Origin of the sequence: Streptomyces sp. NPDC050759, from assembly GCF_044456945.1 — a bacterium.
Classification (GTDB): domain Bacteria; phylum Actinomycetota; class Actinomycetes; order Streptomycetales; family Streptomycetaceae; genus Streptomyces.
The window spans coordinates 563,460-660,287 of the sequence record NZ_JBITGI010000004.1 but is presented as its reverse complement, the minus strand read 5'-3'; the positions used below and the strand labels follow the sequence as shown (position 1 = coordinate 660,287).

The 96,828-nt window shown below is 71.1% G+C and carries 80 protein-coding genes, 1 tRNA gene and 4 pseudogenes (1 of these 85 cut by a window edge); 46 read left to right on the top strand and 39 right to left on the bottom strand.

The features are described from left to right. From ACIBJB_RS16560 to ACIBJB_RS16550, 3 genes and pseudogenes are all read left to right on the top strand, one after another. A pseudogene (locus tag ACIBJB_RS16560) lies at nucleotides 1-139 on the top strand (formyl-CoA transferase); the annotation flags it as partial. 29 nt (nucleotides 140-168) lie between these two features. Then, on the top strand, nucleotides 169-690 hold the full coding sequence (locus ACIBJB_RS16555) for a beta-class carbonic anhydrase (RefSeq protein ID WP_398930977.1): 522 nt from the start codon (nucleotides 169-171) through the stop codon (nucleotides 688-690). A 150-nt stretch (nucleotides 691-840) separates the two neighbouring features. Beyond that, nucleotides 841-1,779 (top strand): acyl-CoA dehydrogenase family protein, encoded by a 939-nt coding sequence (locus ACIBJB_RS16550; protein WP_398930975.1) that lies wholly within the window; start codon nucleotides 841-843, stop codon nucleotides 1,777-1,779. Between the two features lie 18 nt (nucleotides 1,780-1,797). Here ACIBJB_RS16550 and ACIBJB_RS16545 read toward each other — a convergent pair whose 3' ends face one another. Beyond that, the gene (locus ACIBJB_RS16545; protein WP_398930973.1) at nucleotides 1,798-2,487 is read right to left on the bottom strand and encodes a GntR family transcriptional regulator; all 690 of its coding nucleotides are present in this window, start codon (nucleotides 2,485-2,487) and stop codon (nucleotides 1,798-1,800) included. Between the two features lie 256 nt (nucleotides 2,488-2,743). Here ACIBJB_RS16545 and ACIBJB_RS16540 point away from each other — a divergent pair, with 256 nt between their 5' ends. From ACIBJB_RS16540 to ACIBJB_RS16520, 5 genes are all read left to right on the top strand, one after another. Next, complete coding sequence (locus ACIBJB_RS16540) at nucleotides 2,744-3,223, top strand: formate dehydrogenase subunit gamma (RefSeq protein WP_398930971.1); 480 nt, start codon at nucleotides 2,744-2,746, stop codon at nucleotides 3,221-3,223. Next, nucleotides 3,220-4,833: a formate dehydrogenase beta subunit gene (locus ACIBJB_RS16535; RefSeq protein ID WP_398930969.1), complete on the top strand. Its 1,614-nt coding sequence runs from the start codon at nucleotides 3,220-3,222 to the stop codon at nucleotides 4,831-4,833. Before ACIBJB_RS16540 ends, ACIBJB_RS16535 begins: the two co-directional genes overlap by 4 nt. After that, nucleotides 4,830-7,646: a formate dehydrogenase subunit alpha gene (fdhF, locus tag ACIBJB_RS16530; protein ID WP_398930967.1), complete on the top strand. Its 2,817-nt coding sequence runs from the start codon at nucleotides 4,830-4,832 to the stop codon at nucleotides 7,644-7,646. The genes ACIBJB_RS16535 and fdhF overlap by 4 nt, the downstream gene beginning before the upstream one ends. Nucleotides 7,647-7,677: 31 nt before the next feature. Next, entirely contained in the window at nucleotides 7,678-7,860 is a 183-nt protein-coding gene (locus tag ACIBJB_RS16525; RefSeq protein ID WP_398930965.1) for a formate dehydrogenase subunit delta, read from the top strand. An 83-nt stretch (nucleotides 7,861-7,943) separates the two neighbouring features. Then, entirely contained in the window at nucleotides 7,944-8,876 is a 933-nt protein-coding gene (locus ACIBJB_RS16520) for a LysR family transcriptional regulator (RefSeq protein WP_398930963.1), read from the top strand. A gap of 517 nt (nucleotides 8,877-9,393) precedes the next feature. Here the strand turns inward: ACIBJB_RS16520 and ACIBJB_RS16515 are convergent. Then, on the bottom strand, nucleotides 9,394-10,977 hold the full coding sequence (locus ACIBJB_RS16515; RefSeq protein WP_398930961.1) for a FadD7 family fatty acid--CoA ligase: 1,584 nt from the start codon (nucleotides 10,975-10,977) through the stop codon (nucleotides 9,394-9,396). A gap of 254 nt (nucleotides 10,978-11,231) precedes the next feature. Between ACIBJB_RS16515 and oxc the strand changes: the two genes are divergently transcribed. Both oxc and frc read left to right on the top strand, forming a co-directional pair. After that, complete coding sequence (oxc, locus tag ACIBJB_RS16510) at nucleotides 11,232-12,980, top strand: oxalyl-CoA decarboxylase (protein WP_398930959.1); 1,749 nt, start codon at nucleotides 11,232-11,234, stop codon at nucleotides 12,978-12,980. 47 nt (nucleotides 12,981-13,027) lie between these two features. Beyond that, nucleotides 13,028-14,284 (top strand): formyl-CoA transferase, encoded by a 1,257-nt coding sequence (gene frc, locus ACIBJB_RS16505; protein ID WP_266392090.1) that lies wholly within the window; start codon nucleotides 13,028-13,030, stop codon nucleotides 14,282-14,284. 66 nt (nucleotides 14,285-14,350) lie between these two features. On the opposite strand, the gene ACIBJB_RS16500 is transcribed toward frc, so the two are convergent. Then, the gene (locus ACIBJB_RS16500) at nucleotides 14,351-14,779 is read right to left on the bottom strand and encodes a PAS domain S-box protein (protein ID WP_398930957.1); all 429 of its coding nucleotides are present in this window, start codon (nucleotides 14,777-14,779) and stop codon (nucleotides 14,351-14,353) included. A gap of 181 nt (nucleotides 14,780-14,960) precedes the next feature. On the opposite strand from ACIBJB_RS16500, the gene ACIBJB_RS16495 reads away from it, so the two are divergent. After that, nucleotides 14,961-15,048: transfer RNA gene (locus ACIBJB_RS16495), tRNA-Leu, on the top strand. Between the two features lie 41 nt (nucleotides 15,049-15,089). Here ACIBJB_RS16495 and ACIBJB_RS16490 read toward each other — a convergent pair. The 3 genes from ACIBJB_RS16490 to ACIBJB_RS16480 all read right to left on the bottom strand — a co-directional run bounded on the left by ACIBJB_RS16490 (nucleotide 15,090) and on the right by ACIBJB_RS16480 (nucleotide 18,881). Continuing rightward, nucleotides 15,090-15,506 (bottom strand): hypothetical protein, encoded by a 417-nt coding sequence (locus tag ACIBJB_RS16490; protein WP_398930955.1) that lies wholly within the window; start codon nucleotides 15,504-15,506, stop codon nucleotides 15,090-15,092. An 82-nt stretch (nucleotides 15,507-15,588) separates the two neighbouring features. Continuing rightward, nucleotides 15,589-15,720 carry a hypothetical protein gene (locus ACIBJB_RS16485; RefSeq protein WP_398930953.1) on the bottom strand — a complete coding sequence of 44 codons (132 nt, stop codon included), beginning with the start codon at nucleotides 15,718-15,720 and terminating at the stop codon, nucleotides 15,589-15,591. A gap of 83 nt (nucleotides 15,721-15,803) precedes the next feature. Beyond that, on the bottom strand, nucleotides 15,804-18,881 hold the full coding sequence (locus ACIBJB_RS16480) for a BTAD domain-containing putative transcriptional regulator (RefSeq protein WP_398930951.1): 3,078 nt from the start codon (nucleotides 18,879-18,881) through the stop codon (nucleotides 15,804-15,806). 206 nt (nucleotides 18,882-19,087) lie between these two features. Here ACIBJB_RS16480 and ACIBJB_RS16475 point away from each other — a divergent pair, with 206 nt between their 5' ends. Next, a complete protein-coding gene (locus ACIBJB_RS16475; protein ID WP_398930949.1) occupies nucleotides 19,088-21,544 on the top strand; it encodes an ATP-binding protein in 2,457 nt (818 codons plus the stop codon). On the opposite strand, the gene ACIBJB_RS16470 is transcribed toward ACIBJB_RS16475, so the two are convergent. Next, nucleotides 21,492-21,821 carry a hypothetical protein gene (locus ACIBJB_RS16470; protein WP_398930947.1) on the bottom strand — a complete coding sequence of 110 codons (330 nt, stop codon included), beginning with the start codon at nucleotides 21,819-21,821 and terminating at the stop codon, nucleotides 21,492-21,494. The genes ACIBJB_RS16475 and ACIBJB_RS16470 overlap by 53 nt on opposite strands. Then, entirely contained in the window at nucleotides 21,818-23,089 is a 1,272-nt protein-coding gene (locus ACIBJB_RS16465) for a hypothetical protein (protein WP_398930945.1), read from the bottom strand. The genes ACIBJB_RS16470 and ACIBJB_RS16465 overlap by 4 nt, the downstream gene beginning before the upstream one ends. Before the next feature lie 186 nt (nucleotides 23,090-23,275). Between ACIBJB_RS16465 and ACIBJB_RS16460 the strand changes: the two genes are divergently transcribed. Beyond that, the gene (locus ACIBJB_RS16460; protein ID WP_398930943.1) at nucleotides 23,276-24,388 is read left to right on the top strand and encodes a serine hydrolase domain-containing protein; all 1,113 of its coding nucleotides are present in this window, start codon (nucleotides 23,276-23,278) and stop codon (nucleotides 24,386-24,388) included. A 300-nt stretch (nucleotides 24,389-24,688) separates the two neighbouring features. After that, on the top strand, nucleotides 24,689-26,728 hold the full coding sequence (fusA, locus tag ACIBJB_RS16455; RefSeq protein WP_398930940.1) for an elongation factor G: 2,040 nt from the start codon (nucleotides 24,689-24,691) through the stop codon (nucleotides 26,726-26,728). An 89-nt stretch (nucleotides 26,729-26,817) separates the two neighbouring features. Here the strand turns inward: fusA and ACIBJB_RS16450 are convergent, their stop codons facing one another. The 3 genes from ACIBJB_RS16450 to ACIBJB_RS16440 form a co-directional block, all read right to left on the bottom strand. Then, entirely contained in the window at nucleotides 26,818-27,459 is a 642-nt protein-coding gene (locus ACIBJB_RS16450) for a DUF6461 domain-containing protein (RefSeq protein WP_398930938.1), read from the bottom strand. 89 nt (nucleotides 27,460-27,548) lie between these two features. Continuing rightward, a complete protein-coding gene (locus tag ACIBJB_RS16445; protein WP_398930936.1) occupies nucleotides 27,549-27,941 on the bottom strand; it encodes an SCO5389 family protein in 393 nt (130 codons plus the stop codon). 37 nt (nucleotides 27,942-27,978) lie between these two features. Beyond that, nucleotides 27,979-28,935 (bottom strand): ATP-binding protein, encoded by a 957-nt coding sequence (locus tag ACIBJB_RS16440; protein WP_398930934.1) that lies wholly within the window; start codon nucleotides 28,933-28,935, stop codon nucleotides 27,979-27,981. Between the two features lie 117 nt (nucleotides 28,936-29,052). Here ACIBJB_RS16440 and ACIBJB_RS16435 point away from each other — a divergent pair, with 117 nt between their 5' ends. The 5 genes from ACIBJB_RS16435 (at nucleotide 29,053) to ACIBJB_RS16415 (ending at nucleotide 35,016) form a co-directional block, all read left to right on the top strand. Beyond that, complete coding sequence (locus ACIBJB_RS16435; RefSeq protein ID WP_398930932.1) at nucleotides 29,053-29,589, top strand: GNAT family N-acetyltransferase; 537 nt, start codon at nucleotides 29,053-29,055, stop codon at nucleotides 29,587-29,589. A 7-nt stretch (nucleotides 29,590-29,596) separates the two neighbouring features. Beyond that, nucleotides 29,597-31,075: an ABC transporter substrate-binding protein gene (locus tag ACIBJB_RS16430; protein ID WP_398930929.1), complete on the top strand. Its 1,479-nt coding sequence runs from the start codon at nucleotides 29,597-29,599 to the stop codon at nucleotides 31,073-31,075. Between the two features lie 3 nt (nucleotides 31,076-31,078). After that, nucleotides 31,079-32,815: an ABC transporter permease subunit gene (locus ACIBJB_RS16425; RefSeq protein ID WP_398930927.1), complete on the top strand. Its 1,737-nt coding sequence runs from the start codon at nucleotides 31,079-31,081 to the stop codon at nucleotides 32,813-32,815. A gap of 7 nt (nucleotides 32,816-32,822) precedes the next feature. Further along, entirely contained in the window at nucleotides 32,823-34,079 is a 1,257-nt protein-coding gene (locus ACIBJB_RS16420; RefSeq protein WP_398930924.1) for an MDR family MFS transporter, read from the top strand. A 487-nt stretch (nucleotides 34,080-34,566) separates the two neighbouring features. Continuing rightward, nucleotides 34,567-35,016 (top strand): GNAT family N-acetyltransferase, encoded by a 450-nt coding sequence (locus ACIBJB_RS16415; RefSeq protein WP_398930922.1) that lies wholly within the window; start codon nucleotides 34,567-34,569, stop codon nucleotides 35,014-35,016. Nucleotides 35,017-35,035: 19 nt separating this feature from the next. Here ACIBJB_RS16415 and ACIBJB_RS16410 read toward each other — a convergent pair whose 3' ends face one another. Continuing rightward, nucleotides 35,036-35,827 carry a CDP-alcohol phosphatidyltransferase family protein gene (locus ACIBJB_RS16410; RefSeq protein ID WP_398931032.1) on the bottom strand — a complete coding sequence of 264 codons (792 nt, stop codon included), beginning with the start codon at nucleotides 35,825-35,827 and terminating at the stop codon, nucleotides 35,036-35,038. Nucleotides 35,828-35,947: 120 nt separating this feature from the next. On the opposite strand from ACIBJB_RS16410, the gene ACIBJB_RS16405 reads away from it, so the two are divergent. From ACIBJB_RS16405 to ACIBJB_RS16385, 5 genes and pseudogenes are all read left to right on the top strand, one after another. Beyond that, entirely contained in the window at nucleotides 35,948-36,943 is a 996-nt protein-coding gene (locus tag ACIBJB_RS16405) for a zinc-binding alcohol dehydrogenase (RefSeq protein WP_398930920.1), read from the top strand. 99 nt (nucleotides 36,944-37,042) lie between these two features. Further along, nucleotides 37,043-37,441, top strand: a complete 399-nt coding sequence (locus tag ACIBJB_RS16400; RefSeq protein WP_020123858.1) for a 6-carboxytetrahydropterin synthase — start codon at nucleotides 37,043-37,045, stop codon at nucleotides 37,439-37,441. A 5-nt stretch (nucleotides 37,442-37,446) separates the two neighbouring features. Further along, nucleotides 37,447-38,622, top strand: a complete 1,176-nt coding sequence (locus ACIBJB_RS16395) for a glycosyltransferase family 4 protein (protein ID WP_398931029.1) — start codon at nucleotides 37,447-37,449, stop codon at nucleotides 38,620-38,622. Further along, nucleotides 38,619-39,626 (top strand): class I SAM-dependent methyltransferase, encoded by a 1,008-nt coding sequence (locus tag ACIBJB_RS16390; RefSeq protein ID WP_398930918.1) that lies wholly within the window; start codon nucleotides 38,619-38,621, stop codon nucleotides 39,624-39,626. The genes ACIBJB_RS16395 and ACIBJB_RS16390 overlap by 4 nt, the downstream gene beginning before the upstream one ends. Next, nucleotides 39,623-40,849, top strand: a pseudogene (locus ACIBJB_RS16385) (lysylphosphatidylglycerol synthase transmembrane domain-containing protein); the annotation flags it as partial. The gene ACIBJB_RS16390 and the pseudogene ACIBJB_RS16385, both read left to right, overlap by 4 nt. Before the next feature lie 68 nt (nucleotides 40,850-40,917). On the opposite strand, the gene ACIBJB_RS16380 reads toward ACIBJB_RS16385, so the two are convergent. Next, a complete protein-coding gene (locus ACIBJB_RS16380; RefSeq protein ID WP_398930916.1) occupies nucleotides 40,918-41,670 on the bottom strand; it encodes a creatininase family protein in 753 nt (250 codons plus the stop codon). A gap of 38 nt (nucleotides 41,671-41,708) precedes the next feature. Here ACIBJB_RS16380 and ribA point away from each other — a divergent pair, with 38 nt between their 5' ends. From ribA to ACIBJB_RS16355, 5 genes are read left to right on the top strand one after another with little or no spacing between them, the layout of a single operon-like run. Next, the gene (gene ribA, locus ACIBJB_RS16375; RefSeq protein ID WP_398930914.1) at nucleotides 41,709-42,368 is read left to right on the top strand and encodes a GTP cyclohydrolase II; all 660 of its coding nucleotides are present in this window, start codon (nucleotides 41,709-41,711) and stop codon (nucleotides 42,366-42,368) included. Nucleotides 42,369-42,413: 45 nt separating this feature from the next. Further along, nucleotides 42,414-43,376 carry an ornithine cyclodeaminase family protein gene (locus tag ACIBJB_RS16370; RefSeq protein ID WP_398930912.1) on the top strand — a complete coding sequence of 321 codons (963 nt, stop codon included), beginning with the start codon at nucleotides 42,414-42,416 and terminating at the stop codon, nucleotides 43,374-43,376. Further along, nucleotides 43,373-44,521 (top strand): NAD(P)/FAD-dependent oxidoreductase, encoded by a 1,149-nt coding sequence (locus ACIBJB_RS16365; RefSeq protein ID WP_398930910.1) that lies wholly within the window; start codon nucleotides 43,373-43,375, stop codon nucleotides 44,519-44,521. Before ACIBJB_RS16370 ends, ACIBJB_RS16365 begins: the two co-directional genes overlap by 4 nt. Continuing rightward, nucleotides 44,518-45,582 (top strand): saccharopine dehydrogenase, encoded by a 1,065-nt coding sequence (locus tag ACIBJB_RS16360; protein WP_398930908.1) that lies wholly within the window; start codon nucleotides 44,518-44,520, stop codon nucleotides 45,580-45,582. The genes ACIBJB_RS16365 and ACIBJB_RS16360 overlap by 4 nt, the downstream gene beginning before the upstream one ends. Further along, a complete protein-coding gene (locus tag ACIBJB_RS16355; protein WP_398930906.1) occupies nucleotides 45,575-46,729 on the top strand; it encodes a saccharopine dehydrogenase family protein in 1,155 nt (384 codons plus the stop codon). Before ACIBJB_RS16360 ends, ACIBJB_RS16355 begins: the two co-directional genes overlap by 8 nt. A gap of 15 nt (nucleotides 46,730-46,744) precedes the next feature. On the opposite strand, the gene ACIBJB_RS16350 is transcribed toward ACIBJB_RS16355, so the two are convergent. Then, a complete protein-coding gene (locus ACIBJB_RS16350; protein ID WP_398930904.1) occupies nucleotides 46,745-47,971 on the bottom strand; it encodes a serine hydrolase domain-containing protein in 1,227 nt (408 codons plus the stop codon). Nucleotides 47,972-48,130: 159 nt separating this feature from the next. On the opposite strand from ACIBJB_RS16350, the gene ACIBJB_RS16345 reads away from it, so the two are divergent. Next, nucleotides 48,131-48,586, top strand: a complete 456-nt coding sequence (locus ACIBJB_RS16345; RefSeq protein ID WP_398930902.1) for a PPOX class F420-dependent oxidoreductase — start codon at nucleotides 48,131-48,133, stop codon at nucleotides 48,584-48,586. A gap of 134 nt (nucleotides 48,587-48,720) precedes the next feature. After that, complete coding sequence (locus tag ACIBJB_RS16340; RefSeq protein WP_398930900.1) at nucleotides 48,721-49,131, top strand: VOC family protein; 411 nt, start codon at nucleotides 48,721-48,723, stop codon at nucleotides 49,129-49,131. 84 nt (nucleotides 49,132-49,215) lie between these two features. Here ACIBJB_RS16340 and ACIBJB_RS16335 read toward each other — a convergent pair whose 3' ends face one another. Continuing rightward, nucleotides 49,216-50,556 (bottom strand): MFS transporter, encoded by a 1,341-nt coding sequence (locus ACIBJB_RS16335; RefSeq protein WP_398930898.1) that lies wholly within the window; start codon nucleotides 50,554-50,556, stop codon nucleotides 49,216-49,218. Between the two features lie 125 nt (nucleotides 50,557-50,681). Further along, nucleotides 50,682-51,347, bottom strand: a complete 666-nt coding sequence (locus ACIBJB_RS16330) for a TetR/AcrR family transcriptional regulator (RefSeq protein WP_069760480.1) — start codon at nucleotides 51,345-51,347, stop codon at nucleotides 50,682-50,684. A 131-nt stretch (nucleotides 51,348-51,478) separates the two neighbouring features. Between ACIBJB_RS16330 and ACIBJB_RS16325 the strand changes: the two genes are divergently transcribed. After that, nucleotides 51,479-52,354 carry a shikimate dehydrogenase gene (locus tag ACIBJB_RS16325; RefSeq protein WP_398930896.1) on the top strand — a complete coding sequence of 292 codons (876 nt, stop codon included), beginning with the start codon at nucleotides 51,479-51,481 and terminating at the stop codon, nucleotides 52,352-52,354. Nucleotides 52,355-52,361: 7 nt separating this feature from the next. Here ACIBJB_RS16325 and ACIBJB_RS16320 read toward each other — a convergent pair whose 3' ends face one another. From ACIBJB_RS16320 to tkt, 8 genes are all read right to left on the bottom strand, one after another. Beyond that, nucleotides 52,362-53,825, bottom strand: coding sequence for a membrane-associated oxidoreductase (locus tag ACIBJB_RS16320; protein WP_398930894.1), 1,464 nt, complete (start codon nucleotides 53,823-53,825; stop codon nucleotides 52,362-52,364). Nucleotides 53,826-53,924: 99 nt separating this feature from the next. Continuing rightward, on the bottom strand, nucleotides 53,925-54,512 hold the full coding sequence (locus ACIBJB_RS16315) for a histidine phosphatase family protein (RefSeq protein WP_398930892.1): 588 nt from the start codon (nucleotides 54,510-54,512) through the stop codon (nucleotides 53,925-53,927). Nucleotides 54,513-54,519: 7 nt separating this feature from the next. After that, entirely contained in the window at nucleotides 54,520-55,398 is an 879-nt protein-coding gene (gene gnd / locus ACIBJB_RS16310; RefSeq protein ID WP_398931027.1) for a phosphogluconate dehydrogenase (NAD(+)-dependent, decarboxylating), read from the bottom strand. 10 nt (nucleotides 55,399-55,408) lie between these two features. Continuing rightward, a complete protein-coding gene (pgi, locus tag ACIBJB_RS16305) occupies nucleotides 55,409-57,061 on the bottom strand; it encodes a glucose-6-phosphate isomerase (RefSeq protein WP_398930890.1) in 1,653 nt (550 codons plus the stop codon). Continuing rightward, on the bottom strand, nucleotides 57,054-57,989 hold the full coding sequence (gene opcA, locus ACIBJB_RS16300; protein WP_398930888.1) for a glucose-6-phosphate dehydrogenase assembly protein OpcA: 936 nt from the start codon (nucleotides 57,987-57,989) through the stop codon (nucleotides 57,054-57,056). The genes pgi and opcA overlap by 8 nt, the downstream gene beginning before the upstream one ends. Next, nucleotides 57,986-59,521: a glucose-6-phosphate dehydrogenase gene (zwf, locus tag ACIBJB_RS16295; RefSeq protein WP_266392182.1), complete on the bottom strand. Its 1,536-nt coding sequence runs from the start codon at nucleotides 59,519-59,521 to the stop codon at nucleotides 57,986-57,988. Before zwf ends, opcA begins: the two co-directional genes overlap by 4 nt. Next, a complete protein-coding gene (gene tal, locus ACIBJB_RS16290) occupies nucleotides 59,518-60,663 on the bottom strand; it encodes a transaldolase (protein WP_398930885.1) in 1,146 nt (381 codons plus the stop codon). Before tal ends, zwf begins: the two co-directional genes overlap by 4 nt. A 19-nt stretch (nucleotides 60,664-60,682) precedes the next feature. Then, nucleotides 60,683-62,758: a transketolase gene (gene tkt / locus ACIBJB_RS16285; RefSeq protein ID WP_398930883.1), complete on the bottom strand. Its 2,076-nt coding sequence runs from the start codon at nucleotides 62,756-62,758 to the stop codon at nucleotides 60,683-60,685. Between the two features lie 146 nt (nucleotides 62,759-62,904). Between tkt and ACIBJB_RS16280 the strand changes: the two genes are divergently transcribed. From ACIBJB_RS16280 to ACIBJB_RS16260, 5 genes are all read left to right on the top strand, one after another. Next, nucleotides 62,905-63,819, top strand: a complete 915-nt coding sequence (locus tag ACIBJB_RS16280) for an AraC family transcriptional regulator (protein WP_398930881.1) — start codon at nucleotides 62,905-62,907, stop codon at nucleotides 63,817-63,819. Between the two features lie 11 nt (nucleotides 63,820-63,830). Next, nucleotides 63,831-64,214: a VOC family protein gene (locus ACIBJB_RS16275; protein WP_398930880.1), complete on the top strand. Its 384-nt coding sequence runs from the start codon at nucleotides 63,831-63,833 to the stop codon at nucleotides 64,212-64,214. A gap of 152 nt (nucleotides 64,215-64,366) precedes the next feature. Beyond that, entirely contained in the window at nucleotides 64,367-65,257 is an 891-nt protein-coding gene (locus ACIBJB_RS16270) for an alkaline phosphatase family protein (RefSeq protein ID WP_398930878.1), read from the top strand. 5 nt (nucleotides 65,258-65,262) lie between these two features. Next, nucleotides 65,263-66,564, top strand: a complete 1,302-nt coding sequence (locus ACIBJB_RS16265) for an MFS transporter (RefSeq protein WP_398930876.1) — start codon at nucleotides 65,263-65,265, stop codon at nucleotides 66,562-66,564. Continuing rightward, nucleotides 66,561-67,583 (top strand): TolB family protein, encoded by a 1,023-nt coding sequence (locus tag ACIBJB_RS16260; protein ID WP_398930874.1) that lies wholly within the window; start codon nucleotides 66,561-66,563, stop codon nucleotides 67,581-67,583. Before ACIBJB_RS16265 ends, ACIBJB_RS16260 begins: the two co-directional genes overlap by 4 nt. Before the next feature lie 56 nt (nucleotides 67,584-67,639). Here ACIBJB_RS16260 and ACIBJB_RS16255 read toward each other — a convergent pair whose 3' ends face one another. Both ACIBJB_RS16255 and ACIBJB_RS16250 read right to left on the bottom strand, forming a co-directional pair. Further along, nucleotides 67,640-69,025: a glycoside hydrolase family 16 protein gene (locus tag ACIBJB_RS16255; protein WP_398930872.1), complete on the bottom strand. Its 1,386-nt coding sequence runs from the start codon at nucleotides 69,023-69,025 to the stop codon at nucleotides 67,640-67,642. Nucleotides 69,026-69,252: 227 nt separating this feature from the next. Beyond that, entirely contained in the window at nucleotides 69,253-70,062 is an 810-nt protein-coding gene (locus ACIBJB_RS16250) for an SDR family NAD(P)-dependent oxidoreductase (protein WP_398930870.1), read from the bottom strand. Nucleotides 70,063-70,126: 64 nt separating this feature from the next. Here ACIBJB_RS16250 and ACIBJB_RS16245 point away from each other — a divergent pair, with 64 nt between their 5' ends. Then, a complete protein-coding gene (locus tag ACIBJB_RS16245) occupies nucleotides 70,127-70,912 on the top strand; it encodes a helix-turn-helix transcriptional regulator (RefSeq protein WP_398930868.1) in 786 nt (261 codons plus the stop codon). A gap of 3 nt (nucleotides 70,913-70,915) precedes the next feature. On the opposite strand, the pseudogene ACIBJB_RS16240 reads toward ACIBJB_RS16245, so the two are convergent. Together ACIBJB_RS16240 and ACIBJB_RS16235 are read right to left on the bottom strand one after the other, a co-directional pair. Then, nucleotides 70,916-72,165 (bottom strand): annotated as a pseudogene (locus tag ACIBJB_RS16240) (Ig-like domain-containing protein). A gap of 268 nt (nucleotides 72,166-72,433) precedes the next feature. Continuing rightward, nucleotides 72,434-74,545 carry an MMPL family transporter gene (locus tag ACIBJB_RS16235; protein WP_398930866.1) on the bottom strand — a complete coding sequence of 704 codons (2,112 nt, stop codon included), beginning with the start codon at nucleotides 74,543-74,545 and terminating at the stop codon, nucleotides 72,434-72,436. Between the two features lie 195 nt (nucleotides 74,546-74,740). Between ACIBJB_RS16235 and ACIBJB_RS16230 the strand changes: the two genes are divergently transcribed. Beyond that, on the top strand, nucleotides 74,741-75,148 hold the full coding sequence (locus tag ACIBJB_RS16230; RefSeq protein ID WP_398930864.1) for a VOC family protein: 408 nt from the start codon (nucleotides 74,741-74,743) through the stop codon (nucleotides 75,146-75,148). Here ACIBJB_RS16230 and ACIBJB_RS16225 read toward each other — a convergent pair. Genes ACIBJB_RS16225 through ACIBJB_RS16210 form a run of 4 tightly spaced genes read right to left on the bottom strand, consistent with a single transcriptional unit; the run spans nucleotide 75,145 to nucleotide 78,380 of the window. After that, the gene (locus tag ACIBJB_RS16225) at nucleotides 75,145-75,813 is read right to left on the bottom strand and encodes a response regulator (RefSeq protein ID WP_398930862.1); all 669 of its coding nucleotides are present in this window, start codon (nucleotides 75,811-75,813) and stop codon (nucleotides 75,145-75,147) included. The genes ACIBJB_RS16230 and ACIBJB_RS16225 overlap by 4 nt on opposite strands. Next, nucleotides 75,810-77,006, bottom strand: a complete 1,197-nt coding sequence (locus ACIBJB_RS16220) for a sensor histidine kinase (protein WP_398930860.1) — start codon at nucleotides 77,004-77,006, stop codon at nucleotides 75,810-75,812. Before ACIBJB_RS16220 ends, ACIBJB_RS16225 begins: the two co-directional genes overlap by 4 nt. A 58-nt stretch (nucleotides 77,007-77,064) precedes the next feature. After that, a complete protein-coding gene (locus ACIBJB_RS16215) occupies nucleotides 77,065-77,886 on the bottom strand; it encodes an IclR family transcriptional regulator (RefSeq protein WP_398930858.1) in 822 nt (273 codons plus the stop codon). Beyond that, nucleotides 77,883-78,380, bottom strand: coding sequence for a MarR family winged helix-turn-helix transcriptional regulator (locus ACIBJB_RS16210; protein WP_398930856.1), 498 nt, complete (start codon nucleotides 78,378-78,380; stop codon nucleotides 77,883-77,885). The genes ACIBJB_RS16215 and ACIBJB_RS16210 overlap by 4 nt, the downstream gene beginning before the upstream one ends. Nucleotides 78,381-78,488: 108 nt before the next feature. On the opposite strand from ACIBJB_RS16210, the gene ACIBJB_RS16205 reads away from it, so the two are divergent. Genes ACIBJB_RS16205 through ACIBJB_RS16190 form a run of 4 tightly spaced genes read left to right on the top strand, consistent with a single transcriptional unit; the run spans nucleotide 78,489 to nucleotide 82,280 of the window. After that, a complete protein-coding gene (locus ACIBJB_RS16205) occupies nucleotides 78,489-79,406 on the top strand; it encodes an SDR family NAD(P)-dependent oxidoreductase (protein WP_398930854.1) in 918 nt (305 codons plus the stop codon). Between the two features lie 11 nt (nucleotides 79,407-79,417). After that, nucleotides 79,418-80,293 carry an amidohydrolase family protein gene (locus ACIBJB_RS16200; RefSeq protein WP_328642026.1) on the top strand — a complete coding sequence of 292 codons (876 nt, stop codon included), beginning with the start codon at nucleotides 79,418-79,420 and terminating at the stop codon, nucleotides 80,291-80,293. 11 nt (nucleotides 80,294-80,304) lie between these two features. Further along, complete coding sequence (gene menE / locus ACIBJB_RS16195) at nucleotides 80,305-81,810, top strand: o-succinylbenzoate--CoA ligase (RefSeq protein WP_398930852.1); 1,506 nt, start codon at nucleotides 80,305-80,307, stop codon at nucleotides 81,808-81,810. Nucleotides 81,811-81,824: 14 nt separating this feature from the next. After that, nucleotides 81,825-82,280, top strand: coding sequence for a MaoC family dehydratase (locus tag ACIBJB_RS16190; RefSeq protein ID WP_062047903.1), 456 nt, complete (start codon nucleotides 81,825-81,827; stop codon nucleotides 82,278-82,280). A 75-nt stretch (nucleotides 82,281-82,355) separates the two neighbouring features. On the opposite strand, the gene ACIBJB_RS16185 is transcribed toward ACIBJB_RS16190, so the two are convergent. The 7 genes and pseudogenes from ACIBJB_RS16185 to ACIBJB_RS16155 all read right to left on the bottom strand — a co-directional run. After that, nucleotides 82,356-84,029, bottom strand: a complete 1,674-nt coding sequence (locus ACIBJB_RS16185; RefSeq protein ID WP_398930848.1) for a PHP domain-containing protein — start codon at nucleotides 84,027-84,029, stop codon at nucleotides 82,356-82,358. An 11-nt stretch (nucleotides 84,030-84,040) separates the two neighbouring features. Further along, entirely contained in the window at nucleotides 84,041-85,864 is a 1,824-nt protein-coding gene (locus tag ACIBJB_RS16180) for a LamG-like jellyroll fold domain-containing protein (protein ID WP_398930846.1), read from the bottom strand. Nucleotides 85,865-85,903: 39 nt separating this feature from the next. Beyond that, a complete protein-coding gene (locus ACIBJB_RS16175; protein WP_398930844.1) occupies nucleotides 85,904-88,828 on the bottom strand; it encodes a glycoside hydrolase family 2 TIM barrel-domain containing protein in 2,925 nt (974 codons plus the stop codon). Continuing rightward, nucleotides 88,825-89,664: a carbohydrate ABC transporter permease gene (locus ACIBJB_RS16170; RefSeq protein ID WP_398930842.1), complete on the bottom strand. Its 840-nt coding sequence runs from the start codon at nucleotides 89,662-89,664 to the stop codon at nucleotides 88,825-88,827. The genes ACIBJB_RS16175 and ACIBJB_RS16170 overlap by 4 nt, the downstream gene beginning before the upstream one ends. A gap of 14 nt (nucleotides 89,665-89,678) precedes the next feature. Next, nucleotides 89,679-90,629 (bottom strand): carbohydrate ABC transporter permease, encoded by a 951-nt coding sequence (locus ACIBJB_RS16165; RefSeq protein WP_398930840.1) that lies wholly within the window; start codon nucleotides 90,627-90,629, stop codon nucleotides 89,679-89,681. Continuing rightward, nucleotides 90,629-91,915 carry an ABC transporter substrate-binding protein gene (locus ACIBJB_RS16160; RefSeq protein ID WP_398930838.1) on the bottom strand — a complete coding sequence of 429 codons (1,287 nt, stop codon included), beginning with the start codon at nucleotides 91,913-91,915 and terminating at the stop codon, nucleotides 90,629-90,631. The genes ACIBJB_RS16165 and ACIBJB_RS16160 overlap by 1 nt, the downstream gene beginning before the upstream one ends. Nucleotides 91,916-92,636: 721 nt before the next feature. Next, nucleotides 92,637-93,644 (bottom strand): annotated as a pseudogene (locus ACIBJB_RS16155) (carbohydrate kinase family protein); the annotation flags it as partial. A gap of 127 nt (nucleotides 93,645-93,771) precedes the next feature. Between ACIBJB_RS16155 and ACIBJB_RS16150 the strand changes: the two are divergent. The 3 genes from ACIBJB_RS16150 to ACIBJB_RS16140 form a co-directional block, all read left to right on the top strand. After that, nucleotides 93,772-94,536, top strand: a complete 765-nt coding sequence (locus tag ACIBJB_RS16150) for a DeoR/GlpR family DNA-binding transcription regulator (protein WP_398930836.1) — start codon at nucleotides 93,772-93,774, stop codon at nucleotides 94,534-94,536. A 214-nt stretch (nucleotides 94,537-94,750) separates the two neighbouring features. Then, nucleotides 94,751-96,088, top strand: coding sequence for a 6-phospho-beta-glucosidase (locus tag ACIBJB_RS16145; RefSeq protein ID WP_398930834.1), 1,338 nt, complete (start codon nucleotides 94,751-94,753; stop codon nucleotides 96,086-96,088). Between the two features lie 76 nt (nucleotides 96,089-96,164). After that, nucleotides 96,165-96,828 carry the 5' end (the start) of an alpha-mannosidase gene (locus tag ACIBJB_RS16140; RefSeq protein WP_398930832.1) on the top strand. The gene runs 2,384 nt beyond the window's last position, so 664 of the gene's 3,048 nt are visible here — the first part of the coding sequence; its start codon is at nucleotides 96,165-96,167; the stop codon falls past the right edge of the window.

Below are 96,828 nucleotides of genomic sequence, written 5' to 3'. Positions count from 1 at the left end.
CCCCCTCAAACTCTCCGACTCCCCCACCACCATCACCACCCCACCCCTCCTCGGCCAGCACAACGAAGAGATCTACATCGGCGAACTCGGACTCGACCGGGCCGAGTTGCCGCAGCTCAAGGAGCAGGGCGTCATCTGACCGACCCGACCGGAGTGAGGTAGCCCCACATGTCGACTTCAGCACCCCGAACAGCGACGGTCACCGACCGGCTCGTGGAAGCCAACCGCACCTACGCCGCCCGCTTCACCGACCCCGGCATGGGCGCCCGCCCCGTTCTGCGCGTGGCCGTCGTGGCGTGCATGGACGCCCGCCTCGACCTGCACGCCGCGCTCGGCCTCGAGCTCGGCGACTGCCACACCATCCGCAACGCCGGAGGAGTCGTCACCGACGACACGATCCGCTCCCTGACGATCAGTCAGCGTGCCCTCGGTACCAGCAGTGTGGCGCTCATCCACCACACCGGCTGCGGTCTCCAGACCCTGACCGAGGACTTCCGGCACGAACTGGAACTGGAGGTCGGCCAGCGTCCCGCGTGGGCGGTGGAGGCATTCCGGGACGTCGACCAGGACGTACGGCAGTCCATGCAACGCGTGCGCACCTCGCCGTTCCTCCCGCACACCGATGATGTGCGGGGGTTCGTCTTCGACGTGGCGACGGGGTTGCTGCGGGAGATCGCCCCGAACTCCTGAGCCGACCTTGCCCGTTGGCGGTGGCGTTCGGCTGATAGGTCCCGGAAATTGCCCGGCTGGACCCCTGGCGCGCTGACCTTCCCATGCAGAATACTGTATGCAATCATCATTCGACAGTGGACCAACAGCCACGCCCGAGGGGGTCGCCCCGTGTCGTACCGCACCGCTCTCTCCGAAGTCCTGACCGGCGTCGTCGGACCCGCCGCCGAAGCGACGGTCCTCCAGGGCCGGTTTCCTCGCGGCGCCGTGACAGCCCTCGGTCGCGCGGGACTCCTGGGACTCACCGTTTCCACCGAGTGCGGCGGCGGGGGGCAGGGGTTGCCGGCAGCCGTCGACGTGGTCGCGCGGACCGCGCGCGTCTGCCCGGCGACCGCGGCCGTCCTCCAGTCCCACTACACGGCCGTCGCCGTCATCGAGGTGTACGGCGGCTCCTGGCTGCGCGCCGAGATCGCCGCCGGACGCCACCTCGCCAGCCTTGCGCTCGCGGAGTCGGAGGCGGCGTCGGCGTCGATGTCGATGTCGATGTCGATGTCGGAGGCCGAGGGTGACGGGCCGGCGGCGGAGACACAACTCCTTGTGCCGCGCTCCGTGGCCACCCGTTCGGGTGAGGTCGTAGCCCTGCGGGCCCGCAAGCAGCGGGTGGTCGCGGCGGGGGAGGCTGACCTGTACGTCTGGTCCTCCCGGCCCCTCGCCGCCCCCGACGGGCTGACGCTCTGGGCGGTCCCGGCGCACGCCCCGGACCTGTTCGTCCCGGCGCGGCCCGGCGCCGCGGGCCCCCGCGGCAGCGCGACGTCCACGGTGTTCGCCGACCCGGTGCGGGTGCCCGCGGAGGCGATGCTCGGAGCGGACGGCGGCGGACTCGACATCGTGCTGCGCACGGTCCTGCCGTGGTTGCTCGAACTACGGGCCGTATCGAGCGCCGGAGACCGCCGCCCACCGGCGCTCGATACGGCCATCGACCCGGCCCTTGATACGGCCATCGACCCGGCCCTCGATACGGCCCTGGACCCAGCACTCGACCCAGCACTCGACCCGGCTCTCGGCCTCGGGAGCGCCCGCCGCCCCGCCGGCTCCGTCACCGCGTCCTGAACCGTGCCCGCGAAGACGTCAGTCCTGGTTCGCCCGGGCCGCGATCTGCCGGCGGTAGAAGTCGGTCGTACGCTCGGTGTGCTTGCGCATGACCTCGCCCGCCTGGTCCGCGTCGCCCTTGGCGATGGCCCTGATGAGCTGCGTGTGCTCGTTCCAGGCCTCCTTGCCGCGGGGTTTGGCGATGGGCGTGTAGTACCAGCGCACCTTCTGGCCGACCTGGGCGATCAGTTCGGCCAGCACCGCGTTGTCGGCGACGGCGGTGATGAAGTCGTGCAGCGCGGTGTTGGCCGCGACCAGGCGCTCGACGTCTCCGTCGGCGAGAGCGGCGATCCCGTCCAGCTGGAGTTCGTCGAGACGCGCGATGTCCTCGCGCTTCGCGTTCTTCGCGGCGAGCTGGGCCGAGTAGGTCTCCAGGACCGAGCGGACGCCGAGGAGCTGGGCGGCCTCCTCCTCCGTGGGGGAGTGGACGAAGGCGCCCTGGGCGGGTCGCAGATCGACCCACCCGGCGGTCTGGAGTCGCTGGAGGGCCTCGCGGACCGGCTGGCGGCTGACGCCGAGGTGTTCGGCGAGCTCGGCCTCGACCAGATGCTGGCCCGGCTTGAGGGAGCCGTTGACGATCAGCTCGGTCAGGGCGTCGTACACGGCCTGACGCAGCGGTGCCGGGCGGGTGACGCGCCGGGACGCTGCGGCCGTGAGTGCCTCGCGCATGGTTGTCCCGTTCTGCCGCCGCTGTCGCCGGGCGGCGGCTTTGCCGAGTGGGGGCCGTGCGGAGGGTCGCCGACGGCCGCGTCAGCATACAGGTTTTGGTATGCAACCTGGCGGCTGGCAGCGCCGGGACCGGGTGGGTTGACGATCACGGTCCTCCCCGCCGACGGGGTTGTGTATACAGAAGTCTGTATGGAGTATTGTCCTCAGTCTCCTGCATCCCTCGCCGGGGACCCGTGTGACGGAAGGCGAAGCGATCATGACGACCAGCGGGAGTGACGTGACGGTCGAGAGCGTGGTCCGGAGGGTGGTGGCCCGTCACCGGGGCGAGCGCGGGGCGCTGCTGCCCGTACTGCACGCCGTCCAGGCCGAGTTGGGCCATGTGCCGCAGGAGGCCGTGCCGGTGCTCGCCGAGGAGCTCAACCTCTCCAGGGCGGACGTCCACGGAGTGGTGACCTTCTACCACGAATTCCGTCGCGAGCCCGCGGGCCGCACCACCGTGCGCATCTGCCGCGCCGAGGCCTGCCAGGCCCTGGGCGCCGACCAACTGGTCGGCTACGCACGCCAGTCCGGACTGCCCCTCGGGGAGACGGCGGCCGACGGCTCGGTCACCGTCGAGCAGGTCTTCTGCCTCGGCAACTGCGCGCTCGGGCCGTCGGTGGAAGCCGACGGGCGGCTGTACGGACGAGTTGGCCCGGCCAAGCTGGCCTCGATCCTCAACGGGACGGTCTCCTCATGAACAACCCCTCGCACTCCACGGCCACCGTGTACGTCCCCCGTGACTCCGCCGCCAGGTCCGTCGGCGCGGACGAGGTCGCGCAGGCCCTTCAACACGCTGCCGCCCGCGGGGACTTCGCCCTCGACGTCGTACGCAATGGATCGCGCGGCATGCTGTGGCTGGAGCCCCTCGTCGAGGTGGTGACTCCCCGAGGGCGGGTCGGCTACGGCCCGGTGACCTCGGAAGACGTCGAGAGCCTCCTGACCGCGGGCATGCTCGACGGCGCCGATCACCCCCTGCGGCTCGGCCTCGTCGACGAACTGCCCTGGCTGGCACGCCAGAACCGCGTCACCTTCGCCAGAGTCGGAGTGACCGACCCGCTGTCGGCCGAGGACTACGAAGCCCACGGCGGCCTCGCGGGACTGCGCGCCGCCCTGGAACTCGCCCCTGCGGACGTGGTCGCCGAGGTCACCGCGTCCGGACTACGCGGCCGCGGAGGCGCCGGATTCCCGGCCGGCATCAAGTGGAAGACCGTGCTCGACTGCGCCGACGAGCTGAAGTTCGTCTGCTGCAACGCCGACGAGGGCGACAGCGGGACCTTCGCCGACCGGATGGTCATGGAGGGCGACCCGTTCATGCTCATCGAGGGCATGACGATCGCCGCCCACGCGGTCGGGGCGAGCGAGGGCTACCTGTACATCCGCTCGGAATACCCGGACGCGGTGGCCACGATGCGCCGGGCGATCGGGATCGCCCGCGAGCACGGCTGGCTCGGCAGGAACATCCTCGGCTCCGCCCTCGACTTCGACCTGCACGTCCGCGTCGGCGCCGGCGCGTACATCTGCGGCGAGGAGACCTCCATGCTGGAGAGCCTGGAGGGCAAGCGCGGCATGGTCCGCGCGAAACCGCCGATCCCGGCGATCGAGGGCCTGTTCGGCAAACCGACCGTGGTGAACAACGTCCTCACCCTCGCCACCGTGCCCGTGGTCATGGCCGAGGGTGCGCAGGCGTACGAGCGACTCGGCGTCGAACGCTCCCGCGGCACCCAGGTGTTCCAGCTCGGCGGCAACATCGCCCACGGCGGCATCGTGGAGACCGCCTTCGGCATCACCCTGCGCGAACTCATCGAGGAGTACGGCGGCGGCACGCACTCCGGACGCCCGGTGCGCACCGCGCAGGTCGGCGGTCCCCTCGGCGCCTACCTGCCGACGGAGATGTTCGATCTGCCCATGGACTACGAGGCGTTCGCGGCCGCAGGAGCAATGGTCGGCCACGGTGGCGTGGTCGTCTTCGACGACAGCGTCGACATGGCCGCGCAGGCCCGCTTCGCGATGGAGTTCTGCGCCGAGGAGTCCTGCGGCAAGTGCACCCCGTGCCGGGTCGGCGCGGTGCGCGGCGTCGAGGTGATCGACAAGATCGTCGCCGGCACCCACCGGGACGAGAACCTCGCCCTGCTCGAAGACCTCTGCGACCTGATGACCGAGGGCTCGTTGTGCGCGATGGGCGGGCTGACCCCGCTGCCCGTGCGCAGCGCCCTCACCCACTTCCCCGACGACTTCCTCGGCGGCCGTCGACTCCTGGACATCCAGCCCGTACAGGCGACGGGCCGAAGGACGGAGGGCACGGCATGACACTTCTCAAGGAACCCGATTTCGGAACCCCCGAGAGGCCAGGGCCGGCGACGGTGTCCGTCGAGGTGGACGGCCTGCCGGTGACCGTGCCCGAGGGCACCTCGGTGATGCGCGCGGCCGCGCAGGCCGGCGTCGACATCCCCAAACTCTGCGCCACCGACAGCCTGGAGGCGTTCGGCTCCTGCCGGCTGTGCGTGGTCGAGATCGACGGCCGGCGCGGCACCCCGGCGTCCTGCACCACCCCGTGCGCCGACGGCATGAAGGTCAGCACACAGACCCCGAAGGTGGAGAAGCTCCGCCAGGGCGTCATGGAGCTCTACATCTCCGACCACCCCCTGGACTGCCTGACCTGCCCGGCCAACGGGGACTGCGAACTCCAGGACATGGCAGGGGTGGTGGGCCTTCGGCAGGTTCGCTACGGCTACGAGGGGGAGAACCACCTCGACGCCGAGAAGGACACCTCCAACCCCTACTTCGACTTCGACCCCTCCAAGTGCATCGCCTGCTCCCGCTGCGTCCGCGCCTGCGGCGAGGTCCAGGGCACCTTCGCCCTCACCATCGAGGGCCGCGGCTTCGACTCCAAGGTCTCGCCGGGTGCGGGTGAGACCTTCATGGACTCCGAGTGCGTCTCCTGCGGTGCCTGCGTCCAGGCCTGCCCGACGTCCACGCTCCAGGAGCGGTCGGTCGTCGAACTCGGCATGCCCACCAGGTCAGTTGTGACCACCTGCGCGTACTGCGGGGTCGGCTGCTCCTTCAAGGCCGAGCTGCGCGGCGACGAACTCGTGCGCATGGTGCCGTACAAGGACGGCGGCGCCAACGAGGGCCACTCCTGCGTGAAGGGCCGCTTCGCCTTCGGCTACGCCACCCACCCCGACCGGCAACTCAAGCCCATGGTCCGCGACCGGATCACCGACCCCTGGCGCGAGGTCGACTGGGACGAGGCGATCGGCACGGTCGCCCGGCGGATGCGCGAGATCCAGGACCGGCACGGATCGAGCGCGATCGGCGGGATCACCTCCTCGCGGTGCACCAACGAAGAGGTCTACGTCGTACAGAAGATGGTCCGCGCGGCCTTCGGCAACAACAACGTCGACACCTGCGCCCGCGTCTGCCACTCCCCGACGGGCTACGGACTCAAGCAGACCTTCGGCGAGTCGGCCGGCACACAGGACTTCCGCTCGGTCGCCGAGGCCGACGTCATCATGGTGATCGGCGCCAACCCCACCGACGGCCACCCGGTGTTCGCCTCCCGGATGAAGCGCCGGCTGCGCGAGGGCGCGAAGTTGATCGTGGTGGACCCGCGCCGTATCGACCTCGTCCGCTCCCCGCACGTCGAGGCCCAGCACCACCTCCAGCTGCGGCCCAGCACCAACGTGGCCGTCGTCAACGCGATGGCGCACGTGGTCGTCACCGAGGGCCTGGTGGACCGGTCCTTCGTCGACGCACGGTGCGAAGGCTTCGGCGACTGGGCGGAGTTCATCGCCCGCCCGGAGAACAGCCCGGAGGCCGTCGAGGAGATCACCGGCGTACCGGCCGCCGAACTCCGGGCCGCCGCACGGCTGTACGCCGAAGCCCCCAACGGGGCCATCTACTACGGCCTCGGCGTCACCGAGCACAGCCAGGGCTCGACCATGGTCATGGGGATGGCCAACCTCGCGATGGCATGCGGGAACATCGGCCGCGACGGCGTCGGCGTGAACCCCCTGCGCGGCCAGAACAACGTCCAGGGCTCCTGCGACATGGGCTCCTTCCCCCACGAACTCCCCGGCTACCGGCACGTCTCCGACGACGCCGTCCGGACCGTCTTCGAGAACCTCTGGGGCGGAACCCTCCTCGCCGAACCGGGACTTCGCATCCCCAACATGTTCGACGCGGCCATCGACGGCACCTTCCGCGGCCTGTTCGTGCACGGCGAGGACATCGCCCAGTCCGACCCCAACCTGGGGCACGTCACCGCGGCCCTCGAAGCGATGGAACTCGTCGTCGTCCAGGACCTGTTCCTCAACGAGACGGCCAAATTCGCGCACGTCTTCCTGCCCGGGGCGTCCTTCCTGGAGAAGGACGGCACCTTCACCAACGCCGAACGCCGCATCAACCGGGTACGCGCGGTGATGAAGCCGAAGACCGGCAAGCACGAGTGGCAGATCGTCAGCGAGATCGCCACCGCCATGGGCTACGAGATGTCCTACGACCATCCCGGCCAGATCATGGACGAGATCGCGTCGGTCACCCCGACGTTCACCGGAGTCTCCTTCGACCTCCTCGACAAGCTCGGCAGCGTCCAGTGGCCGTGCAACGAGGAGGCACCCGAGGGCACGCCCGTCATGCACGTGGACGAATTCGTGCGCGGCAAGGGCAAGTTCGTGGTCACGTCCTACGTGCCGACCACCGAACGCAGCACCCGGCGCTTCCCGCTGGTCCTCACCACGGGCCGCATCCTCAGCCAGTACAACGTCGGCGCCCAGACCCGCCGTACCGGCAATGTCGCCTGGCACCCCGAGGACGTACTGGAGCTCCATCCGCACGACGCCGAGGACCGCGGCATCAAGGACGGCGACATGGTCACCCTGGCCAGCCGCGTCGGGCAGACCACCCTGCGTGCGGAGCTCTCCGACCGCATGCCGACCGGGGTCGTGTACACCACGTTCCACCACCCCGTCACCGGCGCCAACGTGGTGACCACCGAGAACTCCGACTGGGCGACCAACTGCCCGGAGTACAAGGTGACCGCCGTACAGGTGGCGCTCGCCCGCCCGGACCGGCAGAGCGAGACCGATGCCGCCGAGAACGACCTCGTAACGGTGGTGGACTGAGATGACAGCGACCGTGCCGTCGGAGTGCAGGATGGCCAACGACATTGCCAGGAACCTCGGCCATCTGCCGGGGGAGGAGGCCGCGGAAGCGATCGCGGGGCACATCGGCAGGTTCTGGGACCCGCGCATGCGCCTCCGGCTCCACGAGTACGTCGACGCCGGCGTGGATGGCCTCGACCCGCTGGTGGTGGCCGCGGTGAAGCTCCTCCGCTGACTGGTGCGGTCTCCTCCCTGTACATCACCCCACACTGCATACAGTATGGAGTCAGTGATCCGGTGGCCAGGGAGGAGCCGCTCATGCTGTTCCGGCAGCTCGAATACTTCGTGGCGGTGGCGAGGGAACGGCACTTCGCCCGGGCGGCGGAATCCTGCTATGTCTCCCAGCCCGCGCTCTCGGCGGCGATCGCCAAGCTGGAGCGGGAGCTCAACGTCACGCTCATCAATCGCGGCCACAACTACCAGGGCCTCACCCCGGAGGGCGAGCGGCTCGTGGTGTGGGCCAAGCGGATCCTCGCCGAACAGGACGCCTTCAAGGCCGAGGTGGCCGCCGTGCAGTCGGGTATCACCGGAACCCTCCGCCTCGGCACCGACCCGACCGCGTCCACGACCCTCGCCCTTCCCGTGGCCGCCTTCTGCGCGGCACATCCCCTGGCCAAGGTCCAGGTCCGCTCCCGGCTGTCCACGAAGGAACTCCATCGCCAGCTGCGCGACTACGAACTCGACGTGGCCATCGCCCACTTCGACCCGGACGACCAGGAGGGCCTCCAGATCGTCCCCCTCTACCAGGAGAGGTACATGCTCCTGGTCTCCGACGACCAACTGGTGGCCCAGTCCGCCACCGTGCCCTGGGCGGACGCGGCCCAGTTGCCGCTCGCGCTGCTCACGCCGGACATGCGGATCCGGCAGATCGTCGACACCGTGTTCGCGGAGAAGGGGTACGTGGTCACCCCGCAGGTCGAGACGGACTCGATCGCCTCCCTCTACGCACACGTGGGCGGCGGTGGCTGGGCGAGCATCGTGCCGCACACCTGGCTGCGCGCGATGCCGGTGGTCGGCCGGACGAGAGCCCTGCCGCTGGTCGACCCCGAGGCCGGGGCCCAGGTCTCCGTGGCGATCCACGCGGCGACCCCCGGCTCTGTCGCCGCCCGCGCGTTCGTCAACGCGGCGACGGGCCTCTCCCTGGACGACTTCTTCGCCCGCCCCCTGCCCACCGAGCACCGGGTGCGCTGAGCCTGCCGGCGGGTGCGGTTTGTCTGTGGTGAGGTATGCCAAGGTGGCGAGGATGTGGCGAGTGATGGTTGCTGGCCGGTCCCGTCGGGCGAGCTCCTGGTGCGGGGTCTTCCAGCGGTTGTCGTGAGGGCGAGGACCCCAACGCGTGCCGTCTCCGTGAGGTACGACAGGGCGGCGGCTCGGCGTCGGGGTGGGCTTGGCCGGGCCCCTACCGCTCGCGCCCCGAGTGCGCTGACGGGCGCCGAGGTCTGCATCGCGCGTGTCGATCCCGTAGCAGCTACCGGTCCAGCCGCCCCGGCAGTTCCCCGCAGCGCGGCGACGGACCTCTCACCGGACGCCTTCCTGCCCCCCGGCTGGGGCGCCGGGTATCTTCGTGGCCCCCGGTTGGGACGCCGGGTATCTTCGTGCCCCCCGGCCGTGACGCCGGGCACCTTCGTGCCCCTCCCGGCCGGGACGCCCGGCACCTTCCTGCCCCCGGCCGGCACCCCTCACCGACCACGACACCCGCCGCGCCCCCTCAGGACGCGTACCGCGCCTGCACCGCCTTTCGGTCCAGTCCCCCCTTCGCGGTGTACGGCAGCGCGGTGACCAGTTCGAGCCGGTCCGGTACCTCGAAGGCGGCCAGCCGGTCACGGCAGTACCGCAGGATCTCCTCGCGCCCGATGCCGTCGACCTCGCGCACGACCACCGCGGCACCCACCCGCTGCCCGTACACCGCGTCGGGGACGGCGAACACGGCCGCCTCCGCGACCCCCGGGCAGCCGGCCAGGATGTCCTCGACATGCTCGGGCGAGATCTTCTCCCCGCCCCGGTTGATGAGGTTCTTGATCCGCCCGGTCAGCGACAGATACCCGGCCTCGTCCAGCGCGCCCAGATCACCGGTGCGCAGCCACCCGTCGACGAAGGTCCGCGCCGACTCGTCCCCGTCGGCGAGATAGCCCCGGGCGACCGTAGGCCCCTGTACCCATACCTCGCCCTCGACGCCCGCCGGACAGGGACGTCCGGCGCGGTCCACGACCCGCACCTCGACCCCGGTCGGACGGCCCACCGACCCCTGCCGGAGCGCTCCCCGCTGCGGCAGCGGTTCGCTGGTCGCCTGGTGCGAGGACTCGGTCATCCCGTACGCGGACAGCAGCGGCGCACCGAACGTGCGCTCCAGCGCCCGCTGTGTCGCCGTGTTGAGGGGTGCGCTGCAACTGCGGACGAACTTCAGGCGCGGCGCCCGCGGACCCGGGTACTCCCGCTCCGACCGGTCCAGAAGGATCTCGTGGATCGCCGGCACCGCCGTGAACCACGTGGCGGCCACCGCCCGCATGTCGTCCCAGAACGTGGCGGCGGAGAACCGTCCCCGCTCGGGCAGCAGCACGCAGCCCCCGCTCGCCAGGGAGGCCAGCAGCGCGGCGAACAGCCCGTGGCCGTGGAAGAACGGCATCACCGCGACCGTCGCGTCCCCGGGGCCCAACTCGTAGGTGGCGCAGATGTTCCGAAGCGAGGCGGCCACATTGGCGTGCGTCAACGGGACCATCTTCGCCCGGTCGGTGGTGCCGGCGGTGAACAGCACGAGGGCGTCCCGCTCCGACAACTCCCCGGCCGCGCCCCCGCCTTGCGGCACTTCACAGACACCGGGTTCGAGCACCACCGCAGCCGTCCCCGCCCGGGAGACGTCCACCCGCAGCGGCCAGGCCGGCACCGGAGGCGGGACGACACCGGGCACCGACGGATCGAGGAGAACCGCCCGCGCCCCCAACGCCGTCAGCCGTGCGGACAGTTGCGACTCGGGCAGCGCGGGATCCAGCGGAGCCACGACCAACCCGGCCCGCGCCGCACCGAGCAACCCGACGACGAACTCCGCCGTGTTGGCGCAGATCAGACCGACCGCATCACCACGGCTCAGCCCCGCGCCACCCAGCCGCCCGGCCACGTCGTCGGCCAGGGTCGCGAGGGTCCGGTACGACAGCTGCACCCGCTCGCCGGTCACCATCAGCGCCCGGGCGTACGGGCGTTCGCGCACCTGCCGGTCGAGGAGATCGACGAGGCCCGTGACCTCCACAGACCGGTACCGGTCCGCGTCACGCACGGATGCCGCGGCCGGAACGGCCATGACCCCACCCCCTCGCACAGGTCCGATGAAACATCCTCTGCGAGCGTGCGGTGGCACCCGGTGGACGTCCAATACCCGCTGGCGACCGGCCGATAGCAGCTGTCTATCAAGGGAGTTGAAAAGCCCCTGACCAGCCCTCGATAGACGCCGTTTATCGGCTGGTCGCCGATGGGTCTTGGACGCGGACGAGCGCGCTGCCGATGGTGAGAGAAGTAGCCGCTCCGGCAGGACCTGCCCAAGGAGGACCTCGGACCATGACCGCTCCCTCGACCCTGGAGACCGCGGCAGCAACCGACGTCGCGACCGAGCTCACCGACGGGTACCACCTGGTCGTCGACGCGCTCAGGATGAACGACGTCGACACCATCTACGGGGTGGTCGGCATCCCGATCACCGACCTGGCCCGGCTCGCCCAGGCGCAGGGCATCCGCTACATCGGCTTCCGGCACGAGAGCAACGCCGGACACGCGGCCGCCATCGCCGGCTACCTCAACAAGAAACCCGGCGTGGCCCTCACGGTCTCCGCCCCGGGCTTCCTCAACGGCCTAGTGGCCCTGGCCAACGCGACCACCAACTGCTTCCCGATGGTCCAGATCTCCGGCTCCAGCGAGCGCCACCTCGTCGACCTCAAACAGGGCGACTACGAGGAGATGGACCAACTCGCCGCCGCGCAGCCCTTCGTGAAGGCCGCCTACCGGGTCAGCCGGGTGGAGGACATCGGCCGCGGCATCGCCCGCGCCCTGCGCACCGCGATCTCCGGGCGCCCCGGCGGTGTCTACCTCGACATCCCCGCCGCGGTCCTCGGTGCCATCATGCCCAAGGCGGAGGGCGACCGCACGCTGAGCCGCCTGGTCGACCCCGCCCCGCGCCAGCTGCCCGCGCCGGAGGCCGTGGACCGGGCGATCGAGCTCCTCGCCTCCGCCGAGCGCCCGCTGGTGGTGCTGGGCAAGGGGGCCGCATACGCCCAAGCGGACGCCAAGGTACGGCAGTTCATCGAGTCGACCGGCATTCCGTACGTACCGATGTCGATGGCGAAGGGCCTGCTGCCCGACGATCACCCCCAGTCGGCGGCCACCGCCCGTTCCCTGGCGCTGAAGAAGGCCGACGTCGTGATGCTGATCGGCGCCCGCCTCAACTGGCTCCTCGGCCACGGCCAGACGGGATGGAACCCCGACGCCAAGTTCGTCCAGATCGACATCGACCCCAAGGAGATGGACAGCAACCAGCCCATCTCCGCACCCCTCGTCGGCGACATCGAGTCGGTGCTCGACGCGCTCGCCGAACGCACCAAGCCCGGCCAGATCACGGCTCCTTCGGCCTGGCGCGAGGAGCTCGGGGCGCGCTCGGCGCAGAACGTCGCCAAGATGGCCAAGCGCCTCAAGGCCGACCCGCACCCCATGCAGTTCATGGGCGCCCTGAAGGCCGTACGCGACGTCGTGCACGCGCACCCGGAGACGTACATCGTCAACGAGGGCGCCAACGCCCTGGACATCGCGCGCAACGTCATCGACATGCACGTGCCGCGCCACCGCCTCGACAGCGGCACCTGGGGCGTCATGGGCATCGGCATGGGCTACGCGATCGCCGCCGCCGTCGAGAGCGGCGCCCCGGTCGTGGCCATCGAGGGCGACAGCGCCTTCGGGTTCAGCGGCATCGAGATCGAGACCATCTGCCGCTACAAGCTGCCCGTCGTCACCGTGATCATGAACAACGGCGGGGTCTACCGCGGCGACGACACCAACCCGTACGACGACGCCCCCTCGCCCACGACCCTGATGTCGGCGGCCCGCCACGACCTGCTCATCGAGGCGTTCGGCGGCAAGGGCTACCGGGCCACCACACCCGCCGAGGTCACCGCCGCCCTCACCGAGGCCCTCGCCTCCGGCGGCCCGGCGCTCATCGACTGCGTGATCGACCCCTCGGCCGGCACCGAGAGCGGTCACATCTCGCACCTCAACCCCAAGGGCATCACCGTCGGCAACATCACGCCGGCCAAGAAGTGACCGCCTAGACCTCGTAGACCGCGCAACTTCACGAAAAGGAAGCTCACATGAGTGAAAAGCCGCTCGCCGGAATCAAGGTGATCGACTTCACCGGGGTCCAGGCCGGTCCCGCCTGCACACAGATGCTCGCCTGGTTCGGCGCCGACGTCCTGAAGGTGGAGCGCCCCAACGGCGGTGATGTGACGCGCCGTCAGCTCAGGGACATCGAGGACCTCGACGCGCTCTACTTCACGATGCTCAACAGCAACAAGCGCTCCCTCGCCATCAACACCAAGACCGCCGAGGGCAAGGAGGTGCTGGAGAAGCTCATCAAGGACGCCGACGTCCTGGTGGAGAACTTCGCCCCGGGCGCCCTGGACCGCATGGGCTTCACCTGGGAGCGCATCCAGGAGCTCAACCCGCGGCTGATCTTCGGCTCGGTGAAGGGCTTCAACGACCAGTCGTCCTGGAACGACCTCAAGGTCTACGAGAACGTCGCCCAGTGCGCGGGCGGCGCCGCCTCCACCACCGGCTTCTGGGACGGCCCTCCCACCATCTCCGGCGCCGCCATCGGCGACACCAACACCGGTATGCACCTGGCGATCGGCATCCTCACCGCGATCATCGACCGCGGCAGGACCGGCCGCGGTCAGAAGGTCTCCGTCTCCATGCAGGACGCCGTGCTCAACCTCTGCCGCGTCAAACTGCGCGACCAACAGCGCCTGGAGCGGGTCGGCCACCTGGAGGAGTACCCGCAGTACCCGAACGGCGAGTTCACCGACGTGGTGCCGCGCGGCGGCAACGCGGGCGGCGGCGGCCAGCCCGGCTGGGTCCTCAAGTGCAAGGGCTGGGAGACCGACCCGAACGCGTACATCTACTTCACGGTCCAGGAGCAGAACTGGAAGCGCACCGCCGAGGTGATCGGCCACCCCGAGTGGGCCGAGGACCCGGAGTACGCCACCGCGCGAGCCCGCCAGTCGCACATCTTCGAGATCTTCGAGGAGATCGAGAAGTGGCTCGCGGACAAGACCAAGTACGAGGCGGTGGACATCCTGCGGGAGTGGGAGGTGCCCTGCGCCCCGGTGATGAGCATGAAGGAGATCGCCTACGACGAGGACCTGCGCAACAGCGGCACGGTCGTCGAGGTCGAGCAGAAGGGCCGCGGCACGTACCTGACGGTCGGCAGCCCGGTGAAGTTCTCCTCCTTCAAGCCGGAGGTCGTCGGCGCCCCGCTGCTGGGCGAGCACAGCTCCGAGGTCCTGGTGGAACTGGGCTACGACGAGGAGACCATCGGCCGGCTGAAGGAGAGCGGGGTCATCGTCTGACCCGCAGCCGACGCGAAGCGGCCGTGGCCCCGAGGCCACGGCCGCTTCCGCGCTGTCCGGCGGGGCTCAGACCGTCGTCTTCTCGGCCCGGCGCCGCATCAGCTCCCGCTCCCGCTCGCGTCGCGCGGTCACGTCCCGGATGACCGCGCCGCAGTAGGAGCTGCCGTCGGGCCCCGCCAGCAGCACCACGCTGAACTCGATGGACAGCTTGCGCCCATCCGCGGCCAGCGCCGGGACGTTCAGCAGATCCGCGTCCCCGTACTTGCTGTACCCCCGCTCCATGGCCGCCTCGAACCCGTCCTGATGCCGCTTGCGGTGCCTCTCGGGAATGATGACGTCCAGGCTCCGACCGGCCACGTCGGCCGCCGGAAACCCGAAGATGCGCTCCGCGCCCCGGTTCCAGTAGCGGATCAGCCCTTCACTGTCGATGATCACTATGCCGTCGGGTGCCTGGTCTGCCATGCCGAGCACCACCGCGGAATCCAGATCTGCCATGTCGCCTCCGAGCCGGAGTCATTGGTGACAACAGTATACAGACTAATCGTATACAGAATACGGTCACACGCTCCCAGGTCACCGCCGGACGACGGAAACGCAGGTGAAGGGCACTGTGAAAGCTTGGTATTGTTGTCCATGTCGCCGCGCGGAACACCTCCGTCAAGGCGGCAGACACCTGGTCCGGGTGGCGGAATGGCAGACGCGCTAGCTTGAGGTGCTAGTGCCCTTTATCGGGCGTGGGGGTTCAAGTCCCCCCTCGGACACCAGTAGAGACCCCACGTGATGTGGGGTCTTTCGCGTTGCCCGGCTACGGCGCGGGCGGCGAGCCCTGGAACGAGCCGCCGGAGATGTCGCGCGCCTGAATGACGGGCGCGTGGAACGTCCCGCCGCTGATGTGGTTGCTCACGCCCGTGTCGGCCGTTCGCCGGGCCTGCTCCCACCAGTCCTCCAGGCCGCGGCGGAAGTCGGCGTCCAGTGCCGCCCTGACGGCCAGCGCGGTACTCAGCGCATGCGCTCGTGCGCCGTCCTCCGGTGTCCGCGCGAGGGCGACCAGTTCGGACTCGCCCGAACTCACCGAGGGTGCCTCTTCGGTGTCCGACTCCGTTCCGCCGTGCCGGAACGGGCGTCGCACCAGCGTGACCAGACCGTCCCATGCCTGTCGCCCGGCCTCTCCGCCGAGTCCTCCGGCCCACGCTGCGAGCAGGGCCACCGAGATGGGATCCATGGGCGCACTCCTTGTCCTGGAAAGGTGGAGCAGGGGATGGTGCGGCGACGACAAGCGCTTTCGTCGCCGCACCCGAACTTGCTCAGGCGCGAGAGGCCGCGGCAGTCGCGCTCGAAGGGATACAGATATTCGTGACGAGCGCGAAGGCGGAGAAGCCGATGAGGACTGCGGCCGCGCCGCGGAGGGCGAACTTCACGGTCTTGCTTTGGGGCATTCTTCTTCCTGCTCCATTTACTGGTCAGTAGGCAGGCTGTTCTGCCTGCCTTGCAGGAACGTGAATACATGCATCGCAGTCGATCACGCAAATCGCGAGGCTTTCTCCCGCGAAGGACTGTTCGGTGAGTCCTCCGTCTGATAGGCGGCCTGTACCGAGAGCAGGCTTTCCCGCGCTCGTGCCGCTTCGTGTGCCGCCCCCACTCGGTCGGCGACCTCGACGGCCTCGGTGAGGTGTGCGACGGCCGAGGCATGGCGGCCGAGCCGGTGTTCGGCGAGCCCCAGCGCGTGGAGCGCCTGCCCCTCCTCGTGGGCGGCACCCACGCTTCTGGCAAGGTCAAGAGCGTGCTGCTGGCGGGTGGTCGCCTCCCCGAAGCGTCCTGCCGCGTACAGGGCCTTGCCCATGGCGTGCAGGGTCTCCGAGGCGTTGCGACGGTCGTTGGACCTACGAAAGGTCGCGAGGGAGTCGTTGAAGAGGTCCAGCATGAGGGTCAGGTCGTCGGGTGATTTCATCGTGCTTGCCAGATTCACCTGGGTAATGGCCCGCTCCGAGGGGACCCCCGTTTCCCTGAGCACTTCAAGGGCGTTCTCGAGCAGATGGCGTGCCCGCTGTGGGTCGCCCGTGCGGAGAAAAAGGTCGGAGAGATTATTGAGGACATGCGCGTACTCACGCCTGTCGCCGGCGCTCTGGAAATCGGTGAGCGCCGTGTCGAAATATTGTCGGGACTCCTCGAAATTCCCCAGATACAGGTTGGTTATTCCGAGGTTGTTCCGTGCGCGGCCCAACTGCCACGGATCGCCTGACAAGAGCCGTTTGCGCAGGGTCTCCCGCTGGAATTCGAGCGCCTCGGAAAGCCGACCGAGATTCCAGTGCAGTACGCCGAGCCGGTGCAGGGCCTCGGCCTCCGCTGCGGCCGCACCGAGTTCCCCGGCGTCGACGAGCGCCCGGCGCAGAGCGGTGTGAGCCTCCTCGTAGCGGCCCCACTGGGACAGGCTGTTGCCGAGGTCGATCGACGCGTGGACCGCTCGGTGCCGTGCCCCGGTGCCCTGCCAGTACTCGACCGCGCCGGCGTGGACGCGCTGGGCGTCGGCGGAGTGGCCCTCGTCGTCGAGGAAGGCGGCCAGTGCGCTCGCGAGCAGTGCGGCCGGTTCCGCGCGCCCGCCCGCACGGCAGTGACGTTCGGCGGCCAGCAGCGCGGAGCACTCCGCAGCGAGCCACCTTCGAGCCGTCAAGGGATCTTCCCAGGAAGGGAGTTGATACGGAGAGGAGGTGAGGGGGTGGTCCATTCGCAGACGCCGTGGGTAGATCATCCGGTCCGCCGCATCGGATGCCTGTACATAGAAATCGATCAGTCGGGCGACCGCCCGGTCGCGTGCCGGTTTCGGATCTTCGGACAGGGTGAGAGCGCGCGCGTATTCGCCGAGGAGATCATGCAAGGCGAAACGTTCGGGCGCGGGTTCCCTGATGAGATGCGCGTCAAGAAGGCCTTCCAGGGCGTCCTCCGCAGCGGTCACTGGAAGACCGGCCAGGGCCGCCACGCCGTACACGTCGATATCGGCTCCGAACCGCAGTCCCAGGAATCGGAAAACTGTTTGTTCCTCGATCTTGAGTGTGCGGTACGAGACGTCGAAAACCCGGCCGATCTCTCCTCGGGTGCCGTCGCGGATTTCCTTCAACCGGCCCTGTCCGTGCGTGAGTCTGCGCAGGAGATGGGCCGTCGTCCAGGAGGGGCGGGAGGCCAGCCGGCCCGCGACGAGCTCCACGGCCAGGGGCAGATGGCCGGCCAGCCGGACGATGTCCGCCACCTCGTTGTGCCGGTGGGTGCGCTCTTCTCCCGCCACGGTCCGGAACAGGGCGATGGCGTCCCGCGACGGAAGCACGTCCAGCTGGATCGAGCGGATGCCGGGCAGGCCCGTGAGCCTGCGGCGGCTGGTCACGATGATCAGTGACCGTGAGGCACCCGGCAGGAGTGGGCGGAGCTGTTCGGGGCCGGCGACGTCGTCGAGGACGACGACGGCGCGGCGGTTGGCGAGCAGGCTGCGCCACAGTCCCACGAGGCCCTCCTGGTCGTGGGGCAGAGCGGACGCGGGGACCCCGAAGGCGCGGATCAGTGCGGTGAGCGCGGCCTCGGGAGTGAGCGGGGACGACTCGAAGGCGTGAGTGCCCAGGTCGAGATGGACGGCACCGTCCGGAAAGTGCGGCGCCAGGCGCCTGGCGGCATGCAACGCGATCAAGGTCTTGCCCACCCCGGCCATGCCCGACACGCTCTGGAGCGCGATCACCGACGCCGCCGAGCCCGCGGTGGCGTCGCGCAGAATGGTGGCCAACTCCCCTTCCCTGCCGACCAGTTCGCCATGGCTGGGCAGTGTCTGCGGGGCGGACACCGCGGATTCCGCGCGGGGGAGCAGGGCCTGGACGGGGGCGCCGTCGAGGATGAGCCTCTGTAATCGGGCCAGTTCCTCGCCGGGATCCGCGCCGAGGTCCGCACGCAGACGGCGCCGTACGGAGTCGTAGACGCGCAGTGCGTCCGCCTGGCGCCCGCAGCCGTAGGAGGCGGTCATGAGCCTGCCGGCGACCAGCTCGTCGGTGGGGCGCTCCGCAAGGAGGGCGGTGAGGTCGGGTACGAGGTCGGCGAAGTGACCGTTGCGCAGTTCGGCGGCGGTGCGGATCAGCTGTGTCGGCAGCCGTCGCTCCGTGAGCAGGCCGCGGATGTGCTCCGCCCACTGTCCGGGCAGTCCTGCCAGGGGCTCTCCGCGCCAGAGCTCCTCCGCCTCGGCCAGGAGCCGGAGGGCCTCGGTGTCGTTGCCGCCGTCGCTCAGCGAGCGGGCCTGGGCGGTCAGGCTCTGGAAGCGGTGGCAGTCCACGCGGTCGGCGTCGAGTTCGAGCGTGTAGGTGTGGGCCTGCTGGACGAGTCGTTCACCGGCGCCGATGAGGCGCAGGCGGCGACGGATCCGGGCGACGTAGGCGTGCAGGCTCGCGCCCGGCCGGCCGGGCGGGGCGTCGTCCCACAGCCGGTGGACCAGGGTGTCGAGCGAGACCGGTCGGCCCACGTTGTATGCGAGGGCTGCGAGGAGCAGGCGTTCCTTGGCCGAGCCGAGTGCGTCGACGTGTCCGGCTCCGCGCAGTTGGACCGGCCCGAGTACGCGAATCTCCCACTCCACCAGTGCCTCCGTCCAACGGCCGGCCTGTGCTCGGTGAAAGTAAGAGTCGCATGCGGTCAATAACTGTTCAAATAAGAACTCTAGTTGGACTTAATATTGGCCAATTCCTTCTGATCAGGCCGCTAACTGGACTTGATCGGTCTGGTTCAAGGACGTCACGGGTAGGACGCGGGTCACCGGTGCCGGACCGAGGGGGAAAGTCGCGCATGGACGAGGTGACGGCCGCGGAATTGCCGGCCGCTCTGGCGGTGGCTCTTCGCCGCCCCGAGGTGCGGCGGGCGCTCGTCCGGCTCGTGGAGGAAGGGTTACCGCCCGCGCTCGCCGACCCGGTGCTGCACCGGATCGGCCAGTACGCCTCGGGCCCCCGGGCCGGAGCGCAGGTGCGGGAGTTGGCGGACCTGCTGGTGCGACAGGCGGGCCTTCGGCCCGGCTTCACCGACGCTTTGGCCGGCTGGGTCGAGGCTGCTCTGGGTGCCGGAAGCGTCGACCGGCACGACGATGTGGCCAACACCGTCGGCGCGTCGGCCACGGTGAGCGGCCCGGTGGTCCAGGCGCGCGACATCACCGGCGGGGTGCACTTCCATCCGGCGCCCCGCCCACCGGCCGCAGCAGCTGATGTGTTGCCACGACAACTCCCTCCGGTGCCCGGCCACTTCACCAACCGGCAGGACGAACTGGCTCGACTGGACCGTCTGGTCGGCACCGCACGCGACAGCCCCGTGGTCGCCGTCGTCAGCGGGCCCGCGGGCGTCGGGAAGACCACCCTGGCCAGACGCTGGCTGCTGGCGCGGGCCGACTCCTTCCCCGACGGACAGTTGTACGCCGACCTGCGTGGCCACTCGCCCGACGGCCCCGCCCGCCCCGGCGAACTGCTCGGGCATCTCCTGCGCTCCCTCGGTCGCACGGAGGTACCCGCGGAGCTGAACGAACGGGCCGCGCTGTGGCGTTCGGTCACCGCCGACGCCCGGATCGCCCTCCTCCTCGACAACGCCCTCAGCGCCGCCCAGGTGCGTCCCCTGTTGCCCGGTTCGGTCGCCGCCGTCACCGCGGTGACCAGCCGGAACCGGCTGACCGGCCTCGGACTGGAGGGCGCCGCCTTCGTCCCCCTGAGCGTTCTGGCGACCCGGGACGCCGTGGAACTGCTCAGCCGCAGACTCGGCGCGGAGCGGGTACGCCGGGAACCCGAGGCCGCGCGGGCCATGGCGCGTGCCTGTGCGAACCTGCCGCTCGCCGTGTGCGTGGCGGGCGCCCGCCTGGCGGCTCGGCCACGTCAGTCACTGGCGGCGATGGCGAGGGCGCTGAGCGACGCAGAGGGCACCGGCCCGCTGGACGCGCTCCGAGTGGGACGTGAGTCCGCCGTGCGCGCCGCCCTCCAGGAGTCGTACCGGGTTCTCGCTCCGGAGCCGGCCGCCGCCTACCGCCGCTTGAGCCTCCTGCCGTTCACCGTGTTCACGCCTCCTGTCGCGGCAGCCGTCTGTGGCACGGGGCCCGACGCAGCAGACCGTCTTCTGGACGAACTCGCGGAGGCGAACCTGGTGGAGGACCTCGGACCGGATCCACGGACCGGGCTCGACCGTTACCGTTTCCATGACCTGCTTCGGGCGCACGCCCGGGAGTGCGCGGATGAGGCCGAGACAGAGAGGGACGTCTGCGGTGCCCTGCGCAGGGTCGTCGACTTCTATCTGTCGGCCGCCACGGCCGCCGAGACCCTGCTGACCCCCAGCCACCGCACCCTGAGCCGTGATTACGCCGGTCGGCCGGTTCCCCCGCCGTTCACCGAAGCCCCCGGTGCGCTGCGCTGGCTCGACGCGGAACGCGATCACCTGATGGCCGTCCTGCGCACCGCCGCGGACCGCGGCTGGCATGCCTCCGCCTGGCAACTCGCCGACGCGATGTGGCCGCTGTGTCTGCGTCTGCGCCCCTATGAGCTCTGGATCGAGGCGCACGAGATCGGCCTCGCGGCGGCCCGTCGCGCGGGTGACCGGGACGGCATCAGCCGCATGCTGACCTCGGGCGGCACCGGCCTGCGCAACGTGGGCCGTCTCGAGGAGGCCCTGTCATGGTTCCGGCAGGCACGGGAGCTGGCCCGTGAGGTGGCCCACCACTCCGAGGGGGAGACGCTGAAGGCGGCCCGCCGCAATGAGGCCCAGGCGCTCCACGGCCTGGGTCAGACCTACCGCCTCGCCGGGCGGCTGGCCGAGGCGGGCACCCACTTCACCCGGGCCCTGGCCCTGCGGGAGGAGATCGGCTACCGGCGGGGCGCCGCCCTGACCCGGCTCAGCCTCGGCGACACGGCCCTGGCGGCCGGCCGGCCCGACGAAGCCGTACGACAACTCGAGCGCGCCCGCACCGAGTTGACGGAGCTGAGCGATCCCTACGACGCCGCCCGGGCCTTGGCTCTGCTCGGCCGGGCGCTGGCCCGCCGCGACGGCACCCGGCACGAGGCCGCCGACCGCACGCTCCTGCGGGCCCTCGCCGAGTTCGAGGACACCGGCTCGGTGCACTGGCAGGGGCATGTGCTGGAGATGCTGGGCGAGGCGGCCGAGGAGCGGGGTGACGTCGAGCGGGCCAGGGACTGGTACGCCCAGTCCCTGGCCCGCTACCTGCCGGTCAGCGACAGGGACCGGGACCGGCTGGAGAGGCGCCTGCGTGCCCTTGGCTGAGCCCGGGCTCCGGCCCAGCGGGCGTCGCCGCCTGGCCGGGCTCCGACCCCGCGGGCATCGCCGCCTGCCCGGGGGCGTCTCGGGCCAGCGCGAGGAACCCGCCGCCAAGCCGGGGGACCAGCACCAGGACGGCGCCCGGATAGCGGCACAGCGCCAGCACGGACAGCCGCAGCGCCGCCGCGACGGGCAGGGGCCGGGTGCCGTACAGCACGTCGGCGCACTCGCGCCACACCTCGGCCACACCACCGTCCAGGGAGACGGCGAGCAGGTCGTTCACGCCGGCACCTGGTTCCGGCCCGTGTCCCACAGTGCCGCCGGGAGCGGGACCACGGGCAGCGACGGCTCGCGGGCCGGCTCGCCCAGTCCGAGCAGCCGGTACATGAGCCGACGGGTGTTGCGCCCCGCGCGTCCGGGCTCCGAGGAGATGCGGCGCGCGATCCGGTCGTACCCCGTGGCCGGACGAGCGGCACGAGCGTAAGCGAGCTGTTCGGGCAGCGCGTCGGACGGAGTCAACGCCGGTGCCAATACGGCCAGTTCGGCACCGGGCGAGGCCGGGTCGACGTCGTCCGCGGGAAACCGCGCGAGCAGGACCGCCGCCTGGGTCAGGGTCGAGTAGAGCGTCACGGATCCGTGATCGCCCAGAACCCAGTCCGCGGCGATGATCAAGGAACGCCAGTCCGTGTCGGGCGGTACGACGGCGATGCCCCGCCGTTCGGCCGTCGCCAGCCAGGACCGCACCTGCCAGATGCCGTGCCAGGACCAGACGTTGGGGTGTACCAGGACGGCGATCCGGTACTCCGCCGCCGGGAGTTCGGTGAGCAGCCTGGGCAACAGGGCGTCGAGCCGGTTGAAGGCCGACCCGGTGCCCCAGGTGGAGGAGACCACCACCAGCTTCTGTCCGCGCCGCACACCCAACGCGGCCCGGTACCGAGGGCGCAGCGGCAGACTCGTGACGATCCGGTCGTACGTCGCGTCGCCGACCACCTCGGCGACGGGCAGTGCCTCCGGGCAGATGCGACGCAGCCTGGCCAGGTCGTCGTGGTGGGCCAGCGCCAGCGCCCGGGGGACCACTCGCCCGTCACGCACGAGATAGCGCCTGCCCAGCCCGCCCACGGTACGTGCCGCTCCCGGATCGCGGCCGTCGGCGAGCCGCGACAGCTTCATGTGGCCCGCCCCGTGCGGCAGCCGCAACAGCGGGCCGCGCAACCCGTGCACCCCTTGGGAACCCGCGGCCAGCACCAGGTCGAACCGCATGCGGAGCGCCTGCTCCCAGGGCAGCACGCTGCCGTCGGGCAGGGGTCCGGGGACGGCACGGGCGGCACCCGCGTTGAACGCGTGCGGCGCGATGGTGAAGTACACCTGCAGGCGCAGGTCGGCGGTGAGCAGAGGCAGCAGGTCCCCCAACCGCCGGCCGTACACCTCGGTGTGGACCACGACCAGGACACGCTTGCAGCCGGGCAGCGTCAGCCACTGGCCCCTGTCGTCCCCCGCGGCGACCGCGGCGACCGCGGCGGTTCTCGGTGTGTTCTCGGTGCCGTGCCTCATCGGTGCCCCCGTTGTCGAGTGATCGCGGATCGCGGATCGTTTCGGTGCGGGGGTGCCCCCGCACCGCGTCGGAAGCCTTGCCATCGCCTTGAAGAAACCTTGCAGCCCTGGTGAGGGTCCGTCCGGGGCGGGACGACGGCGAAATCCGGTTGACCCGGCTCGTCCGCCGGGCGCTCAATACACGGCATGGCCGACATCCAGGGCACGTACGACGATCTGTTCTCCGCCGTCCCCAACAAGCTGGCAGCGCTGCTGGACGAGGGGGATGTCGGCGGATCCGTGGCCGTCTTCGTGGGCGGTGAACCGGTGGTGGACGTCTGGGGCGGCTTCGCCGACGCCGACCGGACGGCCCCCTGGGAGCAGGACACGATCACCAACGTCTTCTCCACGACCAAGACGATGACGGCACTGTGCGCCCTGATCCTCGCCGACCGCGGCGAACTCGACGTGGACGCCCCGGTCGCCCGGTACTGGCCGGAGTTCGCCGCGGCCGGCAAGGAGAAGGTGCTGGTACGGCATCTGCTCTCGCACACCGCGGGACTGCCCCACTGGGAGGGCCCGGTCAAGGAGCTCTACGACTGGCCGGCCGCCACCGCACGGCTCGCCGCCCAGTCGCTGCTCTGGGAGCCCGGCACCGCGGCCGGCTACCACTCGCTCACCCAGGGATTCCTGGTGGGGGAGGTCCTGCGCCGGATCACCGGCCGCACCGTGGGTGAGTTCCTCGCCCAGGAAGTGACGGGGCCGCTCGGCGCCGACTTCCACATCGGACTCTCCGCCGAACACGATCACCGGGTCGCGCTCACCATCCCCCCGCCCGGCCGGGACGACGACTACACCGCGGGCGCCGCCACCCCCGGCCCCGACGCGACACCCTCCTCCGCGACCGCCCTGCGCGTCCGGGACGGCAACAGCGTGGCGTGGCGGCGTGCCCAGATCCCCGCCGCCAGCGGGTTCGGCAACGCCCGCTCCATCGCGCTCGTCCAGTCCGTGCTCGCCTGCGAAGGCACGGTCCGGGGCGTACGGCTGCTGTCGGCCGCCGGCGCCGGGCGGGCCCGGGAGGAGCAGTTCAGCGGCGAGGACCGCGTGATCGGCATGACACAGCGCTACGGCCTGGGTTACGGCCTCTTCGGCGCCACCTTCGGCTGGGGCGGCTGGGGCGGCTCCCTCGTCATGATCGACCCCGACGCCCGCATGGTGGTGGCGTACGCGACCAACCAGATGCGTGAACCCGCCGAGGACACCCGGGGATTGGACCTCGTCATGTCCGCCTACGACGGCCTCCAGGGGCTGCGCGGCTGATCGCGGAAAACCCCGTGCGCCGAACCGGCCGGCTCCCTACACTCGCCATGACCAGGGAAGACGAGTGAGGGGAGTACGGCCATGTGCGTGCGCACAGCTGTCGCCGTTCCCCGGACGTCGTACGACGTGATCCTCGTGTCCCCGACCCTCCGGTGCCCGCCGCGCGGCCGGCACCGGACGCCCGTGACGACTTTCTGAACGGTCAAGTACCGCCGTAGCACGCATATGTGACGTGCCGCCATGTCGTCGTAGGGGCCATCGCGCAGCCCTGTCATCACACCACGCGAAAGGCCATGGGCCGTGCGCACCACCACCAACCCCAACCCGCTCGCCGCCGTCCGCAACCTCGGCATCCTCGCCCACGTCGACGCGGGCAAGACCACCGTCACCGAGCGGATCCTGTTCGCCACCGGAACCACGCACAAGCGCGGCGAGGTCCACGACGGCACCACCGTCACCGACTTCGACCCGCAGGAGCGGGACCGCGGGATCACCATCTTCGCGGCGGCCGTGAGCTGCGCGTGGGACGGACATCGCCTCAACCTGATCGACACCCCGGGGCATGTCGACTTCGCCGACGAGGTGGAGCGCTCGCTCCGGGTGCTGGACGGCGCGGTCGCCGTCTTCGACGCGGTCGCGGGCGTGGAGCCGCAGAGCGAGTCGGTGTGGCGGCAGGCGGACCGGCACGGTGTGCCGAGGATCGCGTTCGTCAACAAGCTGGACCGCGCGGGCGCCGACCTGGACGCGGCCGTCGAGTCGATCCGGAGCCGGCTGCATCCGGCTCCGCTGGTCGTGCAGTTGCCCATCGGCAGCGAGGACGGCTTCACCGGAGTCGTCGATCTGCTGAGGATGCGGGCACTGACCTGGGCGGACGACACCACCGCCGTCGACGAGGGGCCCGTCCCGGACGGTCTGCGTGAGGAGGCCCTACGGCGACGGCGGCTCCTGGAGGAAGCGGTCGCCGAACGCCACCCGGCCGCTCTGGAGGAGTTCTGCGACCGGGAGACCCTCTCCGCCGGTACCCTCACCGCCGCGCTGCGGGACCTCACCCACAGCGGCGACGGCGTGGTCGTCCTGTGCGGCTCGGCCTACCGCAACCGCGGTGTCGAACCGCTGCTGGACGCCGTCGTGGCGTATCTGCCGTCGCCGCTCGACGTACCCGCCGTACGCGGTGAGCACGGCGAGGAGCGGCCCTGCGACCCGGCGGCGCCCTTCGTGGCGCTGGCGTTCAAGGTGAACGCCACCCCGACGGGACGGCTGACGTACGTACGCGTGTACTCGGGAACGATCGAGAAGGGAGCCACCGTGTGGGACGCGCGTGCGCGGCGCAGCGAGCGCATCGGGCGGATCCTGCGCGTACAGGCCGACCGGCACGCCCCGTTGGAACGGGCGGTCGCCGGCGACATCGTCGCCGTCGTCGGGCTGAAGTCGGCCCGCGCCGGCTCGACCCTGTGCGCGCCGGACGCCCCGCTCGTGCTCGAACCGCCCGGCGTGGCGGAGCCGGTCGTGTCGGTGGCGGTCGAGGCGGAGCGGTCCGTCGACACCGACCGGTTGGCCTCGGCGCTCGCCCGACTGGCCGATGAGGACCCGTCGCTCGTCGTCCGCACGGACGCCGAGACCGGTCAGACCCTGCTCTCGGGCATGGGTGAACTGCATCTGGAGGTCGCTGTGGAGAAGGTGCGGCGCGAGCACGGCCTGACGCTCAATGTCGGCCGCCCGAGGGTGAGTTACCGCGAGACGGTTGGACGAGGCGTGTCCGGCCTTGTCTTCCGGCACGTCAAACAGGACGGCGGGGCCGGGCAGTTCGCGCATGTCGTGCTTGACGTGGAGCCGTCGGCGGAGGGTTTCGAGTTCCGCTCGGCCGTCGTCGGCGGGCGGGTCCCGCAGGAGTACGTCCGCGCGGTCGAGGCGGGCTGCCGGGACGCGCTGGCCGAGGGCCCCCTTGGCGGGCACCCGGTGACCGGGCTGCGCGTCACCCTCACCGACGGTTCGACCCATGTGAAGGACTCCTCGGACACGGCCTTCCGCACGGCGGGCCGGTTCGGCCTCCGAGAGGCCCTGCGCGCCTGCGCCATGGTCCTCCTGGAACCGGTCGTCGAGGTCACGGTCACCGTCCCCGAGGACGCCGTCGGCGCAGTGCTCGGCGACCTCGCCGCACGCCGCGGCCGGGTCTCCGGCTCGCTCACACGCGGCGCCTCGGCGATCGTCACGGCGACCGTGCCGCTGGCCGAACTCTTCGGCTACGCGACGAGGTTGCGCAGCCGAACCCAGGGCCGCGGCACCTTCACGGCCCGGCCGACGGGGTATGCGGCGGCGCCGGCGGTGACAACGGCACGGTGACGGCCGGGACGGAAGTCCCGTGACCGCAGGGTCGTAGGGCGGCCCGCACTCCAGCCCTACGACCCCTCCACCGGAACTCACCCTCGTCGTCACCAGGAGGCCGGAGGTGAGGTGCGGGTGACCACGGCAGGAAGCCGCCCGCTTTCGATCACCTTCCGTGGGAGCGACAGCCCGAAGTGCTCACCGATGACCCTCAACACCCGGCGCTTCTCTTCGACAGGTGCCAGCTCCTCGTCTGCACCCAGCAGGTCGTCCATGTCGTCCTCCGGTGGAATGACTCCGGCCGCCTCAAGTGCCGGGCGCAGCAGGTCGGGCTGGGCTCCGGCGGGGTGGTACCCGAATCCCAACTCGAAGTGCAGCTGCACCTCGCCGTCGGCCAGGTACCTGAAAAAGGAGGGCGGATTGTCCGGCTGTGGGTCGAAGATCAATACCTCGGCGCCCCGGGACGTTGCAGGGTCCAGGGCCCAGCCCTCACTGCCCACGCACTCCACGATGAACGACCAGTCGCCGCTTTGGCCGATGCGGCCGACGCAGTAGATCTGCGTGAGGTCGACCATGCGGTGCGCTTCCTGGGCGGTGAGGGCAGGCCCGATGTCGACAGGTTCATGGTCGGCCATGCGTTCGGCCAGCTGCTGAGGGCTGAGGCCACGGGCGCAGGTGACGTACAGGTCGGTGGCGCTCGGGCTCGTGCCGCGCCAGGCATCGGCGATCCACGCGAGGCCGTCAGGCATTGCGGTTCCTTCCTTCCGTACACGACGCGGGGCCGTTCGGGCACAGCGAGAACGCAGTGCTGTGCCCGAACGACCGACGACCGGGGGGCTCAGCAGTCCCGGAACTCCGGCGACTGGTTCAGCACCTGCGACCGTACCGACGTGAAGCGGGCGTACGTCTCACCCGTGACCGACTCCGGGCGGAACGCCGCCACCCGGTGGCAGTTCTGGAAGGCCAGGGCCACGCCGAAGTGGCGTTCCAGGCTGCCGCGGATGGCGTCGCTGGCGAGGGCGCGCAGGAGCTGGCCGCGTTCAATCTCGGACGGGGGAGGGGTCTGGTTGTCGGTGAACTCCACCGTGCCGTCGCGCAGTTCGGTGGCCAGGGAGGCGATCAGATCGTAGGCGTAGGGGAGGGAGGTGCGGACCGTGTCCACGAAGTCCTCCTCGCGGATGTGGCCCTGTTCGGCTTCGGCGAGGAGCTTCGGGGAGACGTTGAGAGACATGTGCTGTGGTTCCTGTCTGTTGCTGTGCGGTGGGGGGTCAGATGAGGGAGGCCGGGCCCGGTACGAAGTCCGGGTCCACCTGGGCCGCCAGATCGAGGCCGGTCGCCTCGTTCGCCCAGGAGCGGGCGTTGCGCAGGTGGAACTCGACCGTGTGGCGATGGAGCTGGGACCAGTCGCGGGGCTGGGAGTCGACGGCCTCGCGCAGAATCGTCAGCGCGTGCCGGTTGTGGGGTTCCAGCGAATCCAAGTCGCCTTCTGCGCGGCCCTGTTCCGCGGCGCGTACCCAGGACGAGTGGACCAGGTGGGTCAACAGGTCGTCGCCCACGTGCTCCTTGAGGAAGAGCAGGTCGTCCTCGCCGGTGACCTTGTTGCCGATCACGGCGATCCGGATCCCGAACTCCCGTGCGTAGTCGCGGTACTGGCGGTAGACCGAGACGCCCTTCCGGGTGGGTTCGGCCACCAGGAAGGTCACGTCGAAGCGGGTGAACAGGCCCGAGGCGAACGCGTCCGCGCCGGCCGTCATGTCGACCACGACGTACTCGCCGGCGCCGTCGACCAGGTGATTGAGGTACAGCTCCACCCCGCCCAGCTTGGAGTGGTAGCAGGCCACACCCAGGTCGCTCTCGTCGAACTCGCCCGTCGCCATCAGCGGGACGTCACCCACCCGCCGGACGTGTCTGGCGTGCAGTTCGTCATCGCCGAGCAGCCGAAGCAGACGTGAGCCGCGGCCCGGCGGGGTCGTCTTGATCATCGCCTCGCGGGAGGCGATGCGCGGGTTGCTGCCCCGCAGATAGTCCTTGATGTCGGCCACGTGCGCGCCCAGCGGAGGGGCACCCAGGTCGTCGCCGTCGTGGCCCAGCGCCTCGGCGAGATGCTGGTTGATGTCACCGTCCACGGCCAGCACCGGTGCGCCGGAACGGGCCAGATGGCGGGAGAAGAGCGCCGACAGCGTGGTCTTGCCGCTGCCGCCCTTGCCGACGAACGCGATGCGCACTACCGCTCCATCTTTTTGAAAATGGATGTCATGTCGGTAGGTTCTATGGCGTCCATTCGATCACTGTCAAATCGCCCCGCGATCAAGCCGGAAAGGCTTAATGCATATGATGTGCAAGTGCGCACTTACAGCATCAGGGCCGCGGGCCCGGACGACCTCGACGGTGCGCGAGCCGTGATGCTCGACACCGTCTACCGCGACTTCGCTACCGGCTACGTGCCCCGCTGGCACGGCGACATCATCGACCCGGCCGCCGCCTATCTCGTCCCGGCCCGCCACACCCTCCTCGTCGCCTTCGAGCCGGAGGACCAGACCGTCGTGGCCACCGCCGCCCTCGACTCCCGCGGCCCCGCCCACCCGCCGAACCCGCGCGAGCTGGCCGAGCGCTACCCCTCCGGCGAGACCGCCCAGCTGCGCCGCGTGTACGTCCGCCCCGAGCACCGCAGGCGCGGCCTCGCCCGCCGCCTGGTCGACGGGCTGCTCGCCTTCGCGGCCGCCGACGGCGGCTATCGCTCGGTGTATCTGCACACCGACCCGGCGGTCCCCGGCGCCGAACCCTTCTGGCGCACGATCGGCAAGGTCGTGCACGACGAACGCGAGACCACGGGCGGTGCGAGCAACGTCGTCCACTTCGAGATATCGATGGGGCGATAGGCCAACCATGCGACGCCGTCACCTCCTTGGCTCCCTGCTGCTCGCTCCCGTCCTCACCGCCTGCTTCGCCTCCTCCGGCGGCGATTCGTCCGACAAGGGGGGCAACGGCTCCCGCCTCCGCGTCGCCCTCGCCTTCCCGCCCGCCGAGAACCTCTCTCCGTACGGTGCCGACGCGACCCTCCTCAGCCGCCTCGGCGTCACCGAGGGCCTGACCGCCCTGGACGCCAACGGCGCCGCCGCTCCCGCGCTCGCCGAGTCCTGGCGCCGCGAGAACGACCGCACCTGGCTGTTCACCCTGCGCGAGGCCACCTTCCAGGACGGTTCCGAGGTCACCCCGGCCGCGGTCGCCGCCGCCCTCACCCACGCCACCGAGGCCAGGCCCGCCCCGGCCGCCCTCTCCGGCGTCACCCTCACGGTCAAGGCGCAGAGCACCGCCGTACGGATCACCACCACGAACCCCGACCCCGTCCTGCCCCTGCGCCTGTCCAGTCCCAGCCTCGCCGTGCTCTCCCCGAAGGCCTACAAGGACGGCGCCGATCCCGTCGGCACCGCGACCGGGCCCTTCGAGCTCACCAAGGTCAACGGCTCCACCTCCGCCGCCCTCGACCGCTTCGACGACTACTGGGGCGGCCGCGCCCAGGCCGCCGGCATCGACGCCCGCTTCATCGCCGACGGCACCGCCCGCGCCAACGCCGTGCGCACCGGTCAGGTCGACATCGCCGAGGCGATCCCCGTCGCCCAGGCCGCCACCCTCGACCAGGCCACCCTCGAGGGGACCGCGACCACCCGCACCACGAGCCTGCAGCTCAACACCCGGTCCGGTCCCTTCAAGGACCCGAAGCTGCGCGCCGCCGCCCGCGAGGCCGTCGACAGCTCCGCCGTCGTCAGGGGCGTCTTCGAGGGGTACGCCGATCCCGGCGCCGGCATCTACGGACCGGCCGTGACCTGGGCCGAGGGCAAGCGCGTACCGCCCACCGGACGCGCGGGCGCCGCCAAGCCGAACGGCACCGCCGTCACCCTCGCCACCTACGACAACCGGCCCGAACTCCCCGAGGTCGCGCAGATCCTCCAACAGCAGCTCCAGAAGGCCGGGTTCAAGGTCACCCTGGAGGTGCGCGAGTACTCACGGCTCGAAAGCGACGCGCTCGACGGGAAGTTCGACGCGTTCGTCGGCGCCCGCAACAGCCTCGTCGACACCGGCGACCCCGTCGGCGTCCTGGCGAGCGACTACACCTGCGACGGCGGCTACAACCTCGCCCGGCTGTGCGACAGGAAGGCCGACCGGGCGGTCGCCGAGGCCGACGCCGTGGCCGACACCGGGGAGCGGCAGGACGCGGCCATGCGCGCCGAAGCGGTGATCCTCGGCGCCGACGCCGTGGTCCCGCTGGCCCACCAGCGGATCATCGTCGGCGTCGCCGCCGGCGTGCGGGGCGTGCTCCTCGACCCGTACGAGCGGACCCTGGTCGGCCCCGGAACGCGACGCTGATCCATGCGGCACCGAACGGCCACCCTGCTGTGGCGGGTCCTGCTCGCGGCGGCCCTGGTGTGCGGGATCGGCCTGCTGCCCTGGCTGTCCCGCACCGACCCGGCGCTCACCGTGCTCAAGGCCCGCTCGGCGGACCGCGACCCGACACCGCGGGTACTGGCCGACATCCGGGCCCAACTCGGCGTGGACAAGGGCCCCTTGCACCTGCTCGGCCAATGGCTCGGCGGGCTGCCCCGCGGGGACGCAGGGCGGTCCTGGCTCAACGGCACGGAGGTCACCCCGAGCGTCGTCCAGGCACTCGGGGTGACCCTGCTGCTGGTCACCGTGGCGCTCGTGATCGCCGCCGCCACCGCCGCCCTGGTGTGCGCCCGCACGCTGTGGCTCGGCGCGCACGGACGCCTCGACGGGCGACGGACCGGGGGCGGGGCCTCGGCGATGCTCGCCGCGCTGCCCGAGTTCCTCACCGCCTCCGTGCTCGCCACCGTCGTCGGCGTACAACTCGGCTGGCTGCCCGCCCTCGGCTGGTACGGCCCCCGGTGGACGGTCCTGCCCGCCCTCGCCCTCGGCCTGCCCGCCGGGGCCGTGCTCGGGCGCCTCCTCGACGACCTGCTGCCCGGTGCCTTCGCCGAACCATGGGCGCCGGCCGCGCAGGCCCGCGGACTGCCGGGCCGCACCATCGCCGCCAAGGCGGTCCGCCGCTGCGTCCCCGCCCTGCTGCCCAACCTGGGCCTGTTCGTCGTCGGCCTCACCGCCGGTTCCGTCGCCGTGGAGCAGATCTACGACATCCCGGGCCTCGGCCGGACCACCTTGCAGGCCGCCCTCGCACAGGACCTGCCCGTACTCCAGGCGGGCACCCTCGCCCTCCTGCTCCTCGCGGTCACCGCCACCGGCCTCGCGGCACTCGCCGTCCGCCTCCTGGCCGGCCGTGTCCTGCGCGACGGCGCCCTGGGCTCCCTGCACCGGCCGCGCCGGTCCACCCGCAGCACCCTGCCCCTCGTGTACGGCGGCCTCCTGATCGCCGTCATCGCGCTCGGCCTGCTCCGCGACCCGCTCGCCCTGGACACCGAAGCCCGGCTCCAAAGTCCCTCCTGGACCCACCCGTTCGGCACCGACTCGCTCGGCCGGGACCTGCTCGCCCGGGTCGGCCACGGGGCCCTCGACACCCTGCTGACCGCCCTCGCCGTCAGCGTCACCGCCCTGGTCGTCGGCGTCCTGCTCGGCCTGCTGCCCCGGCTGTCCGGGCCGCTCGTCGACACCGTCAACGCCGTACCGCCGGTGCTCGCCGCGCTGCTCGTGACCGCCGTCGCGGGGAGCGGCGCCGCCACGCCCGCGATCGCCGTGGCCACCGTCTCCTGGGCGGCGCTCGCCGCGCACACCTCCTCGCTGCTCCGGCAGGAACAGGCCACCCTGCATCTGACGGCCACCCGAGATCTGGGCGCGAGCCGCTGGTACCTCCTGCGCCACGAAGTGCTGCCCGCGATCCTGCCGCCCGTCACCCGACACGCCCTGCTGCGCCTGCCCGGTGTCGCCCTGGCCCTCGCCTCCCTCGGCTTCCTCGGCCTGGGCACCCAGCCGCCCTCCCCGGAGTGGGGCCTGCTCCTCACCGAGAACCAGCCCTACGCCGAACGCGCCCCCTGGGCCGTCCTCGCCCCCGCCGCCGCCCTGGCCCTGCTGGGCGCGGCGGCGGTGAGTTCGGGGGGCGGGGTGCGGTGGCCGTCTCGCGTACCCGGGAGTCGGTGAAGGCCGGATGACGTCCATGCCAGTCGATCTGCGGAAGTCAGTCCAGCTTTCCCCGCTGCTACGGCTGCTGATCCTCACCCAACTCGCCTTCAACGTCGGCTTCTTCGCCGTGCTGCCCTTCCTGTCCGAACACCTGGGGCAGGCCGTCGGCATGGCGGGCTGGCTGGTCGGGTTCGTGCTGGGACTGAGGACCTTCAGTCAGCAGGGGCTGTTCGTGGTGGGCGGGGCGCTCGCCGATCGGTACGGGATCCGGCCGGTCGTCCTGGCCGGATGTGTGCTGCGGATCGCCGGGTTCGCCTGGCTGGGGTTCGCCGAGCGGACCGGGGCGGTCATCGGGGCCGTCCTGCTCATCGGGTTCGCGGCCGCCTTGTTCTCGCCGGCGGTGGAGTCCGAGGTCGCCCGCCAGGCCGTCCTCCACGAGGAAGCGGGCGGTCGACGCACCCGCGTACTCGCGCTGTTCACCGTCGCCGGGCAGGCCGGGGCGTTCGTGGGGCCGTTGCTCGGCGCGCTGTTGCTGTCGGTGGACTTCCGGACGGTGTGTCTGGCGGGCGCCGGGGTCTTCGTGCTCGTCCTCACCGGGCATGCGTGGATGTTGCCGCAGCGCATTCCGGGGCGGCAACGGGTGCGGCTGAAAGGCGGGTTGGGGGCGCTGGTCCGCAACCGCCGCTTTCTCGCGCTGTGCTGCGCCTACGGTGCCTACCTGCTCGCCTACAACCAGCTGTACGTCGCCCTCCCCGACGAGGTGGAACGCGCGACCGGTTCGCAGTCCGCGCTGGCCTGGCTGTTCGCGCTGTCCTCGCTGCTGGTGGTGGCCGCCCAGCTCCCCGTGACTCGCTGGGTCGGCTCCGGACTGTCGTTGCGCCGGTCCATGGTGGCCGGACTGCTGCTGATCGGCGCGGGGTTCGCGGTCGTCGCCGTCTCCCGTCCCGCCGACTGGACCGGTACGGCGGGCTTGTTGCCCTCGGCCGGGTTCGTCGTCCTGCTCACCTTCGGGCAGATGCTCGTCGCACCCGTGGCCCGGGCCTGGGTCCCGGACCTCGCCGAGAAGGGCCGACTCGGTCTCTACACCGGGGCGTTGTCCTCGGTCTCCGGACTGATCGTGCTGGTCGGCAGCTCCGTCACCGGCTCACTGCTGGACGCCGGACTGCCGGCCGCGGTGCCGTGGCTGGTGCTGGCATTGGTACCGGTCGCGGCGATCGGACTGTTGCCGCGGCGGGAGGAACCAGCCGGCGGCCCGAGGCAGCCCCGCGGGCACCGGTCCTGAGGACGCTGGGGAGGTGGTCGCCCTGCGGCCCCCTACCGAACTTCTCCGACCCGCCAACGCACCACCCCCGAACGCACGGCGTACCCGACCCCGCGAGGAACCCGCCGGGGGCTGAGGTCGCGTCCGGGGACCTGTTGTTGGGTTCAGTGGCCGAGCGAGGGTCCTGTCGGTGGGCTCGGTGGGCTCGGTGGGCTCAGTGGCCGGGCGAGGGACCTGTCGGATGGCTCACATGCTGCGGCCAGAAACCCGTGGGACGGCTCACGTGCTCCGGCTTCGATCCGTCGGACGGCTCATGTGCTCCGGCTTCGATCCGTCGGACGGCTCACGTGCTCCCGCCTCGATCCGTCGGACGGCTTACGTGCTCCCGCCTCGAACCGCCGGACGGCTAACCTGCCCCGCTCCGAACCGCCGGACGGCTCTGTCGTCGTGGCCGCTCGATCCGCCGTGACGCGGAGCTCGCGGAGCTCGCGGCGATAGGGTCCACCCCATGGAGACTCAGGACATCCGGGTGGAGATCGCCCGGGAGGCGGATCAGGAGCTTGTCGACGCCTTCGCGCGGATGCTGCCGCAGTTGTCCTCGACGGCCGAAGCCCTCGACCTCGCGGCGCTCGACCGCATTCTGGCCTGTGACGCCAACACCATGCTGATCGCCAGGTCGTCGGCCGGGTCGGTCGTCGGCACCCTCACCCTGGTCATGTTCCCGGCGCCCGCGGGACTGCGGGCCCGTATCGAGGACGTGATCGTCGATCACGAGGCACGCGGCCAGGGCATCGCCGGACTGCTGATCCGGGAGGCCATCCGGCTCGCCCGGGAGGCCGGGGCCCGTACCGTCGATCTGACCTCCCGCCCGGACCGGGCGGCGGCCAACCGGCTGTACGAGCGGCAGGGGTTCCGGCAGCGGGAGTCGATGGTGTACCGGGTGCCGCTCAGAGGGTGACCCTCTGGCCGGCAGGGCCTCAGGAGGCCACCGCCTCCGGCTCCCGCTCCACCGCCGCGAACTCCAGCTCCAGCAGCTCGCCCACCGCCGCCTGGTCCGCCCGGTGCGTGCGCCACAGCCACAGGACGTCCCGGCCGAACGACCAGACCAGCGTCCCCAGAGCGACGGCCACGACCCCGAAGGTCGCGGTGTGCGGGAGGTATCCGGACGCCGCCACCAGCAGCAGGATTCCCTGCAGCGCGGCCACCGTCTTGCGGGCCATGCTCGGCGGCAGCGGGGCGTTCAGCCAGTTCCAGACGCGGGCCGCGGCGACGAAGCCGTAGCGCATGGCGCCGATCAGCAGGACCCACGGACCCTGCGACATCGAGACGTACACGCTGAGCACCAGGATCAGGAACGCGTCGACCTCCATGTCGAACCGCGCACCCAGCGGCGTCGAGGTGCCCGTCGCGCGGGCGACCTTGCCGTCGACGCCGTCGAGGATCAGGGCCACCGCCGTCAGGCCGACGAAGAGGGTGACCGGTGGGGAGTCCTGGAAGGAGTCCGCGACCAGCGCGGTCACTCCGCCCACCAGGGTCGCCCGGCCGAGGGTCACCCGGTTGGCCGGTCCGAAGGAGCGGGGCCGGGTGCGGTGCAATGCCCTGGAGAGCACGGCCCAGGTGGCGACGGCGAAGGCGAGGCCGGTCAGCCAGCCCGCCGGCCCCATGCCGATCGCCGTGCCGAGCAGGGCCAGCAACAGGATCTGCAGACCCGCTCCCACCGCGGTCTCCTGCTGGACCAGCCTTGCTTCGTAAGTGTTGTTCAGGGCCACCGCACATTCCTCCGGCCAGATGACAGAGTCGATCAAGGCCGCGTACTGTGCGCGGCCTGTGCACATCTCGGTACGTGACGAGGTACGTGCCCGGGTTCCCGATCGTTCAGGAGGTTCTCGATGAAGGCCGCCGCACGCGCGTTCTGGCTCCGCTCTCCGGGCGAGGGCGAGATACGGGAGGTCACCCTTCCGGCCCCGCGTGAGGACGAGGTGCTGGTCCGCTCGCTGTACTCAGGAGTCAGCAGGGGCACGGAGACACTCGTGTTCCGCGGCGGGGTGCCCGAGAGCCAATACGCGACCATGCGGGCACCGTTCCAGGAGGGCGACTTCCCGGGGCCGGTGAAATACGGCTATCTCAGCGTCGGAGTGGTGGAGGAGGGGCCTTCCGCGGTGAAGGGCAGGACCGTCTTCTGTCTCTACCCGCATCAGACGCGGTACGTGGTTCCCGCGAGCGCCGTGACGGTCGTACCGGACGACGTGCCCGCCGAACGGGCCGTCCTCGCCGGCACGGTCGAGACCGCCGTGAACGCCCTCTGGGACGCGGCACCCCTGATCGGCGACCGGATCGCGGTGGTCGGCGGCGGCATGGTCGGCAGCTCGGTCGCCGCGCTGCTGGCCCGTTTTCCGGGCGTCCGGGTCCAGTTGGTGGACGCCGACCCCGCCCGCGCCAAGACCGCTGAGGCCCTCGGCGTCGGCTTCGCGTCCCCCGCGGACGCCCTCGGCGACTGCGACCTCGTCGTCCACGCCAGCGCCACCGAACAGGGCCTCGCCCGTTCCCTGGAACTCCTCAGCGCCGAGGGGACGGTCCTCGAACTGAGCTGGTACGGCGACCGCAAGGTCGCCCTCCCGCTCGGCGAGGCCTTCCACTCCCGGCGGCTCGTCATCCGCAGCAGCCAGGTCGGCACCGTGTCCCCGGCGCGCGGCAACCGCAGCTACGGCGACCGGCTCGCCCTCGCGCTGAAGCTGCTCGCCGATCCGGCGCTCGACGCCCTCATCACGGGGGAAAGCGCGTTCGAAGAACTCCCCGAGGTGATGCCGAAGCTGACCAGTGGGGAAATTCCGGCCCTCTGTCACCTCGTGAGGTACGGAAGAGCGCCTGACCTGAGAAAAGAGTGAGAGACGGCTGAACAAGGGGACGCGAAGGGCCGTACTACACGGCATCCCCCGGCAGGGATCAGCCGGGGACCAGACGCGCCGCACCTGGAGGGTCGTCCGTTGTTCAGCATCACCGTCCGCGATCACATCATGATCGCCCACAGCTTCCGCGGCGAGGTCTTCGGCCCCGCACAGCGTCTGCACGGAGCAACGTTCCTGGTGGACGCCACCTTCCGGCGCGAACAGCTGGACGACGACAACATCGTCGTCGACATCGGACTGGCCACCCAGGAACTCGGTGCGGTCGTCAGCGAGTTGAACTACCGCAACCTCGACAACGAACCCGACTTCGCCGGGGTCAACACCTCGACGGAGTTCCTGGCGAAGGTCATCGCGGACCGGCTCGCCGAGCGCATCGAGAAGGGCGCTCTCGGCGAGGGCGCCAAGGGCCTCGCGGGACTGACCGTCACCCTGCACGAGTCGCATGTCGCCTGGGCGAGTTACGAGCGTGCCCTGTGACCGACATGACCACCGGGCGGACGGGCACGCTGGACTACGTACCCGTCCAGCACTCCACCCTCAAGAAGGCCGAGATCATCCCGATGTCCCTGCGGTCCGTGCACTTCGTGATGCCCGGTGGCGTGGACGACTCGACCGCGCCGAGCGGCGGCAACGCCTACGACCGGCGGGTCTGCCTGGACCTGCCCGGCTTCGGCTGGCAGGTCGAGCGCCACGCGGTGGCCGGCAGCTGGCCCCGACCGGGAGCGGCGGCCCGTACCGAACTGGCCCGCACCCTGCGGGACCTGCCCGACGACACCGTCGTCCTCATCGACGGACTGGTCGCCTGCGGCGTCCCGGAGATCATCGTCCCCGAGGCGGAGCGGCTGCGGCTCGCGGTCCTCGTCCACCTGCCGCTCGGCGACGAGACCGGGCTCGAACCGAACCTCGCCCTCGAACTGGACGCCAGGGAGCGCGAGGTGCTGCGGGCCGTGCCCGCCGTCATCGCCACCAGCGACTGGGCCGTACGGCGACTCGTCTCGCACCACGGCCTCGCCCCCGAGCGGGTCCATGTCGCCACCCCGGGTGCCGACATCGCCCCGCTCGCCTCCGGCACCGACGGTGTCTCCCGGCTGCTGTGCGTGGCCGCCGTGACCCCCCGCAAGGGCCAGCACCGGCTGATCGAGGCACTGGCCGGCGCACAGGACCTGCCGTGGAGCTGCGTGTGCGTCGGCGGGATCACCCAGGATCCCGAGTACGTCGCCAGTCTGCGGATGCTCATCAAGAAGTACGGCCTCCAGGACCGCCTGCACCTCGCGGGACCGCAGGCCGGGGCCGAGCTCGACGCCAGCTACGCCGCGGCCGATCTGCTGGTCCTCGCCTCCTACGCCGAGACCTACGGCATGGCGGTCACCGAGGCCCTCGCGCGCGGCATCCCGGTGCTGGCCACCGACGTCGGCGGACTGCCGGAGGCCGTCGGACGTGCCCCCGACGGCGGCGTGCCCGGCATCCTCGTCCCGCCGGAGGACCCCGCCGCCCTCGCCGCCGAACTGCGCGGCTGGTTCGGCGAGGCGGACGTACGACGCCGGCTGAAGGCGGCTGCCCGGGGCCGGCGGGCCGCCCTGGACGGCTGGGCGACCACGGCCCGCAGCCTGGCCGGAGTACTCGGCCGACTCCCGAGCGAGCCCAGGAGGGCGGCATGAGGAAGACGGCGACCAAGCAGAGTGGGAAGATCCCGGCACAGCCGGGACCGCGGGAGGTGGCGTCCGTGAAGCCCGGAGTTCCTTCCGACGCGGAATCGGTCATCCCCGGTGCCGGTCCCAGCACCCACCCCGGCGAGCGTCCCACCGTACGGCTCAGGGACGCGGGTCCCGACGACGCTCCCCGCTACGCCCCCGAGTGGCTCGAGCTCCGGGAGGGGCCCGACGCGGCCGCGCGGGCGGGCGACCTGCTCGACCCGCTGCGGATCCGGCTGGCGAACCTCCCGGGCAAGGCCGGCCTCGTCATCCACGACCTGGGCTGCGGCACCGGCTCGATGGGCCGCTGGCTGGCGTCCCGCCTGGACGGTCCCCAGCACTGGATCCTGCACGACCGGGACCCTTACCTCCTGCACTTCGCGGCGGTCGCCTCCCCGCGTTCTGCCGCCGACGGCAGCCGGGTCACCGTCGAGACCCGCCGCGGCGACGTCGGTCTGCTCACCCCGGACGCCCTCGCCGGCGCCTCCCTGGTGACGGCCTCCGCGCTCCTCGACGTCCTCACCCGCGAGGAGATCGAGACCCTCGCCACGGCCTGCACGGGCGCCGGCTGCCCGGCCCTGCTCACCCTGTCCGTGGCGGGCCGCGTCGAACTCACCCCGTCCGACCCGCTGGACGAGGAGATCGCCGACGCGTTCAACGCCCACCAGCGGCGCGGCGGACTGCTCGGCCCGGACGCCGTCACCGTCGCCTGCGAGGCGTTCTCCGAACGGGGCGCGACGGTACGGCTGCATCCCAGTGCCTGGCGTCTCGGTCCCGCCGAGTCCGCGCTCACCGCGCAGTGGCTGCGCGGCTGGGTCGGCGCGGCCGTCGAGGAGCGGCCCGAGCTGAAGGAGCCCGCCGAGCGCTACCTCCGGGACCGTCTGGAGGCCTGCCGTGCGGGCGAGTTGAAGGTCGTCGTCCACCACAGCGACCTGCTGGCGCTGTCCCGGCCGACGGGCGGAGCGTCATGAGCGTGGAGACGGTGCGGCCGGACAACGAGCGGAAGGCCCTGCCGGTCCGTAGCACCGACCGGAGCAGGGCGACTCTTCCCGTCCGCAGCCTCCGGCGACCCGCGGAGCCGTCCGAGCCGGGCGCGCTCTCCCGCCGGGCCCTCACCCTTCAGGCCGAGGTGGTCCAGACGCGGGACGAGCTGCTCACGGCGCGGGCCGAGGCGATCGTGGCCCGGGCCCGGATCCTGGAGGCAGCCGGAGAGTCCGTCGCGGACCTGACCGACGCCGCCGTCTCCCGGGACCGGATCGGCGTGATCGTGACCGAGGCGCGGCCCCGGCCCGCCCGGACCCCCCGGTGGCGTACCGCGCTGCGTGGAGTCCTCAACTCCCGTGCGCTGCGCACCCACATCGGCACCGTCGCGGGTGTCACCATCCTCGCGGTCCTGTTGTGGCGCCTCGGCACCGGCGTCTTCCTGGACGGGCTGCGCCGGATCGACGGCCCCGCCCTGTCGGCGGCGCTCGTGATCGGCGTGCTGACCACCGTGTTCAGCGCCTGGCGTTGGCAGTTGGTGGCCCGCGGGCTGCGCATCCGGCTGCCGCTCGGCGAGGCCGTGGCCGACTACTACCGTGCCCTGTTCCTGAACGCGGCCCTGCCCGGCGGTGTCCTCGGCGATGTGCACCGCGCGGTGCGGCACGGGCAGAGCACCGGTGACATGGGCCGCGGCGTACGGGCGGTCGTCCTCGAACGGGTCGCCGGACAGATCGCGTTGGCGGTCGTCGGCGGTGCCGTGCTGCTCACCATGGAGTCCCCGGTGCTGGCCGAGGCCCGCCACCTCGCCCCCGCCGTCGGCCTCGCCGGCCTGGGCGCCCTCGCCGTCGTCGTGGCCCTGCGCATGAACCGGACCCCTTCGTCCCGCCGGGGCCGGCTCCTGCGCGCGACCCTCGCCGAGGCCCGCGAGGGACTGCTGTCCCGCCGCAACTGGCCCGGCGTCGCGCTCTCTTCGGCCGTCGTCCTCGCCGGCCACCTCGGGATGTTCGTGCTCGCCGCCCGCATCGCGGGCTCCGACGCCTCCGTGGCCGCACTGCTGCCCCTGGCCGTGCTCGCCCTGCTCGCCATGGGACTGCCCCTGAACATCGGCGGGTTCGGCCCCCGGGAGGGTGTCACCGCCTGGGCGTTCGCCGCCATGGGCCTCGGCGCCGGCACCGGTCTCGCGACCGCCGTCGTGTACGGGGTGCTCAGCTTCGCGGCGAGCCTGCCGGGCGCGGTCGTCCTGGTCGTCCGCTGGTACCAGGGCCTGCGCCCGGCGAACCGCTACTCCCCGGTGAGCGCCGAGAAATACGTATCGAAGGACGCCGCGAGGCTCTCCAGCAAGGCTTTCCCTTTTTCCGCCGAGCCCAGCGAAGGGCGCCCGATGACACCGGAATCGGTGTAACCGGACATACCGAGGGTGAGGAGATGGCGACGGTCGTCCGCGACGAAATCGGAGGTCTCGTAACCGGATCGGACACTTTCCGGATCGGTGTGCAGAAGAATGGAGGTCTCGATTTCTCCCGCGTGCATGTCGGTGAGCAGCGAGGTGACCACGCCGGCCTCCACACGGGCGGCCTCCCAGTCCTCCGCGGCCGGGAAGAGCGCCATCCGCTCGCCGCGGGCGGAGGCCTCCTGGACGACGTTGCCCAGCACGTAGTTGCCGCCGTGTCCGTTGACCACGACCAGCGCCTCGACGCCCGAGCGGCGCAGCGAGGCCGCGATGTCCCGTACCACCGCATGAAGGGTGACGGAGGAGATGCTGACGGTCCCCGGCCAGGCCGCGTGCTCGTGCGAGCAGGAGATCGTCACCGGGGGGAGGAGGTGCACCGGGTACGCCGCGGCGATCTCCCGCGCGACGGCACAGGCGACGAGCGTGTCGGTCGCCAAGGGGAGGTACGCACCGTGTTGTTCGAAGCTTCCGACCGGAAGGACGGCGACCTGCGTTGAGACGCCCGCCCCCCGCGTCCGTACGTCTTCCGTAGTGTCCGTCGGCAACAGACCGTACGCCGCCGACCGTATTCCCGAACCGCTCATCTTTTCACGGCCTTTCGTCTCTGCTTAGGAAACAGATCATGACAGATAAAGTTGGCGTCCTCGGCAAGAAGGCACCACAGCGCACCGGCGTGGAACGCGTGGTGAATGCCCCGCTGCCCACCGTGTACGGGAAATTCCAGGCGGTCGGCTATCTCGATCACGACCGCGGTGACGAACAGGTCGCCCTCGTCTACGGTGACATCGGCTCGGACGACGTCCTCGTCCGGTTGCATTCCGAGTGCCTGACCGGTGACGCGTTCGGTTCCCAGCACTGCGAGTGCGGCGACCAGCTGGATGCCGCGCTGCGGGCCGTGGTCAAGGAGGGCAGCGGCATCGTCGTCTACCTGCGGGGCCACGAGGGCCGGGGCATCGGACTGCTCGCCAAGCTGCGCGCGATGGCGCTCCAGGCGGAGGGCCTGGACACCGTCGAGGCCAACCTCGCGCTCGGTCTGCCGGTGGACTCCCGTGACTACGGCGTCGCCGCCGGGATCTTCCACGACCTGGGCGTCAACTCGGTCCGCCTGATGTCCAACAATCCGCGCAAGCGTGAGGCGCTGCTGCAGCACGGCATCAAGGTCGCCGAGACGGTGCCGCTGCTCATCACGCCGTGCGAGAGCAACATCACCTATCTGCGCACCAAGCGGGAGCGGCTTGACCACGTCCTGCCCCATCTGGACGCGGTGGCCCACCTGTCCTGATCACCGGACTGGTTCCGGGACGGGAAATCCGGACAGGAAGAGGGAATGACCGACGACGTCCTCTTCCTCTCCGGACCGCAGGTCACGCGCCTGCTCGACACGGACACGGCCATCGCCTCGCAGCGCGCGGCCTTCACCGCGCTCGGCTCCGGGGCGGCCGACCTGCCGGCGAAGATCATGCATCCGAGCCGCTTCGACGACAGCGTGGTCTTCGCGTACGTCTCCCGGCTCTCCGCCGACTCCGGGGCCGTCGCGAAGTTCGGCAGCGTCAATCCGGGCAACGCGGCGGCCGGACTGCCCACGATCCACGCCGTGGTCTCGGTGCTCGACCCGGTGACCGGCCGTCTGACCGCCGTCATGGACGGCGCCGCGGTGACCACCCTGCGCACGGCCGCCGCGAGCGCCGTCGCCGTCGACGCGCTGGCCACGCCCGACAGCACCGACCTGGCCGTGCTGGGCTCCGGCACCCAGGCCCTGGCCCATGTGCGGGCGATCGCCCGGGTGCGGGACCTGACATCCGTACGAGTCTGGAGCCCGACTCCGCGACACCGCGCCCGCGCCGCCGAGACGCTGGCGGAGCTCGGCTTCCCCGCCGCAGCGGTCGGCAGCGCCGAGGAGGCGGTGAGCGGCGCCGCCCTGGTCGCGGCCTGCACGCTGAGCAGGACACCGGTGGTGCACGGGGAGTGGCTCGCGCCCGGGTGCACGGTGGTGAGCGTGGGGTCCTTCGAGCCCACCCGCCGGGAGGTGGACACCGACGTCCTACGGCGATCCGCGGCCGTCGTCGTGGACGACCCGGCGACCGCGGCGGAGCACGCCGGGCCGGTCGTGGACGCGCTCAGGACAGGTCTGCTGACCGATCTCGTCGCGCTCGGCGACGTCCTGACCGGACGAGCCGTGGCCCGGACGGCCCCCGGCGACATCGTCTACTACAACAGCGTCGGCCTCGGCATCCAGGACGCGGCCGCGGCCTGGGCCGTGGTGCGGGCGGCGAAGGGGGAGCGTCGGTGAGCACGCACACGGCCGACGTCGTCGTGATCGGCGGCGGGGTCATGGGCACGAGCATCGCCCGCCACCTGGCGCGCGCGGGCGTACGGGACGTGGTGCTCGTCGAGCGCGACGAACTCGCCTCCGGCTCCACCTCGAAGGCCGCGGGCGGGGTGCGGGCGCAGTTCTCCGACGAGCTCAACATCCGGCTCGGGGCGCGCAGCCTGGAGGCGTTCGGCCGCTTCGAGGAGGAGACGGGGCAGGACATCGGGCTGCACCGGGTCGGCTACCTGTTCCTCCTGTCGACCCCAGAGGAGGTCGCCTCCTTCGAGGAGAGCGTGCGCCTGCAGAACTCCCTCGGCGTCCCGAGCCGCATGACCGACCCGGCCGAGGCGCGCCGGCTGTCCCCCCTCATCACCACCGACGGCCTGCTCGCCGCCGCCTTCTCGCCCGAGGACGGCCACTGCACGCCCGAGTCCGTCGTGTACGGCTACGCCGCCGACGCCCGCCGGCACGGCGCGACCATCCTGCGGCACACCGAGGTCACCGGCATCGAACTGCACGGCGACGACATCACGGGCGTCGTGACGAGCCGGGGCCGGATCGCCACCGACTCGGTGATCTGCGCGGCCGGCGCCTGGTCGCGGGCCGTCGGCGCGATGGTCGGCGTGGACCTGCCGGTCGAGCCGCTGCGCCGCCAGATCGCGGTCACCGAACCGGTCGAGGGGCTGCCGCCCGACCTCCCCATGACCATCGACTTCACCAGCAGCCTCTACTTCCACGGCGAGGGCCCCGGCCTCCTCCTGGGCATGTCCGACCCCGACGAGAGACCCGGCTTCGACACCGCCACCCACGACCGCTGGATCCCCCGCCTCGCCGAGGCCATGGCGCATCGCGCCCCCGCCCTCCTCGACCTGCGCCGCACCGGCGGCTGGGCCGGCCTGTACGAGCTCACCCCCGACCACAACGCCCTGATCGGCGAGGCCACTTCGGTGTCCCGCTTCCTGTACGCGACCGGCTTCTCCGGCCACGGTTTCCTCCAGGGGCCGGCCGTCGGCGAGGTCGTCCGCGACCTGTACCTCGGCCGCGTACCCTTCGTGGACATCAGCCCGCTCAGCGCCGGCCGGTTCGCGGCCGACGCCCCGCGTCCGGAGGCCAACCGCGTATGACCGAGCTTCATCTGTGGCTGCGCCACGAGGTCCGTTCCACTGAGCGACGCACGCCCGTCGTGCCGTCCGACGCCCGGCGGCTCGTCGACAGCGGGGTGACGCTGACCGTCGAGGAGTCCCCGCAACGGATCTTCCCGATCGAGGAGTACGAGGCGGCCGGCTGCCACGTCGCGCCCGCGGGTTCCTGGGCGTCCCGGGCGCCGCTGGACGCCGTGGTCGTAGGCCTGAAGGAACTCCCCGACGAGCCCGCCGCCCTGCCGCACCGGCACGTCTTCTTCGGGCACGCCTACAAGGGGCAGCCGGGCGCCCCGGAACTGCTGCGCCGGTTCGCCGCCGGGGGAGGGGCGCTCCTCGACCTGGAGTACCTGGTCGACGACCACGGCCGCAGGCTCGCCGCCTTCGGCTACTGGGCCGGTTACCTGGGTGCCGCCCTGGCCGTGCTCCAGCACCGGGGCAGGCTGTCCGCGCCCCTCACGCCCACCTCGCAGGAGGAGCTGGCTAAGGCCCTGCGGCCCGCCGCCGGGGACGAGGAGTTCCGGGCGCTGGTGATCGGGGCCCTGGGCCGCAGCGGGCAGGGCGCGCGCGTCGCGCTCCGGGCCGCCGGGGTCGAACCGACCTGCTGGGACCTCGAGGAGACCCGCAGCCTGGACCGACCCGCCCTGCTCGCCCACGACCTGCTCGTGAATTGCGTCCTCGCCACCACCCCCGTCCCGCCCTTCGTCCGGGAGGCGGACCTGGACGACCCGACCCGCCGGTTGCGCACCCTCTCCGACGTCACCTGCGACGTCGGCTCACCCCTGAACGTCCTGCCGGTCTACGACCGCGTCACCGAGTGGGCCGAGCCCGTCCGCCGACTGCACAAGGAACCCCCGCTCGACCTGATCGCCATCGACAACCTGCCGTCCCTGCTCCCGGAGGAGTCCAGCGTCGACTTCTCGGCGGCCCTGCTGCCCCTACTGCTCGACTTCGGGGTCGGCGGCCCCTGGGCGCGCTGTCTGGACCGGTTCCATCAGGCGTGCCGTGAACTCGGCATCGACGAAGGGGAGTTCCGCCGTGTCTGACCTGGTACCCGCGACCGGCACCGTCCACTGGATCGGTGCCGGACTCTCCACCGGCAGCGGCCTGGCCGAACTGTGCGACACCGCCGACCGGGTCCGCCTGTGGCACCGCACCGAGGAGCGTGCCGCCGAGGCCCTCGCGGCCCTGGGGCTCACCGGACGGGCCGAGCCGCGCGCCTACACGCTGTCCGCGCTCGCGGCCGCACTGGCCCCCGGGGACGTCGTCGTGTCGATGCTGCCCGCGCCCGAGCACGCCGGGATCCTCGCCGCCTGCGTGCGCGAAAAGGCCCACTTCGCCTGCTCCAGCTATGTGTCCGACGCCGTTCTCGAACAGGTGCCGGAGGCGGAGAAGTCCGGGATCGTCGTCCTCACCGAGGCGGGCCTCGACCCGGGCATCGACCACCTCTTCGCGCACAGCCTCGTCGCCGGGGCCCGCGGTGTGATCGGCGACGCGACACCGGCGTCGTACAGCCTCACCTCCTACTGCGGCGGTGTCCCCGCCGTCCCGAACGACTTCACGTACCGCTTCAGCTGGGCCCCCGCCGGAGTCCTGAACGCCCTGCGCTCGCCCGCCCGTTACCTCGACAACGGCACCCCGACCACCGCCGACCGCCCCTGGGAGGCGACCCGGCGCCATGTCGTGGACGGCGAGACCTTCGAGGTCTACCCCAACCGCGACAGCGTCCCCTTCATCGAGCAGTACGGACTGCCGGCCGCCTGGACACCGCGGACGTTCGTGCGCGGGACCCTGCGTCTTGACGGCTGGCTGCGCGCCTGGGAGCCGGTCTTCGAGGAGCTGAGGACCGGCGACGACACCCGGATCGCCGCCCTGGCCCAGGAACTGGCGGCCAGGTACCCGACGACGGACGCCGACCGCGACCGGGTCGTCCTCGCCGTCTCCCTCGACGTGCGCGCGAACGACGGCCGCACCTGGTCCGGCGGCTACCTCCTCGACCTGGTGGGTGACGAGGAGGACAGCGCGATGGCCCGCTGCGTCTCCCGCACCCTCGCCCTCGGCACCGGTCACATCCTGGACGGCTCTCTCCCGGCAGGCCTGAACCGGGCAGCGGAGACGGCGGCCCGGTCCGAGCAGTGGCTGCGCGAACTGGCCCGCGCCGGCGTCCCCTTCACGCTCCGGGTCGATCACTAGGCGACCTGGGGCGTCCTAGTCCACGATCGCCTCGTGGACCAGCCGCTTGAGGTCGGGGAACAGCTTCAGTGTCTTCGGGCGCACCTGGGTGTAGAACTGCACGGTCAGATCGCGGCCCGGGTCGACCCAGAAGGTCGTGGACGCCGCCCCGCTCCAGCCGTAGGAACCGAGGCCGGAAGGGGCCTGGGTGCGGGCCGGGTCGATCACCACGGAGACGCCGAGGCCGAAGCCGACGCCGTCGTTGCCGGGCTCGTCGTGGGCGGGTTTGGCGCCGAAGGTGCGCAGGTCGGCGCCGCCCGGGAGGTGGTTGGAGGTCATCAGGTCCACCGTCTCGGCGGACAGCAGACGGGTGCCGTCCAGTTCGCCGCGGCGGCGCAGCAGCTCCGCGAAGCGGTGGACGTCGTACGCGGACGCCACCATGCCACCGCTGCCGGACAGCAGGCGGGGGCGGCCCCGCAGCGGCAGGCCGGGGACCGGCTCGATGGTGCCGTCGTCCTTCTCGCCGTACAACTCCGCGAGCCTGTGCGCCTGTTCGTCGGGCACCCAGAAGCCGGCGTCGGTCATCCCGAGCGGCCCGAGGACGCGCTCGGCGAAGAAGGCGTCGAGGGTCTGGCCGGACACGATCTCGATGACCCGGCCCAGGACGTTGGAGGCGACCGAGTAGTTCCACTGCGTGCCCGGCTCGAACTGCAGCGGCAGGCTCGCGTACACGGCGACGGTCTCGGCGAGGTCCGAGCCCGGCAGCACGGACGACTCCAGGCCGGCCTCGCGGTAGAGGGCGTCGACCGGGTGGCAGTGGTAGAAGGCGAAGGTCAGACCGGCGGTGTGGGTCATCAGATGCCGGATCAGGATCGGACCGTCGGCCGGGCGGGTGGTCAGGCTCTCGCCGGAACCGTCCACGTGGACCCGGGGCTCCGCGAACGCCGGGAGATACTCGGCGACCGGGTCGTCCAGCGACAGCCGTCCCTCCTCCACCAGCAGGAGGGCGGCCACCGAGGTGACCGGTTTGGTCATCGAGTAGATCCGCCACAGCGTGTCGGCCTCGACCGGCAGGCCGGCCGCGAGGTCACGGTGGCCGTGCGTGGTGAGGTGGGCGACGCGTCCGCCGCGGGCGACGGACACCAGGAAGCCGGGCATCCGGCCCTCGTCGACGTAGTGGGCGAAGTGCTGGTCGAGGCGGTCCAGCGCCTTGCCGTCCAGCCCCACCTCAGCGGGATCGACCTCTTGCCGAAGCTGTGCCATCGTTCTCCTCCGTCGCCGTCCGTCGAGGTGCGGACCGATATACCCGGCCAGGACCACCTCAGACATCATCGTCGCTCAGGAAACCGCGGCGAGCCGCGGGTCGGCGGCGAATCGCCGGTCGCGGGAATGCCGGGTGCGGCCGGGCCGGTTGATCGAGGTATGACTCAGGATGCGACGCAGGACGCACTGCTCCGGCTGCTCTCGGAGGGCCACGGCGGGGTGCTGGTCACCCTCAAGCGCGACGGCCGGCCCCAGCTGTCGAACGTCAGCCACGCCTACTACCCCGACGAGCGGGTCATCCGGGTCTCCCTGACCGACGACCGCGCCAAGACCCGCAACCTGCGCCGGGACCCGCGCGCCTCGTACCACGTGACGACGCCGGACCGATGGGCGTACACGGTCGCCGAGGGCACGGCCGACCTCACCCCCGTGGCGAACGACCCGCACGACGACACGGTCGAGGAACTCGTCCGTCTGTACCGGGACGTCCAGGGCGAACACCCCGACTGGGACGACTACCGCGCGGCGATGGTCCGGGACCGGCGGCTGGTGCTGCGGTTGCGGGTGGAGCGGGCGTACGGGATTCCGGCCCGGACGGACGGTTCGGGGGAGTAAGAACCCTCGACAGCGGTCCGCGCACCCCGGCCGCCCCTGAATCCGGCCGGAGTGCGCGGTGGTCTGTTCTTTTCTGCTTGTTTGTGCCGATGTTCTTGCTGGAAAAGTCGTCTGTCAACGGGGAAGGGGTCACCATGACCGTCAACGGCCGCAGCCACATCCGTATCGCCCGCCCGTCCCGGGACCTGGCCGCCGCCGAGCGGTTCTGGGTCGAGGGGCTCGGCCTGGGTGTCGTGTGGCGTGCCGAGGGCGGCCCGGAACCCGGCGAGCACGACCTGCTGATGCTCGGGTGGCCGGACGCCGGCTGGCACCTGGAACTCGTCCACGAGCAGGGCCACCCGGTCGAACCCCGCCCCACCGACGAGGACCTGTTGGTGATCTACGTCGACGGGCCCGTACCGGAGGACCTCGTGGCCCGCCTCGAGGCCCACGGCGGCAAACGGGTGCTGTCGCCGAACCCGTACTGGAACGAGTGGGGCGTCACGGTGGAGGACCCGGACGGGTACCGGCTGGTGCTGTGCACGCGGGGCTGGTCGAACGCGTAGGCGCCCCGAACCGGGCAGGCCCGAGCCCCCGGTGCCGGCAGGGCGCCCGGGGGCTCGACGTGGGGGAGAGCGGAAGGGGGAGGGTCAGGCCGTCACCTTCTCCGGGCGGGGCACCTCCCGGGCGGTGCGGGAGCCGAGGTCCTCCGTGGGGACCCTGTGGGTCTCGCGGGCCGTCAGGGCGGCGATCAGCGGGGGGACGCACAGGGCCGCGGTGAAGAGGGCCACCGAGGACCAGTCGGTGCCGTCGGGGCCCGCGATCTGTGCCGCGAAGGTGACCGCGAAACCCGCCACCGCGAAACCGATCTGGGTGCCGATCGCCATGCCCGACAGCCGGACCCGGGTGGAGAACATCTCGCCGTAGAAGGACGGCCAGACCCCGTTCGCTGCGCTGTAGACGACGCCGAAGGCGACGATGCCGAGCAGCAGCGTCAGCGGGTAGTTGCCCGTGGAGATCGCCCAGAGGTAGAGGAACATCGTCACCGCGCTGCCCGCCGCGCCGATCAGGAAGACCGGACGCCGGCCGATGCGGTCCGACAGCGTGGCCCACAGGGGGATCGCGGCAAGCGCGACGAGGTTGGCCAGCGCGCCCACCCACAGCATCGAGGAACGGCTCATCCCGACCGCGTCGCTCGTCGCGTAGGCCAGTGCCCACACCGTGAAGATCGTGGAGACCGAGGCGATCAGCGCGCCCCCGATCACCCGCAGCACGTCCGCCCAGTGCTCCCGCACCAGGACCACCAGCGGAAGCTTCGGGACGCCCTCGGAGGCGGCCTGCTGCTCGAACGCCGGTGTCTCGGCCAGCTTGCGGCGTATGACGAAGCCGACCACGGCGACGGCCACGCTCAGCCAGAACGGCACCCGCCAGCCCCAGGACAGCAACTGGTCCTCGGGCAGCGCGGCGACCGGCAGGAAGACCAGGGTGGCGAGCAGCTGACCGCCCTGGGTGCCGCTGAGCGTGAAGCTGGTGAAGAAGCCCCGCCGGTGTGCCGGCGCGTGTTCCAGGCTCATGGAGTTGGCGCTGGCCTGCTCACCGGCCGCCGAGATGCCTTGCAGGACGCGGCACAGGACCAGCAGGACCGGGGCGAGGGTGCCGACCTGGTGGCGGGTGGGCAGACAGCCGATGAGGAAGGTCGACAGGCCCATCAGGATCAGCGTGAAGACCATGATCTTCTTACGGCCCACCCGGTCGCCGACATGCCCGAGGAAGAGCGCGCCGACCGGCCGGGCCGCGTAGGCGACACCGAACGTGGCCAGCGACAGCAGGGTCGCGGTGGCCGGGTCGGACTCGTCGAAGAACACCTTCGGGAAGATCAGGGCTGCGGCACTGCCGTAGATGAAGAAGTCGTAGTACTCGAGGGCGCTGCCGATCCAGGCGGCGGTCGCCGCCTTCTTCGGTTGCCCGACGGCTTCGGCGGGGACGGACACGGGGGTGCTCCTTCGGGGGGACTCCGGGAGCTATCCAGTTAATTAACCCACTGGATAGTTAGTAGCGGTTGCCGAGGATGGTGCGCCCGCGCATCCCGGGTGTCAAGGGGTCCGGACGTGCCGGGTCAGTCCGCCGCGCGGTCCGCCGTCAGGTAGGCGATCACCATGTCCCCCAACATGGTCCGGTAGTGCTCCCGCTGCTCGGCGGCGACCAGATCACGCCCGAACAGCGCGCCGAAGGTGTGCCGGTTGGCGACCCGGAAGAAGCAGAACGAACTGATCATCGCGTGCAGGTCGACCGCGTCCACATCGGCGGTGAACAGGCCGGACTCCTGCCCCGAGGCCAGGATGCGGCGGATCACGTCGAGCGCGGGCGAGCCGATCTTCCCCAGCTTCTCGGAGGCGGCGATGTGCTCGGCCCCGTGGATGTTCTCGATGCTGACCAGGCGGATGAAGTCCGGGTGCTGCTCGTGGTGGTCGAAGGTCACCTCGGCCAGCCGCCGGATCGCCGCCACCGGGTCCAGGTGCTCGACGTCCAGCTCCTGCTCGGCCTCGCGGATCACGCCGTACGCCCGCTCCAGGACGGCCGTGAACAGCTGCTCCTTGCCGCCGAAGTAGTAGTAGATCATCCGCTTGGTGGTGCGGGTGCGGGCGGCGATCTCGTCGACGCGGGCGCCGTCGTAGCCGGCCCGCGCGAACTCCTGGGTCGCCACGTCGAGGATCTCGGCCTGGGTGCGGGCGGCGTCGCGGATCCGCCCGTTCGGTCGTGCCGGTTCGTCGACGCTGGTCATCGGGTTCCTTCGGGAGTGCGGCCGGTGCCGCAGATTCTAGAAGGCGCGGCCGGAGTCTTCCCCGGGCGGCAGCCCGGCTGATATAGCTAACGTACTGGTTCGTACATTAGCGCTCGTCTCAGGAGGTCCGCGTGGCCAAGGACTCGTTTCTCGTCGGACTGATCGGCGCCGGCATCGGCCCCTCGCTGAGCCCGGCGCTGCACGAGCGGGAGGCGGACCGGCAGGGCCTGCGCTGTCTGTACCGGCTCATCGACATCGACGTGCTCGGGGTGCGCCCCGAGGCGGTCGGCGATCTGGTGCGGGCCGCCCGTGACCTGGGCTTCGACGGGCTGAACATCACCCACCCGTGCAAGCAGCTGGTCATCGGGCACCTGGACGCGCTCGCCCCGCAGGCCGAGGCGCTCGGCGCGGTCAACACCGTGGTCTTCGAGAACGCCCGGGCGACCGGCCACAACACCGACGTCACCGGTTTCGCGGCGTCCTTCGCGCGCGGGCTGCCCGACGTACCGCTCGAACGGGTCGTGCAGCTGGGGGCGGGCGGCGCGGGGGCGGCCGTCGCCCACGCCATGCTCACCCTGGGCGCCGGGCGGGTCACCGTCGTCGACGCGCTCGCCGACCGGGCCGCGGAGCTCGCGGCGTCGCTGAACCGTCACTTCGGCGAGGGCCGGGCTGCCGCGGCCGCCCCCGACCGACTGCCGCGGCTGCTCGCCGACGCCGACGGCCTCGTGCACGCCACCCCCACCGGCATGGCTGCCCACCCCGGCCTACCGTTCCCGGCCGACCTGCTCCGCCCCGAACTGTGGGTCGCCGAGGTGGTCTACCGCCCGCTGGAGACGGAGCTGCTGCGGACCGCCCGTGCGCTCGGCTGCGCCACTCTGGACGGGGGAGGGATGGCCGTCTTCCAGGCCGTGGACGCGTTCCGGCTGTTCACCGGGCGGGAGCCGGACGCGTCGCGGATGCTCGGGGACATCGCGGAACTCGCGGGCGTGGTCGGCGCCCCCAAGTAAGCCGTGATCACTGGCGGTTGACGGTGCGTGTCACACCGGCGAAGACCGTCGTCGCCAGGATCCAGCCCGCGATGACCAGCGCGTACGACAGCGACTGGTACCACCCCTGCGGGGCGAAGGCGCCCTCCTGGCCGAAGGAGATCACCGGCAGCAGCAGGTCGAGGGTGTAGAACAGCGCGTTGAAGTGCGGGGCCTCGTCCGCCTTGAGCGGGGGCGGGTGGTGGAGGCCGTAGGCGACCGTGCCGACGGCGAGCAGGGAGACCAGCCAGACGCAGGCCCGCAGGGGGTGGAAGCCGTAGCCGACGGTGGCGTCCTGGACGTGTCCCCACAGGCGCCCGTACCAGGCGAGGGTGGCGCGGTGGCGGCGCTGCTTGGCGAGCTGGACCCGTCGTGCGGCGCGGTCGTCGCCGATGCGGCGGTAGGCGGCGGTCAACTGCTCGTAGGCGTGCGGGACATAGCCCTCACGGTCCCGCTCCAGCATCGGCAGGCGGTGCTCCGGCGGTTCCTGCGGGGTGAGTGAGGTGTAGACGAGCCCGTTGAACTGGACCTCGTGCGGGACCACCTGCGGTTCCAGGAAGAGCTCGTCGATCTGTGCCCGGCGCAGCGTGAGCGTGCCCTCGATGGGAGGACCCTTGCGCAGCCAGAGCTCCCCGACGTTGCAGCTGCTCGCCCTGAGCGCCGCGTCGCCCGGGTTCGACAGGTGTGCGTACGACAGGTCGAGACGGCCGGCGATCCTGGCGCCGCGCAGGCCGATCCAGCCGAACGTGACAAGCCGCCGCATGTGGAGGTCGGTCTCCACGTTCAGCGTCTGTGCGTCGAGAACCAAGGCGCCGGGATTGCTGAGGCGGGCGTCGTTGAGGTTGACCGATCCGGCGACCGAGGCGCCGTTGAGGCGAACCTCTCCGTGTGCCCGCAACCCCGGGGCCCACAGGTCGGCGCCGATGGTCACATGGTTGAGGTAGAGCGCGGGCTCCCCGGTGTCCGCCCCGGTGATCTCGGCCCGCTCCAGGAAGAGCCCGCCGCCGATCTGCGCTCCGCCGAGGCGGATCGGTCCGTGCACCTTGCAGTCCGTGAGCCGCAGTACCGCCTCCACCTGCACTCTGACGGCGTTCAGCCCGGGAAGCACCGAACCGCTCAACCGCAGGTGCCGCAGACGAGAGCCGTACAGTTCGGGCACGTCGTCGAAGTAGCAGTGACCGAGCCGTACGGCACGGTCGGCCTCGCCGTGCTGCAGGTTCAGCACACCTGCGATGCGGGCGCCCGCCACGCGCAGGGCCGGTATCTCCCCGTCCTCCTGCGGGCCGTTGAGCAGGAGGGCTCGCAACACGGTTGCCCGGACCGTCCGTTCGGCGCCCCAGCCGGCACCGGCCGTCACGTCCTCGTCCTCCGCCGTACGGAAGTCCACGGCCTCGCCCTTCGGGAAGGCGCGCCACACCCGCAGTTCGGCCGGGGTCAGGTTGTCGATCTCCATCAGCCGTGACTCTCCAACGCACACGTCACGGTGTCAACAGGCCCTTCCAGCGACGACGGCCCGGGAGTCCGTGCTCCCGGGCCGTCGACAACTGCCGTGCTAGACCCTGGTGTTCCACTCCGCGATCACCGGACGGTCGTGTTCCGTCGACAGCCGGCTCACCGTCCCGGTCGCCAGCTGGAACAGCCGGCCGTCCGCCGGGGCGAGCCCGAGCCTGCGCGCCGTCAGGACCCGCAGGAAGTGGGCGTGGGCCACGAGGACCACGTCGCCGTCGGGGAGGGCGGCGTCCACCCGGGCCAGCACCAGGTCGGCCCGGCGGCCGACGTCCTCGGGGGACTCGCCGGGGTGCCCCTCCGGGCCGGGCGGGACCCCGTCGGTCCACAGGTACCAGTCGGGGCGGGTGCGGTGGATCTCGACGGTGGTGACGCCCTCGTAGGCGCCGTAGTCCCACTCGTGGAGGTCGGGGTCGGTCAGGGCCCCGGTGATGCCCGCCAGTTCGGCGGTGCGTATCGCGCGGCCCAGCGGACTGGTCAGCGCGAGCGAGAAGGTCCGGCCCGAGAGGAGCGGAGCGAGTGACTTGGCCTGTTCCTCGCCGTGCTGGGTGAGGGGCAGGTCGGTCCAGCTGGTGTGCTGTCCCGACACGCTCCACTCCGTCTCGCCGTGGCGGACCAGGAGAAGATCCCCCACGGCGCGCCTACTTCTTCGCTTCGACGGCGTGGCCGCCGAACTGGTTGCGCAGCGCCGCGATCATCTTCATCTGCGGGGAGTCGTCCTGGCGGGACGCGAACCGCGCGAAGAGGGAGGCGGTGATCGTCGGCAGCGGCACCGCGTTGTCCACGGCCGCCTCCACGGTCCAGCGGCCCTCGCCGGAGTCCTGTGCGTACCCCTTCAGCTTGTCCAGGTGCTCGTCCTGGTCGAGGGCGTTGACCGCGAGGTCGAGCAGCCAGGAGCGGATGACGGTCCCGTCCTGCCAGGAGCGGAACACCTCCCGGACGCTGTCCACCGACTCGACCTTCTCCAGCAGCTCCCAGCCCTCGGCGTAGGCCTGCATCATGGCGTACTCGATGCCGTTGTGGACCATCTTGGAGAAGTGCCCGGCGCCGACCTTGCCCGCGTGGACATAGCCGTACGGCCCCTCGGGCTTGAGTGCGTGGAAGATCGGCTGCAGCCGGTCCACGTGCTCCTTGTCGCCGCCGACCATCAGGGCGTAGCCGTTCTGGAGGCCCCACACGCCGCCGGAGACACCGGCGTCGACGAAGCCGATGCCCTTGGCGCCCAGCTCCTCGGCGTGCTTCTCGTCGTCGCTCCAGCGGGAGTTGCCGCCGTCGACCACGGTGTCCCCGGGGGAGAGGAGGTCGCCGAGCTCGTCCACGACGGACTGGGTGGCGGCGCCGGCGGGGACCATCACCCATACCGTGCGCGGCGCTTCGAGCTTGTCGACCAGCTCCGACAGGCTCGCCACGTCGGAGAGTTCGGGGTTGCGGTCGTAGCCGATGACGGTGTGGCCGGCGCGGCGGATGCGCTCGCGCATGTTGCCGCCCATCTTGCCCAGGCCGATGAGGCCGAGCTGCATCGCTGTCATGTCAGAGCACTTCCTTCAGTTCACGGTAGGCGGCCACGAGGGCGGTGGTGGAGGAGTCGAGGCCGGGGACGTCGGCGCCCTCGGTCAGGGCGGGTTCGACGCGCCGGGCGAGGACCTTGCCGAGCTCGACGCCCCACTGGTCGAAGGAGTCGATGTGCCAGATCGCGCCCTGGACGAACACCTTGTGCTCGTAGAGGGCGACCAGCTGGCCGAGGACCGAGGGGGTGAGCTCCTTGGCCAGGATCGTGGTCGTGGGGTGGTTGCCCTGGAAGGTGCGGTGCGCCACCTGCTCCTCGGCCACACCCTCCGCGCGGACCTCCTCGGCGGTCTTGCCGAAGGCGAGCGCCTGCCCCTGAGCGAACAGGTTGGCCATCAACAGGTCGTGCTGTGCCTTGAGTTCGTCGCTCAGCTCGTCGATCGGCCGGGCGAAGCCGATCAGGTCGGCCGGGATGAGCTTGGTGCCCTGGTGGATCAACTGGTAGTAGGCGTGCTGCCCGTTGGTGCCGGGCGTGCCCCACACCACCGGGCCGGTCTGCCACTCCACCGGGTTGCCGTCACGGTCCACCGACTTGCCGTTGGACTCCATGTCCAGCTGCTGGAGATACGCGGTGAACTTCGACAGATAGTGGGAGTACGGCAGTACCGCGTGCGACTGGGCGTCGTGGAAGTTGCCGTACCAGATCCCCAACAGGCCCAGGAGCAGAGGGGCGTTGGCCTCGGCGGGCGCGTTCTGGAAGTGCTCGTCGACGATCCGGAAGCCGTCGAGCATCTCCCGGAAGTGGTCCGGACCGATGGCGATCATGAGGGAGAGGCCGATCGCCGAGTCGTAGGAGTAGCGGCCGCCGACCCAGTCCCAGAACTCGAACATGTTGTCCGGGTCGATGCCGAAGTCCGTGACCTTCTCGGCGTTCGTCGACAGGGCGACGAAGTGCTTGGCGACGGCCTTGTCGTCGCGGAGTCCGGCCGGGCCGTCGAGCAGCCAGGTGCGGGCCGAGGTGGCGTTGGTGATCGTCTCGATCGTGGTGAAGGTCTTGGACGCGACGATGAACAGGGTCTCCGCCGGGTCCAGGTCCCGCACCGCCTCGTGCAGGTCGGCGCCATCCACGTTGGACACGAAACGGAAGGTCAACTCCCGTGCCGTGAAGGCGCGCAGGGCCTCGTACGCCATCGCGGGACCGAGGTCCGAGCCGCCGATGCCGATGTTGACGACGTTCTTGATGCGCCTGCCGGTGTGGCCGGTCCACTCGCCGGAGCGGACCCCGTTCGCGAAGTCGCTCATCCTGTCGAGCACGGCGTGCACCCGCGGCACGACGTTCTCCCCGTCCACCTCGACCACCGCGTTGGCGGGGGCGCGCAGCGCGGTGTGCAGCACCGCCCGGTCCTCGGTGAGGTTGATCCGCTCGCCGCGGAACATGGCGTCCCGCAGCCCGAACACGTCGGTGGCGCCGGCCAGTTCCTGGAGCAGGGCCAGCGTCTCGTCGGTGATCAGGTGCTTGGAGTAGTCGATGCGCAGATCACCGACGCGCACCACGTACCGCTCCGCGCGCCCGGGGTCCGTCGCGAACAGCTCACGCAGATGGGGGGTGCCCTCGGCGCGGTGGTCCGCCAGCGCGGTCCACTCGGGGCGGCGCGTCAGCTTGGGAGAGTCAGACATGAGAGGGGGTCTCCTTGGTGGCCTCGCCCCGCAGAGCGACGGCGTACATCTCGTCCGCGTCGAGGCGCCGCAGCTCCTCGGCGATGAGTTCGGAGGTGGTGCGGACCTTCAGCGCGAGGGTGCGGGAGGGCTGGCCCGGCAGGGACAGCGTGGCCAGCGGGCCCTCGGGACGGTCGATGACGACCTCGCCGTTCGCGGTGCCCAGGCGGACGGCCGTGACGACCGGACCGGCGGTGACCACGCGGTCGATCTTCACCTTCAGCCGCGCCTCCAGCCAGCGCGCGAGCAGCTCGGCGGCCGGGTTGTCGGCCTCGGCCTCCACGGCCCCGGAGATGATCTCCGCGCGGGCCTGGTCCAGGGCCGCCGCGAGCATCGAGCGCCACGGGGTCAGCCGGGTCCAGGCGAGGTCGGTGTCGCCGGGCGCGTAGGAGCGGACCCGGGTCGCGAGGACGTCGAGGGGGTTCTCGACGGCGTACAGGTCGGTGATCCGGCGCTGGGCCAGCGCGCCCAGCGGGTCCTTCGAAGGGTTCTCCGGCGCTTCCACCGGCCACCACACGACGACCGGGGCGTCCGGCAGCAGCAGCGGCAGCACGACGGAGTCGGCGTGGTCGGAGACCTCGCCGTAGGTCCGCAGGACGACCGTCTCGCCGGTGCCGGCGTCGGCGCCCACCCGGACCTCGGCGTCGAGGTGCGAGTTGGTGCGGTCGCGCGGGGTGCGGGCGTGCCGCTTGATGACGACCAGGGTGCGCGAGGGGTGCTCGTGCGAGGCCTCCTCGGCCGCCTTGATCGCGTCGTAGGCGTTCTCCTCGTCCGTGACGATCACCATCGTCAGGACCATGCCCACGGCCGGTGTGCCGATGGCGCGGCGACCCTGCACCAGCGCCTTGTTGATCTTGCTTGCCGTGGTGTCGGTCAGGTCGATCTTCATGGCCTGCGCCAGCTCCGTCCGTCTCGTGCGAGCATCTCGTCGGCTTCCTCGGGTCCCCAGGTACCCGACGCGTACTGCGCCGGACGGCCGTGGTTCGCCCAGTGCTCCTCGATCGGGTCGAGGATCTTCCAGGACTCTTCCACTTCCTGGTGGCGGGGGAACAGGTTGGCGTCCCCGAGAAGGACATCCAGGATGAGCCGCTCGTAGGCCTCCGGGCTGGACTCGGTGAACGACTCGCCGTAGGCGAAGTCCATCGTCACGTCCCGGATCTCCATCGAGGTGCCCGGCACCTTCGACCCGAACCGGACCGTCATGCCCTCGTCCGGCTGCACCCGGATGACGATCGCGTTGGAGCCGAGCTCCTCGGTGGCCTGCGAGTCGAAGGGCGAGTGCGGGGCCGTCTGGAAGACGACCGCGATCTCGGTGACCCGGCGGCCGAGCCGCTTGCCGGTGCGCAGGTAGAAGGGGACGCCCGCCCAGCGGCGGTTGTCGACGTTCAGCCTGATGGCCGCGTACGTGTCCGTCGTGGAGGCCGGGTCGATGCCCTCCTCCTCCAGATACCCGACCACCTTCTCGCCGCCCTGCCAGGCACCCGCGTACTGCCCGCGCACGGCGTGCGCGCCGATGTCCTCCGGCAGCTTCACGGCCCTGAGGACCTTCAGCTTCTCGGTGAGCAGCGACTCGGCGTCGAAGGCGGCCGGCTCCTCCATGGCGGTGAGGGCCATGAGCTGGAGCAGGTGGTTCTGGATGACGTCACGGGCGGCGCCGATGCCGTCGTAGTAGCCCGCGCGGCCGCCGATGCCGATGTCCTCGGCCATCGTGATCTGCACGTGGTCGACGTACGACCGGTTCCAGATCGGCTCGTACATCTGGTTGGCGAAGCGCAGCGCCAGGATGTTCTGGACGGTCTCCTTGCCCAGGTAGTGGTCGATGCGGAAGACCTGGTCCGGCTCGAACACGTCGTGCACGAGGGCGTTGAGCTCGCGGGCGCTCTTCAGGTCGCGGCCGAACGGCTTCTCGATGACCGCGCGCCGCCAGGAGCCCTCGGGAGCGTTCGCCAGCCCGTGCTTCTTGAGCTGCTGGACGACCTTCGGGAAGAACTTCGGCGGTACGGAGAGGTAGAAGGCGTAGTTGCCGCTGGTGCCGCGGGCCTTGTCCAGCTCCTCGACGGTCTGGCGCAGCTGCTTGAACGCCGTGTCGTCGTCGAAGTCGCCCGGGATGAACCGCATCCCCTCGGCGAGCTGCTGCCAGACCTCCTCACGGAACTCGGTCCGCGCGTGCTCGCGCACCGAGTCGTGCACGATCTGCGCGAAGTCCTCGTCCTCCCAGTCCCGGCGGGCGAAGCCGACGAGCGAGAAGCCCGGCGGCAGCATGCCGCGGTTGGCGAGGTCGTAGACGGCCGGCATCAGCTTCTTGCGGGACAGGTCGCCGGTGACGCCGAAGATGACGAGTCCGGACGGTCCGGCGATCCGGGGGAGACGCCGGTCGCGCTCGTCGCGCAGCGGGTTCTCCCAGTCGGCGGTGACGGTCATTCCGCGTCAACTCCCTTGCTGTTCAGCGACTTCGTGACGGCGTCCAGCAGGTCCTGCCAGGCCACCTCGAACTTGGCGACGCCCTCGTCCTCCAGCTGCTGCACGACCTCGTCGTACGAGATCCCCAGCGCCTCCACGGCGGCCAGGTCGGCGCGGGCCTGCGCGTAACCGCCGGTCACCGTGTCGCCGGTGATCCCGCCGTGGTCGGCGGTGGCGTTCAGCGTGGCCTCCGGCATGGTGTTGACCGTGCCGGGCGCGACGAGGTCGTCGACGTACAGGGTGTCCTTGTAGGACGGGTCCTTCACACCGGTCGAGGCCCACAGCGGACGCTGCTTGTTGGCGCGGGCGCCGCCGAGGGCGGTCCAGCGCTCGCCGGAGAAGACCTCTTCGTAGGCCTCGTAGGCGAGCCGCGCGTTGGCGAGCGCCGCCCTGCCCTTGAGCGCGAGGGCGGCGTCCGTGCCCAGCACCGTCAGACGCTTGTCGATCTCGGAGTCGACGCGGGAGACGAAGAAGGAGGCGACGGAGTGGATCGTGGAGAGGTCGAGGCCCTTCTTCGCGGCCTTCTCCAGGCCGGCCAGGTAGGCGTCCATGACCTCGCGGTAGCGCTCCAGCGAGAAGATCAGCGTGACGTTGACGCTGATCCCGAGGCCGATGACCTCGGTGATCGCCGGCAGGCCCGCGGTGGTCGCCGGGATCTTGATCATGACGTTCGGGCGGTCGACGAGCCAGGCGAGCTGCTTGGCCTCGGCGATCGTCGCGCGGGTGTCGTGGGCGAGGCGCGGGTCGACCTCGATGGAGACCCGGCCGTCCCGGCCGCCGGTGGCGTCGTACACCGGACGCAGCACGTCGGCGGCGGCGCGGACATCGGCCGTGGTCATCATCCGTACGGCCTCGTCGACCGTGACGCCCCGGGTGGCGAGGTCGGTCAGCTGCTCCTCGTAGCCCGCTCCCGAGCCGATGGCGGCCTGGAAGATGGAGGGATTGGTGGTGACGCCGACGACGTGCTTCGTCGCTACGAGTTCGGCGAGGTTCCCGGACTCGATCCGCCCCCGCGACAGGTCGTCCAGCCAGATGGAGACGCCCTCGTCGGAGAGGCGCTTGAGTGCTCCCGCGGTCGCGGTCGCTTCGGTCACAGTGATCATCTTCTTTCTGGCGGTCGGATCAACCACGCGCGGCGGCCACGGATTCCCGGGCTGCTGCGGCGACGTTGTCGGCGGTGAAGCCGTACTCGGCGAACAGGGTCTTCGCGTCGGCGGAGGCGCCGAAGTGTTCGAGGGAGACGATGCGTCCTGCGTCACCTACGAAGCGGTACCACGTGAGACCGATACCGGCCTCGATCGCGACACGGGCTCGCACGGACGGCGGAAGGACGCTCTCCCGGTACTCCCGCGGCTGCTGCTCGAACCACTCCACGGACGGCATCGACACCACCCGGGTGCCGACCCCCTCCGCCTCCAGCCGCTCCCGCGCGGCGACGGCGAGCTGGACCTCGGAGCCGGTGGCGATGAGGACGACGTCGGGCGTCTTTCCGGACGACTCGACGAGGACGTACCCGCCCTTGGCCGCATCCGGGTTCGGCGCGTACGTCGGCACACCCTGGCGGGTGAGCGCGAGGCCGTGCGGGGCCGGGTCGGTGGCGTGCCGCCGGAGGATCTCGGCCCAGGCGGTCGCGGTCTCGTTGGCGTCGGCCGGGCGGACGATGTTCAGGCCCGGGATGGCGCGCAGCGACGCGAGGTGCTCGACCGGCTGGTGGGTGGGACCGTCCTCGCCGAGGCCGATGGAGTCGTGCGTCCAGACGTAGGTGACGGGCAGCTGCATCAGCGCCGACAGACGTACGGCGTTGCGCATGTAGTCGGAGAACACCAGGAAGGTGCCGCCGTAGATCCGGGTGTTGCCGTGCAGCGCGATGCCGTTCATCTCCGCGGCCATCGAGTGTTCGCGGATGCCGAAGTGGACCGTACGGCCGTAGGGGTCGGCCTCCGGCAGCGGGTTGCCCTTGGGCAGGAAGGAGCTCGACTTGTCGATGGTCGTGTTGTTGGAGCCGGCGAGGTCGGCGGAACCGCCCCACAGCTCGGGGAGCACCGCGCCGAGGGCCTGGAGCACCTTGCCGGAGGCGGCACGGGTGGCGACGGACTTGCCCTCCTCGAAAACCGGGATCGCGGACTCCCAGCCCTCGGGAAGCTGGCCGGCGACGATCCGGTCGAAGAGCCGGGCCCGCTCGGGCTGCTCACCGCGCCACACGGAGATCTGCTTGTCCCAGGTGGCGTGCGCCTCCGCGCCCCGGTCGAGGGCCTTGCGGGAGTGGGCCAGTACCTCGTCGGCGACCTCGAAGGTGCGCGCGGGGTCGAAGCCGAGGACCCGCTTGGTGGCGGCGACCTCGTCGGCGCCGAGCGCGGAGCCGTGGGCGGCCTCGGTGTTCTGGGCGTTCGGGGCGGGCCAGGCGATGATCGTGCGCATCGCGATGATCGAGGGCCGCTCGGTCTCGGCCTGCGCGGACTTCAGTGCCGCGTACAGGGCGGGTACGTCGATGTCGCCGTCGGCGCCGGGCTCGATGCGCTGGGTATGCCAGCCGTAGGCCTCGTACCGCTTCAGCACGTCCTCGGAGAACGCGGTCGCCGTGTCGCCCTCGATGGAGATGTGGTTGTCGTCGTAGACGAAGACCAGGTTGCCGAGCTTCTGGTGGCCCGCGAGGGAGGAGGCCTCGGCGGAGATGCCCTCCTCCAGGTCGCCGTCGGAGACGATCGCCCAGATGGTGTGGTCGAAGGGGGACTCGCCCTCGGGGGCCTCGGGGTCGAAGAGGCCGCGCTCGTAGCGGGCGGCCATCGCCATGCCGACGGCGTTGGCGACGCCCTGGCCGAGCGGACCGGTGGTGGTCTCGACACCGGCGGTGTGCCCGTACTCCGGGTGACCAGGCGTCTTGGAGCCGTGGGTGCGGAAGGCCTTCAGGTCGTCGAGCTCCAGCTCGTACCCGGAGAGGTAGAGCTGGGTGTAGAGCGTCAGCGAGGTGTGCCCGGGGGAGAGGACGAAGCGGTCACGGCCGGTCCACTCGGGGTCCGCCGGATCGTGACGCATCACCTTCTGAAAGATCGTGTACGCCGCGGGGGCCAGGGCCATCGCGGTGCCGGGGTGGCCGTTCCCGACCTGCTGCACGGCATCCGCCGCCAAGAGGCGGGCGGTGTCGACGGCACGCCGGTCGAGTTCGGTCCATTCGAAGCGGTCCGGTGTCTGCGTGCTCATCTTCAAGAAGTCCTCGATCGGAGCGGAATAGCTGGTCTGACGCGTTCAAACTTAAAAGTCTGACTTTTACGGCGGAAGGTCGCCGTGTGTCAGCCTGTGGTGAAAGTGGGACACGGAACGCTCCAGGCAGGCGGCGTGAGAAGGACATGGCGGACAGAACGACCCAAGACTTCATCCTTGGCGGAGACGGTGACGGCGGAGTGGACGGGATCAGAACGTTCCCCTTCCCCATAGAGCTGAGCGTGGGCGGAGTCGGTATGCAGGTCGGCGCGATGGGCACCGGCCGCACCTGGCACGCGGATGCCCCGCTGGAGCGCGTGCACCGCATCGACTTCCATGTCGTGATGCTCTTCGACGGCGGTCCCGTGCGCCACATGATCGACTTCGCCGAGTACGAGGCGACGGCGGGCGACCTGTTGTGGATCCGGCCGGGTCAGGTCCACCGCTTCTCACCGACGAGCGAGTACCGCGGAACCGTGCTGACCATGCAACCGGGCTTCCTGCCGCGGGCGACGGTGGAGGCGACGGGGCTCTACCGCTACGACCTGCCACCGCTACTGCGGCCCTCCGGCGCCCAGTTGGCGGGCCTTCAGGCCGCACTGGACCAGCTGCAACGGGAGTACGAGGACACGTCGACCCTCCCGCTGAGCCTGCACACCTCCGTCCTGCGGCACTCGTTGACGGCGTTCCTGCTGCGCCTGGCCCACCTCGCGGCCAGTTCGGCCGAGGCGGGGCGGCGGACCGAGTCGACGTTCACCCTGTTCCGGGACGCGGTGGAGAAGGGCTTCGCCACGAACCACAGTGTCAGCGCGTACGCCGACGCGCTGGGCTACTCCCGCCGGACCCTGGTGCGTGCGGTGCGCGCCGCCACCGGGGAGACGCCCAAGGGGTTCATCGACAAGCGGGTCGTGCTGGAGGCGAAGCGGCTGCTCGCCCACACGGACCTGCCGATCGGGCGGGTGGGGGCGGCGGTGGGGTTTCCCGACGCGGCGAACTTCTCGAAGTTCTTCCAGCAGCACACCGAGATGACGCCGGCGGCGTTCCGGACGGAACTTCTCTAGGAGTGGACCGAATGGCCCGACTGAGAGACATCGTCTTCGACTGCGCCCACCCCGCGGCCACAGCGCGGTTCTGGGCGGCCGCGATGGACGGCTGTGCCGTAGCGCCGTACGACGACGAGGAGTTGGCGCGGCTGAGGTCCCTCGGGATCACGGACGTCGAGGACGACCCCACCGTGCTCGTCGAGTCCTCGCTGGGCGGGCCCCGGCTGTGGTTCCAGCTGGTGCCGGAGGGCAAGAGCGTCAAGAACCGGGTCCACCTGGACCTTTCCGCCGCGGACATGGAAGCGGAGGCCGAGCGGCTCGTCGGTCTCGGTGCGACGGTCCGGGACCGGTACCCGGACCACCTCATGCTCTGCGATCCCGAGGGGAACGAGTTCTGTGTGACGCCCACTTGACTCGCGCTTTGCTGTGCATGACCTGTGCGTGGGGTGATCTTTGCCCGGCGGAACCCACGGTTCGCCCGGCCTTCACGCGGACCCGGCCGGAGGCTCCTAGGGTTGCGGCGCCGCTCCCCCGAACGTCCGTCACCTCTGTCCGGAGGACAGTCATGGCCGCCGTCAAGGCACCGCAGCGCAACCGACGTTCCCTCTCCGCACTCGCCGGAGCCCTCGCCCTCACCGCCACCTCGATCGGCGTGTGGGCCGCGACGGCCTCCACCGCCGAGGCAGCCGCTCTCCCCACCCCCGACCACGTCGTGGTCGTGGTGATGGAGAACCACGCCTACTCGCAGGTCATCGGCAGCTCCAGCGCCCCCTACCTCAACAACACCCTCAAGGCGGGTGGCGCCGACCTCACCCAGTCCTACGGCCTCACCCACCCCAGCGAGCCGAACTACTACATGCTCTTCTCCGGCTCCAACCAGGGCCGCACGGACGACAGTTGTGTCGGTGTGGGCTCCATCAACAAGCCCAACCTCGCCTCCGAGCTGATCGCCGCGGGCAAGACCTGGGCCAGCTACAACGAGTCGCTGCCCAGCCAGGGTTCGACGACCTGCAGCAGCGGCAACTACGCCCAGAAGCACAATCCGTGGTTCGGCTTCTCCAACGTGCCGACCAGCACCGCGAAGACCTTCGCGCAGTTCCCGGCCGACTACACGACCCTGCCCAAGGTGTCCTTCGTCGTCCCGAACCTGTGCAGCGACATGCACGACTGCTCGGTCGCCACGGGTGACACCTGGATCAAGAACAACCTGGGCGCCTACGCCACCTGGGCCAAGACCCACAACAGCATCCTCGCCGTCACCTTCGACGAGGACAACAAGCTCTCCGGCAACCGCATCCCCACCCTGTTCTACGGGCAGCACGTCACCCCCGGCAGCTCCAGCTCCACGACCTACAACCACTACAACGTGCTGCGCACGGTGGAGGACCTGGCCGGTCTGAGCGCCCACGCGGGCAACGCCGCCTCGGCCTCCGACATCACCGGTATCTGGAACTGACGCCCGTGTACCTCGCGGACTCCCGGAGCACGGGTTCCCGCGGCACCGAGGCCGCCGCCGTCCCGGACACCCGTCCGGGGCGGCGGCCGGTCGCCGTGCCCTCCACCGTGCTGGCCCTGGGCGCGGTCAGCCTGATCACGGACGTCTCCTCGGAGATGGTCACGGCCGTCCTGCCGCTGTACGTGGTCGCGGGCCTCGGCCTGTCGCCGCTCGGCTTCGGCCTCCTCGACGGCATCAACAACGGCGTCGGCGCCCTCGTCCGACTGGCCGGCGGTCACCTCGCCGACCGGGGAGGCCGCCGCCACAAGGTCGTGGCGGGCCTCGGCTACGGCCTGTCGGCGCTGTGCAAACCGTTGTTGCTCCTCGCTCACACCCTCCCCGTGCTCGGCGCCGTACTCGCGGCCGACCGGACCGGCAAAGGACTGCGCACCGCCCCACGGGACGCGATGATCTCCCTGGCGAGCGAACCCGCCCACCGGGGAAGGGCGTTCGGCGTCCACCGTGCCATGGACACCACCGGCGCGCTCCTCGGCCCGCTCGTCGCCTTCGCCGTCCTGCGGGCCACCGTCGACGGCTACGACGCGGTCTTCGCGGTCAGCGGCTGCGTCGCCGTACTCGGCGTCCTGGTGCTGGTGCTCTTCGTGCCCGGCCGCATCACCCCGGCAGTCCCGCAACCGCCCGAGCAGGAACGGCCGTTGCTCCGGGAAGCCCTCGGGCTGCTGCGCCGTCCCGAGCTGCGCCGACTCACCGTCTGCGCGAGTCTTCTCGGCCTGACCACCGTCAGCGACTCCTTCCTGTATCTGCTGCTCCAGCGTGACGGGGACCTGCCCGCCCACCTGTTCCCGCTGCTGCCGCTGGGCACCGCCGCCTTCTTCCTGCTGCTCGCCGTGCCGCTCGGCGCACTGGCCGACCGCGTCAGCCGCCGTCGGCTCTTCCTGGCCGGCCACGGTGTCCTGCTGCTCGGCTACGGCCTGGTGCTCTCCCCGTGGCACGGCGTCCCGGCGGTGATCGCCGTCCTGGTGCTGCACGGCACCTTCTACGCGGCCACCGACGGAGTGCTCGCGGCCGCCACGGCCGGAGTCGTCCCCGCCCGGCACCTGGGCGCCGGGCAGGCACTGGTGGGCACCGGGCAGGCGCTGGCCCGGTTCGCCTGCTCGCTCGCGTTCGGCGCGGCCTGGAGCCTGTGGGGCGGGCGGACCGCGCTCGCCGTCACCGCGGCCGCACTCGCCGCCGGCGCCGTCGTGTCCGCGTTCGTCCTGCGCGGCACGGACGAGACCCCCGCCACCACCGATGAGGTGTCCGCATGACCCGAACGACCCGTCTGGTGACCCTCCTTGTCGCCGTCGTGCTGCTCGGCGCGGTCGGCACCGGATCGGTGCTGTACGCCGCCCACCGCTCGGGCATGAGGGACCAGCAGCAGGCGAACGGCCCCACCGTGCGGGCAGGCACCGTCTCGCTCCGGCCGACGGCCGAACGGCGGCTGCTGGTACGCAATCTGGCCTGGGGCCCGCACCGCGACGAGATCGCCACCGTACCCGCCGACGATCCGCAGGGCCCGCGCACCGCCTCGGGCGTGAAGTGCCTGCGCTTCCACGCGGCCGCCGGCACCGGCATCTGCCTCCAGGCCGTGCACGGCGCGCTGCAGGACACCTACCGCGCGGTGGTGCTCGACGCGCACCTGCGCGAACGCCACCGCTTCCCGGCGGCCGGCATCCCCACCCGGGCCCGGGTCTCGCCCTCCGGACACATGGTCGCCTGGACGGTGTTCGTCAGCGGGGACTCGTACGCCGGAACGAAGTTCTCCACCCGCACGGCCGTCGTCGACACCCGCACCTGGGCGATCGACGACAACCTGGAGACTTTCCACATCATCAAGGACGGCCGGACCTACCATGCCGCCGACACCAACGTCTGGGGCGTCACCTTCGCCGACGACGACCACTTCTACGCCACGCTGGCGACCGGCGGCCGGACGTATCTCGTGCGGGGCGACGTCACCGCGCGCACTCTCACCACCCTGCACCGCAACGTCGAATGCCCCTCCCTCTCACCCGACGGCACCCGCATCGCCTACAAGAAGCGCGTCAAGGGGGCCTCGCCCGACGCCCCTTGGCGCCTGTACGTCCTGAACCTGCGCACCATGAAGGAGACCGCGACCGCCGAGTCGCGCGACATCGACGACCAGGCACTGTGGTCCGACGACGACACCCTCGTCTACGCCCTCCCCGGCGACTACGGCTCCGACCTGTGGACCGTCCCCGCCGACGGCACCGGCACGGCCCGCCGCCTGATGACCTCCGTGGTCGCCCCCGCCTATCTGGGGTGACGTAACGCCGCCCCGCGAGACCGCACAGGCCTCGCGGGGCGGCGTCAACACACCGGTCAGTGACCGAAGCTGAACCAGTTCACGTTCACGAAGTCGGCCGGCTGGCCGCTGGTGAAGGTCAAGTACACGTTGTGCGTGCCGGTGACGGCGCTCATGTTCGCCGGGACCGTTCTCCAGGACTGCCAGCCGCCCGTGTCGGCGATCGAGAAGCTGCCGACCGGTGTAGCGGTACGGCTGTCCAGGCGCACCTCGACCAGACCGCTGACGCCGCCCGCCGCGCCGCTCGCCACCCGCGCGACGAACTGAGTCGCAGGTGTGGAGCCGAAGTTGACGTTCTGGTACAGAGCCCAGTCACCGTTGGCGAGGGCGCTGAGGTTCTGGCCGCCGCCCGTGTCCGTGGTGGTCTCGGCGCTCACACCGCTCTGGCTGTTGTACGACTCGGCCTGGATGGTGCTGTAGGCGTCACGGCCGCCGCTCGGCGGAGGTGTGGTACCGCTCCCACTCGCCGACAGCACCTGGACGTAGTCGACGGTCATGGGCACGCCGGACTGGGTGCCGGAGTCGAGACCGCCGCCGAACGCGTCCGGGAAGGCGCCGCCCATCGCCACGTTGAGGATGAGGAAGAAGCCGTGGTTGGTGGCGTTGGTCCAGGTCGTCGCGTCCACCTGGCCGGCGTTGACCGAGTGGTACTGGGTGCCGTCGACGAGGAAGCGGATCGTCTCGGGGCTCACCGAGCGGTCCCACTCCATGGTGTAGGTGTGGAACGCCGACTGGCAGGTCGAGCCGGGACAGGCGACGTTGTTGCCGATGCCCGTCGTCTCGTTGCACGGGCCGCCCGGGTTGGTGCCGCAGTGCATCGTGGCCCACACGCGGTTCATGCCCTGGACGTTCTCCATGATGTCCAGCTCACCGACGCTCGGCCAGTTCTGGTAGTTGCCGCGGTAGGGCGCGCCCAGTGCCCAGAACGCCGGCCAGTAGCCCTCGGCCGCGGTGCCGGTGACGTTGGGCATCTGGATGCGCGCCTCGACGCGCAGCTTGCCGCCGGACGGGGGCTGGAAGTCGGTGCGGTTGGTCTCGATACGGCCCGAGGTCCAGTTGCCGGCCGCGTCGCGGATCGGCGTGATGCGCAGGTTGCCGTTGCCGTCCAGCGCCACGTTGCTGGTGCTGTTGGTCATCGTCTCGACCTCGCCGGTGCCCCAGTGGGCGGGGCCGCCCGGATAGGAAGTGCCGGTCGCGTACTGCCAGTTGGAGGTGTTGACGCCGGTCCCGGCGGAGCCGTTGAAGTCGTCCAGGAAGACCTGCGACCAGCCGGTGGGAGGTGTGGGGGCGGAGGCGTCGGCGGGGAGGGTCGCGGCCGTCGCGAGGGCGGCGGCCAGACCGAGGGTGCTCAGCACGGCGACGAGGGCTCGCCGCCGTCTGGGTATGCCGGAGGTTTCACTCATGGGGGTGCTGCCTCTCGAGTACGGAGTGGGGGTGCGAGTGCGGGGGTGCCCTTCGAGCGCGCTCTGAGAGCGCTCTCAGAGTGCGCCCAATGTGCTCTCGGCCACTCCGGTCGTCAAGAGGTGAAACAGTGAAAGTCGCTGCGGCGCAGGTGAGTTCACCCAGTGAAGGGTGCGGATCGACGCCTCGGTCACCACCGAGGCGTCGGCCCGCACGTCCGCGGTCCGCGTCAGGCCCTGGCGGCGAGCGGCCGCCAGGCGTTCCAGGTCTCCAGTCGCCCGCGGTAGGCGGCTTCCACGACCGGATAGGGGTACGTCCCCAGGAACAGGCGCAGGGGCGGCTCGTCCGTGTCGACCAGTTCGAGGATGACCTCGGCGGTGGTCTGCGGATCCTGGGGCGCCCGGGCGCCGGCACCGGCCCGGCGGGCCTCACGGATCGGCTCGTAGGCGGCGAGGGGCTCGGCGTGCACCGCGGAGGAGCCGGACCAGTCGGTGCCGTAGGGGCCGGGTTCGACGATCGTGACGCGGACCCCGAGCGGGCCGACCTCCTGGGCGAGCGCCTCGCTCATGCCCTCCAGCGCCCACTTGGAGGCGTTGTAGAGACCCAGGGAGGGGAAGGCGGCCAGGCCGCCGATGCTGGACACCTGGAGGATGTGCCCGGCGCCCTGGGCGCGCAGGACCGGCAGAGCCGCCTGGGTCACCCACAAGGGGCCGAGCACGTTCGTGTCCAGCTGGGCGCGGGCCTGTTCCTCGGTGGTCTCCTCGACCATGCCGAACAGGCCGTAGCCCGCGTTGTTGACGACCACGTCGAGGCGGCCGAAGGCGTCGGTGGCCCGTCGGACGGCGGCGAAGGCGGCCGCCCGGTCGGTGACGTCGAGGGTGAGGGGCAGGACGCTGTCCCCATAGGTGTCGACGAGGGGCTTCAGGGTCTCGGGGCGACGGGCGGTGGCGGCCACGCGGTCGCCTCGGGACAGTGCGGCCTCGGCCCAGATCCGGCCGAAGCCGCGGGACGCGCCGGTGATGAACCAGGTCTTCTTCATGCCCTCGACCCTGCGCCTCCCACCGGACGGCAGCCAGCACCCCCGCAGGGTTACCCTTTCGGCCATGGCGGCCGACAACGCGCTCGGAGAGTTCCTCAAGGCCCGGCGGGGACGGGTCCCGCCCTCCCGTGCGGACCTGCCCGCCCACGGAAGACGCCGGGTCGCCGGACTGCGCCGGGACGAGCTGGCCCGGCTGGCCGGCATCAGCGAGCCGTATCTGACCCGGCTGGAACAGGGCGTCGACCAGCATCCTTCGCCGCAGGTGCTCGGGGCGCTCGCGCGGGCGCTGGAACTGGACGCCGACACCCGCGCGCATCTGTTCGCGCTCGCCGCGCCCGGTCCCGTACCGCCGAAGGAGACCGAAGTCGCCCCGGAACTGCACCAGTTGCTCGACGCGTGGGCGGGCACCCCGGCGTATGTGCGCAACCGGCGGTTCGAGGTGCTGGCCGCCAACAAGTGGGCCCGCGCGCTCGCGCCGATGTACGAGCCCGGGCACAACCTGGTCCGGGACATGTTCCTCGATCCCGCGGCCCGCCGGCTGTTCCCCGACTGGCCGGAGATCGCCGCGCAGACCGTCGCGGCCCTGCGCGCCGAGGCCGACCCGCGCGACCCCGTGACCGCGCGACTTGTGGCCGGGCTGGAGAGCGACGAGGACTTCCGCGGCCTGTGGGCGCGGTACGACGCGCGGCCCTCCCGTGACGAGCTCAAACGCTTCGCGCACCCGGTCGTCGGTGAGCTCGCCCTGCGGCGGCAGGCGCTCACCGTCGGGGGCGCGGAGCAGCAGGTGATCATCGTCTACCAGGCGGTCCCGGGAAGCCCCTCCGAGGCCGCCCTCGCCAGGCTCCTGTGAGGTCTAGAGCGCGCTGCCGGCCTTCCAGTCCGACCACGACAGGTTCCAGCCGTTGAGTCCGTTGGACGGCTCGACGGTCTTCTCGCCGGAGTTCTTCACGATGACGACATCACCGAGCAGGGAGCTGTCGTAGAACTTGTAGCCGTCCACCGACGTGTTGTTCGCGCCCTTGGCGTCGTGCAGGCCCACGCAGCCGTGGCTGGTGTTCCGGCTGCCGAACACCGAGCTGGCCGCCCAGTAGTTGCCGTGCACGAAGGTGCCGGAGGTGGTCAGGCGCTGGGCGTGCGGGACGTCGGAGATGTCGTACTCGTCGCCGAGGCCGACCGTCGAGGACTCCATGCGAGTCTGCTTGAACCGCTCGCTGATCACCATGATCCCGGACCAGGTGGTGTGGTCGGAGTCGCCGCCGGAGACGGGGTAGGTGGCGATCGTCTCGCCGTCCCTCTTGACCACCATCTCCTCGGTGGACAGGTCGACCGTGCTGATCTGCTCGCGGCCGATGTGGAAGGTGACGTCCTTGGACTGCACGCCGTAGACGCCGTCCGCGCCCTGGACGTCCTTGAGCCGCAGACCGAGCGTGATCCTCGTGCCGGCCGCCCAGTAGGTCTCGGGCCGGAAGTCGAGCCGGGTGTCGCTGAACCAGTGGCCCACGATCTCGACCGCGGGTTCGGCGGTCACCGTGATCGCCTTCTGGACGGCGGCCTTGTCGGACACGGCGTGCGAGAAGTTGATCGAGACCGGCATGCCGACGCCGGAGGTGGTGTTCGCCTCGGGGGTGAAGTAGCCGACGAAGGTCTCGCCGGGGGACTTGGTGGTGAAGGTCGCGGTCTGCGCGGTGCCGTCCTGTGCCGTGACCGCGACCGTGTACTGGTGCCCGAGTACGGGTTGGCCGTAGAAGTCCATGTGGTCTTCGCTTCGTTGAGCGATCCGGCCAGCGTGGAGCCGTCGTTGCCGGTCACCTTCACGGAGGCCAGGGTGCCGTCGGTCACGGTGACCTCGACGGGGGCGGCGAAGTCGGCCTTCCTGGTCCCGTCGGCGGGGGTGACCGTGATGGCCGCCTTCTTCGCGGCCGCTCGGGCGGACGCGGTCGACGTCTCCTCCGAGGCGTCCGAGGCGTCCGAGGCGTCCGCGGATCCGCTGCAGCCTGTCAGGACGACGGCCGTCGGCACGGCACCCAGGGCGGCGAGTATCCCGCGCCGGGACCACCGCTCCGGCTGTCGCTCGGACCGGTTCGATATGTGCGGGACGCCCACGGCACACCTTCCTGAGATATCCACCCTTGGGGGTGCAGAGTGCGCCTCGTACCTGGGGTGATCCTTTGAAACGGGGGGTGACTGTCTGAGATTCCGGTGAGGAGTCGCTGACACGGGACGCGCAGGTGTCGTTCTCCGACCGGGGCGTCCCGCGCGCCCAGATGGCCCCGGCCTGGCTCCCGGGCACAGGACACGGTGGCCGATCCGGGGACGCGCGCGAGGTGCCCGGCGCTCGCCGAGGGCTGCCGGGCACCGTACGCCGCAGCCGTCAGGCCTTCGTCGTCACCGTCGGCTCGGCCGCGGACGCCTCCCGCAGCCCGAACCGGTCGTGCACCCTGCGCAGCGGCTTCGGTGCCCACCAGGCGCGTCGGCCCAGCAGCGCCATGGTCGCCGGGACCAGCAGCATCCGTACGACCGTCGCGTCGATCAGCACCGCCAGGGTCAGACCGAGGCCGATCTGGAGGATGGGGGAGAACCCGCCGGTCATGAAGGCGCCGAACACGACCGCGAGGAGCAGCGCTGCGCAGGTGACGACCCGCCCGGAGCGGCGCAGCCCCGTCACCACGGCCTCGTGGTCGTCCCCGGTGCGCTGCCGGGCCTCCCGCATCCGGGCCAGGATGAACAGCTCGTAGTCCATGGCGAGCCCGAACGCGATCGACACGATCAGCGGCGGTGCGGTCAGGCTCAGCGCGCCCAGCCCCTCGGCGCCGAGCAGCCCGGCCCCGTGGCCGTCCTGGAAGACCCACACCACCACGCCGAGCGCCGCGCCCAGACTGAGCAGGGTGGTCGCGATCGTGCGCAGCGGGATCAGCACCGAGCCGGTGAAGGCGAACAGCAGCGCGAAGATGCCGGCCAGGACGGTCAGGGCCGCCCAGGGCGCCCGGTCCGCGAGCATCGCGCGGAAGTCGACCAGCCGGGCCGCGACCCCGGTCACCTCGACGGGCTCGTCGCCGCGCACGTCCCGTACCCGCTCGACGAGGCCGGTGGCCGCCGTGCCGTCCACGCTGCCGGGCGGCTGCAGTTCTACGACGGTGTTGCCGCCCGGCAGTGCGCGGGACTCGGCGTTCGGGACCAGGGCGCGGATGCGGTCGGCGGTCGCGGAGTCGGTGCCGGGCTTCAGGACGACGATCACGGGGGAGACGCCGGTGCCCTTCGGGAAGTGCGCGTCGACTGTGTCGTACAACTGCCGTGCCTCGGTACTGGAAGGCAGTTGCCGGGCGTCGCCGATGGCGATCCGCATGCCGGTCACGGGCAGGGCGAGGAGCAGCAGGGCCGGGACGACGGTGACCAGGACGGCGATCCGGCGGCGTTGCGCGAAGCGGGCGAGGCGGGCGAAGACCCGGCCCTCCTCGGTCTCGGAGCGTGCCTTCGAGGGCCGGATCCTCCCGCCGAACCTCGTGAGCAGCGCGGGCAGCAGCGTGACCGCGGCCAGCATGTCGACCACCACGACGGCGGCGACGGCCAGGCCCATGCTGCGCAGGAACACGCTCGGGAAGACCAGCAGGCCGGTCAGACTGACGGCCACGGTGAGCCCGGAGAACAGCACGGTCCGGCCGGCCGCGTCGACCGTGCGGTGCACGGCTTCCACCAGGTCTTCGGTGGACTCGCTGTGCCGTCGTTCCTCGCGGAAGCGGACCAGCATCAACAGGGCGTAGTCGACGGCGAGTCCGAGGCCGAGCATGGTGGTGACCTGGATCGCGTACACCGAGATGTCGGTGACCTGGCTGAAGGCGAACAGTCCCAGGAAGGCACCCGCGATCCCGCTCACCGCGATCACCAGCGGCAGCGCGGCGGCGCGCAGTCCGCCGAACACGACGAGCAGCAGGGCGAGGACGACCGGCAGGGAGATCAACTCGGCGTTCTTCACGTCCTCCTGGGCGCGCTCGCCGAGCTGTCGCCCGAGCAGTTCGCCGCCGCTGACGTGGACGTCGGGCGCGTCGATCCGCTTGATGGTCTCGACGGCCGAGTCCGTCGCCTCCTCCTCGGCCTCGTCGCTCAGGCCGCCCTGGAAGGTGACGGGGATGACGAGGGCCTGCCCGTCGCGGGCGGTGAGACCGGGCGTGGTGTACGGGTCCGGTACGTCGGCCACCCCGGCGATCCTCCGGACCTCGGCGACCGTCCGCTCGACCTGGGCGCGCAGGGCGGCGTCGGAGACCGGCTCGCCCGCGACGACCGCGGTGACGGACTCGCCGGTCGGGTCCACGCCGGAGAGATAGTCGTCGGCCAGGTCGGACTCGGTGCCGGGCACGTCGGGCACGTCGTCGGAGAGGTCGGCGAAGACGCCCGTACCGAGGCCGAAGCCCAGCAGCAGGAAGGCGGCCCAGAGGCCGATGACGGTCAGCGGGCGGCGGGTCGCTGCCCGGGAGAGGGTCGAGAGCACGGTCGCCTCCCGGCGGGTCGAGGAGTGATACCGCCCCCAGATTCGTGCTGCGGGCGTGATCACCGGATCGCCGGGGCGGGCGGTTTCCGGGCCTCCGCCGTACGGGTGAGACGGGGTGCCCCCTCACTCCTCGGAGGGAGGAATCTCCGGTACCGGTCGCGGGGTTGACCGAGAACACACGATCGAGGAGGCCGTATGTCCGAGGTACCGCCCACAGTCCGTGAACTCCGGCTCGTCGTCACGGCGGAGGACTACGACGAGGCGCTGCGCTTCTACCGGGACGTCCTCGGACTGCCCGAACGGGCCGCGTTCTCCTCACCCGACGGGCGGGTCACCATTCTGGAGGCGGGGCGGGCGACGCTGGAGCTGACCGACCCGAACCATGCGGCGTTCATCGACGAGGTCGAGGTCGGCAGGCGGGTCGCCGGGCACATCAGGGTCGCCTTCGAGGTCGACGACTCGACCGCCACCACCGCCAGGCTGGCCGAGGCGGGTGCGGAGTTGGTCGCCGAGCCGACTCGTACGCCGTGGAACTCCCTCAACTCCCGTCTGGAGGCGCCCGGTTCGCTTCAGTTGACCCTCTTCACCGAACTCGGGGACTAGGGGGAACCCGGCGCCACCAGACCCGTCTCGTACGCACAGATCACCGCCTGGACCCGGTCCCGCAGGCCCAGCTTGCTCAGGACGTTGCTGACGTGGGTCTTCACCGTGTGCTCGCTGACGAACAGCGTCGTCGCGATCTCCGCGTTGGACAGGCCCCGCGCCAGCATCCGCAGGGTCTCCACCTCGCGGGCCGTCAGGACGTCCAGGCGGTCGGGGGTGGCACCGGTGGCGGCCTCCTCGCGGCGGCGGCGCACGATGTCCGCGACCAGGCGGCGGGTGACGGTCGGCGCGAGCAGGGAGTCGCCGCCCGCGACCACGCGGACCGCGTGCACGAGGTCGTCCCGGCGCACGTCCTTGAGGAGGAAGCCGCTCGCGCCCGCGTAGAGCGCGTCGTACACGTACTCGTCGAGGTCGAACGTGGTCAGCATGACCACCTTGCAGCTCGACTGCGCGCACACTTGCCGGGCCGCCTCCAGGCCGTCCATGACCGGCATCCGGATGTCGAGGAGCAGCACGTCGGGGGAGTGCCGGCGCACCGCGTCGACCGCCTCGGCGCCGTCCCCTGCCTCGGCGACCACCTCGATGTCCTGCTGCGCCTCCAGGATCATGCTGAAGCCGCTGCGGACCAGTTCCTGGTCGTCGGCGACGACCACCCGGATGCTCACCCGAGGGCCGCTTCCCGGTCCGCGCCGACGGGCAGTCGTACGACGACCCGGAAGCCCCCCTCCGGACCCCTCCCGGTCTCCGCGCTGCCCCCGCAGGCGGCCGCCCGCTCCCTGAGGCCGATCAGCCCGTGCCCGCCGTCCGAGCGGGCCGGTCCTCTGCCGTCGTCGGTCACCGTGAGGGTCAACTCGTCCTCCGCCCAGTCGAGTTCCACCTGCGCGGAGGAAGCGTACGCGTGCTTGACCGTGTTGGTCAGGGCTTCCTGCACCGCGCGGTAGGCGGCGACCTCGGTGTCCGGGGGGAGGGGGCGCGGCCGGCCGCGTACCCTCAACCCGACGTGCAGGCCCGTCGAGTCGGAGACCTGCCTGACCAGGCCGGGCAGCCCGGCGAGGTCCGGCTGGGGCAGCCTGACGGCACCGCCTCGGCGCTCCTCCTCCTTCAACACCCCGAGGATCCGCCGCAGTTGGGCCATCGCGTCCCGTCCGCTGGCCGCGATGGCGTCGAACGCCGCCTCGGCGCGCTCCGGATCACTGCGCACGACGACCGGGCCCGCCTCCGCCTGGACGACCATCAGGCTCACCGCGTGCGCGAGGATGTCGTGCATGTCCCGGGCGATGCGGGACCGTTCCTGGGCGATGGCCCGCGCGGTCTCCGCGGCCCGCTCCCGCTCCAGCCGGCCGGCGCGGTCCTCGACGGCGGCGGTGTACGCGCGCTGGACGCGGGCCAGCACGCCGAGGCCGTAGGCGCAGATCATGCCGGTGAGGTGGAAGGCGTACTCGAAGGGCTCGGAGTGCTCCTTGTGCTGCATGGTCAGCACGGCCCCGAGCAGCCAGCTCGCCAGCATCGTGCGGCGCTGCCACGGCAGGCCCAGAGCGGCCATCGTGTAGAGGACGACGAAGCCGCCGTAGAGCACGTCGGGCGGTGGCGCGTGGTAGTAGGCCATCGCCGTGGTGGCCGCCGAGACCGCCAGGGCGCACACGTAGGGGGAGCGGCGCCGCCAGATGAGGGGGACGGCGGTGGCGGCCCCCAGCAGCCAGCCCACCAGGCTCAGGCGGTCGTCCCCCTCGTCCGGGAACATCCACTGCAGGGACGCGGCGAACAGCACCAGCACGGCGAGCGCGCTGTCGACGACGTACGGGTTCGTCGTCCTCAGACGGGTCACGACGGGGGCGTACCAGGACCGGGCGGCGGACATGAGCGGCTCCTCGGGGCCGGGGCCGTTCCAGTATCACGACGCCGACGCGGCCGGGACCTCACCGGTGAGAGGGATATCCGGCGCCCGAACGGGGCGGGACCGTGGGCTGCCAGCCCAGTGCCCGCGAGATCCCGAGCGCCGCGAGCCGTACCGCGGGGATCAACGCCGGCACCTGGGCGTCGGCCTGGGGCACCACGACCGACACGGCCGCGACCACCGTCCCGTCGGGCCCGCACACGGGGGCGGCCACCGAGAGGGCGTCGTCGGTGACCTGACGGCTGCTCACCGCGACGCCGGTGCGCCGGACCTCGGCGAGCACCCGGCGCAGTTTCGCCGGTTCGGTGATGGTGTACGGCGTGAAGACGGCGAGTGGGGTCGCGCAGTACTCCTCCTGCTCCCACGGCTCGCAGTGCGCCAGCAGCACCAGGCCGACCCCGGTGGCGTGCAGCGGCCAGCGCGCCCCCACCCTGATGTGCACGCCGACCGAGGAACGCCCCGCGATCCACTCGATGTAGACGACGTCCGAGCCGTCCCGCACCGCCAGCTGCACGTTCTCGTGGGTGGCCTCGTACAGGTCCTCCAGATACGGCAGTGCCAGCTGCCGGAGTGCGACCCCGCGCGGCGCGAGCGCGGCGACCTCCCAGAGGCGGAGCCCGACGTGGTAGACACCGGCGTCGTCGCGCTCCAGCGCGCCCCAGTCGGTCAGCGCGCCCACCAGCCGGTGGGTGGTCGTCAGCGTCAGCCCGGCCCGCCGGCTGATGTCGGTCAGCGACAGCGCCGGGTGGTCGTGGTCGAAGGCGGCGAGCACGGACAGCAGCCGGTCCGGCGCGGTGGGGGTCCCCCCGCGCGAGCCAGGTCGAGAGTGCGGGCGCACGGTCATGGCTGGTCGGCGACCCTCAGCAGGAGGGCCTGGAGCGTCTCGCGCTCCGCGGCGTCGAGCGGGGCGAGCAGGTCGTTGGTCACCCGCCGGCCGGCCTCGTCGGTGCCGCGCAGGAAGGCACGCCCGTCCTCGGTGAGCACGACGATCTTGCTGCGGCGGTCGTCGGGGGAGGGGCGGCGCTCGGTCATGCCCAGCTTCTCCAGGTCGTCGACCAGGCCGACGATCGCGCTGGGGTCGTAGCCGAGCCGGGTGCTCAGCTCCCGCTGGAGGGCGCCCTCGGCTCCGGCGAGATAGCGCAGCACCGCGTAGTGCCGCAGCCTGAGGCCCGACTCCTGGAGGAACGTGTTGAACAACTGACCCGAGCGCAGGCCGAGGCGGTACAGCAGATAACCGGTGTCCGCGTGCAGCCCGCGCATCCACGGCTCCTCCGAGTCGATGGGTTTCGGGGTGACGTGCTGGCGTGTGATGGCGGGCTCCCTGGGTCGGTGCGGCATGCGCATTCCAGCATGACTTACGGACAGGTCTCCAACAACTATTGACGTCAACAATTATTGCTCTTAGCTTCGATCTCGTAGCCGCACCCCATGTGAAGGGACCTCCTCGTGTCCAGCATCGATCTCTCCGGCAAGGTCGCCGTCGTCACCGGCAGCGGCCGGGGCCTCGGCCTCGCCTATGCGCACGCCCTCGCCGCCCACGGCGCCCGCGTGGTCGTCAACGACGTCGACGAGGCGGTCGCCGAGCAGGCCGTGAAGTCCATCGCGGAAGCGGGCGGCACCGCCGTCGCCGAGGTGGTCCCGGTCGGCACCACCGAGGCCGCCGAGCGGCTGGTGAACCGGGCGGTGGAGGAGTTCGGACGGCTCGACATCCTGGTCACCAACGCGGGCATCCTGCGCGACAAGGTGCTGTGGAAGATGACCGACGACGACTTCGACGCGGTGATCACGACCCACCTCAAGGGCACCTTCACCTGCGCCCGCGCCGCCGCCGTCCGCATGCGCGAGCAGGGCGAGGGCGGCTCCCTGATCCTGGTCGGCTCCCCGGCCGGGCAGCGCGGCAACTTCGGACAGACGAACTACGCCGCCGCCAAGGCCGGCATCGCCGCCTTCGCCCGCACCTGGTCCATGGAGCTGGGCCGCGCCGGCATCACCGTCAACGCGATCGTGCCGGTCGCGGCCACCGCGATGACCGAGACCATCCCCGCCTTCGCCCCGTACATCGAGGCCATGCGGAACGGCGAGCCGCTCCCGGACTTCCTCCGCAAGGGCGAGGGCTTCGGCACCCCCGAGGACTGCGCGGCCCTCGTCCCCTTCCTCGCCTCCGAGGCCGCCCGGGGCATCACCGGGCAGGCCATCGGCATCGGCGGCGACAAAGTGGCACTCTGGTCCCATCCGCAGGAGATCAGGGCGGCCTACGCCGACGGCGGCTGGACCCCCGACACCTTGGCCGACGCCTTCCCGACGTCGGTGGGCGCCGAGCTCCAGACGGTCGGCATCCCGGCACCGAAGCTTCCGGAGGCGTGATGGACCTCTCCATGAACGTCGAGGACCTGGTCGCGATCGACGTCCACACCCACGCGGAGGTGTCCTCCAAGGGCCACTCCTCCCTGGACGACGACCTGCACGACGCCTCCTCGGCCTACTTCAAGGTCGAGGGCAAGCGGAAGCCGACCCTTGAGGAGACCGCCGCCTACTACCGCGAGCGGAAGATGGCCGCCGTGATCTTCACGGTGGACGCCGAGTCCGCGACCGGCACGGCGCCGGTCCCGAACGAGGAGGTCGCCGAGGCCGCGGCCGCCAACTCCGACGTCCTCATCCCCTTCGCGTCCATCGACCCGTTCCGGGGTAAGGCGGGCGTGAAGCAGGCCCGGCGCCTGGTCGAGGAGTACGGGGTGAAGGGCTTCAAGTTCCACCCCAGCATCCAGGGCTTCTTCCCCAACGACCGCTCGGTGGCCTATGCCCTCTACGAGGTGATCGAGGAGACCGGCACCATCGCCCTCTTCCACACCGGCCAGACCGGCATCGGCGCGGGCGTCCCCGGCGGGGGCGGCATCCGCCTGAAGTACTCCAACCCCCTCCACGTGGACGACGTCGCGGCCGACTTCCCGCACCTCAAGATCATCCTGGCGCACCCGTCCTTCCCCTGGCAGGACGAGGCCCTCGCCGTCGCCACGCACAAGCCGGGCGTGCACATCGACCTGTCCGGCTGGTCGCCGAAGTACTTCCCGCCGCAGCTCGTGCAGTACGCGAACACCCTGCTCAAGGACAAGGTCCTCTTCGGCTCCGACTTCCCCGTCCTCACCCCCGACCGCTGGCTCGCCGACTTCGAGAAGCTGTCGATCAAGGACGAGGTGAAGCCGAGGATCCTCAAGGAGAACGCCGCCCGGCTGCTCGGGCTCACCAAGCCATAAGGGGCCTGAAGATGCGCAACGAGGGACTGGGCTCGTGGCCCGCACGCCGGGCCCGCAAGACCCCGCACCGCACCGCCCTGATCCACGGCGACACGCCGTTCACGTACGCCGAACTGCACACCCGCGTCACCCGCCTCGCGCACGCCCTGCGCGCCCGGGGCATCCGGCGCGGCGACCGCGTCGCCTACCTCGGCCCGAACCACCCCTCCTACCTGGAGACGCTGTTCGCGGCCGGCGTCCTGGGCGCGGTCTTCGTCCCCCTCAACACCCGCCTCGCCGGACCGGAGATCGCCTACCAGCTCTCCGACTCCGGGGCCAGGGCACTGGTCTACGGCCCCTCGCACGCGGGGCTCGTCGCCGGACTGCCGGGCAGCACCGATGTCCGTACGTACGTCGAAGTCGGCGCCGAGTACGAGCGATTGCTCGCCGAGTCGGCGGCGGAACCGATCGACGAGCCGGTCACGGCCGACGACACCTGCATCATCATGTACACCTCGGGCACGACCGGCCGCCCCAAGGGCGCCATGCTCACCCACGGCAACCTGACCTGGAACGCGATCAACGTCCTGATCGACCACGACCTGGTCGCCGACGAACGCGCCCTGGTGTCGGCCCCGTTGTTCCACACGGCGGGCCTGAACATGCTGACGCTGCCCGTGCTGCTGAAGGGCGGCACCTGTGTCCTGGTCGAGGCCTTCGAACCGAACGCGACCTTCGACCTGATCGAACAGCACCGGATCACCTTCATGTTCGGGGTGCCGACGATGTTCGAGCAGGTGGCGAGGCACCCGCGCTGGGCGGACGCGGACCTGTCCTCCCTGCGGATCCTGACCTGCGGCGGCTCCCCGGTGTCGACCCCGCTGATCGCCGCGTACCAGCAGCGCGGGCTCACCTTCCTCCAGGGCTACGGCATGACCGAGGCCTCTCCCGGAACCCTGTTCCTGGACGCCGAGCACGCCATCAGCAAGGCGGGTTCGGCGGGCGTACCGCACTTCTTCAGCGATGTCCGGGTCGTACGGCCGGACCTGGCGCCCGTCGACGTCGGCGAGACCGGCGAGGTCGTGCTCCGCGGGCCGCACGTCATGCCCGGCTACTGGGGGCTGCCCGAGGAGACCGCCGCCTCCTTCGCGGACGGCTGGTTCCGCAGCGGGGACGCGGCCCGCGTCGACGAGGACGGATACGTCTTCATCGTCGACCGCATCAAGGACATGATCATCTCCGGCGGCGAGAACATCTACCCCGCCGAGATCGAGGACCTGCTCCTCGGCCATCCGGACATCGCCGAGTGCGCGGTCATCGGTGTCCCGGACGACAAGTGGGGCGAGGTGCCGCGGGCGGTCGTCGTGCCGCGCGAGGGCGCCGCGCCCGACCCCGACGAGGTGCTGGCCTCCCTGGCAGGACGGCTCGCCAAGTACAAGATCCCCAAGTCGGTGGTGATCGCGGACGAACTCCCGCGCACCGCCTCCGGCAAGCTCCTCAAGTCCCGGGTGCGCAAGCGCTTCGGCTCCCACTCCTAGACAAGGACAGCTACATGAGCGTCACCGTCAACGGCCTCGACGAACTGAAGAAGCTCGCCGGCAGCGACCTCGGCACCAGCGAGTGGATCGAGGTCACCCAGGAGCGCATCAACACGTTCGCCGACGCCACGGGCGACCACCAGTGGATCCACGTGGACCCCGAGAAGGCGGCGGCAGGCCCCTTCGGCGCGCCCATCGCGCACGGCTACCTCACCCTCTCGCTGTTCATCCCGCTCTTCACCGAGCTGCTGGACGTCCAGGGCGTCACCACGAAGGTCAACTACGGCCTGAACAAGGTCCGTTTCCCCTCACCGGTGAAGGTGGGCTCGCGCATCCGCCTCGTCGCCAAGCTCACGGACGTCGAGGAGGTCCCGGGCGGTGTGCAGGTCACCGTCGACGGGGCGATCGAGATCGAGGGCGGGGCCAAGCCGGCCGCGGTGCTGCAGAGTCTGTCGCGCTTCTACGCCTGACGGTCCGCGTACAACAGGGCCGTCGACAGAGCGCACACCCCGGGCGGGATCATCTCCGCCCGGGGTGCGCCCTCGTCAGGCGCCCGCCACGTCGACGAAGACGGGGTTGGAGTAGAACCACGTGTCCGCCCACGGGTCACCGTTGCCGGGCTCGTGCGGAATCGGACCGTGCGGGTCGACCGAGGCGCCGAGATACCCCGTACCGTGCCGCTTGCCGTCGCTGCCGCGCAGCCGGACGTAGAAGGACTCGTCCCCGGCGGTCAGCGGGATGCGCAGGGTGTACGTCCCCTTCCGGCCGGACACGTCCTTCGTCTGTACGACCCTGGTGTCGGGCGCCTTCCAGCTGTCCCGGTCGCTCACCGGACCGCGCACCGCGCCCCGGATCACGTCCACGTGCGCCAACTCCGGCAGGATGCCCTGGGGGTTGGCCCGGGAGGCGCTGGTGACGGTGACGTACAGCGTGATCTTCTCGCCCTTGCGGACCCGCAGCCGACCGCCCAGCGTGACACCGCGCCCGGAGTCGCAGTCCCGCTTCACCCGCACATCGAGTCCGTCGAGCAGATGCCCGTGGTCCACCCAGACCCGGCCCGCGCGCAGGCCCGCCATCACCGCGCGGTAGCCGAAGCGGGTCACGCCGACGTGGGTGCGGCTGAACTCGCCCGGCCAGAAGTCGCTGCCGGGCTGCGGGGTGTCGGTGTTCACCGGGTCGGGCAGTTTGCCGGTGTTGTCGAAGTTCTGCCCGGCCGGCCAGTCGCCGTTCTTCCAGGTGTCGAAGACGGTGCGGTGGTTGTCGGAGTTCGTGGAGATCGAGAACAGGCTGCCTTCTGCCAGCATCGAGTCCCACAGCCCGCCGACGGTCGCCGTCGCCCAGTCGAAGCCGCCGTACGTCAGGTACGCGTCCGTCGGATAGCCCGACCACGACTGCGCCGACGGCTTGTTCTCGTACTCGCCGCGGATCGAGGTGGCCCCGCGCCAGCCGGGGAGCGCCGCGCCCTGGGCGCCCGGCGCGCCCTCCATGCCGATCATGATCTCGGGGGCCGCGTCCCGCCAGCCCCGCATCTCGTGCGGGGAGTCGATGCCGAGCCGCAGCGGGTGGTTGGCGAGCACGAGGACGTCGTCGACGTAGCCCGAACGGCGCTGCTCCGCCAGCCACTTGATCGCCTTGACGGCGTGGGCCTCGTTGCGCGCGGTGTCGGCGGCGCCCACGGACCCCTCGGTGTAGCCCAGGAGCTTGCCGTCGTAGGCGAGCTCGAACTGGGTGAGCAGGTCGGTCTCGTGCGGTCCTGGGGCCGCGAACACCGTGCAGTGCTCGGCGGCCGGGATGTACCACTCCAGGCCCTGGAAGATCAGCTGGCGCGGGTTCTCCGCGCGGGCCTTGACGATCTCCGCGTGCTCCAGCTTGGCGCCGTAATAGGCGTGTCCGAAGTTGGAGTGCTCGTTGAACACCATCCAGTCGAGGCCGTATTTGGCGGCGGCCTGCGCCTGCTGGGAGAACGTGTACTTCGCGTCGTGGCTGTACACGGAGTGGACGTGGTGGTCGCCCACCAGGTAGGCGAGGCGCGGGTCGTCGCCGCCGAAGCCCGGCTTCCCGGAGGAGGCGAAAGCGGGGGTCGCCGCCGAGCCGAGTGCGAACGCGGCGCCGAACAGGCCGGCGCGGCGCAGGAGTCCGCGTCTCGACACGCCCTGGGCGTCGAGGTCGGCGGGGTTGACGGAGGGGTCGGCCCAGGAGGGCAGTTGCTGCTCGTTCATGGTGATTCCCGTCAGTGAGTCATGAAGGAAGTGACGGGCAGCGCCCGTGAGACGATCCGGACATCGCCGAGCCGGCCGTGCAGGATCTGGTCGATCTTGTCGGCGTACTCGTAGCCGCCGAGCAGCCAGGGCAGACCCACCGAGGTGATGCCGACGGCGGGCGCCTTCGGGTTGCGGACCGCCGGGCAGCCCTGGACGTACAGCGTGGAGTGCTTGCCGTCGTTGACGAGGGCGAGGTGCCACCAGGTCTCCAGCGGGGTCTCCTGGCCCCAGTTGGTGGCGATGCCCTGCTGGTTGAGCGGGCGCATGGCCCACTGCGGCTCACGGTCGTTGGAGAGCGAGAGGGTGGCCAAAGGCTCGTCGGGGTCGTCCGCGGTCTTGCCCGCGGCGCCACCGGTACCGGTCCGGCTGACCAGGCCCGACCAGGCGTTGTGGTCCGGGTCCCAGTCCGCGGGGAGCCGGTAGAACGCCTCGATGGTGTAACCGTTCTCGAAGGTCGCCCTGTTGAGCGGGGCCCCGTCGACCGTCTTCAAATACGCGCCCTTGAGCGGCGACTTGTAGCCCTGGAACTCCAGGCTGCCGTGGCCGGGCTGGTCGGGGTGATGGTCGGCGGACCAGCCCAGTGAGCCGCCGCCGACCGACACCACGGTGAGGTCGTTGCCGCGGCCCGAGAGGTCACGGACCGTGCCGGAGACCGCCGACTCGAAGCGCCAGTACGCGGCCGTACCCGGCACGAGCATGGTGGCCGCCGGCCGCGCCGCCCGCGCCGGCACCGGAGCGAAGCCGGCGAACCGCGAGGCGAAGTCGATGTCGACGGAGAACCGGTCGGCGTCGCCGCTGAGTTCGATCTCCTGCCGCTCCAGCTCGTTGAGCCCCTTCGAGGCCCGGCCAAGGATCCACGGGGAGACCGTCTCCACGTCGATCACGTCACGGTCGAGGTCGAAGCGGTACAGGCGGATCATGGCGGCGCCGCCGAAGTACCGGTTCTGGTAGTTCGTCAGGTGCAGGTGGACGTCGTTTCCCGCGGTGTTCTGGCGGGTGGCCCGGCCGGCCGGCCAGTAGTGCCCGTTGAGGGTGAGGAAGATCTGGTCGTGGTCCTTGACCAGCCGGTCCCACAGCTGCTGACCGTAGTCCGAGAGGGTGTCGTCCTCGACGACCAGCTCGTGTGTGGTCAGGACGACCGGCGTCCTCGGGTGGGCGGCCAGGACGCTCTTCGCCCAGGCGTACCCCTGGTCCGACAGGCGCCAGTCCAGCGCGAGCACCATCCACTCGCGGCCCGCGGCCTCGAAGAGGTGGTACGTGTTGTAGCCGTCGGGCGAGGCTCCGCCGAAGGTCCTGCTGCCCTTGAACCGGTCGGGACCGAACTCGTCCAGGTACGGCGTGGCACCGCGCTGGTCGGTGGTGGACGACTTCACGTCGTGGTTGCCCGCGAGGACGCTGTAGCCGACACCCCGGCGGTCGAGCAGCTCGAACGCCTCGCCGATCGCGGCGAACTCGGGTGCCGCGCCGTTCTGCGTGAGGTCGCCGAGGTGGGACAGGAAGACGATGTTCTCGTCCTTCCCGTGTTCCAGCAGATACCGCAGCGAGGCCTCGACGGGGGCCTTGTCGATGCTCGGCCCGTCGAAGAGGTACTGCGTGTCGGGCATGACGGCGAGCGTGAACCGCCGGCTCCGGGTGTCGGGACGATGCGCGGTCACCGCGGCCTCGGCCACGGTCGGCAGTGCGACCCCGGCCGTGGCGGCCGCGCCCAGCAGTGCCGTCGCCCGCAGGAAACTGCGCCGTCCGGCACCGGCCTGGGCGGCCTCGCCCTGATCGTGCTCATGCGAAGTACACACGTGTGCTCCGTTACAAGGGAAGTGAAGAAGAAGGGGGATTCAGAGCGCGCGCAGAGCCCAGCTCCAGCGATGGACGCCCGGCGCGACGAGATAGGAGGCGGTGGTGTCCGGTCCGCAGGAGGCGGTGCCGAGGCCGCGGTGGGCCGCGTCGATGTGCACGACACAGCCCGCCCGCGGGACGAGTTCGTCGTGGTGTGTGGCGCCGGTGAGGTCCGCGGCGCGGTACCGGCTCACGCCGACCTGGCGCGGTTCGTCCAGGACGACCGCGAGGCCGGTGGCGTCCGGCGCGGAGAGCGTGAAGTGCCGTACGCCGTGCCGGCCGCCGCTTTCCTGCGGGCGCAGATAGGGGGTGAACAGGTCGTCCACGGGTACGGAGTGATGGCCGACGGGCGCTCCGAAGGCGCGGTCCGGATACGACTCCCAGGGGCCCTGTCCGAACCACTCCATCAGGTCGAGACCGCCGACCGTCTCGAAGACGGAGCCGACCCGCGCCACGTCGTCGAGCCCGTCCGGCAGCTCGGCCGACTCCGCGACGTGGATTCCGCCCTCGACCGCGGTGAGGACCTGCAGATGGCGGACGACGCCGGCCTCACAGGCGTACTCGGCCTGCACGGTGACCTGTCCGGGGCTGTGCCGTACGTCCGTGACCTTGCGCACCAGGGCGTCGAGTCCCCAGTCACGCCAGCGCGGTGCCATGCCGCCGAGCTCGTCGTTGTCGGTGGGCGCCCGCCACAGGGAGAGCGTGGGCGCGGAGGTGAGCAGGGGGTGGACCAGGAGACCGTCGTCGTCGACCTCGACGGAACGGTTCTGCACCCGCACCGGAGTCTGCCGGACCGCCTCCCGCAGCCGCACCTGCGGCACGCACACCACCGTCCCGCGCGGCGCCCAGGGCTCGTCCCCGGCGGTCGTCACCCGGAGCGTCAGCCACGCCTCGCCGCCCTCCTCGGGCAGTTCGAACGGCAGCGGTACCGCCGCCGTCTCACCGGGCCGCAGATCGGGCAGTTCGGCGGGGGCGGTCAGCGTGCGGCCGTCGGCGAGCGCGAGCTCCCACTCGCCGGTCAGCCAGGACAGGCCCCGGAAGTGCTGGTGGTTGCCGAGCACGATGCCCTCGTGCCGGAAGCACTCGATGCGCACCGGCGCCGCGATCTCCCGGTGCTCGTACATCACCGGCTTCGGCGTGCGGTCGGGGAAGACCACGCCGTCCGCGATGAAGGCGCCGTCGTGCAGGAGCTCGCCGAAGTCGCCGCCGTACGCCCAGCGGTGGCCGGGCGCGGCGACACCGTTGTCATAGAGCCCGACGCCCCCACGTCCGACCGGTCTGCCGTCGTTCACACGCTGCAGAATGCCGTGGTCCCAGAACTCCCAGATGAACCCGCCCTGAAGACCTGGCGTTGACTCGATGGCGGCCCAATGGTCCGCGAGCGTGCCGTTGCTGTTGCCCATGGCATGGGAGTACTCGCACCAGATCAGGGGCTTGGTCTGCCGCCCGGAGAGCGCGTGCTCCACACACTCCTCCAGCGAGGCGTACATGGGGCAGGCGATGTCGGTCGCGTCACCGGTCGCCGCCCAGTCGAGCTTGGCCGCCCCCTCGTACTGGATCGGCCGCGCCGGATCGTGCCGGCGCACCCACCCGGCGGCCGCATCGTGATTGGCCCCGTAGTCGGACTCGTTGCCCAGCGACCAGATGATCACCGACGGATGGTTCTTGTCCCGCAGCACCATCCGCGAGACCCGGTCCACGAAGGCGTTCAGATAGCGCGGGTCGTCGGCGATCTCGTGGGCGTGGTCGTGGGACTCGATGTCCGCCTCGTCGACGACGTAGAAACCGAGTTCGTCGGCGAGGTCGTAGAGGGCGGGATCATTCGGGTAGTGGGAGGTGCGGATCGCGTTGAACCCGAAGCGCTTCAGCGTGATCAGATCCGCGCGCATGTCGTCGTACGACACCGTCCGCCCCGTCAGGGGGTGGAAGTCGTGCCGGTTCACGCCCCGGACGAAGATCCGCTCGCCGTTGACCAGCAGGTCCCGGCCGGTGATCTCGACGTCCCGGAAGCCGGTCCGGTGCCGTGAGGTGTCGGCGACCGTGCCGTCGGCGCGGTGCAGCCGGACGGTGAGGGAGTACAGCTCGGGTGTCTCGGCGTTCCAGGTGCGGACGTCCTCCACGACGGTCCGCAGCCGTGCCTCGCCGAGGAAGTCGGAGACCCGCTCGTCCTCGGCGTTGAACCGGTCGAACTCAGCGTCCTGAGTGAGCAGTTGCCCCTCCAGCTCACCGCTGACGTACCACCCCTCGGGCAGCGCGCCGCCCGCGTCCCGCACCCGGCAGTCCACCCGCAGCTCGCCGCTGTGGGACGCCCGCACGGTCACGTCCGCCAGATGCAGCGGATCCGTCGCGTACAGCACCACGGACCGGGTGATCCCGCCGTGCCACCACTGGTCCTGGTCCTCGATGTGCGAGGCGTCCGACCACTTGACCACCGTCAGTCGTACGACGCTCCGCGCGCCGGCGCGCACATGTGGCGTGAGATCGAACTCGGCCCCCAGATGGGAGTCCTTGGAGACGCCGACGGGCCGCCCGTCCACGTGCACGAGGAGCACGCTCTCGGCGGCCCCGACCTGGAGCACGATCCGGCGGCCGGCCCACTCGGCGGGGACGTCCACCTCACGCTCGTAGACGCCCGTCGGGTTGGCCGCGGGGGAGTGGGGCGGGTACTCGGGGAACGGCATCCGCACGTTCGTGTACTGCGGCAGGTCGTCGGTGCCCTGCACGGTCCAGGCTCCCGGCACGTACGCCGAGGACCAGGAGCCGCCGACCGGCGCGTCCGGAGCGGGCAGCAACTGGAAACGCCAGTCGCCGTCCAGGGGGAGTTCTCCGGAGCGCCGGTCGACGGCGTTCATGGGCAGCCGTCCCCAGGAGGTCACCTCGGGTGCCTCCCAGGGGCGCAGGGCGATCAGGGGATCGTCCGTCATCCGCGCACGGCCCCCTTGGCGAGGTCGCCGATGATCTGCTTGGCGCCGACGGCGAACACGATCAGCAGCGGGACGAGGGCGAGCAGGGCACCGGTCATCACGATGCCGTAGTCGGTGGTGCCGTGGGTGCCGTTGAGCTGGGACAGCGCGACCTGGAGGGTCACGTTGTCGGGGTTGGTGAGGGCGATCAGGGGCCAGGCGAAGTCATTCCACTGGCCCATGAAGGTGAAGATGCCGAGGAAGGCGAGACCGGGGCGGACCACCGGCAGCGCCACGTGCCAGTACTGGCGCAGGAAGTGCGCGCCGTCCAGCTTGGCGGCGTCGAGCAGCTCGTCGTGGATGGCGGACTTCATGTACTGGCGCATCCAGAAGATGCCGAAGGCGTTGGCCGCGGCCGGCACGATCAGCGCGGTCATCGAGCCGATCCAGCCGATCTTCGCCATGATCACGAACTGCGGGATGACCGACAGCTGCGCCGGCACCATGAAGATGACCATGAGCAGCCCGAACAGCACGTTCTTGCCCGGGAACTCGAACTTGGCGAAGACGAAGGCCGCGAGCGAGTCGAAGAGCAGGACGAGGAAGGTCACCGACACCGCGACCAGCAGCGAGTTCCACATCGACCCGAAGAAGTCGACGGCGTCGAAGAGGTTGCGGACGTTCTCCAGGAAGTGCGTGCCCGGCAGCAGTTTCGGCGGGTACGCGAAGATCTCCGACGAGCTGTGCGTCGACATGATCACGGCCCAGTAGAACGGGAAGGCCGAGAGCACGGTGCCGACGATCAGCGGGAGGTGCAGCGCGATCCCTCTGCGGCGGGATCCCTTGATGGCAGCCATGATGCGTGCCCTTCCTAGTCGCCGCGGCGCTGCACGAGGCGCCAGTTGATGATCGAGAAGAGGACGACGACGAGGAAGATGCCCCACGCCACCGCGGCGCCGTACCCGAAGTCGTTGTTGTCGAAGGTCTGCTGGAAGAAGTAGAGGACCATCGTCTGGCCCGAGTGGCCGGGCCCGCCCGCGAACGTCGAGTCGTTGGACGAGGTCTGCAGCAGGACCTGCGGTTCGGAGAAGCTCTGCAGGCCCGTGACGGTCGAGACGACGAGCACGAACAGCAGCGTGGGCCGCAGCAGCGGGAGCGTGATCCGGAAGAACGTCTGGATCGGACCGGCGCCGTCCATGCGCGCCGCCTCGTACAGCTCGCCCGGGACGGTCTGCAGTCCGGCGAGGAAGATGATGGCGTTGTAGCCGGTCCACTGCCAGGTCATCAGGGCGGCGATGGTGACCTTGATGCCCCATGGCGTGTTCAGCCAGGCGACCTGGTCGATCCCGACCGCGTGCAGGACGGCGTTCACCACGCCCGCGTTGGTGGAGAAGATCGAGCCGAAGACGATGGCGATCGCGACGACGGAGGTGACGTTCGGCAGGAAGTACGCGACGCGGTACAGGCCCTTGAACCGGACCGCGGAGTTGAGCATCACGGCCGTGACCATCGCCAGGAAGATCATGGGGAAGGTGGCCAGCGCCCAGATGATGAGCGTGTTCCCGATCGAGTTCCAGAAGTCGCTGTCGCTCAGCAGGTACTGGTACTGCGAGAGCCCCGCCCACTCCATCGAGCCGAGGCCGTCCCAGCGGTGGAAGGACAGGTAGAGCGAGAAGCCGACCGGGAACAGGCCGAAACCGAGGAAGATCAGATAGAAGGGCGAGATCGCGGCGTAGAGGTGCCAGTACTTGCGCAGCCCCTTCTTGGGCCGCGTGGGCGAGGGCTGCACCACCGCGGGCGGAGTCTGCTCGAGGACGGCCATCAGTAGCTCACCCCCAGGTGCTTCGCGATGCGACGGCACTTGCTCATGGCGTCACTCCAGGCCTTCTTGGGGTCCTTGCCGAGGACACCGACGTTCTTGATCTCGTCCTTGATGGGCTGCCCGAGCGCGACATCGAACGGACTGTTGTAGGCGACCACGATCTTCTGCGCGGCCGGCCCGAAGATGTCGGTCGTGACCTGGCCGCCGAAGTACGGATCGGGCTCCCGCATCTGCTTCAGGCCGTACGAGGCGGGCGTGGAGGGGAAGAGGCCCGCGTCCACGTAACCCTGCGCCTGGTTGGACGCGTCGAGCATCCAGGTGATGATCTCGAAGGCCCGCTCGGGCTCCCGGCACGCCTTGGTGATGGCCAGGAACGATCCGCCGTTGTTGGCGGGCCGCACCGGCATCTGGGCGACCCGGTACCTGCCCTTGGCCTTCGGCACACCGTTCTTGATGTCGAAGGCCGCCCAGGAGGCGCCCAGTTCGCTGGGCAGCTTGCCGTCCTGCTTGGCCGACAGCTGGTCCGGGGTGCCGCTCACGAGGTCGGAGACGATCCCGCGGCGCTTGGCCTCCACGGCGAGCGCCCAGGCGCGGCGTACATGCTCCTGGTCGCCGATGAAGTGGCGGTCCTTGTCGACGTACCGCTTGGAGCCCTGCTGTACGACGTTCTCGAACACGGAGTTGACGTCGGTGAGCAGCATGGTCCCCGGGATCCGCTTCTTGAGCTGCTCACCCGCGGCGAAGTAGTTCTCCCAGGTGTTCAGCTCCTGGGACACGTCGTCCGGTTCGTACGGCAGCCCCGCCTTGCGGAAGATCTCGTACTGGTAGAAGTGTCCGACCGGTCCGCAGTCGATCGGGAAGCCGACCATCGTGCCGTCGTCGGCGATGCCCTGGTCCCACTTCCAGGACAGGTACTGGCTCTTGTACTTCTCCGCGCCCAGCGTCCGCAGGTCGATGAACTGGTCCGCGTTCGGCAGGTAGGCGGCCATGTCCTCGCCCTTGAGCCCCGCGATGTCGGGAATGTGGGCCCGGCCGGTGATGGTGGTGATGAGCTTGGAGCGGTACTGGCCGCCGATCTGGATGGCGTCCAGGCTCACGGAACTGCCGTAGCGGGCCTTGGCGTTCTTCACGACGGTGTCGCTCAGACCGCCGCTCCAGTACCAGAGGACCATGTTCCGGCCGGTCGAACCGGTCGGAACGGCGCAGCCGGTGGCCAGGCCGCCGAGTGCCGTGGCGGCTGTACCGCCCATGCCCGCGCGGAGCAGGCCTCTTCGTGAGAGCCGCACAGCTCCCACCGCCTTTCGGATCTTTTCGGGACGTGCATGGGGGGATTGCGTGGGAGTCGCGGGGTCAGTGCTGCCGCGCGCTGTCGGGTGGGGTGACGGGCGGTTGCGCGGTCTGCGGGGTGTCCCGGGTGGCCGGGGAGTGCTCGGCCTGCGGGGTGTCCCGGGTGGCCGGGGAGTGCTCGGTCTGCGGGGTGTCCCGGGTGGCCGGGGAGTGCTCGGCCTGCGGGGTGTCCTGGGTGGCCGGGGAGTGCTCGGCCTGCGGGGTGTCCGGGGAGACCGGGGAGTGCTCGGCCTGCGGGGTGTCCGGGGAGACCGGGGCGTGCTCGGCCGACGGGGGCTTCGGGGCTGTCTGCGGGGTGTCCTGGGTGGCCGGGGCGTGCTCGGCCTGCGGGGTGTCCAAGGAGATCGGGGCGTGCTCGATCGACGGGGTCTTCGGGGCGGTCGACGGGCGGTCGGTCGTCGGGCTGTCCGGTTCGGAGGGTGCCGGCTGGGTGGGCAGGTGGTCGGCTGCCGGGCTGTCCGGTTCGGCGGGCGTCGGCCGGGTCGGCGGGTGTCCGGACGCCGGGTCGGAGAGTGCCGGCCGGGTCGGCGGGTGGTGGGCCCCCGAGGCGACCGGCGCGAAGGGTGCCGGCCGGTTCGGCGGGTGGCCGGCCCCCGAGGTGACCGGCGCGAAAGGCGCAGGCTGGGCCGCCGGGGTGACCGGCGCGAACGGTGCCGGCCGGGCCGGCGGGGTGACCGGCGCGTAGTGGACCGGTGGGCCCACGTCCGCCGGGATCCGGTCGGCCAGGAAGCCGTACGCCCGCTTCAGGTCGGGGTCCGTCAGCGAGCGCCACCAGCGGTCGACGCCGTACCAGCCGGGGGCCGCCAGGGCGCCGCCGTGGTGGCCCACGGAGAGTCCGGCCGACAGGACGGCGAACCGCAGCCGTTCCTCCAGCGGCCAGCCGCCGAGCGAGGCCGCGACGAAGCTCGCGCCGAAGACGTCACCCGCGCCCGTGGCGTCGAGGACGTCGACGGCGAGGGCGGGGACGTCCGCGTACTCGCCGGTGGTCTGGTCGACGGCGACCGCGCCGTCCCCGCCCCGCGTGACCACGGCCACCGGCACCAGCTCGGAGAGCGTGCCGAGGGCCGCGACCGCGCTGTCGGTGCGGGTGTAGGCCATCGCCTCGGTCTCGTTGGGGAGGAAGGCGTGGCACAGGGCCAGCTGATCGAGGAGGTCGGTGGACCACACCTGGGTGGGGTCCCAGCCGACGTCCGCATAGATCTGCGTGCCGTTCGCTGCGGCCTTGGAGAGCCAGGCGCGCGGCTCGGCCTCCAGGTGCACCAGGGCCGTGCGCGCCTCGGGCGGGTCGCCCATCAGCGCGTCCTGGGAGTACGGCGGTTCCTGGCCGTGGGTGACCAGGGCGCGGTCGTCACCGTGGGCCAGCGCGACGGTGACGGGGGTGTGCCAGCCGTCCGCGACCCGGGAGAGCGAGAGGTCGACACCTTCCTGGCCCGCGAGGATCTCCTGGCAGTGGGCGCCGTAGAAGTCGTCGCCGAAGACCGTGGCCAGGGAGGTGCGCAGGCCGAAGCGAGAGGCTGCGACGGCCAGGTTGGCGATGCCGCCGGGGCCGCTGCCCATGCCGGTCGTCCAGATCTCCTCGCCCGGCGTCGGCGGCTTTCCCAGACCCGTCAGGACGAGGTCGTAGAAGAGCAGCCCGGTCAGCAGCACCTCGGGCCGATCGTCGTCCACGTGAGCGCCTCTCGTCAAAACTCGTCAATTTCGATGACGGGAATCGTGCGCCGCTCGGCGAGATTGGTCAATACCCAAGCAGAACTGAGCATGGAAATGATTGAAGATGACGAGTAGTGTTCACGGCGTGCTGGCTGAACGACGACACCAACTCATCCTGCGGGCCCTGCGCTCAGGTGGCCCCGCTGCCGTGACGGATCTCTCCGAGCAACTCGGTGTGAGCCCCGCCACCATCCGGCGTGACCTCGTCAAGCTGGAGGAGGACGGACTGCTCACCCGCGTCCATGGCGGCGCGCGCGCCGAGGAGGGCGACCAGCCCTTCGAAGAGGTCGCCGAGGTCCGGGTGGCCGAGAAGGACGCCATAGCCGCCCGCGCCGCGGCGCTGGTCCAGGACGGCCAGTCCGTGCTGCTCGACATCGGCACCACCGCCTACCGCCTGGCCCGGCAGCTGCACGGCCGCCGGCTCACCGTGATCACCAGCAACCTGGTGGTCTACGAGGAGCTCGCCGACGACGAGGGCATCGAGCTGGTGCTGCTCGGCGGCATGGTCCGCCGCGAGTACCGCTCCCTGGTCGGCTTCCTCACCGAGGACAACCTCCGCCAGCTGCACGCCGACTGGCTCTTCCTCGGCACCAGTGGAGTGCGCCCCGGTGGGCAGGTGATGGACACGACGGTCGTCGAGGTGCCGGTCAAGCGGGCCATGATCAAGGCGAGCGACAAGACCGTCCTGCTCGCCGACACGGCCAAGTTCCCGGGCACGGGCATGGCGAAGGTCTGCGGACCGGAGGACCTGGACGTGGTGGTGACGAACGCGCCGGTCGACGCGGCGACCCGCGCCTCCCTGGAGGAGGCGGGCGTCGAGGTGGTCCTGGCAGGAAAGGTACAAGCTTGAATCCCGTTCCCCGGAATCGAACGAGATTCCTGGCTCACGCCGCTCGACCGCTCGGTGGGCGACCGGGTCGTATGCGATCGACGCCGGCCGGGTCGACGCCGGCCCGGGTACTCGGAGCAGGTGCAAGGACACAGCGCGTGCTCGGTTCTCGCGACGCGCTGTGTGGAGATGACTCGTCCCAGCCTGAACGCCGGGGCATTTTTGGAGGCACCCGGTGAAACTGACGATTCTTGGCGGCGGCGGCTTCCGGGTCCCGCTCGTGTACGGCGCGCTGCTGACGGACCGCGCCGAGGGCCGGGTGACCGAGGTCGTCCTGCACGACCTGGACGCCGGCCGGCTCTCCGCGGTCGGCCGGGTCCTCGCCGAACAGGCGGCGGCCGTCCCCGGCGCGCCCACGGTGACCACCACGACCGACCTCGACGAGGCCCTGCGCGGCGCCGACTTCATCTTCTCGGCGATCCGCGTCGGCGGCCTGGAGGGACGTGCCGACGACGAGCGGGTGGCCCTCGCCGAGGGCGTCCTCGGCCAGGAGACGGTCGGCGCGGGCGGCATCGCCTACGGCCTGCGCACGGTCCCGGTGGCCGTGGACATCGCCCGGCGCGTGGCCCGCCTCGCCCCCGACGCCTGGGTCATCAACTTCACCAACCCGGCTGGCCTGGTCACCGAGGCCATGTCCCGTCACCTCGGCGACCGTGTCATCGGCATCTGCGACTCCCCGGTCGGCCTCGGCCGCCGTATTGCGCGCGTGCTCGGCGCCAACCCCAACGAGGCCTGGATCGACTACGTCGGTCTCAACCACCTCGGCTGGGTCCGCGGCCTGAAGATCGCCGGCCGGGACGAGCTGCCCCGCCTGCTCGCCGACCCCGACCTGCTCGGCTCCTTCGAGGAGGGCAAGCTCTTCGGCGTCGACTGGCTCCAGTCCCTCGGCGCGATCCCCAACGAGTACCTGCACTACTACTACTTCAACCGCGAGGCCGTCCGCTCCTACCAGCAGGCCGAGAAGACCCGCGGCGCCTTCCTCGCCGACCAGCAGGCGCGGTTCTACGACGAGGTCGGCGCCCCCGGCGCCAAGGCGCTGGACGTCTGGGACCGCACGCGTGCCGAGCGCGAGGCCACCTACATGTCCGAGAACCGGGAGACGGCCGGCGCCGGAGAACGCGACGCCGACGACCTCTCCGGGGGCTACGAGAAGGTCGCCCTCGCCCTGATGCGGGCCATCGCCCGCGACGAGCGCACCACCCTGATCCTCAATGTCCGCAACCAGGGCACGCTCTCCGTGCTCGACCACGACGCCGTCATCGAGGTGCCCTGCCTCGTCGACGCCAACGGCGCCCACCCGGTCTCCGTCGCACCGCTGCCCGACCACGCCACCGGCCTGGTCTGCTCGGTCAAGGCCGTCGAGCGGGAGGTGCTGGCGGCCGCCGAGTCCGCCTCGCGTGCGACCGCGGTGAAGGCCTTCGCGCTGCACCCGCTGGTCGACTCCGTCAATGTCGCCCGCAAGCTGGTCGAGGGCTACACCTCGGTGCATCCCGGGCTCGCGTACCTTAAGTAGCGTCCGTCCTTTAGAAAGCGCTTTCCCCTCGCCTGTCGGCCCCACAGCTCGCTCTCTCCCTCCCTGGAGACCCTTCATGCACGACGAACGCCGCCGCATCGAGGAGCGCGTCCAGCGCGCCCACGACCAGCGCATCACGCCCGCGATCTACGCGGCCACCGTCCCCTTCGAGGTCGAGGCCTGGCAGGCGCCGGGCGAGCCGGTCTCCTTCGAGGAGGCCGCGGCCGCCCGCTACACGCCCTTCGCGATGGACACCCTCTGGGGCCCGCCCTGGGGCACCACCTGGTTCCGGATGCGCGGCCGGGTGCCCGCCGAGTGGGCCGGCAGGCGCGTCGAGGCGGTCATCGACCTCGGCTTCGTCGGCGACTGGCCCGGCAACCAGGCCGAGGCCCTGGTCCACCTCGCCGACGGCCGCCCCCTGAAGGCCGTCAACCCGCTCAACCAGTACGTCCCCATCGCCAATCCGGCGAACGGCGGCGAGGAGATCGACTACCTGGTCGAGGCGGCCTCCAACCCGGACATCCTCAAGGACAACTTCTCCAAGGTCACGCCGATGGGCGACAAGCTCACGGCCGGCTCCGCGCCCCTCTACACCTTCCAGCGCGCCGACCTCGCCGTCCTCGACGAGGAGGTCTTCCACCTCGACCTGGACCTGCAGGTGCTGCGCGAGCTCATGGTCCACCTCGCCGAGCACGAGCCCCGCCGCCACGAGATCCTGCACGCCCTGGACCGGGCCATGG

Coding starts and splice junctions, on each gene's coding strand:
- ACIBJB_RS16555 (WP_398930977.1), top strand. CDS start 169: ATGTCGACTTCAGCACCCCGAACAGCGACGGTCACCGACCGGCTCGTG.
- ACIBJB_RS16545 (WP_398930973.1), bottom strand. CDS start 2,487: ATGCGCGAGGCACTCACGGCCGCAGCGTCCCGGCGCGTCACCCGCCCG.
- ACIBJB_RS16540 (WP_398930971.1), top strand. CDS start 2,744: ATGACGACCAGCGGGAGTGACGTGACGGTCGAGAGCGTGGTCCGGAGG.
- ACIBJB_RS16535 (WP_398930969.1), top strand. CDS start 3,220: ATGAACAACCCCTCGCACTCCACGGCCACCGTGTACGTCCCCCGTGAC.
- fdhF (WP_398930967.1), top strand. CDS start 4,830: ATGACACTTCTCAAGGAACCCGATTTCGGAACCCCCGAGAGGCCAGGG.
- ACIBJB_RS16525 (WP_398930965.1), top strand. CDS start 7,678: ATGGCCAACGACATTGCCAGGAACCTCGGCCATCTGCCGGGGGAGGAG.
- ACIBJB_RS16520 (WP_398930963.1), top strand. CDS start 7,944: ATGCTGTTCCGGCAGCTCGAATACTTCGTGGCGGTGGCGAGGGAACGG.
- ACIBJB_RS16515 (WP_398930961.1), bottom strand. CDS start 10,977: ATGGCCGTTCCGGCCGCGGCATCCGTGCGTGACGCGGACCGGTACCGG.
- oxc (WP_398930959.1), top strand. CDS start 11,232: ATGACCGCTCCCTCGACCCTGGAGACCGCGGCAGCAACCGACGTCGCG.
- frc (WP_266392090.1), top strand. CDS start 13,028: ATGAGTGAAAAGCCGCTCGCCGGAATCAAGGTGATCGACTTCACCGGG.
- ACIBJB_RS16500 (WP_398930957.1), bottom strand. CDS start 14,779: ATGGCAGATCTGGATTCCGCGGTGGTGCTCGGCATGGCAGACCAGGCA.
- ACIBJB_RS16490 (WP_398930955.1), bottom strand. CDS start 15,506: ATGGATCCCATCTCGGTGGCCCTGCTCGCAGCGTGGGCCGGAGGACTC.
- ACIBJB_RS16485 (WP_398930953.1), bottom strand. CDS start 15,720: ATGCCCCAAAGCAAGACCGTGAAGTTCGCCCTCCGCGGCGCGGCCGCA.
- ACIBJB_RS16475 (WP_398930949.1), top strand. CDS start 19,088: ATGGACGAGGTGACGGCCGCGGAATTGCCGGCCGCTCTGGCGGTGGCT.
- ACIBJB_RS16465 (WP_398930945.1), bottom strand. CDS start 23,089: ATGAGGCACGGCACCGAGAACACACCGAGAACCGCCGCGGTCGCCGCG.
- ACIBJB_RS16460 (WP_398930943.1), top strand. CDS start 23,276: ATGGCCGACATCCAGGGCACGTACGACGATCTGTTCTCCGCCGTCCCC.
- ACIBJB_RS16450 (WP_398930938.1), bottom strand. CDS start 27,459: ATGCCTGACGGCCTCGCGTGGATCGCCGATGCCTGGCGCGGCACGAGC.
- ACIBJB_RS16445 (WP_398930936.1), bottom strand. CDS start 27,941: ATGTCTCTCAACGTCTCCCCGAAGCTCCTCGCCGAAGCCGAACAGGGC.
- ACIBJB_RS16430 (WP_398930929.1), top strand. CDS start 29,597: ATGCGACGCCGTCACCTCCTTGGCTCCCTGCTGCTCGCTCCCGTCCTC.
- ACIBJB_RS16425 (WP_398930927.1), top strand. CDS start 31,079: ATGCGGCACCGAACGGCCACCCTGCTGTGGCGGGTCCTGCTCGCGGCG.
- ACIBJB_RS16420 (WP_398930924.1), top strand. CDS start 32,823: ATGACGTCCATGCCAGTCGATCTGCGGAAGTCAGTCCAGCTTTCCCCG.
- ACIBJB_RS16415 (WP_398930922.1), top strand. CDS start 34,567: ATGGAGACTCAGGACATCCGGGTGGAGATCGCCCGGGAGGCGGATCAG.
- ACIBJB_RS16405 (WP_398930920.1), top strand. CDS start 35,948: ATGAAGGCCGCCGCACGCGCGTTCTGGCTCCGCTCTCCGGGCGAGGGC.
- ACIBJB_RS16395 (WP_398931029.1), top strand. CDS start 37,447: ATGACCACCGGGCGGACGGGCACGCTGGACTACGTACCCGTCCAGCAC.
- ACIBJB_RS16390 (WP_398930918.1), top strand. CDS start 38,619: ATGAGGAAGACGGCGACCAAGCAGAGTGGGAAGATCCCGGCACAGCCG.
- ACIBJB_RS16380 (WP_398930916.1), bottom strand. CDS start 41,670: ATGAGCGGTTCGGGAATACGGTCGGCGGCGTACGGTCTGTTGCCGACG.
- ribA (WP_398930914.1), top strand. CDS start 41,709: ATGACAGATAAAGTTGGCGTCCTCGGCAAGAAGGCACCACAGCGCACC.
- ACIBJB_RS16370 (WP_398930912.1), top strand. CDS start 42,414: ATGACCGACGACGTCCTCTTCCTCTCCGGACCGCAGGTCACGCGCCTG.
- ACIBJB_RS16360 (WP_398930908.1), top strand. CDS start 44,518: ATGACCGAGCTTCATCTGTGGCTGCGCCACGAGGTCCGTTCCACTGAG.
- ACIBJB_RS16350 (WP_398930904.1), bottom strand. CDS start 47,971: ATGGCACAGCTTCGGCAAGAGGTCGATCCCGCTGAGGTGGGGCTGGAC.
- ACIBJB_RS16345 (WP_398930902.1), top strand. CDS start 48,131: ATGACTCAGGATGCGACGCAGGACGCACTGCTCCGGCTGCTCTCGGAG.
- ACIBJB_RS16340 (WP_398930900.1), top strand. CDS start 48,721: ATGACCGTCAACGGCCGCAGCCACATCCGTATCGCCCGCCCGTCCCGG.
- ACIBJB_RS16330 (WP_069760480.1), bottom strand. CDS start 51,347: ATGACCAGCGTCGACGAACCGGCACGACCGAACGGGCGGATCCGCGAC.
- ACIBJB_RS16320 (WP_398930894.1), bottom strand. CDS start 53,825: ATGGAGATCGACAACCTGACCCCGGCCGAACTGCGGGTGTGGCGCGCC.
- gnd (WP_398931027.1), bottom strand. CDS start 55,398: ATGCAGCTCGGCCTCATCGGCCTGGGCAAGATGGGCGGCAACATGCGC.
- pgi (WP_398930890.1), bottom strand. CDS start 57,061: ATGTCTGACTCTCCCAAGCTGACGCGCCGCCCCGAGTGGACCGCGCTG.
- opcA (WP_398930888.1), bottom strand. CDS start 57,989: ATGAAGATCGACCTGACCGACACCACGGCAAGCAAGATCAACAAGGCG.
- zwf (WP_266392182.1), bottom strand. CDS start 59,521: ATGACCGTCACCGCCGACTGGGAGAACCCGCTGCGCGACGAGCGCGAC.
- tal (WP_398930885.1), bottom strand. CDS start 60,663: ATGATCACTGTGACCGAAGCGACCGCGACCGCGGGAGCACTCAAGCGC.
- tkt (WP_398930883.1), bottom strand. CDS start 62,758: ATGAGCACGCAGACACCGGACCGCTTCGAATGGACCGAACTCGACCGG.
- ACIBJB_RS16280 (WP_398930881.1), top strand. CDS start 62,905: ATGGCGGACAGAACGACCCAAGACTTCATCCTTGGCGGAGACGGTGAC.
- ACIBJB_RS16275 (WP_398930880.1), top strand. CDS start 63,831: ATGGCCCGACTGAGAGACATCGTCTTCGACTGCGCCCACCCCGCGGCC.
- ACIBJB_RS16270 (WP_398930878.1), top strand. CDS start 64,367: ATGGCCGCCGTCAAGGCACCGCAGCGCAACCGACGTTCCCTCTCCGCA.
- ACIBJB_RS16260 (WP_398930874.1), top strand. CDS start 66,561: ATGACCCGAACGACCCGTCTGGTGACCCTCCTTGTCGCCGTCGTGCTG.
- ACIBJB_RS16255 (WP_398930872.1), bottom strand. CDS start 69,025: ATGAGTGAAACCTCCGGCATACCCAGACGGCGGCGAGCCCTCGTCGCC.
- ACIBJB_RS16250 (WP_398930870.1), bottom strand. CDS start 70,062: ATGAAGAAGACCTGGTTCATCACCGGCGCGTCCCGCGGCTTCGGCCGG.
- ACIBJB_RS16245 (WP_398930868.1), top strand. CDS start 70,127: ATGGCGGCCGACAACGCGCTCGGAGAGTTCCTCAAGGCCCGGCGGGGA.
- ACIBJB_RS16230 (WP_398930864.1), top strand. CDS start 74,741: ATGTCCGAGGTACCGCCCACAGTCCGTGAACTCCGGCTCGTCGTCACG.
- ACIBJB_RS16220 (WP_398930860.1), bottom strand. CDS start 77,006: ATGTCCGCCGCCCGGTCCTGGTACGCCCCCGTCGTGACCCGTCTGAGG.
- ACIBJB_RS16215 (WP_398930858.1), bottom strand. CDS start 77,886: ATGACCGTGCGCCCGCACTCTCGACCTGGCTCGCGCGGGGGGACCCCC.
- ACIBJB_RS16210 (WP_398930856.1), bottom strand. CDS start 78,380: ATGCCGCACCGACCCAGGGAGCCCGCCATCACACGCCAGCACGTCACC.
- ACIBJB_RS16200 (WP_328642026.1), top strand. CDS start 79,418: ATGAACGTCGAGGACCTGGTCGCGATCGACGTCCACACCCACGCGGAG.
- menE (WP_398930852.1), top strand. CDS start 80,305: ATGCGCAACGAGGGACTGGGCTCGTGGCCCGCACGCCGGGCCCGCAAG.
- ACIBJB_RS16190 (WP_062047903.1), top strand. CDS start 81,825: ATGAGCGTCACCGTCAACGGCCTCGACGAACTGAAGAAGCTCGCCGGC.
- ACIBJB_RS16185 (WP_398930848.1), bottom strand. CDS start 84,029: ATGAACGAGCAGCAACTGCCCTCCTGGGCCGACCCCTCCGTCAACCCC.
- ACIBJB_RS16175 (WP_398930844.1), bottom strand. CDS start 88,828: ATGACGGACGATCCCCTGATCGCCCTGCGCCCCTGGGAGGCACCCGAG.
- ACIBJB_RS16170 (WP_398930842.1), bottom strand. CDS start 89,664: ATGGCTGCCATCAAGGGATCCCGCCGCAGAGGGATCGCGCTGCACCTC.
- ACIBJB_RS16165 (WP_398930840.1), bottom strand. CDS start 90,629: ATGGCCGTCCTCGAGCAGACTCCGCCCGCGGTGGTGCAGCCCTCGCCC.